We start from the raw sequence: 94,951 nt of genomic DNA, 5'->3' as shown, positions 1-94,951 counted from the left end.
GCAGCCCCGGGCCGGCGATGCCAAGCCGCCGGCCGAACCGTCCCGCCCCGCGCAGCCGGGCGGAGAGACGCAGCCGCCCGATTCCGGCGGCAGCGCGATGGACCGGCTGCTGGCCGCCAAGAAGCGCAGCGGCCGTTAAATCCGAAGCGGCCGACGGCCGGCCGCTTCGGATTCGCTGGAACGCTCGAGCCGCCGCTTGCCGGCCGGCCGATTGTCCGGCTTCGCTTTTCGAAGCTTACGGATGCTTCCGAAGCCGAATAGGGCTTGCTCGGGCTTCGGCCTTTGATTTGCGCTTAACCGGTTTCAGCCTTCGACTTCCGCTTGATCCGCGGAAGCCGAAGGCTGTTTGTTTTCCGGCCGCCGTTTTCGTTAAGGTCGTTACCGCTTCTCCCGCCAAGCCGTTTACACAAATCGTCGTTTCGTTTGACACATCCGGCTGGACGCGCGGCGCATTCCTGCTTATAAAGAAAAGAACGACCTTTATCGGAAAGCGGGTGGGAAGCGATGAATAACATCTTCGGACGCGATACCGCGCCCCAGCCGGATAACCGGCCGAAATCTTCGAGCCGCTTGCGGGAGATCTTCGCCGTGTCGCTCAAACTGGGCTTGACCTCGTTCGGCGGTCCCGTCGCGCATCTGGGCTATTTTCGCGAAGAATACGTAAGACGTCGCAAATGGATCGACGAGCGAGACTACGGCGAGCTGGTCGCGCTCTGCCAATTCCTGCCCGGACCGGCCAGCAGTCAAGTCGGCATGGGGATCGGCATGATGCGCGGGGGAGTCGCCGGCGCTCTGCTGGCTTGGGCCGGTTTTACGCTGCCTTCGGTCGCATTGATGATTTTGTTCGCTTTGCTGCTGCAAACCTTCGACGCTTCCGGAGCCGGATGGATTCACGGCTTGAAGATCGCGGCGGTGGCGGTCGTCGCTCAAGCCGTGCTCGGGATGGGCCGAAGTCTGGCGCCGGACCGGACTCGCGCGGCGATCGCGGTGCTGGCCGCCTGCGCGGTTCTGCTCGGGCAGACGGCATTCAGTCAGATCTCCGTCATTGCCGCTGCCGCCGTCGCGGGGATGATTTTGTACCGCAAAACGCAAGCGGATTCGGTACCCGGCCTGCGCGTGCCGATCGGCAAGAAGTTCGCGGCGTGCTGCCTGATCGCTTTTTTCGCTTTGCTTGCGCTGCTCCCGCTGCTGCGATCCGTCGTCGACAATGAAGCGTTGAATCTGTTCGACGGATTTTACCGGTCGGGCGCTCTCGTTTTCGGCGGCGGACATGTCGTCCTGCCTTTGCTCGAACGGGAGGTCGTGCCGACCGGGTTCGTGAACGCTTCGGACTTTCTGTCCGGTTATGCCGCCGCGCAAGCCGTTCCCGGTCCGCTGTTCACGTTCGCCGCTTATCTCGGCATGATCGGAGGAGGATGGAGCGGAGCGCTGATCTGCACGGTGGCCGTCTTCCTTCCGGCTTTTCTGTTGGTCGCGGGCGCTCTGCCTTTTTGGAGCCGCGTCAATCGCAGTCCCGGAATCCGCGCGGCGGTAAAGGGAGCGAACGCGGCGGTCGTGGGCATCCTGCTGGCGGCTCTGTACGATCCGGTCTGGATCTCGGCTGTGGGTTCGTCCGCGGATTTCGCGCTTGCGGCGCTGCTGTTCGTGCTGCTGAACTTCTGTAAGCTTCCGGCATGGGCGATCGCGGCGGCGGGAGCGGCGGTCGGCGAGCTGTTCGGGCTTCTGTTCTGAACAAAAAGAGCTTTCCGACAAACATCGGAAAGCTCTTTTACATCCGGATGATCCGTTATCGGCGAAGTTCGTAGAACTCGCAAGCCTCGCGGTCGTAATAGTCCAGATCGCTGACGCTGGATTGGATCGCGATCATGGACGAATCGAACCGGATGATCAGTCCGCCCGCGTTGATCATGTCGTCGTCTCGAAAAACGCGCACGGTTCGTTCTTGTTCCATCGCTTCTTGAAAATCGGCTTCGCTTTCGAGCCTTCGGTTGGTGGCCATGCCTTTCCTCCTTGTCGTGCCTGTCTGCGAACCTCGGCCGCTGCACATTCTTTCCTATTCTAGCATATAAGGCGAAAAGGCACGTCGGAATCCCGGTTCGCAAAGCGTAAAAAGATGAGCATCGGGCAGAACGAAAAGTGGTTTCCGATTTGTTTTCATGTCAAAAGGCAAAGAAATCCACATCGCGGCAAAATGCTTTTCGTCCTCGCGAAAGATCCGAACTATTGCCTTGACCGCTAAAGAGGCACATCGTTAAGTTTGCGTGCGCGTCCTACATAAAACGGTTTATATTTTTTCGTGAAAACCCTTTCGCTCGCTTGGGCAGCGCGTATAATAAAACGGGAAGCCGCAGGCCGCAAGCCGGAAAGCGGCAGCTCGACCCCGAACTCATAGAAGCGATCTTTAGGAGGATGAACGAATGAATCCCGTAATTTTGTGGCCGGAAGGCGCGCCGAACGCGCTCGGAACGACGGAAGAAGACGTGCCTGCTCTTTTCCCTTATCTGCTTGAAGGAGATAATCGCGCGGCGGTCATCGTGTGTCCGGGCGGAGGTTACGAGTTCCGTGCGGACCATGAAGGCAAACCGATCGCGCTCTGGTTGAACACGCTCGGCATCTCGGCTTTCGTGCTCCGCTACCGCGTAGCGCCTTACCGATACCCGAATGCTTTGTCCGACGCGAAGCGGGCGATCCGTACCGTGCGCCATCGCGCGGCGGAGTTCGGACTGGACCCGGCGCGAATCGGCATCTTGGGCTTTTCGGCCGGCGGTCATCTGGTCTCGACGGCAGGAACCTTGTACGATGCCGGCGACGCGGGATCGGCCGATCCGATCGAACGGCTGTCGAGCCGTCCGGATCTGCTGATGCTGTGTTATCCGGTGATCACGATGCAGGACCCGTACACGCATCAAGGCTCGCGCAACGCGCTGCTCGGACCGGACGTTTCTGCGGAAGAGATCGATTCGCTCAGCAGCGAGCTTAACGTCACCGAAGATACGCCGCCGACGTTCTTGTGGCATACTTCCGAAGACGCGGCCGTACCTGTCGAGAACAGCCTGCGATTCGCTTCCGCGCTGGGTCGAAACGGCGTGCCGTTCGATCTGCACGTCTACGCGCTCGGCGGTCACGGCATGGGCATGGCCGAAGAAGACGAACACGTACGCCATTGGACGGGACAGGGCGCGTCTTGGCTGAAGCTGAACGGGTTCGCCGAACGCGTCTGAACGAAGCGCGGTAAGCCGGCGGAACGCAAGCGCGATTCGGGTCGGTCCGAAAGGCTCGCAAGGTCCGTTCGTTCCGGACGGCAGCAGAAGCTTTTCGAAGCCTTTTCCTTAGGGAAAAGGCTTTTTCGGCGTTAAGGTTCCGTTTCGACCGACCAACCTGATTCATTGAAATTCCAAGCGGTGAATAAATCAGTGGAAAGGGGTGGAAACGTTTCCTATAGCGAAGATGAAACATTCAATTTGAACCTCTTCGATTTCGGGCCAAATGGCAAAAACACCGAATGCAACCGCTTACTTGTCGAGATTTTTACGCCTTGACAGGGTTCCGGTTCCTGAAAATGACAGCGGTTTAAAGAAAGCGGTTTTTTGATTTTAGAAATTCGCGCAAATCGTATTGACACTTCGAATATTCGGGTTTATGATGTGTATCGAAACGATTCGATGGTGTTAGAAAACGCTTCCTGATCAATAGGAAACGTTTCCCATGAATTTTCCAAGATTTGAGGCAGCAAGGCTGAATAGGCAAAAAAGCCGACCTGCGACCGAGGTGAAGCAGCAGACCAGATGAACATCAAAGATATTGCCAAAATTTCCGGCGTGGGCATATCTACGGTATCAAGGGTGCTCAACAACAGCGGAGTCGTCAGCGACGCTACGAGAGCCAGAGTGCTTTCCGTAGTGAAGCAGCACAATTATGTCCCGAACAGCAACGCGCGCAATCTGAAGAAAACGCAGTCCAACACGATCGCTTTAATGGTCAAAGGCATTTCGAATCCCTTTTTCGCGAACATGATCAAGGAAGTCGAACGCCAAGTCCATCTGAGAGGCTGTCCTCTCATGATTCAGCAGGTCGAGGACGGCGTCGACGAGATCGCGGCGGCCATGCAGTTGATCAAGGAAAAGAATCTGTACGGGGTCATCTTTATGGGCGGCACGTACGATCACTCCGAAGAAGAATTCCGGCAGCTCGGCGTACCGTTCGTGCTGACGACGATCACCACGATGAAAGAAGTCGATCCGTCGGCTTTCTCCAGCGTATCGATCGACGACGTCACAAGCGCCTACAAGGCGACCAGCTACCTGATTTCGTTAGGACATCGCAACATTTGTTTCTTGGCCCGTTTTCCTTTTATGGAGAATACGATCGGCAATCGTAGGCTTCTGGGGTACAAGAAAGCGCTTGAAGAGCACGGAATCGAATACGATCCGGCGTTCGTGGAAGACTGCGAATACGCGCCGAGCTTCGGCTTTGCGGCCGCCAAACGCCTGCTCAGCAAAAATCTGGGCGTGACGGCCATGTTCGCCGCTTCCGACGCGATCGCGATCGGCGCCGCCAAGGCGGTACTGTCTTCGGGATTGTCGATTCCGGGCGATGTCTCGATCGTCGGTTTCGACGGCATCGAGATGGCGGAGTATTACCACCCCTCGCTCGATACGATCAGCCAGCCGGGCGTCGAGATGGCCCACGTCAGCGTCGAGATTCTGTTCGACCTGATCGCGGGAGAAACGGCGAACCGACACGTGGTATTCGAATCCATGCTCGTCAAGCGAGGTTCCAGCCGGAAAGTCAACTGAAAAGAGGCGGGATGCGGAAGATCGATATTCGTATCCCGCGCGCGAAGAATACCCGAACGGGTCTTTGGCTCGGCTCCGTAAGTAAACGCTTGCTGAAACCGCTCGCGGCGCAAGGTTTTCGTTTGACGTAAATCGAAACGATTCACTATCTTGCCGGATACGCCGGCGAGGCGGCCTTCTTCCAGCAGCACCACAGAGACCCTAGAAGAGTGAGGAGATGTCATGTGAAACCCGCAGCTATATCCCCCGGCACGTCCAAAGGGGAACAATCGAAGTTCAAACGACTATTCGTAGAGATCTGGAAATACCGGATGACGTATACGCTGCTCATTCCCGGGCTAATCTGGTTATTCTTGTTCGCTTACATGCCGATGGGCGGCTTGTCGCTCGCCTTCAAGCATTACCGGGCGAACGACGGCATCTGGGGCAGCGAATGGATCGGATTGGAAAACTTCACCTACCTGTTCCGCGATCCGGCTTTCTTGGACGCGGTATGGCGGACGCTGTACGTCAATATCATCAAGTTGTTCATCAGCTTCCCGTTCCCGATCCTGCTCGCGCTGCTGCTGAACGAGCTGCGGATGAGACGCTACAAGAAACTGCTGCAAACCGCTTTTACGTTCCCGCAGTTCTTGTCTTGGATCATCGTCTCGGGGATTATCATCAACGTGCTGGCCTATGACGGTTTCGTCAACAGCCTTCTCTCGCTGCTCGGCCTGCCGACGGTCAACTTCCTCGGCTCCGAACGCAACTTCTATCCGATGATCATTCTGACCGATATCTGGAAGTCCGCCGGTTGGGGCGCGATCGTGTTCTTGGCGGCCATCTCGGGCATCGATCAGGAACAATACGAAGCGGCGCAGATCGACGGCGCGACGCGGATGCAGCAGATGTTCCGGGTTACGCTGCCGAACATCATGCCGACGGTCACCATCATGTTCATCTTGTCGGTCGGCGGATTGATGTCTTCCGGTTTCGACCAGATCTTCAACTTGGCGAACGCTGCCACGCAGAACGTGTCGCAGGTACTCGACGTCTACATCTATCGGATTACGTTCCAGTCTTCCAGCGACTTCGGCTTCTCGTCGGCAGTCAGCTTGTTCCGCTCCCTGGTTAACATGATCCTGCTGCTTCTTGCGGATCGGGCGGCCAAATGGATGGGCGGAGACGGATTATTCCGATAAGAAAGGGGAACAAAGCCTAATGAGTACTGTGGCGAGAAAAGCTAAAAAATCGAAAATCGGCGTCGGTCGGATGACTCTGATGGACTACGTGATCTTCGTGATTCTGACGTTGGGCGCGCTCGCGATCCTCGTTCCGTTCTGGAACGTCATCATGATCTCGTTCACGACGCAAAAAGAATACGCCGCCAACCCGCTGCTGATGTGGCCGAAAGATCCGACGCTGGCGTCCTACAAAGCGCTGTTCGCGGACGGAAGCATCGGAAGCGGCTACTGGAACACGATCAAGCTGATGGCTGCGGGCCTGCCGCTGAGTTTGTTCCTGACGGTCAGCATGGCGTACGGCCTTAGCCGTCCGAGTTTCCCCGGCAAAAAGCCGATCTTCTTCCTAGTGCTGTTCACGATGATCTTCAACGGCGGGATCGTGCCGCTGTACCTGGTCATGAAAGACCTGCACCTGACGGGTTCGCTCTGGGCCGTTATCTTGGCGGGAAGCTTCAGCGTATTCAACATGATCCTGATGATGAACTACTTCCAAGGCCTGCCGGAGTCGCTGATGGAGTCCGCTAGACTCGACGGCGCCGGCGAATGGAAAATCTTGTTCTCGATCGTGCTGCCGCTGGCGGCTCCGATCATGGCGACGATCGCGCTCTTCTACGGCGTAGCTTTCTGGAACAGTTGGTACGATGCCATGGTCTTCCTGCGCAAAGCCGATCAGCTTCCGCTGCAAAACGTGCTGCGGGCGATCATCGTCGAATCGCAAACCAATGCCTCCAACGCGACCAGCGTAGGTCAAGGCGTGGCGCAATCCTTCTCGACGGGCATGAAAATGGCGGCGGTATTCGTGACCATGGTTCCGATCATGTGTTTCTTCCCGCTGCTGCAAAAGCACTTCGCAAAAGGGGTATTGACAGGGGCTATCAAGACCTGATGATACAATAGAAGATTCAAAAAAAGATTCAAAGATTCGCAAGGGGCAAAAAAGGGCTTTCAAAATCTTATTGAACGATGGGGGTAAAACATGAAAGCGAACAAAATGTTTTCGGTCAAAGCTTTGATGCTGCTCGCGCTTTCCATGCTGATGGTGCTCGTAACGGCCTGCGGCAGCGGCGGATCCGGCGATTCCAAAACGGGTGCGGCTGACGCGAAAAACGAAGATGGAACGTACAAAGACAATCTGACCATCTCGTATGCCAGCACGACAGATGTATCGAAAGCGAAAATGGACGACAAGTTCCACAAATTCTTCACCGACAAGTTCAACATCAAATGGGATTACAACTATATCGACTGGGATTCTTGGCCGGAAAAAATGCGTCTGTGGATCAACTCCGGCGACCTTCCGGACTTCGCGAGCTGGAACTATGTAAACGGCGACGCGATCAACTACATCGACCAAGGCCTGTTCTACAAATTCCCGGACGACTGGAAAGAACGTTGGCCGGAAACCGCCAAAGCCTACGCATCGACGGGCCTCGGCGAACGTCTCGAAGAAAAAGTCGGCGGCACTTACGTTCTGCCTAAGCCGGTTTACTTCAAAAACCAACCGGCCGATCCGCTTCTGAACCAAATCGGCGTTATCGCGATCCGCAAAGACTGGGCTAAAGCGGTAGGTTTCGAACTGAAAGACGCTTACACCGTTTCCGAACTGATGAAATTCGCCGAGCTGGTCAAAGAAAAAGACCCGGGCAAAGTCGGCGCCAAGCTGATCCCGATGTCCTTCAACGCAGGCGACCTGCTGACAGGCTTCATGATGGCGAACAACGAACATTCCCGCGTCGAATCCGCTTTCTACAAAGGCGAAGACGGCAAGTACCACTGGGGTCCGGCCGACGAGTCCACGCTCACAGGTCTGAAACTGATGCAAAAAGCGTACAAAGACGGTCTGCTTGATCCGGAATTCTACACTTGGAAAAACAGCGAAGGCGGCGACGCGTTCAAAGTAACGGGTACTTCCGCAATCGCGGGTCTGGGCGGTCTGGCTTCGTACAGACAAGACATGGATACGGCGATGAAGAAAAACCTGAACCTGAACAGCTCCGACGTCGTGCACGAAGCGCTGATCGTCGGCGAAGACGGCAAATACCGCAACTTGGAACAAGTTAACTTCTGGTCGTCCCTGGTGTTCTCGCCGAACATCTCGCAAGAGAAATTCGAGCGCATCATGGACATGATCGAATACTCGGTAACGGACGACGCGCAGCGTCTGCTGAATCTGGGCTTCGAAGGCGAAGACTGGAAAGAAGAGAACGGCGAAATCAAAACGACGCTGCCGGAAGGCACGACGCTGGAAGACAAATACCCGGGCCGCTTCGAAGGTCTGTACGTTCTGGGCGACGACTTCAGCGTAATCAACCCGGCGATCAAAAAAGAATTCCGCGACCGTTCGGTTGACCTGTACAAAGAAAAAGCGAAACTGAGCACAGAAGGCGGCGCTATGGCTACTTACGATTGGGACTTCCAACTGTACAGCTCCAAAGCGAAAGACCAAGCCGGTTTCGACTATGCGACCGAATACGCGAACCTGATCGTGCAGCCTGGCGATCTCGAAGCGAACTGGAAGAAATGGGTAGCTAGCAAGCAAACCCTGGTTCAACCGGTTATCGACGAACTGAACAAAGAATTCGCGAAATAAGAAGTTTGCATAATCCAGCAGTACCCGGGCCCGGACGGCACCTCGCCTGTAGGCCCGGCCGCAACTCGAACCCGGTGCGCGCGGAACTTCCGCACGAACCGGGTTTTGTTTTTCTTAGACGCAAAGGATAAGCACATGATAGTTTTGGATCTTCTAGATGAGGAATTTGCATAAATAATTGCATCATCCACTCCACCAGCGACTTTGATCAAAGCTTTCAATCCCGGACGGTTCAACCGGGAATGAAAGGTATCCGGGAGCGATTTAAATCGACTGGAGGAAGCAATGGGAACTGTCGTTCAGCTAGCCAATCTGTTAATTTGATTCTTTCGGAAGGCCGGCTGCCGCCTTCATGCCTTATTTGTGCAAAACCCTGAAAAAAGGAGAAATCCATTAGGTAATTTCATTCTTTTTCGATAACTATTTTTATCCAATTTCTAAAGGCTTGGAGGACTCGGTATGGACAATCAGCAGTTTCTTGGCCTGATCGGCAAGATGACGCTCGAAGAGAAAATCGCTCAACTGGTCCAGCTCGCCGCTCCTTTCTATGAAGGCGTAAGCGACGAAGGGCAGATCACCGGACCGATGGAAGCGATGGGAATCACCGATTCGATGGTTACGAATAGCGGCTCCATTTTGGGTTATGCCGGCGCGGCCGGCGCGATTGCCGTGCAAGAAGCCCATTTGAAGAAAAATCCGCACGGCATTCCGCTGCTCTTTATGGCGGACATCGTGCACGGGTTCCGCACGATCTTCCCGGTTCCGCTCGCGATCGGCTGTTCTTGGGATCTCGAACTGGCCGAGAAAAGCTCGGAGATCGCGGCCCGCGAAGCGGCCGTGTCCGGCATTCACGTCACGTTCGCGCCCATGGTCGATCTGGTACGCGATCCGCGTTGGGGCCGCGTCATGGAATCGACGGGCGAAGACCCGTATCTCAACAGCTTGTTCGCCCGCGCTTTCGTGCGGGGAACGCAAGGCGATAACCTCAAAGAAGAAGTGGAACGCGTCGCGGCCTGCGTGAAGCACTTCGCCGCGTACGGAGCGGCGGAAGCCGGACGCGATTATAACACGGTCGATCTGTCCGAACGCCAGATGCGCGAATATTATCTGCCGGCTTACAAGGCTGCGCTGGACGAAGGCTGCGAGATGGTGATGACCTCGTTCAATACCGTCGACGGCATCCCGGCCAGCGCGAACGAGAAGCTTATGCGCGGTCTGCTGCGCGAAGAATGGGGCTTCGACGGCGTGCTGATCTCCGACTGGGGAGCGGTCAAAGAATTGATCCCGCACGGCGTGGCCGAAGACGAGCGCGAAGCGGCTTACCGGGCGATCCGGGCCGGCGTGGACATCGAGATGATGACCGCCTGCTACGTGCACGAACTGCCCGAATTGGTACGGAGCGGACGCGTCGACGAAGCGTTGGTGGACGAAGCCGTGCTTCGCATTCTCCAACTGAAAGACAAACTGGGCTTGTTCGAGAACCCTCACCGGGGCGCGAATCCCGAGCGCGAAGCGGAAGTGATCTTCAGCCGCGAACATCGCGACGCGGCGTACGAGCTGGCGGTCAAGTCGACCGTTCTGCTCAAGAACGAAGGCGTGCTGCCGCTTCGTCCGGAAGCGAAAGCGGCCTTGATCGGGCCGTTCGCGAGCAGCGGCGACATTCTCGGCCCGTGGTCGTGGGACGGGCGCAAAGAAGACGCGGTCAAACTCGACCGCGCGCTCGCCGAACGTCTCGGCGAAGGCCGCTTGACCGTAGCCGAAGGCTGCGGCGTCGAGAGCGGCACGGAAGAGCAGCTTCAAGAAGCGCTGGCCGCCGCAGGCGGGGCCGACGTGATCGTTCTGGCACTCGGCGAAGACTCCGACATGAGCGGCGAAGCCGGCAGCCGCAGCGATATTCGGCTGCCGCAGGTCCAACTGGATCTGATCGCCCGCATCGCCGAGCTGGGCAAGCCGGTCGCGGCCGTGCTGTTCAACGGCCGTCCGCTCGACTTGCACGGCGTCTACGACCGCGTCGACGCCGTCGTCGAAGCTTGGTTCCCGGGCAGCGAAGGCGGCGCGGCCATCGCCGATATCCTGATCGGCGCCGCCGATCCTTCGGCCCGCTTGACCATGTCGTTCCCGCATTCGGTCGGCCAAGTGCCGGTGTATTACAACCATTACAACACGGGCCGTCCGCAAGGGGCGCCCGACGCGCAAGTTCGATACGTTTCGCAGTATCTGGACGCGCCGAACGAGCCTCTGCTGCCTTTCGGTTTCGGTCTGTCGTATACGACGTTCGAATACGGCGCACCGGCTCTGTCGTCGGACGAGATGACGGCGGAATCGCCGATCACGATCACGGTCGACGTGACCAACACCGGAGCGCGCGCGGGCATCGAGACCGTACAGCTCTACGTTCGCGACGTCGCGGGCGAAGTCGTGCGTCCCGTGCGCGAACTCAAAGGATACGCCAAGCTGGAACTGGCTCCGGGCGAACGCGGCACGGCCGTCTTCACGCTGAGCGAAGAACAGCTGCGCTACCATCATTCGGATCTGAGCTTCAAGAGCGATCCGGGCCGCTTCGAGATCTTCGTCGGCCCGAACAGCCGGGATACGTCGAACGCTTCGTTCAAGTTGATCTGATCGTCCGGTCCGGCGGATCGCGATCCGCCGAACTTTCCGCATCTTCGAATCATCCGCCCGCGGCGGGAGGCGCAAGAATCCCGCCTGCGGATACAAACTGAGTGAAATAGGAGTGAACCCTTTCATGACGACCATCGCAAAGTCGAATTCGAAATTCAACGTTCAGGCCGGCAGCCTGAACTTTACCTTCTGGCCGAGCGGCGACCTGTATCAGGCGCTCGGCGGCAAAACCATGCTTAATCAACTGTTGTCCAGCCCGCTCGACGGTTCGCTGAACAATCTGTTCCTGCGGATTCACCGCGAATCCGGCATCTCGTTCTACCCGCTGCTCGGCATTCATTCCGGCAGCAAAGTCAGCCGCGGCGCCAAACGCATCGTTTGGGAAGGCAGCGTCGAAGGCGTCGAATATACGGTTACGTTTGCCGTGACCGATCGCGACGTCTGGTTCTGGGACGTGAAGACGCGCGGCGAAGGCGTGGATATCGACGTCGTATACGGACAAGACGTCGGCGACGCGGATCCGGGCGCGGTGCGCAGCAACGAAGCTTACCTGTCGCAGTATATCGACCACGCGGTATTCGAAGATCAGCACAAAGGCTATGTGGTCTGCTCCCGTCAGAACCAGCCGCAGGGCGGGGCTTTCCCGTACATGCAGCAGGGTTCGCTGACGCGCGCGGCCGGTTATTCGACCGACGGCTTCCAATTCTTCGGCCAATCGTACAAAGAAACGAACGTGCCGGAAGCGCTGACGCACGGACGTCTGGCAAGCGAAGTGTATCAGTACGAATTCGCGTATACGGCGCTGCAATCCGAACTGGTGCCGCTGAGCGGCGAAGAACGCTTCATCTTCTACGGTCTGTACCGCGCCGATCATGCGGCCGCGATCACCGAGCTCGAATTCGCGGACGACGTGCAGGCGGCTTGGGAGGCTTACGAAGCCGAAGAAACGGGCGAACTTCAGCAGCTTCCGGCCGTGTCCTTGAAGTCTTCCTTCGGCGAACCGCTGCAAACGCTCGACTTGAGCGAAGAAGAAGTAGCGGCGCTGTTCCCGAACCGTTATCAAGAAGAACGCGAGAACGGCAAACTGCTGGCCTTTTTCACGGATACTTACGAACATATCGTGCTGAAAGAAAAAGAACGTCTCGTCGAGCGTCCGCACGGCCATATCTTGATGAGCGGCGGCAACGTGCAGTTCGGCGTGCCGGTGATCGCGAGCACGGTGTACATGTACGGCATTTTCAACTCGCAGCTCGTGCTGGGCAATACCAACTTCAACAAAATGATGAGCAACGCGCGAAACGCGCTTAACGTGCCGAAAACGGCCGGACAGCGCATCTACGTCGAGATCGACGGACAATACCGTCTGCTGACGATGCCGTCGCTGTTCGAGATCGGCTTCAACTACGCGCGCTGGACCTATAAGACGGAAGCCGACACCTTCACGGTGACCAGCTTCACGACCGTCGACAGCCCGGAAGTGCGGATGACCGTCAAGGCGTCGAGCGGCAGCGCGTACCGTTACTTGGTAACGACGCAGATCACGATGAACGTCAACGAATACGAATTCCCTCTGCATATGACCGAAGACGCGGGCGTGCTGACGTTTACGGCCGATCCGGCTTCCCTCAGCGCGAACACGTATCCGAATCTGACGTATCGCATGAGCGTGGACGGAGCTTCCGTTCAAGTCGGCGACGAATCCGCGCTTGCGGACGGCGTGAACTCCGGCGACGCTTCGCTGGTGGCGCTGACGATCGAGCCGAGCGCTTCTTGGACGCTGACGATTCAAGGCCTGCTGGACGGCGTGGAAATTCCGGTTTCCGAACGCGATCTCGAAGACGAAGCCGCGAAATACCGCGATTTCTTCCGCGACGTGATGAACGGATTCCGCTTGTCCAAAGACGGCGACGCGACGAACGAAGACTTGTTCAAAGTCAACGCGCTCGCTTGGTGGTATACGCACAACATGCTCGTTCATTACTCGTCTCCGCACGGCCTCGAGCAGTACGGCGGCGCGGCTTGGGGAACGCGCGACGTCTGCCAAGGACCGGTCGAGTACTTCATGGCCACGCAGAAATACGAGCAGGTCAAAGACATCCTGAAGACCGTTTATTCGCACCAATACGAAGACGACGGCGCTTGGCCGCAGTGGTTCATGTTCGACAAATATTTCGCGATCCAACAGGAAGAAAGCCACGGCGACATCATCGTATGGCCGCTGAAAGTCTTGGCCGATTACCTGAAAACGACCCGCGATTTCGGCATTCTGGACGAGCAGGTTCCGTATACCGTCAAGCATCAGTTCGGATTCACGAAAGAATCGTACAGCGTGCTGGACCATGCGAAAAAAGAGATCGGTTATATCAAGCAGCATTTCCTGCACGATACCTTCTTGTCTTCGTACGGCGACGGCGACTGGGACGATACGCTCCAACCGGCCAACGCGCAGCTTAAGCAGTACATGGTCAGCAGTTGGACCGTCGCGCTGACGTATCAAGCGATGAACGTGCTGTCGGGCGCGATCCGGGAAAAAGACGCTTCGTTCGCGGACGAACTGGCGAATCTGGCTCAAGGCATCCGCGCCGACTTCAACCGGTACATGCTGAATACGGACGTCATTCCGGGCTTCCTGTACTTGGAAGAAGCGGACAAGCCGAAAGCGATGCTGCATCCGAGCGACACCGAGACGGGCATCAACTACCGCCTGCTGCCGATGACGCGCAGCATGATCGCGGAACTGCTGGAGCCGCAGCAAGCCAAAGCGCATTACGACCTGATCAAACGCGAATTCTTCTGCCCGGACGGCGTGCGCCTGATGAACCGTCCCGCGCAATACGCGGGCGGCGTCAGCACCCATTTCAAACGCGCGGAACAAGCGTCGAACTTCGGCCGCGAGATCGGTCTGCAATACGTGCACGCGCATATCCGTTACGTGGAAGCGATGGCGAAACTGGGTCTGGCCGACGAGACATGGAACGGTCTGGCGCTGATCAACCCGGTCGGCATCAAAGACGTCGTGCCGAATGCCGAGCTGCGTCAGAGCAACTCGTATTTCAGCAGCTCCGACGGCAAGTTCAACGACCGCTACGAAGCGCAGGAGCGTTTCGGCGACCTGAAGAGCGGCGACGTCGCGGTCAAAGGCGGATGGAGAATCTACTCCAGCGGCCCGGGGATCTACATGAACCAACTGATCGGCAACGTGCTGGGCATCCGTCAAGACGGCGGCGACCTGATCGTCGATCCGGTTCTGCCTGCGGCGCTTGACGGCATGAGCTTGGACTTCAGCTATGACGGCATTCCGGCCACGTTCGTGTACCGGATCGGAAGCGGCGTATCCGGCATCGTCAAACTGAACGGCCAAGAAATCGGCGAACGCGTCGATAGCAACCCTTACCGCAAAGGCGGCGTACGCATCGGACGTGCCGACTTCGAGGCTTCGGCTGCCAAAAATGGAAATACGATCGAAATTTTCGTATAAAATTCACCGAAACGCAAAAGGCGATCTTGACGGATCGCCTTTGTTGTCTGTTAGATAGTGTTAACGACTATAGACATCCAGACAGGGGAGCGAGTGGATTGGTAAGTATCAAGGATATCGCCAAGAAGGCGGGAGTATCGATTTCGACGGTATCATATGCCCTGAACGGCAGCAGCAAGGTGACGGACGAGACAAGCGCTCGTATTCTGGCAATCGCCGAAGAACTGCATTATGTACCGAACGCCGCGGCGCGTACGCTGAAGAAGCGAGAATCCCGCATCATCGGCGTATTCTTGACCGACTTCCGCGGGGACGTCTACGGCGATCTGCTGGACGGCGTCAAAGAAGTGCTGAATCGGGAAGGCTACGACATGATCGTGTGCAGCGGGATTCAATCCCATCGCATGCTGCCCGAGCGCATGATCGACGGCGCGATCATTCTGGATTCCGGATTCGGAAGCGAAGAAATTCTGCGTTACGCGGATCGCGGACACCGAATCGTCGTGCTCGACCGCGAGCTGAGCCATGACAACATCAATCAGGTGCTGCTCGACAATCGAGCCGGAGCGGCGGCGGCGATGAATTATTTGCTGGAACGCGGACATCGCAAACTGTACGTGGTCACGGGCCCCGAAGATTCTTACGACTCCAACCAGCGTCTGGCGGCGGTCAAACAGATCGCTTCGGAACGCGCGGACGTAACGTTGATCGAGATTCACAGCAATTTCGAGAAAAAAGGCGGCATGGCGGCGGCTCGCCGGATTATCGAAGAGTACGACGGACCGGCGGCGGTCTTCTGCCTCAACGACGAAATGGCCGTCGGCATCTGCAACGTATTGAACGAGACCGAATTGAACGTAGGCGAACATATTCATCTGATCGGATTCGATAATATCGAGCTGACCAAATACTTGCAGCCCAGACTCGTGACCGTCGACTACTCCCGACCCAAATGGGGAGCGGCCGCGGCCGAGCATCTGCTCAAGATTTTGGTCGGCGAGCCGGTCAAGCACGAGCGCATGCAGGTCAAGTTGATCGAAGGCGGCTCGGTCGGACAAGCGTAGCAGCCTGTTCTTGCGTTTCGACGATGCGCGGGCAAAGCGCGTTTCCTTAACGGGAAACGCGCTTTTTGTTATGCCGGGCGATCCGCGGACGAAGCTTCGCCTGTTGTCGGCGGCTTTTCTTGCGAAGCGGCTGCCGGTTTGAACGGCCTTCCGGGCTGCGCTTATAATAGGGAAAGCAAGGCTAATAAGTCATCGGATGCGGAAAGGCAGGAGAGAAGATGGAAGTTGCAGAGATTGTCACCAAGCAAGGCAAAGCCCGGGGGAGAGTCGAGGACGGCGTCGCTTCATGGAAAGGTCTTCCTTACGCCAAACCGCCGGTCGGCGAACTGCGTTTTCGGATGCCGCAGCCGCCGGAAGCTTGGGAAGGCGTGCGGGACGCTTCGTCTTTCGGAGCGATCTGTCCGCAGCCCAAACCGGACGAAGCGGGTCTGTTCGGATTCGCGAGTCCGGGGATGTCGGAAGATTGTCTGAACTTGAATGTCTGGGCGCCCGCCGAAGGCGGAAGCGGACTGCCGGTCATGGTGTGGATCCACGGCGGATCGTTCGTGACGGGAAGCGGAAGCCTGCCTCTCTACGACGGGACGCAGTTGGCGCACGAAGGGCGATGCGTGGTCGTGTCGCTCAATTATCGGCTCGGACCTCTCGGGTTCCTGCATCTTTCGCCGCTCGGCGAAGACTACGATTCCAACGTCGGGTTGTTCGATCAGATTCTCGCGCTGCGTTGGGTGCAGGAAAACGCCGAAGTTTTCGGCGGCGATCCGAAGAACGTCACGCTGTTCGGCGAGTCCGCCGGATCGATGAGCATCGCCGCCCTGCTGGCGATGCCGAAGGCTCGGGGGTTGTTCGCGCGGGCGATCATGCAGAGCGGCGGTTCTCAATGTTTGTCCGCCGCGCAGGCCGAACAGGTATCTGCGATCTATTTGCGTCAGCTCGGCGTGGACGGAGGCAACTTCGAACGCCTCAAAGCGCTGCCGGTCGACGAGTTGTTGACGGCGGCCGCCGGGTTGCAGGGCAGACCCGATATGCCCGCGCTCCCGTTCCAGCCGACGATCGAACCGGCGACGTTGCCGGTCGAGCCGCTGCAAGCCGTCGCCGAAGGGGCGGCTGCCGGCGTTCCGCTGATCGTCGGCACGAACCGCGACGAAGGCGGATTGTTTTTCCACGATCCGGCGCAGTTGATGGAGCGTTCCGCCTTCGTCGACGCGATTAATGCCATGACAGGACGTACGGATGCCGAAGCATGGAAGGACGACTATCCGCTTACGGTGGAAGGACAAGCCGCCATGATGACGGATCTCTATTTCTGGCGGGCCGCTCTCGAATTGGCGGAAGCCCAAGCCGCGCACGCCCCGGTATGGATGTACCGGTTCGACTGGACGCTGCCGGGACATCCGTTCTTCGGGCGCGCCGTGCACGCCGCCGAGATTCCGTTCGCGTTCGGCAACGCGCCGCTTCTGCAGGCGTTGGGCGTTCCGCCCGAACGTTCGGCCCGCAGGATCTCCGACGCCATGAGCCGGGCTTGGCTTGCGTTCGCGGCGACCGGCGACCCTTCCGCGGCGGCGACGAATTGGCCGAAATACGAGACCGGCGACCGGAGCACTTTGATCTTCGGCGAAGATCTCGTCGTCGAACGCGATCCCGAACGCGGCAAGCGGGAGCGGCTGTTCGGATTGGGCGTTTGAGCCGCATCGGCGTTTAACCACGGACGCCGGGGGTAAAGTTCCATGTAGGGCCGGACGGGCGAAGCCGCATCGACGTTTGCTCTTCGCAGCTCGGCGATGCTTCAAATTTCCGGCTTTATCTTGAATCCTATGGAAATGAATATTTCAAAATGATATACTGGACCACAGGAGTCTTCACAATCCGGTTCCGGCTCTGCCGGAAGCGACCGAGGAGGATATTAGAACATGGCTAACAATATCAAAATCGACGATCTGTCGATTGCTACAATCCGTACCCTTTCGATCGACGCGATCGAAAAAGCGAATTCCGGACACCCGGGCATGCCGATGGGTTCGGCGCCGATGGGCTACCAGCTCTTCGCCAAAACGATGAACCACAACCCGTCCAACCCGACTTGGGTCAACCGGGACCGTTTCGTGCTGTCCGCGGGACACGGTTCGATGCTGCTCTACAGCCTGCTGCACCTGTCGGGCTACGATCTGCCGATGGAAGAGATCAAACAGTTCCGTCAATGGGGCAGCAAAACGCCGGGCCACCCGGAATTCGGCCACACGGCGGGCGTGGACGCGACGACCGGTCCGCTGGGCCAAGGGATCGCGATGGCGGTCGGTATGGCCATCGCGGAATCGCACACGGCAGCCGTCTATAACAAAGGCGACTATAAACTGATCGACCACTACACATACGCGATCTGCGGCGACGGCGACCTCATGGAAGGCGTTTCGCACGAAGCGGCTTCGATGGCCGGCCATATGCAGCTCGGCAAACTGATCATGCTGTACGATTCCAACGACATCACGCTCGACGGCGAAGCTTCCCTGTCGTTCTCCGAAAGCGTGCAAAAACGCTTCGAAGGTTACGGCTGGCAGGTGCTGCGCGTCGAAGACGGCAACGATCTCGAAGCGATCTCCAAAGCGATCGAAGAAGCGAAGCTCGATACGGGACGTCCGACGCTGATCGAAGTCAAAACGATCATCGGTTACGGCAGCCCGAACAAACAAGGCAAAGGCGGACACGCCGGTCCTCACGGATCGCCGCTCGGTTCCGACGAAGTCAAGCTGACCAAAGAATTCTACAAATGGGTTCACGAAGAAAACTTCTTCGTGCCTGACGAAGTCCGCGAACATTTCGCCAAAGTCAAAGAAAAAGGCGAACTGGCGAACAAAGTCTGGGACGACCAATTCGAGAAATTCCAAGCCGAAAATCCGGAATTGGCCGCTCAGTTCCTGATGGCGTTCAACAGCGACCTGCCGGTGGCTTGGGACAAAGAACTGCCGAAGTACACGTCCGCGGACAAAGACATGTCCACTCGCGTCGCTTCCGGCAAAGCGCTGAACGGCGTCGTGCATAACGTGCCGCAGCTGTTCGGCGGATCGGCCGACCTCGAAAGCTCGACGATGACGCACCTGAACGATATCACGGTATTCACGCCGCAGGATCGCGCGGGACGCAACATCTACTACGGCGTGCGCGAATTCGGCATGGCCGGCGCGATGAACGGGATCGCGCTGCACGGCGGCATCAAGGTGTTCGGCGGCACGTTCTTCGTGTTCACCGATTACCTGCGTCCGGCCGTCCGTCTGGCCGCTCTGATGAAGCTGCCGGTGACTTACGTGCTGACGCACGACAGCATCGCGGTCGGCGAAGACGGCCCTACGCACGAGCCGATCGAACAATTGGCTTCGATCCGCATCATTCCGGGTCTGACGGTCATCCGTCCGGCGGACGCGAACGAAACTTCGGCGGCATGGGCTTATTCGCTGCAAAACAAAGCGAATCCGGTCGCTCTGGTTCTGACCCGTCAGAATCTGCCGATTCTCGAAGGAACGGTCGAAGGCGCTTGGGAAGGCGTAGCGCGCGGCGCTTACGTCGTATCCGACGCCAAAGACGGCAAACCTGCCGCTCAGATCATCGCGACCGGTTCCGAAGTACAGCTCGCGGTCAAAGCTCAAGCCAAGCTGGCCGAAGAAGGCGTGCAAGTTCGCGTTATCAGCATGCCGAGCTGGGATCTGTTCGAGAAACAGGACAAAGCTTACAAAGATTCCGTCCTGCTTCCGGACGTCAAAGCCCGCCTCGCGATCGAAATGGCGAGCCCGTTCGGTTGGGAACGTTACGTCGGCGATCAAGGCGACATCCTCGGCATCGACACGTTCGGCGCTTCGGCTCCGGGCGGCAAAGTGATCGAAGAGTACGGCTTCACGCCGGACAACGTGGTCGCTAAAGTCAAAGCGCTGCTGAGCTAATTCAAGCTGAATACAGCCCCTGCGGCTTCCGCGCAAACGAGAGCATCCGGCGATGAACTCCGGCCGGATGCCCGCAGGGGCGTTTTTCTATGGGAAGCACGGTTTCGACCGGAGAACAGCGGGGATTTTTCTGCCGCAAGTGTGACCGGTCGCGCTTGTCACTATGCCTGAAATCCAGTATGCTGGTTCTGGATGTTTGGCCGCGCCAGCGGCATCGCAAGCAGCAAATTCAGAGGAGGCTTTTCACCATGTCCAAAAACGTTCGTTTCGATTACAGCAAAGCGCTCGGATTCGTCGCGCAGCACGAAGTCGATTATTTCGCGGAGCCGATCAAGCTCGCTCACGAGCAGCTTCATAACAAGACCGGCGTAGGCAACGACTTCCTCGGCTGGATCGACCTGCCGAAAGCTTACGATAAAGAAGAATTCGCCCGCATCAAGAAAGCGGCCGAAAAAATCCAAAGCGATTCCGAAGTGCTGATCGTGATCGGCATCGGCGGATCGTATCTGGGCGCGCGCGCCGCGATCGAGATGCTGACGAACTCGTTCTATAACGTGCAGGACAAGTCGCAGCGCAAGACGCCGCAGGTCTTCTTCGCGGGCAACAGCATCAGCTCGACTTACGTCGCGCATCTGCTGCAGCTGATCGAAGGCAAAGACTTCTCCGTAAACGTCATCTCCAAATCCGGCACGACGACGGAACCGGCGATCGCCTTCCGTATTTTCCGCGCCGCTCTCGAGAAAAAATACGGCAAAGAAGAAGCTCGCAAACGCATCTACGCGACGACCGACCAAGCTCGGGGAGCGCTGAAAACGCTGGCGAACGAAGAAGGCTACGAGTCGTTCATCATTCCTGACGACGTAGGCGGCCGTTATTCGGTTCTGACGCCTGTCGGCCTGCTGCCGATCGCGGTTGCCGGCGTAGACATCGACGCCATGATGCAGGGCGCTGCCGACGCTTCGGACGAATTCTCCAACCCGAACGTGGCGGAGAACGAAGCGTATCAATATGCGGCCGTTCGCAACGCGCTGTACCGCAAAGGCAAAGGCACGGAGATTCTCGTGAACTACGAGCCGTCCCTGCACTTCGTATCCGAATGGTGGAAACAGCTCTTCGGCGAAAGCGAAGGCAAAGACTTCAAAGGCATCTATCCGTCTTCCGTCGATTTCTCGACCGATCTGCACTCGATGGGCCAATTCATTCAAGAAGGCAGCCGCAATATCTTCGAGACCGTCATCCAAGTCGAGAACGTGGGCGAGCAGATTACGATCGAAGAAGACGCGGACGATCTGGACGGTCTGAACTTCTTGGCCGGCAAAACGATGGACTTCGTCAACAAAAAGGCGTTCCAAGGCACGATGCTGGCGCATACGGACGGCCAAGTGCCGAACCTGATCGTCAATATCAAAGACTTCAGCCCGTACACGTTCGGCTACCTCGTGTACTTCTTCGAAAAAGCCGTCGGCATCAGCGGTTACCTGCTGGGCGTAAACCCGTTCGACCAACCGGGCGTGGAAGCGTACAAGAAAAACATGTTCGCGCTGCTCGGCAAGCCGGGCTTCGAGAAAGAAAAAGCCGAACTGGAGTCCCGTCTGTCCGAATAATGTTGCATAAAAATTCTGACATGAATCTTTACGGAAACGTGAATTCCTGTTTTAATAAGAGAATAACCACCGGTTAATTCGCTCTCGGGCGAAAGATCGGAACCAGACGGAGGAAAGCAGTTCGCCCATCCGGATCGCGGATTATCGCGTATTCGGACTAGGGGGGCTGCTTTCTACTATAAGGAAAGGTTCGAAGAAACATGATGCTGGAACGCTACAAAACGGTCAGACGCGAGGGGCAAAAAGAAATCGTCATTCGCAAGTCACGGTTTATCGGTCATATTCGTCCCGTCGAAACGGAAGAAGAAGCAAACGCTTTTATCGACGAAATCAAGAAAAAGCATCGCGACGCTACCCATAACTGCTCCGCTTACCTGCTCGGCGAGCGCGATGAAATTCAGAAACAGTCGGATGACGGAGAACCGAGCGGAACCGCAGGCAAACCGATCCTCGAAGTGCTCAAGAATCGGGAACTGAAAAACGTGGCGGTCGTGGTCACTCGTTATTTCGGCGGTATTATGCTCGGCGCGGGCGGCTTGATCCGGGCTTATGCGGACGGTGCCGTGGCGGCGATCGAAGGCGGCGACGAGATTGCCCGCGTGCTGCATACGCAGATCTTCGTCACGATCGATTACACGTGGCACGGCAAAATCGAGAATGAACTCCGCAATCGCGAAGTGCGAACGGGCGAGACGCAGTTCACCGACAAAGTGACGCTGCTATGCCTGCCGCTTTATTCCGAAGCCGAACGGTTCATGGCTTGGATCACCGATCTGACGCAAGGACAGGCCGAGGTGACGAAGGGAGAGCCGGTTTACTACATCGAAGGGGAATAACGACTATGGCGAGAAGAGCAGTAGAGCAGGAATTGTCGCGAGAGCGAATCTTGGAAGCAGCCAGGCACTTGTTCATTACCAAGGGATATCGGGCTATTTCCATGCGGAGTATCGGACAGCATCTCGGTTACAGTCACGGTTCTCTTTACTATCATTTCAAAGAGAAAGCGGAACTGTTTTATGCCATCGTCGTCGAAGATTTCGGCTACTTGTCCAGCTGCCTGAACAGCGTCGTCACCGGGCCGGAAACGGAAGGATTTACACGCACGGAAAGGCTGCTGCTGGAATTCATACGCTTCGGTCTGGATCATCCTCACCAATACGAGATCATGTTCATGACGCGCGACGAAGAACTGCTGGCTTACTGTCGAAGCGAGCAGGGACGATGTTTGGAATTGTTCGCTTCGATCGTCCGCGGGCACTTGGAAGAAGAAGGACTGTATACGGAAGAATCCCGCAAGAGCATTCCGCTGACCCTTTTTCTATCCGCGCACGGTTTCGTCTCGTATTATATTCAGGAGAAAGCGTCGTTCGAAGAGGTACGCCCTTCCGCAGAAGCGCATGTGAAGCTTTTGTGCGAGAACGTGCATCCTTCCGCTTCAAGACAGTGAATGATTAGCTTTGAAACGCTTCGATGCGTCGGCGTACGACCATTTGATCAAAACGAAAAAAAGCCGCTTGCCCGCATCCGGAAGATTCCGAATCTGCGGCAGGCGGCTTTTTGTGTATCGGACATTAAAGAGATTCTTCGTTTTTCAATTGTTCGACACGTTCAAGCGGAAGTTCGGTCGCATCCGTGACATCGGTCGGCAGCATGCCTTTGCGAAGCATGCGGCGGGCCGTAGTCTCGATTCCTTTTTGAACGCCTTGCTCAATGCCTCTTTCGATGCCCTGCTCGATTCCCTCGCGTACGCCCTGCTCCAATCCAGTTTTGAAGCCGTAAATCTCGGCGTTTTTGGCTGCTTCCATCAGAGACGCTTGATCGCGCAGGAATTTCTGTCTGGCCTCATAGGCCATGCGAAGTTTTTCGTCTTGACTAAGGAATTCCAGCGTATCCATCGCCTTTTTCAATTCCGTTTCGTTCATACTCAACACCTCCCAATGCTCGGGATCGATTCCTTTCAGAAATAACAACCAGTTCGACAGTCCGCCCTCTCTAATTCTTGCCGTACTTTCATTTAACTTGGGAAGCTCCAAAAAGTGAATCTCTAAGTCATCGCTCAGCGGAATTCCTGTACGGTTCTCGCGAAGATGAAATACGCTATGGTAGAGATCGTTAGCAAGAATAGAAAAGTTGAGAATATTGATCGTGACACAGCGTCTTAGCGAAGAGTACGACTGACCTTTAACCAACTGACTCCCGTACTGTTTGCTCCAATAATAAAGGGTTCTTTTTTCCATATCATAACGGTTAAACAACTGCATTTCCACATTGATCAGCTCGCCTTCGACCGTGCGCGCCAGAATATCCGGAATCGACTGCTTATCGCTCGGCGAATCTTGATCGGTATAAGGATTCAGCAACACGATCTCGCCAAGAGTCGGCCGGTTGGCTTCTGTAAAAGTACGATTAAGAAAAGCAAGCAAGACATCTCGATTTTCTTCGCTTCCGAAAATTCGCTTAAACAAAAAGTCGTTACGCGGGTCAAGCAGCTCCAACTCGATCAACTCCGTTTTCTTTTTATTTTAAAAGAAAACGGAGAAAAAGTACGAACAAAATGAGAACGAATATTGAAAATGCGTAAAATAATTACGTATACACGCAATTTAAGGATTCTCGTTAACCCTCCATTACCTTCACCTTAACTGTGCGCGAACGAGGCCCGTCGAATTCGCAGAAATAAACACCCTGCCAAGTTCCGAGCACCAATCTTCCGTTCTCGATGATGATCGTTTGCGAGGAGCCGCAGGTGATGGCTTTGAGGTGGGCGGCGGTGTTTCCTTCGGCATGGCGATATTTCGGATGCGTCCACGGATAGACTTCGTCGAGGATCATCAGGATATCGCGCTTCACGTCGGGATCGGCATTCTCGTTGATCGCGATCCCGGCGGTCGTATGCGGACAGTAGACGAACGCGAGGCCGTTCGTTACGCCGCTTCGGCGCACCCAATTTTCCACCTGCGGGGTGATGTCGACGATCTCGTCGCGGCGGGACGTAGAGAGTTCGAAAGTATGCAGCATCGCGATTCCTCCTTTTCTTTAGTATATACCCGGCAATCGATTTTGCGCCTCTTCGTCCGTTTATCCCGTTTCGGAAAAAAGCATATTGACGCTGATCGTTAACCCTGTTACATTATGCAGTAAGTTAAACCGAGTAGACTAATAGGAATAATTAAAAACTTTGCGATCCGAAGCTGCGCGAACCTGATTTCGCCGGTCCGAGGATCGCCCTGGGTTGGAGGAATATCCGGTGCAAACGTCTTGGCTGCGTCACAAAGGGTGGACCTACGGTTTCCGCACGACGGTCCTGCTGTATTTCGTCATTCTGATTGTGCTTCCGATTGCCGGCGTCTATGTCTACTCCTTCTCGGAAGGATGGGGGCCGTTCTGGGAGAACGTGTCCGATCCCATCGCTTGGAAAGCGGTTCTGCTGACGTTGGGGCTTGCCTTGATCGCGACGCTGATCAACGTGCTGCTCGGCACGATGATCGCATGGGTGCTGGTCCGCTACCGTTTCCCCGGCCGTACCGTGCTGAACAGCTTGGTCGACCTGCCGTTCGCTCTTCCGACGGCCGTAGGAGGCTTGATGATCCTGCTGCTGCTCGGCCCCAACAGTTGGGTAGGCGGCGTCGCGGAACGTCTGGGCTTCGACATCGTGTTCCATCAGCCGGCGATCGTAATCGCGATGGTATTCGTGACCTTCCCGTTCGTGATCCGCGCGATCCAGCCTCTGCTCGAAGAGATGGACGCGTCCGCCGAAGAAGCGTCGTATACGCTGGGCGCGTCGCGCGCGGCGACCTTCTTCCGGGTTATTCTGCCGCAGATTCTGCCCGGCATCGCAGGAGGCGCCATGCTGGCGTTCTCGCGGGCGCTGGCCGAATTCGGAGCCGTCGTGCTGGTCGCGGGCAATATTCCGGCCAAGACGCTGACCGCGTCCGTATTCATCTACGGCGAAGTGGAGAGCGACAACAATCTGGGCGCGGCCGCCGTATCGGTGCTGCTGCTGACTCTTTCGCTCGTTTTACTGTGGTTCATTAATCGGGTGCAGCGCAGAGGAGGTCGAGAATAGACATGAAAAAATTATGGATCGTTCTCACTTATCTGGTCTTCGCGCTGCTGCTGGTCGCTCCTCTGGCCAAAATGGTGCAAAGCGCGTTCGCCGACGGTTGGTCGGGATTCGCCGAAGCGGTCAGCCGTCCCGAAGCGCTCCACGCGCTGATGATGACGGGTCTGGTCGTGCTCTGCGTCACGGTGCTGAACGGCGTGTTCGGCATCATGACGGCGCTGTATCTGGTGCGGGGCAAATGGCTGGGCCGTCGTCTTCGTTCGGTCATGAACAGCATCGTGGACCTGCCGTACGCGGTGTCTCCGGTTATCGGAGGTCTGATGATCGTGCTGCTGGTCGGTCCGGATACGGCGATCGGGTCGTTTTTCGAGAAAATCGGCTTCAATATCGTTTACGCGTTCCCGGGCATGGTAATCGCGACGTTGTTCGTGACGTTCCCGCTGATGGTACGCGAGATCATGCCGGTGCTCGAAGAGATCGGCGACGATCAGGAGCAGGCTTCCGCGACGCTCGGCGCTTACGGCTGGACGACGTTCCGCCGGGTCACTTGGCCGTCGATCCGCTGGGGCGTGGCTTACGGAGCGGTGCTGACGGTAGCTCGTTCCATGGGCGAATTCGGCGCGGTACTGGTCGTCTCGGGCAACATCATCAACCGCACCCAGACGGCGACGACGCTCGTGTATCAAGACGTGGAGAATTTCGATATCTCGGCGGCCGGAGGCATCGCGCTGATTCTGGCGGCTTTCTCGGCGGGCCTGCTGCTGCTGATGGAATGGACGAAGAAAAGAAGGGAAGTGCATTAATATGCAGCATGTGGAAGTCCGCGGACTCGATAAACATTTCGGCAGTTTCCATGCGGTAAAAGACGTCTCGTTCGAAATTCGAAAAGGGCATCTGATCGGCCTGCTCGGTCCGAGCGGCGGCGGCAAAACGTCCATTCTGCGTATGCTCGCGGGATTGGAGAACCCGGATCAAGGCGAGATTTTGTTTCACGGCAAAAAAGTGAACGAGCTGCCTCCGCAGGAGCGGGGAATCGGATTCGTGTTCCAGAACTACGCGCTCTTCAAACATATGACGGTATTCGAAAATATCGCGTACGGTCTCAAAGTCAAAAAAGCGTCGAAAACGCAAATCCGCGACCGCGTCACGGAACTGGTCGAATTGACGGGACTCAAAGGGTTCGAGCAGCGTTATCCGCAGCAGCTCTCGGGCGGACAGCGGCAGCGCGTGGCGTTCGCTCGGGCGCTCGCGCCGGAGCCGCAGCTTCTGCTGCTCGACGAGCCGTTCGCGGCGATCGACGCCAAGATTCGTCAAGAGCTTCGTTCGTGGCTGCGCGAGCTGATCGAGCGGGTCGGCATCACGTCGATCTTCGTGACGCACGATCAGGACGAAGCGATCGAAGTCGCCGACGAGATCATGGTGATCAGCCAAGGAAAAGTCGAACAGAAAGGCACGCCGTGGGATATTTACAAAGAGCCGGCGACGCCGTTTGTCGCTTCGTTTATCGGCGAATCGACGCAGATCGAACATGCGGCGAAACTGCACGGATTCGACGAAGCCGCGAAAGTGCCAGGAACGCGGGCTTTGGTTCGGCCGGAATACGTCGAAGTCGGACGGCCCGGCGAGTTCACGTTGGTCTCCGCGACGGAAGAAGGAATCGTGCGGCATCTGCATTTCCGAGGCAATCAATGGTTGGTCGACGTTCAGGTCGGCGAACAGAACCTGATCACGTACCGTTCGCTGGAGAAAGACCCGCTTCAGATCGGCGATCCGGTCCGGGTGCTGGTCCATCGGGCTTACCTGTATAACGAACAGCGCAGTTGGATCGCCGAGAACCGGTTCAAAGCCGATCCGATGTCGATGATGATCTGACAAGCAGCGGCATAGCGAGAGAGCGAGAGGTGAAGCGAGAGATGAGAAGCAGAGATCGCCGTACGGAAGTCGAATCCGTCGAGCACGCCCGGCGGCCGGGCAAACCGAATAAAGGATTCGCGCTGATTGCCGCAATCGCGCTGCTCGGCACGCTGCTGTCCGGCTGCGGCACGCCGGAGAGTTCGGCGGACGACAGCGGCGGAACCGCGCCGAAAGGCGACGTCACGCTGGTGATCGGCGCGTACAGCGTCGTCAAGGATTCCGTGCAGGACATCATTCCGCTGTTCCAGAAAAAATGGAAAGAAGAGACCGGGCAGACGGTCACCTTCCAAGAATCGTACGAAGCCTCCGGTACGCAGGCGCGGGCGATCGTGGGCGGGTTCGAAGCCGACGTGGCGCTGCTGTCGCTCGAAGGCGATATCGACAAGCTCACCAAAGCGAAATTGGTCGACAAAGATTGGAAAGATAAACCGGACGGCGGCATGATCACCCGTTCGGTCGTAGCGATCGGCACGCGCGAAGGCAATCCGCTCGGAATCAAGAACTTTGCCGATCTGGCGAAACCGGGCGTCAAAGTGCTGTATCCGAATCCCAAGACGTCCGGCGGCGCCCAATGGGACATCAACGCGATCTACGGCGCGGGCCTCAAAGAATCGGAGCGCGAAACGGGCCAGAAAGATCCGGCGTTCGCCAAAGCGTTCTTGGAGTCCGTTCATGCCAATATCGAATCGTTGGACAAAAGCGGCCGAGCCTCGATGGCGGCGTTCGAATACGGGGTCGGCGACGCGCTGGTTACGTACGAGAACGAGCTGCTGACGCGGAACAAGCAGGGCGGCAAATACGAAGTGATCGTGCCGGACGACACGATCCTGATCGAGAATCCGGCCGCGGTCGTGGATGCGAACGTGGACAAGCACGGCACCCGCGAAGTCGCGGAAGCTTTCGTGGATTTCCTCTGGTCGCAGCAGGCGCAGAAAGTCTTTGCGGAGAACGGATTCCGGCCGGTGAACGATGCGGTGTATAAGGAGTTCGCGTCGGATTATCCGGTGCCGCCGGGACTGTTCGACATCAAGTATCTGGGCGGATGGAAAGAGGTTCGGGAGTCGCTGTATTCGAAACGCGGGGTGTGGTATCAGGTGTTGGCGGGGATATGAGGGAGGCGAGCGAGTGATTGAGCGTGTGTGCGTGCAGCGGGCGCTGCGCTGATTTCGATGGTCGCTCGGGCTCGTTTTCTTCCCCTCTATTGGAATAAGGGATTAGAGGAATGGGGAAGAAAGCCGAAAGTCGCTCCCATTCGAAATCAGCTCCGCTCCTTCGCTCGTCTGCGGGGGTTAAGGGAGGAAGGGCGTTAAAGAACCGCTCGCTGCGGCCGCTTCGCTTTTAAAGATGGACTCGCGTGCCGCATCGTCGGGGATTTGCAAACAAAAAAGCGTCCGCTCGGGATTCTCCGGGCTGACGCTTTTCTTGTATAGCGTTATTGGGCTTATCTCTTGCGGCGGAAGCCGCTCAGTTCGAAGGTCATATAGACGACGCCGCCGATTACCAAACCGGATATCAGAGCTGCGACTAGAGAAGAGGTAAGGACGGACAAGATCGTGGTGAACGAGCTTCCTTGAAGGATTTGAATAGCACCCAACAGGAACACGACAAGAAAAGGAACCCAAAAGAACAGGGATTTGAAAAATTTAGCCATGGAACCTCCTTTGAAAAGCGGAAAATAAAGAACTTGCTTTAAGCTCTCTGTTTATTATAGCGCACATCGGGCGTCGGTAGGGTTCGGGATTGTTTTTGTCTAGAGAAAGTCGGTTATAATCAAGAAAGTTAGAAGGTTTTTCGATGCCGGCGATAGGGCGGGAAGCAGGCCTATTCGACAAGACCTCGATAAGACGACGGAAGAGGGGAAAGGCATGAAGGAAGATCGGTTGGTGTTCTGGGGAACGGGAGACGCGATGGGAGTACCGCGCGTCTACTGCGAATGCCCGGTATGCGAGGAAGCGAGAACGGAAGGCGTCAACCGGAGGATGCGTTCGATGGTGGCGGTGGAAAACGGGGAAGAACGGTTTCTGATCGACTGCGGGCCGGACTGGAGGATGCAGATGGAGCAGAGAGGGATTCGCACGGTCGAGCGGATTCTTGTTACGCATCCGCATTTCGACCATATCGGCGGGCTGCCGGAATGGGCGGATCAATGCCGTTGGACGGGAATCCGGGGCGAATTGTATGCGCCGAGCGAGGTACTGGAAGCGATTCGGGAGCGGTATCCGTGGCTGGAGCGCAATCTGGAGCTGCGGGAAACGGAGCCGGGACTTGTGCTGGGAGGATGGAACATTGCCGGTTGGCGGGTCAATCACGGCAAAAACGGTTACTCCTATGCATATAGGCTCGAAAAGCAAAACTTTGCTTGGGTCTACTGCCCCGACTCGATCGGACTGTCGGCGGCGGAGATCGAGCCGATGCGCCGAGCGGATCTGCTCGTGCTTGGTACGAGCTTCGTATACGAAGAGGCGGAATATTCGACGAGATCCGTGTACGATATGCGCGAAGCAGCGGAACTGCTGGACGAGATCCGCCCGGTTCGAACGATCTATACGCATATGTCGCATGACGTCGATCTGAATCGCCTGCCGGAACTTCCGCGCGGCGTATCGGCGGCGAGAACAGGACTCGAAGTACGATTGCGGCAGGAGAACCCGGCAGACGAAGCTTCGATCTGAAACGAACTGATCCAAATCGAACATAGGGAGGAAACGAGCATGGAAGAAAATAAAGATCACAAGAACGTGGATCCTACCGCGAAGTATCGGGCGGTAGATCCGACCGACGACGACACGACCAATCTCAAAGACGACGGTTCGACCGATCCGCGATCGATCGAGGAAGAACATCTGAATCAACAAAAACGTCCGGACGCCCATGTCGGCGCTACGCCGGGGCAGATCGACGAACGGATGGCCGACGCGGCCGCGCAGATCCGAGAAGATCATGCCGACGAGCGAGAAGCCGAATTCCGCGAAGCGGATCGCCCGGCGCCGGACGGATACCGGGAGCCTTAATCGGCTGCATATGCACGAAGTCGGGAAGCGATTTTGCTTCCCGGCTTTTTTTCGCTGCATCGAAGGCCGGGCATACCGACGAACGACAAAAAACCCGGAAGCTTTCGCTCCCGGTTTTTTTGGCTTCATCGCGCATGATCGTCCGAACGTTTTATTTGTTCAGCACGAATTTGTCGATGACCACTTTGACGCCGTCTTCGTTGTTGCTCGCGGAGATAAAGTCGGCGATCGCTTTGAGCGGTTCGATCGCGTTGCCCATCGCTACGCCGAGACCGGCGGCTTCCAGCATCTCGTGATCGTTCCACGAATCGCCGATCGCGATCGACTCTTCGAGCGTGCAGCCGAAGTAGTCGGCGAGGAACGCCAGCGCGTGCCCTTTGGTGCCTTCTTTGTGCATGATCTCGAGGAAATGCGGTTTCGACTTGGTGATATGCACCTGATCGCCGAGCAGTTCGTGCAGTTTCGGCGCCAGTTCGTCGAGGAACGCCGGATCGTCGATGATCAGCATTTTCGGCGTCGGCTGCGAGAACAATTTTTCGAAATCCGGTTCGATGTAGAATCGCGTATTGTTGAGCTGCGCGTAAGCGATCAGCTTCTCGTTTTCTTCGCGCGCGTACAGCTTGTCGTCGATATACGTTTGCAGATGCAGGTTATGCTCTTTGCAGTATTCGCCCAGTTTGAGCGCGGCTTCGACCGGAACATGGCGTTCCAGCAGCACTTTGCCGTCGAGCAGGTTCTTCACCAACGCGCCTTGATACGTGATGATCGGCACGTTCAGGCCGGTCTGGGCGGCGAGCTGCTTGGCGGACGCGTAAGCGCGGCCCGTAGCGAGCGTCACGACGACGCCTGCGGCTACGGCTTCTTCCAATGCGGCCTGCGTAGCCGGAGTGACCTGTTTGTCGTCGTTGATCAGCGTGTCGTCGATATCGATAGCAATCAATTTGTAAGTCATGGTTTCTCTCCCGTCCGAATCTGTTTCTATTTCTGTTTGTTTGCGCGCGCTCGGATCAGTCTTCCAAGAACACGAGCCCGATAAAGTCTTCCGTCTCGATGTTGCCGAAATAATGCTTGAGGTTCACGCCTTCGAGCGCCGCGCGGATCTCGGATTCTTCGTAACGTTTGCCGCGCAGCAGATCCGCGACTTCGGACGCGTCGCCCACGCCGAAGAAATCGCCGAAGATCGTGATGTTTTCGATCCGGCCGTCTTTGACGTCCATGCGCAGATCGATGATGCCGACCGGGAACTTCTTGGCATGTTTGACGTTGTATTCCGGCGATTGGCCGTAATTCCAATCCCAGTTGCGGTAGCGTTCTTCCGAGATCTCCCGGATCTTTTGCCAATCTTCTTCGGTCAGGACGTACTGAGGCACTTCGCTCGGTTCGGTCTTGAAAATATGGCGCAGGATGTTGTCCTGGAATTCCTGCATCGTCAGCTTCTCGTTCATGAACTCCGAGATATTGGCGACGCGGCTGCGGACGGACTTGGTGCTTTTCGATTTGAATTTCTCCGGATTGGCTTTCAGCGCCGAATGCACGTTGTCGAGTTCGGAATCGAACATAAGCGTGCCGTGGCTGAACATGCGTCCGCGCGTGGAGAATTGGGCGTTGCCCGAAATCTTTTTCTCCCCGACTTGAAGGTCGTTGCGACCCGACAGTTCGGCTTCCACGCCCAGTTCGCGCAGCGCTTCGGTCATCGGTTCGGTGAACTTGCGGAAATTGTGGAACGATTGGCCGTCGTCCTGCGTCAGGAAGCTGAAGTTCAGGTTGCCCAAATCGTGATACACCGCGCCGCCGCCGGACAACCGACGCACGACATGAATGCCGTGTTCTTTGACATATTCCGCGTTGATCTCTTCGACGGTATTCTGGTGTTTGCCGATGATGATCGACGGTTCGTTGATATAGAAGAGCAGATAGCTTTCGCCGTCCATCGGCAGATGCCGCAGAACGAATTCTTCGATCGCCAGGTTGATCCGCGGATCGTTAATGCCCTGATTGTCGATAAAAAGCATGGTATGGCCTCCCGTTTTGACAGAGTGATAAACGTGTGGTCTATTTGTCGTTTTGCCTCTATCATTGTAAACCATACAAATTGTTTAAGACTAGTAGCTTGTCTTAAATAGATTGCAGGTTTACGTTCGGACGGGCGAAACCATTCATTAATCCGAGACAAGCGACGAGTACCCTTTCGATTCGCGCGGATAAGGTACCCGTATTTCGTAAAGAGATGGCTTTCAAGGCGGCGGTAACGGTCGCTCGGTTGGGAAAATATGCCGTTTGAGCGCGCGGGGCAAGGGTAATACATAACTATCCCGACCCTATACCCATACGCGAACCGCCGCGGAAGCGGCCGACGCACAGGAGGTTGAATCCGATGGATGACAAAGCCAAATCCCTGCTGGATCATAAGAAAGAGCATGACCACAGCGGAGAACTGAAAAATTTTGTCGAGAATCAGGTCGAAGGAACAGAGTCCGCGGTGCCCGGCCGAGTCGAGGCCACCAAAGACCAACGCATGGATCAACAGAACCGGCTCAAAGACCAACACAACATGAGAAGATAACAGCGGCGAACGCGCACCGGGAGGTTAAACGAAATGGACGATAAAGCCAAAGAGTTGCTCGAACAAAAGAAAGCGAACGAACACGGCGGCCAGTTGAAAGATTTCGTGGAAAACCAAGTGGAAGGCTCGGGCAGAAACGCCCCTTCGAATATCGAAGCGACCAAATCCCAACCGCTCGACCAGCAGCATCATATGAAGGATCAGGAGAATCGCACGACCAATCATACGGGAGCGCGAGGTACGGACGGCAGAGGCTTATAAACACCGAAGCTGCCTGCAAGCCCGACTTTTCGACGGAACCGCCCGATTTCTTTTCTTGAAGAAAAGAACGGGCGGTTTTTGCATGCGTGCTTGTCACGATCGGCCGCATCCCCTATAATCGGAAACGATAACCGCACAAGTACAGCTGCCGAGGTGCCTGCGCGCGGCAAACGGAGAAAGGCCAAACGTCTTTTTTTGTTCGCCGCGCGCCGGTTAAAAGGGAAGCCGGTGCAAATCCGGCACGGTCCCGCCACTGTAACGCGAGGAAGAGTCCATCCGGCCATTGCCCAGAGCGAGAAGGCGGACTCCCGACGATCCATGATCGTTCCCGCGAGTCAGGAAACCTGCCCGGCAGACTCGATGCTGGTCCCGTTCTTCGAGGAAAGAGCGTTCCGTGCACGTACGCCGATCGTTTCGGTCCGCCTTTCTTTTTTGAGAAAAAGGCAGGGCCTTTATTGGCGTACGTCCCGAACAAGCCTTTTCCGCGAGCGATGCCCGGATCGGGCTTTTTCTTTTGTCGTTTTGCCTCGTTGGGAAGGCAGGAAAGAGAAGGTGTAAGGAACGGTAACAAACCGAGGGGGATAACAAGATGACGGCAGGATGGAACGAACAAGGGCGAAAAAACGGCAACGGCAGCAGGGAAAAAGAGACGACCGAAAAGCAGGCACGCTTCGATATCCGATGGAGAACGGGCTTCAGAAAAACGCTGTTGACCGGCTCGGCGGCTCTGTTGTTGGCAGTGAGTCTCGCGGCCTGCGGGCAAACCGAAACGGCGACGGCGCCGCAGCCGACCGCGACCGAGACGAAGCCGGCCGAGCAGAAGCCCGCGGAAACGGCCGACACGGCTCAGGCGGCGGACGAAGCGGCGAAAACCGAGTATCCGCTCACGCTGAAAGACGCGACCGGCAAAGAGATCACGTTCGAAGCCGCGCCGAAAAAAATCGTATCGCTCGCGCCGTCGGAAACGGAAGCGCTGTTCGCGTTGGGACTGGACGAGCAGATCGTCGGCGTCTCGGACAACGACGATTACCCGGAAGCGGCCAAATCCAAGCCCAAGATGGGCGGCTTCGAGCTGAATACCGAAGCGATCGTGGCGGCGCAGCCGGATATCGTGTTCGTCGCCGATTTGACCGACGACGCGACCGTGGAGTCGCTGCGCGGATTAGGGCTGAACGTATTCAAGTTCAATCCGGATACGCTGGAAGACGTAATGAAGGATATCGAGGTATACGGAGAGATCGCCGACCGTCAAGCCGAAGCCGAAGAAGTGACCGGTAAAATGCGCGCGGAGATCGAGAAGGTGCGTACGGCGGCGGCTTCGATTCCGGATGCGGACAAGAAAACGGTCTATCTGGAATTTTCGCCGGGCTGGACGGTAGGCAAAGGCGAATTCATGGACGAGCTGATCGGCACGTCGGGCGCGATCAACGCCGCGGCGAATACGAACGGTTGGAGCGAAGTGAACGCCGAGGAGATCATTCATACGAATCCCGACGTGATCTTGTACAGCCAAATGTCCGTCGATCCGCAGACGATCAAAGACCGCAGCGGCTGGAACGGCATCTCGGCCGTGAAAAACGATCAATTGTTCGCGATCGACGATAATCTGGTCAGCCGGCCGGGACCTCGGTTGTCCGAAGGCTTGATCGAAGTCTTTAACGCGATCTATCCGGGCAAACTGAAATGATCCGGCGGCTCGGCGGATACGGGGCGGTCGCGGTCGTTCTGCTGCTGCTCAGTCTGGTGCTGACGCTGCGCATCGGATCGGTTCATCTGCCGGCCGGACGGATCGCATCGATCCTGCTTCACGAAATTCCGGGCATCGGCAGCCGCTTCCCGCAGATTTGGGACGATTCGGCGGCACAGATCGTGCTTAAGGTCCGGCTGCCGAGAATCGCGCTGGCGGCGCTGGTCGGAGCGGCGCTGGCGCTCGCGGGAGCGGCTTTTCAAGGGGTGCTGCGCAATCCGTTGGCGGATCCGTTCACGCTCGGAGTCTCTTCGGGTTCGTCGCTCGGAGCAGCGGCCATTATCTTCTTGGGGCTTCGCACGGCTTGGGCGGGGCAGTGGACGCTCCCGCTGACGGCTTTCGCGACCGGTGCGGCGACGCTGTTCGGGGTGCTCGCGTTGGCTCGCGACCGAGGCAAGCTGCCGATTCACGGGCTGCTGCTCGCGGGCGTCGTGATGCAGTCTTTTCTCGGAGCGGCCGTGACGTTTCTGTCGACGCTGTCGAATCGGCCCGTTAACGAAATCTTGTATTGGACGATGGGAAGCTTGAATCTGCGCGGATGGGATTATTCGGCCGTGCTGCTGCCTTACGTGCTGCTGGGCGGCGCTTTTCTATGGGCGAACGCCGGGGCGATGAACCTGTTCGCGCTCGGAGAACGCCGTGCCGGTCAATTGGGACTGCATACGGAACGGACCAAAAGCGCCGTCCTGATCGTCGCGACGTTGATGACGGCCGCCGCCGTATCGGTATCGGGCGTGATCGGCTTCGTGGGATTGGTGGTTCCGCATATGATCCGTCTGATCGCGGGACCGGATTATCGGCTGCTCGTGCCGTTGTCCGCGCTCGGCGGCGCGCTGTTCTTGATGTGGGCGGATACGCTCGCCCGCTCGGCGTTGGGTGGCGCGGAGCTGCCGCTTGGCGTCGTGACCGCGTTCGCGGGCGCGCCGTTTTTCGCTTTCTTGCTTCAGCGAAGCAAGCGCGGGAAGGAGGAGAAGGCATGAATATCCGGCTGAACTTGTCGGGGCTGAGACGGCGGCGCGGCGATACGCCGCAAGCGGCCGAAGAACTGCGCGCGGCGGAGATCGCGCGCCAAATACGGGAACTGCGCGAGAGCGAAGCGGATCTGGAAGCCGAATCGCTGCGCGAAGCGGAGAAGCGCGCCGCGGCCGCTTCGTTCGCATTCGAAGAGCCGCGGAGCGAAAACGGCTCGAGCGGCGCGGAGCGTTCGGGCGTGCGGCTCGAATCCGAAGCGCCGGCGATCGAGCTGCGCGGGGCGGCCTGCGCGTACGGCTCTCTTCAAGCCGTCCGTCCGCTGGATTGGACCGTCCGCCGCGGCGAATTCTGGGCCGTGCTCGGGCCCAACGGCAGCGGCAAGACCAGCCTGCTGGGGCTGGTCTCCGGCGCGGAGCGCCCTTCGGCCGGCGAAGTCCGGATCGCCGGCCGGCCCGCGGCGGAATACGGACGCCGCGAACGGGCTCGGCGGCTGGCCGTGCTGCCGCAGGAAGGTCTGCCGCCGCTGAGCATCACGGTACGGGACGCGCTGGAGATGGGGCGCTTCCCGTACCGCGACCGTTTCGGCCGCGACCGCGATCCTTCGGCGCGGGAGCTGCTCGCCCGCATCGCCGAGCGGTTGGAGCTGACGGCGCTGCTGCCGCGCCGTCTGGACGAACTGAGCGGCGGACAGCGGCAGCGCGCCGCGCTCGGCCAAGTGATGGCGCAGCAGCCCGAGATCCTGCTGCTGGACGAGCCTACGGCTTATCTGGACGTGTATTATCAGCTCGACGTCATGGAGCTGGTGCGGGAATGGCGCGAAGAAGCCGGACTGACGGTCGTGGCGGTGCTCCACGACCTGAATCTCGCCGCGCAGTACGCGGAGCGGCTGCTTCTGCTGCGCGGCGGCGAACGCGCCGCGGAAGGCACGCCGGAGGAAGTGCTGACGCCGGAGTTGGTCGGCGACCTGTACGGCGTCGCGCCGCCGCTGATCGTGCGGCGCGAAGAGATCGGCGCGCCGCAGCTGCTCTTCCGCGCCGATTCGCAGATGCGGAAAGTTCGGCCTGTTCGGGCCGAACGAAGAACGTAGTCGGCGTACGGCAGGCATTTGACTGCTGCCTGATTTCCGCCGCGCAAAGACGCGCAAACGCAAAAAAAGACCCGGAGAATCGTCTCCGGGTCTTTTGGCTTTTGGTGCATACGTTTGATCCGATACGTTCGAAGCGCCGCCGCTGGCCCGAGCTTCGCTCGAAAGCGGCTCTTTTCGTTCGCAACGCATCGATCTGTTCGCGATCAGATCTTGAAGCGTCTGACCGTTTCTTCCAGCTCGTCGGCCTGACGGCTCAATTCGCCGACGGTACGCGCATAAGCTTCCATCTCTTGGACTTGACGGGTGCTGCCTTCGGATACGTCTTGAGCGCGCGCTTGCACGCGTTCGGTAATCCGGGCCGTTTCTTCCACCGAAGCGCTGACCTGTTGGCTGCCTGCCGAGACTTGTTCGGTCGAAGCGGACACTTCTTGCACCGAATGGTTGAACTGCTGCATCAGGCTTTTCAGTTCTTCGAAAGCGCCGCCCGCGTTGCGGACCGCTTCGGCACCCGACATGATCTCGTGGTGCACCGTGCCGATCGCGTCGACCGAACGCCGGGAATCTTCGCGCAGGGACGACAGCGATTGTTCGATCTGCCCCGTGGCTTCGCGCGATTGATCGGACAGCTTGCGAACTTCGTCGGCGACGACGGCGAAGCCTTTGCCGTGCTCGCCGGCTCTTGCCGCTTCGATCGAAGCGTTGAGCGAGAGCATCTGGATTTGCTTGGAGATGCTCGTAATCGCGCCGAGCACTTCGGTGATCTCGTCGGAACGCGTGCCCATCGTTTCGATATAAGAGCGGGCCTGCACCGTCATTTCCTGAACGCGGTTCATCTGCTGAACCGCTTGTTGAGCCAGCGTATTGCCCGATACGGCTTCTTCGGAAGCGCGAGCGATCTGGTCGTTAACGTTCGAAGCGGATTCCGCGATATGCTGGATGCCGCCGCTGATCTCTTCCATGGCTTTGGCGTTCTCCGCCGCGCTGGTCGCGACCGTCTCGCTGCTCTGCGCGATCTCGGTCGCCGAAGCCGCCGATTGTCCGCCGATCTCGTAGAGCAGCCCGATGCCGCGCGAGAGTTCGATCGAATCGCTCTTGACCCGGTCGGTCGCTTCCAGCACTTGACCGATCATGCTGCGCAGATTGGCGGTCATCTGACGGAAAGCTTCGGCCAACTGCGCGATTTCGTCTTTTCCTTTGACCTCGATGTTCGCTTGCAGATCGCCTTCCGCCACCAGACGGGCGTGTTTGACAAGGCGTCCGAGCGGCTTGGTCATCTGGCGGCTGACGCCCGCCGCGACCAGAGCGCCGAGTACGATCACGATCAGGGTGATGGCGATGCCGGCCCAGAGAATCGCCTGCGTGACTTGCTCGACGAAATCGGCGTCCAGCGTTCCGGCGACAAGCAGGCTGCCGCCGGAGATCGCCAAGTAGCCGTCGATATCCGCGCCGTCGGAGCTTGCGTTAAGCGGAGTCACGACCGTTTCTTGGGTGTTTTTCAAGGCCTGCTGCATAAACGAACTCGCCGCCATTTTTTCTCCGGTTTTCAGATGCGAATCTTTGCTGGCCAGAACGACGGTCGCTTCGTTGCCCTGCACGTCGAGGATATATACGTTCTCGAGTCGGAATTCGCTTGCGGCTTGATTCAGGTAAGTCTGCAGTTTCATCGAAGCGGCAGCGTTGGCTTTGGCTGCCATGCTCGCTTGAGTCGGATCGACGCCGCCTTGAATTTCCGAAATGCTCAGATCCAGCGTTTTGCTGAATTCGGGAATGATTCGACTGTGAAGCGTATTGTTAAATATAACGAGAAAACTTCCGCAGAGCAGCAAGCTCGCGACAAGAATGATGGCACCCGACAATACGATGATCTTGCGGCTGATAGAACGGTTTAGCATAAATAGGCTCTCCCTTCGTGATAAGCAAAAGCAATCCTGAACGCGGCACCTGCATGGGATGACCGAACAAGACTCCTGATCAAGAGCATGACGCGATCTTGCATCCGTACAAGCCGCTCGATGCCGAATCTTCTGCAACCGAAGTCCCGACTCGCGGCCGATCACGCGGACAAAGATCTGAACATTCTCTGTAATATAGGTCGATCGATCCCGCATATGCAGGTAAAAGGTAGGGCCGGAGCGCGAAAAAATAGGTAAAACGTTCGGAAGTTGTGCTTGGCTATTCCATATCATACATGAGAACAAATAAATTTGACCAGTTTCATGTAAGCTCTTTTTGCGATTTGCGAATATTTTTGAACAGCGGATGAAAAAATGCCGATGTCGCAAATTAAATCTACCAAAATGATCGGAATAGTGATACTATGGTTGGCAGATTCCAAGGACTTACATGTCCGGTCAGCTTGATCGCTGACGCAACTTTAAAAAGAGAGAGGGATTGGAACATGGAGACCTTTTTTGTCATCTTGAACATCTTGGTTCTGGCGGGACTCTCCGTACTGCTCTACGTGATGCAGAAGCGTCATGTCTCGTTCAGCAAACGGGTATTCACCGCGCTGGGACTGGGGATCGTGCTCGGAGGCGCGCTGCAATGGATTTATTCGGCGGATTCGGAGATCGTATCGCGCTCGATGGACTGGTACAGCCTGCTCGGAAGCGGCTACGTCCACTTGCTTCAGATGATCGTGATTCCGCTGGTGATGGTCTCCATCATCACGGCGATCATGAACATCAAAGGCGGCAAAAAGCTCGGCAAAATCAGCGTATCCGTGCTGTTGACGCTTGTCTTGACGACGGCGATCGCCGCCGCGGTGGGCATCGCTTCGGCGACCGCGTTCGGTCTGGACGCGAGCGAACTGCTGAACGGACAAGCGGAACAAGAACGCGGAGCGGCGCTCGAAACGAGACTCGCGGATGTCGAAGATCTGACGCTGCCTCAGCAGATTTTGTCGTTCATTCCGACCAATCCGTTCGAAGACATGACCGGCGCGCGTCCTTCCTCGACGCTTGCGGTCGTTATTTTCTCCGCTTTCATCGGGATCGCGGTGCTTGGGCTGGACCGCAAGAACGCGCAGCAGGCCGAGACGTTCCGCGGCATGGTTAACGCGGTACACGGCGTCGTGATGCGGATCGTGACTTTGATTCTGCGACTGACGCCTTACGGGATTCTGGCGTTGATCGCCAAGATGATGGCGACGACCGATCCCGCCGGCATCATTCGTCTGGGCGAATTCGTAATCGCTTCTTACGTCGCGCTGATCGTCATGTTCGTGATTCATCTGGTGATCCTGCTGGCGTTCGGCATGAACCCGGTCACCTATGCCAAAAAAGTCGTATCGCCGCTGGTCTTCGCTTTCACTTCGCGTTCCAGCGCGGCGACCATCCCGCTGAATATCGAAACGCAGACCAAAAAGCTCGGCGTATCCGAAGGCGTAGCCAATCTGTCCGCCAGCTTCGGAGCGACGATCGGCCAGAACGGCTGCGCGGGCATCTACCCGGCGATGCTCGCCGTCATGATCGCCCCGGCTGCCGGCACGCCCGTCGATCTGTCGTTCATCCTGACCTTGATCGGCGTCGTCGCGATCAGTTCCTTCGGCGTAGCCGGAGTCGGAGGCGGCGCGACGTTCGCGGCTCTGATCGTCTTGTCGACCATGAACCTTCCGGTCGCTTTGGCCGGCCTGCTGATCGCCGTCGAGCCTCTGATCGATATGGGCCGTACCGCCCTGAACGTCAACGATTCGATGGTCGCCGGCGTCGTGACCGGCAAAGTCACCGGCGAGATCGACAAGAACGTTTACGATTCTCCCGACACGCCGGAACTCGAAACGGCGAGAGCCTGATTTTTCTTTCTCTGCCCGCATAAGATGAAAAGGACGGCCTCCCGGCCGTCCTTTTTCTTTTCCCAAAAAAAAGATGGCGCAAAATCGCCAACCGTGTTAGAGTAATACGTTGTCCAAACACGCGGTTCGTAACCATCCCGCGATACCAAAACTAGGGCCTTTCAACACTAAAGGTAAGGTTACGTTCCCCTAAAACGCACTTAAAGCGCGTGATTTTTAGGAAAACGCAAACCTGCGATTGAGAGTTGAAAGGGCAAGGAGGATTCAGCTTGTTCAATTTCACTTGGGGCGTCTTTTTCGTCCTGGTCAATTTCGCGTTTTTCCTGCTGTGCTTCAAATTTTTCGGCAAAAAAGGCTTGTACGCTTGGGTCGGCGTGGCGACCGTCGTCGCCAATATCCAAGTCGCCAAGACCATCGATATGCTCGGCATCACCATGACGCTGGGCAACGCCATGTACGTCAGCGTCTATATGACTACCGACCTGCTGAACGAACGCTACGGCGTCAAAGCCGCGCGCCGCGCCGTCTGGTTCGGTTTTTTCATGCTGATCATGACTACCGTCATCATGCAGATGGTGCTGCATTTCCGACCGTCGGACGTCGATTTCGCGCAAGCGCCGATGGAAGCCTTGTTCGGCCTGCTGCCGAGACTCGCGCTCGGAAGTTTGACCGCTTATCTGGTCAGCCAGCTGCTCGACGTGTATTTGTACGCCGGAATCCGCCGTCGTTTCTCCAGCGCCAATCAACTGTGGATTCGCAACAACGGTAGCGGCATCGTCAGCTCGTTTATCGATACGCTGATCTTCTGCTCGATCGCGTTTACCGGTCCCGAATACAGTTTCTCGACGTGGATTCAACTGCTGCTGTCGACTTATGTCTTTAAGTTTATTTTGACCGCGGCCGGCACGCCGGTGCTGTATTGGGCGCGCGGCATGAAAGTACCCGTCGACGAAGGCGATTCCGGCCTGCCGAATATCGCCGCCAAATAAAAGCCGAAACGGATTCGATAATCCCGCGCGGCCTGCCGACGGAATATGGTAAGATGGATACGCATGCGCATCGCCGCGGCGATGTGCCGATATTCGATTCTACTTAACCGATCCGAGGAGGCAGTCGACCCATGATGATCCATATGGTTACGTTCACCCTGCACGCCGGCAAAGATAACGAGAAAGCCGAAGCTTTTTTGAAAGAAAGCCGCCAATTGTTGATCGAGATTCCGGGCGTGAACAACTTTAAGGTACTTCGCCAAGTCAGCGCCAAAAACGACCACGATTACGGATTTTCGATGGAGTTTGCCGACCGCGCGGCTTTCGAAGCGTACAACGTGCACCCGATCCATGCCCGCTATGTGGCCGAAGTTTGGGAGTCTCAGGTAAGCAGCTTCCAAGAGACCGACCTGATCGAATACGAATAAGTTTCGCTCCGAAACGAAAAGCCAGCTTCCGACAACTCGGAAACTGGCTTTTTTGATTTGAACGGTTTAAAAGGCGGCAGCTCCGACGAACGCGAACGAGTCGCCCGATCGCTTTAGCCGCCGATCACCGTCAGCTCTTTCGGGAACGTGGTCAGTACGTCGACGCCGTCGGCAGTAACGATGACGTCGTCTTCGATACGGACGCCGCATTCGCCGGCGACGTAGACGCCCGGCTCGACGGTGAAGCAGAGACCTTCCGTCACGAGTTCTTCGTTGGCGCCGTGCACGGACGGATATTCATGCACGTCCATGCCCAGTCCGTGACCGAGGCGATGCATGAAGTACGGTCCGTAACCGGCTTCCGTGATGACTTCGCGGGCGGCGGCATCGACGGAAGCCAGCGTCACGCCCGGACGGATCTGCGCGATCGCGGCCAAGTTGGCGGCAAGCACCGTTTCGTAGATCTTGACCGACTCGTCGTTCGGACGTTCGGCCACCGCGAAGGTACGCGTAATATCGGAAGCGTAGCCGTCGAGATAGACGCCCATATCGAACATCAGCATATCGCCGGCTTGAATCTTCCGATTGCCGGGATTGCCGTGCGGCAGCGCCGTCTTGTCGCCGGTCAGTACCATCGTGTCGAACGACGGGCCTTCCGCGCCGAGCTTTTTCATCTGGTACTCCAGTTCGGCCACGATCTCGATCTCGGCGACGCCGACGCGAACCTGTTTGAGTCCTTCGGTCAGCACCGCTTCGATCAGATGAACCGCACGGCGAAGCTTTTCGACTTCTTCCGGCGTTTTGGCCGCGCGCAGGGCGTTCAGCACGCTGCCTACGTCGCGGTAGTCGGACGCGCGGAGCGCGGCGTTCAAGCGTTCGAAACGGGCGACCGACAGATGTTCTTTTTCGATGCCGAAGCGTTTCGCTCCGCTGCCGATCCAGCCTTCAAGCAGCGCGTATGCGTCATCCGTATCGCCGTGCGTGCGGATCAGCGGCACGGACGAAGAAGCTTTGGCCGCTTCGAGATCGAGCGCGGGGACGACAAGAAACGGCTCGTCGTGTTTCGGGATCGCAAGTCCCAGAAAACGTTCGTGGGGATCGGAGAAAAAACCGGTCAGATAGCCGACGTGTTTCGGTTCGGTGATCAGCAGCCCGTCCAGCTCCTGTTCCTCCATATGCGTTCTGATCTTGTTCCAACGTTGATCGTTCATTTTTTCACTCCGTTCGTTATCTGGTGACGATGCGGCTGATCGCGCCGCGCACATCGCCTTCGTACAGCCCGCCGTGGTAGCAGAACACCCGGTCGATATCCAATTCGAGCAGCTGCTCCAGCGACCGAAGCGCCTTGTCCATATCCGGGGTAAAAGCTTCCGCCGGTCCGGCCAACTCGCCTTCGACCACGACCATCGCGTCGCCCGCGATCAGCAGCTTCTCGCTCGGTACATAGAGGCTGATATGCCCCGGCGTATGGCCAGGCGTGTGCAGCACGACCGTCCCGCCTTGAAGAGGCAGATTCTCGCCGTGCTCCAGCACGCGGGTCACCCGGCCGGGAACGAGCGCGTCAAGCATGCGCTGCACCGCTTCGCGCTGCGGCGCGGGCATGGATTCGAGCCGTTTCGGCGTCACTTTGATATGCGGCAGCGCGCCTTCCAGATAAGGCTGTTCGTCCCGATGCGCCCAGATTTCGGCCTCCGGCAGATGCTCCAGCAGGTCGGGCAGCGTGCCGATATGGTCGAGATCCTGATGGGTGAACAGCAATCTTTTGACCTGAGAGACGTGGAATCCCGCCGCTTCGATCCGCTGCACAATCTGTTCGTACATGCCCGGCAGTCCCGCGTCGACCAACGTCAATCCGTCTTCGTCCGACAGCAGCACGGCATGAAACGCGTCGGCGTTTCCGCCGTGATCGGCGCCGAGCGCCAAGTCCGTTATTCCTGATGTAAGTTTCATAAGTTCCGCTCCCGTCGATTAATTGGTTTGGCTGCCTTTCCCGGCAGGCTTACGCTGTCTATTATAGTCCAACGGCGCGTCCGTATCCAAAAAATCGAAATCGTTTTGCAAACGCGGGGTTGACAGGTTTCCGAAAAAAAAGCTATGATGAATTTACTATTTGACAAAGGAGGATGGCAGCAATGATCGTCGTTAACCGTTTGAAGGCTCATTTGACAACCGAAACTACGCCTTTCGTTCTGCCTGTCCTCAACGGGTACGGTGCAGTCTGAAGATCTTCGGCAATGTCGTCTTTTCTCCGCGCGATTCTAACTTGCGCGGCGAAAAGCGCTTTGTCCCCGTTTGTCCTTCGATACGTTGCTTGTACGGCGTACCGAAGAGTCTCGCAGGGGATTCCGAATATTCAGGCTGAACCGGCATAGCCGCGGACGAGAGGTCCGCGGCTTTTTGTTATGCTTTTTTTCTTGACCCTAGTTGACCGCATTCAATCCAAGGTTTGAGTCCCTCGGAAACACGCACGGTTCAAGCGGGTTTTTGAGGGGCGAAACCTCACCTTAGTTGCGGTCAGCGTACCAACTTTGTTCAAATAGAGAGGAATGGAATATTTACGGATGTCTAATTATAATTATCGTGAAGTGGTACTTCCTTCGGGCAGCGTGCATGTGTATGCCGACGAGGAATTGTTTAACGGTCTGGATGCTCGCGTCTTCGAAATGGCCGGACGCAATCTGCAAATTCCCGGCATCCGCTACATGGGGTACACGCCGGACGTGCATGTAGGCGTCGGAACGTGTATCGGCACGACGGCGGTCTGGAACATGGACCAGGGAATGGTCTCTCCGTCGATCGTCGGAACGGACATCGGCTGCGGGATGCGGGTTCATCTGACGAATCTGCACCGCCGGGATGTGCAGGATCTGCGTTTGCGCCGGAAGCTGGTCAACCGGATCGAAAAATATCTGCCGATGGAAGCTCATAAAAAAGGCGCGTTCTCCGATCTGCGAATGGACCATATCGTGCAAAAAGGGCTCAAAGGCCTGCCGGGCAAATATTTGCCGGACGGCGTCTCCGCCAAACGTTCGCCTTCGCTGACCCATGTGGAGCAGGCGAGATTCGCCTTCGATCCGGAAGAATTGAACGCGGTCACCGACGCGTCTTGGATCAAAGGACTTCGCCAGCTCGGTACGTTAGGAGGCGGCAACCATTTCGCGGAGATTCAATATCTCGAGATCGCGGAAGAAAATCGGCATATCGCCGAGAAATGGGGCATGTACGACGGGCAGGTCGTCGTGATGATCCATTCCGGTTCGCGGGCTTGGGGAGCGATGGTCAGTCAGCAGTATACGCCTATGGCGGCTCGCGCCATGAAACGGCTCGGTCTCGGCACCGACGATCCCAAGCTGATCTTCGCGCCGCTGGATTCGCCGGAAGGCCGCCGATATGCGGACATGATGGCTTCGGCGCTGAATTACGCGGTCGTGAACCGGCATCTGATCGCTTACGCGGTCCGGGAAGCGTTTCTCGACGTGTTCGGGCCGAAATTCGAGATGAACATTTTATACGATCTGATGCACAATTACGCTTGGGAAGAGCATCACGGGGGAGAAGACTGGTTCGTGCACCGCAAAGGCGCGACGCGCGCTCTTCCGGCCGGCCATCCGGACAACCCCGATGTCTATATGCAAACGGGCCATCCGGCGCTGATCCCCGGCTCGATGGGAACTTCGTCGTACATCATGGCCGGACTGCCGAGCGGGGCGGACAATTACCATTCGATCTGCCACGGCGCCGGACGCGCGCGTTCGCGAAGCGCGACCAAACGTCAGGTGACGGTGGATCAGTTCGCCGCCGCGCTGAAAGTCGGAACGGAAGAAGAAGTGATCGTTAATCATAACTCGCTGGGCGTCATTCTCGACGAATCGCCGCAGGCGTACAAAGACGTCGATCGAATCATCGGCAGCGTAACGGGAGCGGGACTTGCTTCCGTCGTAGCCAAATGCAAGCCGCTTGCGGCAGTGAAAGGAGCGAGATCTTAATATGGAGAGAAAATTGCAGCCCGAAAACGGCTTGAGCATCGCGGGTCTCGATATGCCGGCCGGCGAAGAACGTACCGTCGTCGCTTACGAACCGGGCAATCCGAATATGGCGGAGTACGAATCGTACGCCCGCGTGACGCGCGGGATCGAAGCGATGTTGGAAGAGCGCTACGGCGTGACCTATACGCTGTATGCCAGCGACGACGGAACGAGCGATTATTGGGATCTGCTCGAAGAAGACGTCAAGAAAGGCGCGCCCGAAGTGGAATGCGCCGGCCGCGTGTACGAAGGCATCGAAGGACGCACGTTCACGTACGACGAAGACAGCAGCACGGCCGAATATACGATTCATCCCGCTATTCGCAACAACGTATTCGTGTATCCGGCGCAGGGAGTAGCGCTCGCGCGTATCCCCATGTTCCGCCAGCACGGCATTTACAGCGAAGATTTCGTGTTCGCGACCGGCGACGAAGCGATCAGCGCGTTCCTGAGCGGCGTTCGCGTCCGTCAGCGCAATCGCGACAAGAGCCGCATCACGGTATTTACGGACACGAACAACGGGATTCATCGGGAGAGCGAACCGATTACCCGGGCGGTCTCGCGGGACGACGTTATTCTGCCCGAACCGTTGAAAAAAGAAATTTACCGTTCGCTCGATCAGTTCTTCGCGTCCGACCGGACGTTCTATCGGAAGCATAATCTGCCGTTCAAACGGGGCATCCTGCTCTACGGACGTCCCGGCAACGGCAAAACGACGCTGGTCAAGTCGATCGCGGGCAGCATTCCGGGACCGGCCGCTTATTGGCAGATCACGGAATACACGTCGAGCGGCTCCGTGCAGGAAGTGTTCGAGACGGCGGCTCGCCTCGCTCCGATGGTGCTGGTCATCGAAGATATCGATTCCATGCCGCAGAGCGTGCGTTCGTTCTTCCTGAACATTCTGGATGGGGCGACGTCGAAAGAAGGCATTTTCCTGATCGGCACGACCAACTATCCGGAGAAGATCGATCCGGGCCTCATGAACCGCGCGGGCCGTTTCGATCGTTCGTACGAGATCGCTTTGCCGGACGAAGAGATGCGCCGTACGTTCTTGGAACGCCGCGGCCTGCTGGAATTCGTGAATCAAGAAGGTCTGGAGCGCGCTGTGTCGTTGACCAAAGGCTTCAGCATGGCGCAGCTCGGCGAGCTGTACGTCTCGGCGGCGCTGGAATGGCACGAGCGCGGCGAAGCCGACCTTGCGGCGATCGTTCGTTCGTTGAACGGAGAGCTTAACAAAGGGAAGACCGGGAAATGGATGGATGGGAAGAACGGCGGGATCGGGTTTCAATTATAATGGTAGGGAAAAGGCGTTCCGAAGGTTTTCGGGACGCTTTTTTTGTTGAGAAAACTTGGGGGTGGTGGGAGGGCGGGGCGGCTCCGGGGAAAAGTTCGTTAGCGTATGCTTCCGATGTAACTTTCTTCGAAAGTTTTTAGATCGCGTGTTGTAATTGAGAAATCGGATTATATTTTTATAAGGTGATTTCTCAATGACAAAGGCGAACACTGGCTTATGCTTCCGAAGTGACTTTCTCCGAAAGTCTTTAGCTCCTCCACTGAAACTCCCCCTGCGCCGCAGGTCATCCGTGCGGGGAGTTTTCTCAACAAAAGCGCGTCCCGAAAAAAGGGGACGCTTTGGGGGAAGAGGGGAGAAAATCAAAAGCGAAATCGAAAAGCGAAGTAATCGATCAGAATGATAAAGTATATCAAAAAACGGCCGAGGACCTGATAGGTCCCGGCCGTTTTTTATTAGCTTCGAAAGGGTTAAGCTTCCGAAAGCGTAAGTTCGAAGTCGTTTATCGCTAATAAATGAAAGGTTAAAAGGCTTCGGCGATAAACGGGTCAGATAATCCGTCTGCGGAGCCAGCCGGAGATCAGGTCGATGATCGTGACCAAGATCACGACGCCGAGCAGGATAATGCCGACGCGGCTCCAGTTGCGGCTGCTCAGGGCGAAGAGCAGCGGGACGCCGATGCCGCCTGCGCCGACCAAGCCCAATACGGTGGCGGAGCGGATATTGATCTCGAAGCGGTAGAGCGCATACGAGATAAATTGCGGGATGACCTGCGGCAGAACCGCGAAACGCAGCACTTGAAGTTTGCTTGCGCCGCTGGAGATCAAGGCTTCGCGAGGGCCGTTATCGACGGCTTCGATCGTTTCGGAATAGAGCTTGGCGAGCATGCCGATCGAATGGACGCCGAGCGCGAGCACGCCGGCGAACGCGCCGGGACCCACGGCGACGATGAACAAGATCGCCATGATGATCTCCGGGAAGACCCGGATAACGGTCAGCACGAATTTGCCGCTGCCCGAGACCGCTTGAAAGCGGCTCATATTGGACGAAGCCCAGAACGCGAACGGTATGCACAAGAACGCCGAGATGAACGTGCCCAGAATCGAGATGATCAGCGTCTCGAGCAGTCCGCGCAGCAGATCTTCGCCTTCCGGCAGATAGACGTAATCCCAGTCGGGGTGGGTGAAGCCTTCCCAGATCGAAGCCATGACTTGCGCGCCGTATTCTTGAATCCCTTCGAATTTCATCGCGGACAGCGACCAGCCGAAGAGCACGATCAGCAGAATGCCGACGATCCAGTTGCGGATCAGCGGCAGACGGGAGCTGGAAGGAACGGATTGATTCATAGCAATTTCCTCCGTAAGTAAGTGCTGGCGTAATCGATGACCAAGACGATCACGAGCGTCAGCAGAATGATGGTCGAAGCCCGGTCGTAACGCAGGGAATTAAGCTGCTGATCCAGATGCAGGCCGATGCCGCCCGCGCCGACGAAGCCGAGTACCGCCGCTGCGCGCACGTTGACTTCGAAGGTGTACAGCACGTACGAGAAGAAATAAGGCAGCGCCTGCGGAATGACGCCGAACACGATCAATTGGATCTTGTTCGCGCCCGAAGCGGTCATCGCTTCGAGCGGACCCGGATCGATCGCTTCGATCGCTTCGTACGTCAGCTTGGCGACCAGACCGAACGAGAAGAACACGAGCGCCAGCATGCCGGCGAACGCGCCGATGCCGAATACGGCCACGAACACGGCGGCGAACAACAGGTCCGGAATCGTACGAACCAAGTTCAATACGATCCGTGCCGGGATCGTGACGATCTTCTTCGGCATGACGTTGACTGCGCACAGCAGCGCCACCGGTACGGCAAGCACCGAGCCGATGACCGTGCCGGCGATCGCGATCTGCACGGTCTCGATCATGGCCGGCAAGATCCGGCCTGTGTAACTCCAATCCGGACGGATCAGATCGTTCATGATCCGTCCGACATTATCCATCGAGTTTTTGCTGAACAATTGTACGAAGTCGGCGTCTACGCGGATGCCGCAGACCACGATGACTACGATGAAGGCCAACCACGTGAACAACGCTTTGAAACGCTGCGGGCCTTTCGAGTCTATCGTCGGAGCCGGTTTCTTGGACGGCGGAGGAGGCGGCGCTCCCACTTCCGCCGTTTCCGGCGTAGGAGCAGGCGTCATACCGTCACGCCTCCTTTCGCGGCCTCGGCCGCCAGCAGCTCGTCTTCGTTGATCGGACGGCCGTAGATCTCGGCGAACTTGGCGTCGGTCGCTTCGGAGACCGGACCGTCGAATACGACTTCGCCTGCGCGAAGGCCGATGATGCGCGTCGCGTATTCGCGGGCCAGATCGATAAAGTGCAGGTTGACGATCGTCGTGATCTTCAATTCGCGGTTAATGCGCTGAAGATCGTCCATGACCTGACGCGTCGTCAGCGGGTCGAGCGAAGCGACCGGTTCGTCGGCCAGAATGACCTTGGGTTTCTGCGCCAGCGCGCGGGCGATCGAGACGCGCTGCTGCTGGCCGCCGGACAATTGATCGGCGCGGCTGTAAGCTTTCTCGCGGATATTGACGCGGCTCAGCGCATCCAGCGCGATATCATGGTCTTCTTTCGGGAAATAGCCGAACATGGTGCTGAACGTGGAATGGTAGCCGACTCGGCCGGACAGCACGTTGCGCAGCACGGTAGCCCGTTTGACAAGGTTGAAGCTCTGAAAGATCATGCCGATATCGCGGCGGATGCGCCGAAGCTGCTTGCCGCTCGCTTTGGTGATGGATTTGCCGTCCACGACGATCTCGCCCGAGCTGATGTCGTGCAGCCGATTGACGGAACGGAGAAGCGTCGATTTGCCTGCGCCCGACAGTCCGACGATCACGACGAATTCGCCTTCGCCGATCGTCAGATTGATATTGTTCAGGCCGATCGTGCCGTTCGGATATTGTTTCACTACATTTTTGAATTCGATCATCGCTGCCTGCTTTCTCCGGCAAGGCTGCCTTGAAGGCAGGGCCGGTTAGGTTGGATAGAGAGTCCCGCTCGAAACGCCGCACAGCGCCGCTTGGCGGCTGTTGAAGACCGCAAGCGGCGCTGCAAGGAATCATCGGGTTTCGCGAAAAGAATGAAATGAAGCGGATTATTGGATCTTTTGACCGACCGCTTCGGCCGATTCGCGAACGATTTGGAAGTTCGCGTCGTCGCCTTTGGCGTAACCGACATGCGTGTACACGTCGTTGATGACTTTTTGGCCTTCCGGATCGTTACCCAGCGCGATGAACGCGTCGGCGATCTTGTCTTTCCATTCCTGCGTCATGTCGCTGCGCACGCTGACCGTGTCGTTCGGGATTTTGTCTGTCGCGAAAAGGATTTCCGTTTTGTCGAAGACGTCCGGAATATCTTTTTTGACCGTGTTGCGGGCGTCTTGGAACACCGCGACCGCGTCGACTTGTCCGTTCAGCAGAGCCAATACCGCTTGGTCGTGGCCTTTGAGCGTAATGCCTTCGACGTCCGTATCCGGCTTCATGCCGGCTTTGATCATGGCAGCGGCCGGGAATACGTAACCCGCGGACGACGTTACGTCCTGCCAGCCCATTTTTTTGCCTTTGAGGTCTTCGAGCTTTTTGATGCCGGAATCTTTTTTCACGAGAATCAACGAGCGGTAGAAGTCGACTTTCTCTTCGGTCGGTTGACCGGTCGCTTCGTCGACGCCGTAACGCTGCGCTTGCAGCAGCAGGTCGGCCGATTTTCTGACGTCGTGCGCCAATACGTATGCGTTCGGAGGCAGGAAGCCGACGTCGACTTGCTTCGCCGTCATCGCTTCGATGATGGTGTTATAGTTAGGAGATACGCTGACATGTACCGGAATGCCCAGTTTGTCGCCGAGAAGCTTTTCGAGCGGCTTCGCTTTGGCTTCGAGCGTGTCTGCGTTCTGCGAAGGAACGAATTGCACGTTCAGTTCTTTAGGCGCGTAACCCGCCGCCGCCGTTTCGCCTTCCGTCGAACCGGACGCGTTGCCGGATGCGTTGTTGGAGCTGCTGCCGCAAGCTGCCAGGCCCGCCGTAAGAGCCAGAGACATGCAGACCGTAAGTACTTTCTTGAACAAAATCTTTTCCCCCTCAGGTTTGGTTGTTATGTGCGTGAACTTCGTTTTCGAAGCCGACAACCAGAAGTGTACCAGCATTTTCCTGAGCCTGAGTAAAGTCAAGACACGAGTTTTGTTAAAAAAATGTAAAAAACTGACGCGTCTCTTGCGCAAAATACTCGGCGGTGTCATTCTAATCAAGCCGGGAAAATGGGAAAACTTCAAGCAGCAGCATTCTGAAAACCGAACATTAACACCTAACATGTTAGGTAATGTACCTAATTCATCATTACCTACCATTGGTGAATTCCGTTGCACAACAGATAATACCACAAAAAACGAAAATTGCACGATTTTTATCTGAAAAAGTTAACAAAAATTATTTTAAAAAATGTATAGTTGAAAAAAGGTACCATCCAACTCACATGACGGAGGAGAGTAAACTGAGGATTAAAGCGAATGTACGCGTGTTGGAGACAACCGATCTGCATATGCATATGACAAGTTATGATTATTACGGCGACCGGGCGACGGAAGCTTACGGGTTCGTCCGTACGGCCGCGTTAATTCGGCAGGCCAGAGCGGAGAGCCGAAACGTGCTGCTCTTCGACAACGGCGATCTGCTGCAGGGCAATCCGATGGGCGATTACGCGGCCGGTCAAGCCGTCGGCGAAGGCGAGCGGATTCATCCGGCTTACGAAGCGATGAACTTGCTCGGTTACGATGCGGCTACGCTGGGCAACCACGAATTCAATTACGGATTGGAATATCTGGATCGCGCGTTGGCCGGAGCGGCGTTCCCTTATACCAACGCCAATCTGTACCGCATCGGGCAGGACGGCACGGGTCGAGCGTCTTATCTGCCGCCGTACTTGCTGTTGGAACGGGAGATCGAAGACGAAGAGGGCGGGATTCATCCGTTCAAGATCGGCGTGCTCGGCGTCGTGACGCCGCAGATCATGAGTTGGGACAAAGCCAATCTGGAAGGCAAACTGATTGCGGAAGATATGGCCGAATCCGTCCGAACGTTCGTGCCGAAACTGAAAGAAGCCGGCGCCGATCTGGTGATCCTGCTGGCGCATTGCGGTTACGAAGATCTGCCGGAAGCGCCGATGACGGAAAACGCGGTGCTGCATCTCAGCCGGATTCCGGGCATCGACGCGATCTTGTTCGGTCATGCGCATAAGGTGTTTCCGAGCGCGGCTTTCGAAGGAAAAACGGGCGTCGATCTCGGAAACGGAACGATCAACGGGATTCCGGCCGTCGAAGCGGGTTATGCGGGCGATCATCTGGGAGTCATCGATCTGGAGCTGGAGTTGACGGAAGCGGGATGGAGCGTGACGGACAGCCGCTGCGAAGCGCGTCCCGTGTACGATTCGGCCAAAGGAATGCCGCTCGCGAGAAGCGACGAAGCCGCCGAACGCGTATTGCGCGAAGCCCATGAAGGCACGTTGGCCTATATCCGCACGCCGGTCGGAGAAACGACCGAACCGCTCGACAGTTTCTTCGCGCTGGCTCTGGACAGCGCTTCGGTACAGATCGTCAACGACGCGCAGCGGCGGTACGTGCGCCGGGAACTTGCGGACACGCCGTATGCCGAGCTGCCCGTATTGGCCGCCGGAGCGCCGTTCAAGACGGGAGGACGATACGGCCCTTCGTATTACACGAATATTCCGGCAGGGCCGCTGGCCGTCAAACATATCGCCGATCTGTACAATTATCCGAACACGTTATGCGCGCTGCTGCTGAGCGGAGCGGAATTGAAAGAGTGGCTGGAATGGTCGGCCGGATTGTTCCGGACGATCGATCCGGCGGGAGGGGACGGCCAGCGCTTGATCGACCCGGACTTCCCGTCGTTCAACTTCGATATTATCGACGGCGTGACTTATACGATCGATATCGGCAGACCTGCCCGATATTCGGCTTCGTGCGAACTGCTTCGGCCGGACAGCGAACGGATCGGCGATCTTCGATATGAAGGTCGTCCGGTGCAGGCGGACGAGAAGTTCGTGGTCGCCACCAATAATTATCGGGCGTTCTCCACGCCGGTCGCCAATCCCGACGGGCGGCGCGTCGTGCTCGATTCCCCGGACGAGAATCGGCAGATTCTGACCGATTATATCCGCGAATCCGGCGTTTTGTCGCCGAAAGCCGATAAAAATTGGACGATTGTCGGCATACCCGCCGGGCTTAAAATCGAGCTGCTTTCTTCGCCGGAAGCACGCGCGAGCGAAGGGCCCGAAGGCTTGTCGTTCGTCGGCATGACCGATGACGGGTTCGCTCGTTTCGAATGGGACATGTCCGTTCAGGAAAGACTTTAGAAAGTCGGTAAAGTAAGTTTTGCATCAAAAAAAGACCTCGTTTTTCGCTTCGGAGCGAAGAATGAGGTCTTTTTGACGAGCATTTCGGCGTATTCGATCGAGAGAGGCTTGGCAGCAGGGATCGGATGCGTCTAACGCCGACTTACTGCTGACCGTCGGCCATGCTGTAGACGTCGGACGTCAAGTTGATCCGGTCTTTCAGTCCGCTGGTCGCATAAATCTTGTTGTCGTCCATGACGAAGAAGGCTTCGACGCCTTTCTGCTTCTCGATATACGCCATGCCGTCTTTCAAGCCCATGACGAAAGCGGCGGTGGAGAGCGCGTCGGCGTCGGTGGCGTTGTCGCTCACGATCGTGATGCTCATTAGGCCGTTCTGCGTCGGATAACCGGTGCGCGGATCGAGAATATGGTGGTAGCGGACGCCGCCCTGCATGAAGTAACGTTCGTATACGCCCGAAGAATCGATCGTTTCGTTATTGATCTTGAGCGTGCCGAGCTGGCTGCCGCGGTTCTTGTCCGGGTCCTGCAGCCCTACGTTCCAGTCCGCGCCGCCCGGCTTGCCGCCGACGGCGATGATGCTGCTGCCGCCGAGATTGATCAGCGCGCTGGTCAAGTCGTGTTTTTGCAGATACAGAGACACTTGGTCGGCGGCGTAACCTTTACCGATCGAACCCAGATCGAGTACCATGCCGGGTTCTTCGAGTTTGATCGTCATTGCGCTTTCGTCCATCTCGACTTTGCGATAATCGGTCAGTTTACGCGCTTTTTCAAGCTCGTCTTTGTTCGGGACTTTCGCGTCTTCGTGACCGATGTCCCACAGATTGATCAGCGGGCCGATCGTCGGATCGAGCAGGCCGTTCGTGGCCTCGGAATACTCCAACGCTTTTTTGACGACGTCGAACGTGCCTTGCGAGACTTTGACCGCTTCCCGGCCGGAAGCCGCATTAACTTTGTACAGGTCGCTGTCCGGATTCGTGCGGCTCAATTCCAGATCGATTTTGCCGAGCAGGTCGCGAATCTCGTCGATATTTTGTTCGGTCGCTTTTTCGTCGTAAATCTTGATGGTCGCGACCGTATCGTAGACATAAAAAGTTGCCGACACCGGATCGGCCTTCTGCGTCTGAGCCGTCGCTTGATTGTCGCCGTCGGTCTTTCCGCAGCCGCTCAGCACGCCCGCGATCAATACGGCAGCGGCTGCCGCCTTTATCGCTTTGCTTGCATAATTTTGCATCATTCCATTCACCGTCCCGTTAGAGTGGAGCGTTCGACGTTTGTTTTTCGAAAAAAGTACGTGAAACTCCTCACAACCATCATAACTCACCGGGCGGCGAACAAACGCGAAAAATTAGTCAAATTTTTGATTATTTTTGTTGCGGATATTTTCGGTCCGCCGGATAGACGAGGCCGAACTGCCGCCGGGCTTCTTCCATGATCTCGGCCGCGGTCAGCGAACAAGCTTTGGAATTGACGGAAGATTCTTTGGCGCCCGAAGCGATCACGTCCACGAACTCCTGCAGCTCGTAGCTCATGACGGGCTTGCCGGCCGGTTCGCTCAGATCTTCGATGCTGCCGTCGCGATAACGGATCTGTACGCTGCGCGGTTCGCTGATCTTGTCGATCAAGATGCTTCCCAGCTCGCCTTGAATCTCGGACGGCACATAGGAATCGGTAATTTTCGAAAAACTGGCAACCGCTTCCATGTCCGGATAGCGGGCAATCACCGTGCCTTCGCCGTCCACGCCGGATTCCAGCATGAAGGCCGAAGCTTTGATCTCTTCCGGCTTGCCGAAAAGAAGCGCCATCGGATAGATGCAGTACAAACCCAGATCCATGAGCGCTCCGTTCGAGAATTCCGGTCGGAACGCGTTCAGCACCATGCCTTCTTTGTAAGCGTCGTAACGCGAAGAATATTGGCCGTAATTGGCGAAATAACGCCGGATCGGTCCGATCTTGTGCAGGTTTTCGCGCATCAGCAGAAAAGCCGGCAGCAAAGTCGTTTTGACCGCTTCCATCAATACGGCGCCGCTTTCCTCGGCCGCAGCGAACATCTCGCGGACTTCGCTCGCGTTGGAAGCCATCGGTTTTTCGCACAGGACGTGTTTGCCGCTGCGCAGGAACAGCACGGCTTGCTCCGCATGCAGCGAATTGGGGCTGGCGATGTACACGGCGTCGATCCGGTCCGAAGCGGCCATTTCATCGAGGTCCGTGAATGTAAGCCCGATCCCGTAACGGTCGGCGAATGCCTCCGCGCGTTCTTGCGTGCGCGAATAGACGGCCGCCAGTTCCAGCCCGTCCGTTTGCCGCGCCGCGTCGATAAAACGTTCCGTAATAAAATTCGTGCCGATCATGCCGAATCGAATCATGAATAAATCCACTCCCGGTTCATTTGATTGAAGAAAGCGATAACGTTCCCGTTCATCATAACACGAGTCGTCAACTTAGGATTCGGAATTTTTGGCGCGATACGAACGGATTAAGGCTTGCCGATTCGAAACGGCCGGGTTCCGCGCGCTTCGTCTTCAAGGCGTCGATCTGCCGCGTCCGATCCCGTTAAAATGCCTGCGAAGTCCTTCGCCCAACAAGCTGAACGCCAGCACGGCGTAGACGATCGCGAAAACGGGGATCAGGATCGAACCGAAATGCCCGGTGTTCATGTCGGGAATATGATCGGAGATCATGGAGCCCCAATCGTTAGCCGTATTGACGAATTCGAAATCGTTGTTCATGCCCGCTTCCGCCGAGCCCGGATTCAGATAGACGGTCAATACGCCGAGCTGCCCGATCAGAATCAGGACTTTGCCGAGATCCAAGCAGAAGTTGACGATCATCTCCGGCAGAAGCGCCGGTATGTAATACGCTTTCCACAAGCGGAGAGGCCGAAGTCCGAGAGCTTGTCCCGCTTCCATGTAGGATTCCCGCGAGATCGACGAAGATTGCTGCTGCACGATATAGCCGACTCGTCCGACTTCGACCAGCGCCATGATCGCGATCATCCAATACAAGCGTCCGGAAGAGAAAAGGAAAAAAGGAACGGCCGCCAGCAGCACGGTCATGAGCAGCGTCGGAACGGAAGAGAACACCCCGTTCAACCAGCCGAGCAAGGCATAAGCGAAACCTTTGCCGCGCCGGGCCAGCAGGCCGAGCGGAATGCCGACCGCATAACGAAGCAGCGATACGGCCGCCACGATCAGCAGCGTAGCCCGGACTCCGACGACGATCCGGCTGAGGTTATCGACGCCGAATTTGCTGGAGCCCAGCGGATTTTTCCAAGAGAAATCGTAAGGCGCGCGGATCAGATGCCCGTTCTCCATCCGAAAACGTTCCGCTGTGAGCTGGCGATCGATAAAAGGCAAATAAGGGCCGAATACGGCGATCGCAAGCAGAAGAACGAGCATGCAGCCGCCGATTCCGAGCATGACGTTTTTTTTCATAAGAGGCGTTTCCTTTCCGGTCTATTTGGCGATCAGGCGTCGGCGCGCCCAGTATCCGATCCCATGGAAAATCTGGGCCAGCAGCATGAAGCAAAGCGCGGTGCCGATGATGACGCCGGGTTCCACGTTGCCGGTCGAAGCCGTCACCTTATCGTAGTCGATCGCCTGAAACATGCGGTACGCGGCACCCGGCGTATTGCGAAGCGCTTCGATTAGCAGCAGGCTCGACAAGATGTAGACGCCGATCGGCATGAAATGGGCCAATATGCGTCCCCAGGCGTTGGCCATGACATGGCGCATGAACACGAGACGTTCGGGCAGGCCTTTGGCGCGCGCCGTCTGCACGTAAGCTTTGCCTTCTTCGGAAGCGATGGCGGCGGAAGTGATCCGCGCGATATAGAACACGGGATAGATCGCCGCGATCGCGGTCGGAATGACGAACGCTTCCCAGCCTTCGCTAGCGAAAAATCGAATGTCCCAATGAGGATGATGGATGATCGTTCGGCGAATGATCAACAGAACGAAAAAGTCGGGCAGCGCTTGAACCAGCCACGTGATGCCGCTGCCGAGCGCGGCGAGACGCGTCCGGGATAGTGCGTAATCCAGCATGCCTTTGGGAATGCCCAGCAGGAAACCGGCAAACAGCGCGCCGAATACGACGGGCAGGCTCAGCAGCAGCGCTTTCCAGACGACGGGAGCGACAGGTTCTCCGTATCGGGTAGCGCCGAGCGAACCGCGAAGCAAGTCGGACGCGAAACCCCGGATATTTTCGCCGTAAGCTTGCCAATCCAGACTTCCCTTGGGAATCGTCCAATACGTTTCGGTCGTCGTCGCGTCGAAGCTGCGAGGGATCAGAGCGATCAGCGAAACGATCGTCAGAGCGGACAAAGCGACAAACAGAGAGCGCAGCAGCGTCTTGAGCAGAGAAAAGCCCCCTTTGCAATAATCAGATTATGGAAAAATTGAACAGCGGATTATTCGCTAGTGTAGACGAAGCGAAGACGGTTTACAAGACAAAAAAATCCATCGCGTAAGTAAAGGTGACATTTAAAACTTTATCGCGTCGCCGCGCGTCTTTATAAGTTTGAGGGTAATGAAAAAGGCGGACGCTTAAGCGTTTTTAGGCAGAAAAAGGAGGAGAACGACCATGAATATACAGACGCCTTGGGATTCCACCATTCGCGAGTTCGTCGAGAAGGCGGGCAGCGTCAAAGCGACGCCTGGAGGAGGCAGCACGTCGGCGCTCGCCGCCGCGCTAGGCTCGGCGATGACTTCGATGGCCGCAAGCTTGTCGCATCGCGAACGGACGCCCGATCAACGCGAGCGCATCGACGCCGCCGAGAAAGAGATGGCGCAGATCGCCGAGCGGTGCGAACGTCTCATGTCGGAAGACATGCGCGGATTCGCCGATTATCTGGCGGCCAGCGAAGCGGCCGATTCGCCGGACGACGAGCGGCTGGCCGAAGCGGTGCGCAGGACGCTCGAAGTTCCGCTCGCGCTGATGGAGGTCTGCGTGCGCGGTCTTCGCGGCGCGCAAGGCATCGCCGAAGCGACAAGGGAACATGTCTTGTCGGATCTGGGCATCGGAATCGTCATGTTCGAAGCGGCGGCCCGTTCCGCTTATCTGACGGTGCGCATCAATCTGCCGGCCTGTCTCGACAGCCGGGAACGCGAGATGTTCGGCGATCGTGCCGACAGACTACTGCTTCAGGCGGAGCAGTTGAAGAATCGGACCTTGAACGAAGTGGCGCAGGCGATCGAACGCGCCGCGGAAACGCGGGCGTGACGTTCGAAGATCGAAGCGAAGAGGCGAACGACGGTTCATCCGCACGCGGCATCGGCGGAGCTCCGATACGGACGATTTCGACTTCTGCGGATCGGCTTCCGCCGGGATGGTACGCCGAAGCGCGAATTATGTCATAATGGATAAGAAACCGTACACGGTCTAAAGACCGCGGCGGCGAATTGCCGAAAATGGGAGATGGGCGCGTTGGACAGCGATCGGATCGAAGAAGTAGTGCTGAGCGGGCAGGATCGTCCGCTGTGGATCAAACGGCGGGAAGAATTGGCCGCATGGGCGGAGCGCGACAAAACGGCCCGCTCGCCTAAACGCACGCTTGCGTACGAAGGCGAAGAAGTGGATGCCGAACTGTACGCTTGCCTTCGCGTTCTGAACGGGATCGGCGTGCGTACGGAATTTTCCTGCGCGGGCGTCAGCGTGCTGGACGAACCGGAAGACCATTCGTTGTACGCGTACGTCACTTTGCATGAAGGACCGAGAACGCGTCCGTTCGTGGATTACGCGCTCGGCCGAATGGGACGCCGGTTATTGGCCGTATGGGAACCGCAGCGGGAACGCTACGACCTGTCGTCTTTTTATATCGGGCATAATCGTTCGTTCTGCTTGCTGCTGGAAGACTGCGCGCGGAAGTTCGCGGCCGGGCTGACCGGAGCGAAGCGATAGACATAGAAGCATAGAAAGAGGCATAGAAGCCGCGCGCATCCGAACGGAACGGGCGGCCGAGAAAGGATGAACGTATTCATGTTGACTGTCGAGAAAAGAAGCCGCCAAGTGGTCGGCAAGGTGGCCGCGCAGGCGGCCGCGCGCGAATTGCTGCCCAGCGGACTCTGGTTCCACGACGATATTCGGAACAATTTCTATTACGCGTCGTATCTGCATGCGGCGGCGTCGGACCCGGAGATCAAGGTCCGGTTCGACCGCGAGCAGGCCAAGCGCACGGCGGAAGCCGTATTCGGCCGCGTGCTGGAACTTCAGGACCGCCGCGAAGGCAGCGGGACTTACGGCCATTGGCCGCTGAATCTGGGCGACGACCCGAGCGCGGCGGAGCCGCATCCGCTGCCGGTCGAATTGATGGGCAGCCTGATGCTGTATTTCTTCGAGCGCTGCGGCGGCTCGCTGCCGCAGGAACTGCGCGCCGGATTCGAGACGGCGCTGCAAGCGGTCTACGACGGTCGGTTCTACGACCGGCCGCTGCGGGAATACGGGCATCACGAGGCCAAGTATACCGCGGCCAAGCTGCTGTTCGGGTCGTTCTACGGCGACGACGAGCTGTTGGAAGACGGGCGGCGCTCGCTGAAGGCGCTGCTGGAACGCGTCCGATCCCGAGGGATGCACGAATACGGCTCGCAGCCGTGGTTCTGGCATTGGGTTCAGGCGTTCGCCTGCGCCCGGCTGCTGCTGGACGACGAAGACATTACGGCGGACCTGAACGCCATGCTGGATTTCCTCTGGACCGAACGTTCTCTGCACCATATCGGCGGAGCGTGGGCCGGACCGCATGCGCGCGGACTTGCCGCGGACGCGCCCAAAGACGGCAACGTGGCGTTCGATTATTTGCAGTACGGCGATTTCAAGCTGCCGCCGCAGCTCGTTCGCGCCGAATATGCGGGATTCTTGTATTATGAAGCGCCCGAGCATGCCCGCCGAGCGGCCATGGATCGTCTGGTGCCCGTCGAGGTCAAAAAGAAGATCCTCAAGCCGCGGGAAGACGGCTCGGACCGCGAACTGCACAGCTATACGTATCTGACCGACGCTTACGCGGCGGGCGGCATGTGGGAACGTTCGGAAGAGTTCGATAACGAGCAGCATCGTTGGGACATCACGCTGCCGCTGTCGTACGAACTGGGCGGCAGCGTCAATCAAGCGTATTTTATCCATCCGGGACAAGGATACGGCGAAGGCGATCTGCGCCACGAGAGTCCGTACGCGAAGATTCTGCCGGACCGAAGCGCGGTGCTGGCTCTGTATCCGGTGCCCGAAGGCGAAGATCCGACGATCGTAGGCGTGCTGCCGAAAGGCGAATGGATCAAAGAAGAGCGGGCGCTGTTCGGCCGAGCGGCAGGCGTGTATCTGGCCGTGTATCTGCGCGGCGATTACGAAGCGGAGGAAGCGGACGATCGGGTCAACGTGCGCGGCACGGGCGCTGCCAACGCCGTCGTGATCGAAGCGGCGAGCGAGGAAGAAGCGGAGAGTCTGGACGTCGAAGACCTGGAAGGATTCGCCGAGCTGATGCAGGGCCGCGCTCCGGTCTTTGCGCCGGACGGGCGCGGCGTCAGCTATCGCAGCCTGCACAGCCGCCGTCTGGAGCTGTCGTCGGACGAAAACGGCGAAACGTCGGCGAAGATCGACGGGCGGGAAGCGGAGTTCGGGGATTACGCCAAATAAAGCAAGAATAACGACAAAAAGTCACGCCCCTTTTTGCAAAGGGCGTGACTTTTCGGCGTGCGATCGTTCGATCCGGCGAAAAAGTACATCCGGTGAACGGGACTTCGCGGGTTAGGCTTGTTCGCGTTCTTGGAACGGAGCAAGGAAGACTTTCGGCGCGTCCGTTTCGAACTTCATCGTCTGACCGCTTGTCGGGTGGACGAAACTCAGCTCGTGCACATGCAGGCCGAGACGGCCCAAGCTGCGCAGCGTCGAACCGTACTTTTTGTCGCCGACGACCGGATGTCCGATATCTTCGAACTGCGCGCGGATCTGATTCTTGCGGTTGGTTTCCAGCGTCACCCGAAGCAGCGACATCTGGCTGTTCGCTTGCAGCAGCTCGTAATGCAGCACCGCGTTCAGTCCGTCGCCCGGCTTGCGGCTGGCGTACATCTTGAGCGTCTTGGTCTCGCGCAGCCAAGACGTGATCGTATCCGATTCTTTGCGAATCTTGCCTTCGACCAGCACGGTATACGCCTGCTTGGCGGTTCCGTCGTTCCACTGTTCGTGCAGCGCGTCTTTGGCGGCTTCATTGCGGGCGAGCAGCATCACGCCGGAAGCGTCTTTCTCCAGCAATTGCAGCGCGAACAGACGGCCGTGTTGGTCGGTCTGACGGATATGGCCCATCAACTGGCGATAGACCGTATTCTCTTCTTCGCGCGAAGAAGACATGGACAGCAGTCCGGCTTCTTTGCGCACGACGATGACGTCGGCGTCTTCGTGCAGGATATGCAGGCCTCTCAAGTTCACTTTCGGTTTGGCGCGCTCTTTGCCGACGACGACGGTCTGGCCCGGCTTCAGCTCGTGGTTGTGACGCGTGACCGGAACGCCGTCGACGCGAACCTGACCGTGCGAGAGGATCGATTTGACCGAGTTGCGGCCCGTGCCGCTCAGCGCGTTCAGCAGGAAAGCCAGCAGTTCCGCGTCTTCTTTAACGGTAAAGCTGCGCTCCTGCGCTTCGGCTTTGGCGCGGCGCGCTTCTTCGCGGGCCGCATACGAATTGTCTTTTTGAGAGTCGGGACGACGCTTTTTGCCGCCCGGACGTTTATTGGTATAAGCCATGATCGGATAAGCTCCATTCTGGGAAAAATCTTCGGCGAACGCGGCTTGATAAAGGCAGAACAGACCTGTTCCGAAGCCGATTGCGCCGTGTCCACTATACCAGAGCCGCCGTCAAAACGCTAGGGCTTAAGCGAACGTCCGGGTCTATGGCGCGGCCGTCAGACCGGCATGAGGCGCGTCGAGATCGCGATGCGGTTCCAACCGTTGATCGCGACCAGCGCCATGATCAGCGCGGCCGTTCCTTCGCGGCCGAAGCGGCGGATCGCTTCGTCGTAGACGCCGTCCGGCACGCCGTGGCCGTCCAGACGGGTTACGGCTTCGGTCAGCGCCAACGCGGCGCGTTCTTCGTCGCTGTAGAACGGCGCTTCCCGCCAAGCGGGCAGCACGTGGATCCGCGCTTCGGTCTCGCCGAGCTTGCGCGCGTCCCGCGTATGCATATTGAGGCAGAACGCGCAGCCGTTGAGCTGCGAAGCGCGGATCTTGACCAGTTCCAGAATCGTCTGGTCGAGGCCCGCTTTGGCGATCGCCGATTCGAGTTCCAGCATTTTGCCGTAGATGTCGGGTAAGACCTGCTGCATGTTCATACGTTGTTCCATAAAAGCGATTTCTCCTTTGCAAAGCAGAATGGCGGAGGAAGGAGGCGGGATTCCGCAGCTTCTTCCTTTCCTAACCAGAAGACCGAACGGCCGCGAAGAATGTGACAGATGCCGGAAAAAGAATGTTTGTTCGCATTCGCTTGTTGCCCGATTCGCCGATGGTCGTTAAAATGGAAAGAGAATGCGTCTCAGCCGAAGATTTCCGCAAGGTGAAAGACGGAGGAACTTCCTGCCGGACGCCCAGAACGACACGCCAATAGACGGGGATGCCGAGGTAGGCATGCCCTTTAAGGAGTTTTGCATAATGGAAACCACAACGATGCTGATGGAGCAAGCCGGCGAGCTGCTTCAGAAGTATTACGGCTATCCCGATTTTCGGGAGGGTCAGAAAAAGATCGTCGAAAGCCTGCTGACGCGCAGCGATACGCTGGGCATCCTGCCGACGGGCGGCGGCAAATCGATCTGTTATCAGATCCCCGCGCTGATGATGGACGGGCTGACGCTGGTCGTCTCGCCGCTGATCTCGCTGATGAAAGACCAAGTGGACGCGTTGGTAACGAACGGGATCGCGGCGGCCTACATCAACAGCACGCTCAGCGGCCGCGAAGTCAACGAACGCATACGCGCGGCGCAGCGCGGCGAATTGAAGCTGCTGTACGTCGCGCCGGAACGCCTCGAACTGGATTGGTTCCGGGACGAGATGGCGAATCTGCGGATCGACTGCGTAGCGGTCGACGAAGCGCACTGCGTATCCCAATGGGGACACGATTTCCGAACGAGTTATCTCGCCGTCGCGCCGTTCGTCCATTCGCTTCCGCAGCGTCCGACCGTGGCCGCTTTTACCGCGACGGCGACGCCGCAGGTCATGGACGATATCGTGCGCCTGTTGGAACTGGAAGAAGCCAACACGTTCGTGACGGGACTGGGACGGCCCAATCTGGCTTTCTCCGTGCTGCGCGGCGAGAACAAGAAAGAATACATTTTCGATTACGCCAAATCCCATGCGAGCGAATGCGGAATCGTCTACGCCGCCACGCGCAAAGAAGTCGACGATCTGTATTCCCGTTTGTCGATGCAAGGTCTGGCGGCCGGCCGCTACCATGCGGGGATGAGCGACGAAGAACGCGAAAGCGCGCAGGAAGCGTTTCTATACGACGACGTGCGCGTGATGGTCGCGACCAACGCGTTCGGCATGGGGATCGACAAATCTAACGTCCGTTACGTCATCCACTACAATATGCCGAAAAATATGGAAGCGTACGTGCAGGAAGCGGGCCGCGCGGGCCGGGACGGCGAGCCGAGCGAATGCATCCTGCTGTACAGCGCGCAGGACATCGTGGTGCAGAAATTCCTGATCGAGCAGAACGGGCAGGAAGAAGACCGCCGCCATAACGAATACCGCAAACTTCAGCAGATGGTCGATTACTGCTACACCACCCGCTGCCTGCGCAGCGCCCAACTCGACTATTTCGGCGAAGAGCATAGCGACGAGCCGTGCGGGAATTGCAGTTCCTGCCGCGACGATCGCGAGATTATCGATATCACGGTGGACGCGCAGAAGATTTTCTCCTGCATCTACCGGATGAGAGAACGCTTCGGCGCTTCGATGGTGGCCGGCGTCTTGAAAGGATCGCGGAACAAGAAAGTGCTGCAGTACAAGTTCGATCAGCTGTCGACGTACGGCATGCTGAACGGCAAAACGGAAAAAGAGATCGTCGAGATGATCAACGTGCTCGCTTCGGAAGGGTATCTGGAGCTGACCGAAGGGCAGTATCCGGTCGTGAAACTGCGTCCGCTCGCTACCGAAGTGCTTAAAGGCGGACGCCAGGTATTCCAGCGCGCGGCGCGCAAAGCGTCGTTCGCGGCGTCTACCGGTTCCCGCAGCAGCCGCCCGCGCGCGGACGAGAAGCTGTCGGCGGTCGAAGTGACCATCTTCGAGCAGCTCCGGCTGATCCGGCGCGAGCTGGCGGAAAAAGAACATGTGCCGTCGTATATCATCTTCAACGACGCCACGCTGAGCGAGATGAGCATCCACAAACCGAGAACCGAATTCGAAATGCTGCGGATCAAAGGCGTGGGCGAAGTCAAATACCGCAAATACGGACGTCCGTTCTTGGAGTTCTTCCAAAATCGCGAAAGCGACGCCGGAGGCGGCGGAGCGGAGCCGGACGAAGGATTCTACGGCATGGAGGCGCCGCCGGAAGAAGATTCGAATCTGTTCGCGTATTACGAGGATTACGATCAGTAAATCCGGCGGCATATCCGAGCCGACAGATTCGACCGGCCGCGGACCGTGTGCTTTTACGCGGCCGAGCCATCGAGCCGTCGCGTCGAAACATAGAGAAGGCCGACTTCCTCGCAGAGGGAAGTCGGCCTTTTTGATAAGGAAAAAATCGGCGGAAGCGGCCGATCGCAACGCTAACGGAACGAGGCGACGCTTAGAACGCGTTTTCGGGCTTGTTGAGATTCTAACGGAACGAGATAACGCTTAGACGACAAAAAAAGCGATTTTGGCCAAAAAGTCCGCTTTTTTATGCGGCTAACGAATCTGTGTTCCGTTAGCGGCGCAAACCGAGGCGAAAGCAGGCTGTAACGGATCTGCGTTCCGTTAAAACCACGAATGAAGCTGCGACTTCCGTTCAAGCGAGGCAAGGCGAAGCAGAGCTGCTCTTTTCCTACCATTTACGGCTGTCGAGAATTTCTCTGCCGGGATGCGTCGGCGGAAGCTTCCGCGGCGAAATGCCGGTCCAGCCAGCGGATCCAATCGGCCGCCACTTCGTCGCGGTTCAGTTCGAACGCCAATTCGTGGCGCGCGCCGCCGTAGAGGCGGCATTCCAGATCTTCGAGGCCGGCGGCTTCGTAGACGGAGCGAAGCCGCCGAAGCCCTTGCGCGCCGCCGACCGGATCGTATTCGCCGGAGCAGAGCAGTACCGGCCGCGAGCGGTCCAGCCGCTTCGGAATTTCCGGGTGCTGAATCTCCAGCAGCAGCCGGAAAAAATCGCGGAAGAATCCGCAGCTGAACAGCGTGCCGCCGTAGAGGCGGACAAAGTCGTCGACCGCTTCTTCGTCGCGCGAGAGCCAGTCGAAGAACGTGCGGCGGGGCCGGAAGCCGCGGCCGAACGGACCGAAGACGAGCGCGTTCAGCGTCGGCGAAGCGAACGCGGGCGAGAGCAGCCGCGCTTCGGCGGCGGCGAACAAGCCGCCGAGCTTGAGCGGCAGCGAAGCGCGGGCGCCGCTGCTGCCCGTCAAGATGAAGCCGGCATAAGCGGCCGGCTTGTCGGCCATCAGCTTCTGGGCGAGAAACGAGCCCATGCTGTGGCCGAGCAGGATGACCGGCGCGCCCGGATGGCGCCGGTCGATCTCCGCCGCGACGGCCAAGAGGTCGCGGCACATGCCGTGGAGCGCGTCGGGGCCGGCATAGCCCTGACGCAGCGGACCGGCCGGCGTGCGGCCGGTCGTGCGGCCGTGGCCGCGATGGTCGCCGGCGTACACGGCGTATCCCGCCGCGTTCAGCGCGGCGGCCAGCCCGGCGTAGCGGGCGCCGCTCTCGCCCATGCCGTGCGCGATCTGCACGATCGCCGCAGGCCGTTCGAGCGGCCAGGCATGGACGCAGAGCGAGATGCCCGGATCTGCGCCGGGCATCGTGAACGAGCGGTCCGGTTCGGACCGGACGGCGGAGTTTCCCGGCGGACGTTTGCCTCGAGAAGCCGTTTTTCGGTTAGGCGCGTCCGGACAGGAGCGGTCGCGAACGGACGCTCCGGCCGGTCGCGGGCCGAAGCGCTTCGGATTCGGGTGCGGCGCCGGATGCGCCGAAGTTTGACGGAAACGCGCGAACATTGCGCCATCCCTCCCAATTCGAGATTCGGGATCGGGCGTGAAGCCTGTCCCGTTCATAGTCGGAGACGGATCGGGAAGATCGGCAAGATCGACTTCCGATCGTCGTCGGCGAAGAAAGCTTTTAAAGAATTTCCGTAAAGGCTCGCGAACGGCTTGGCGCATACGCGGACAGCGCAGCGCAAAGTTTCTCTTTAGCAGGTCTATACCCGTTTTGGCTTGGTTTTATCCGCATGATTCGCAAGTTTGCGAGGCGGGAAAGCGAACCTGCGCTTCCGGCCGGAGCGTTTCCGCTTGGCGTGCCGAACTGCTTTTTCATTTTGCGGTCGCTCATTGTTGCTGGCCGAAACGGACAAAAAGGCGCAGAATGCGCAAAAACGCCGGAAAGCGAGAGAAGCCCGCTTTCCGGCTGATCCGTTGACCGATACAGATTTTGGGTTACGCGCGACCGGAACGCAAACTTCGGATTTCATTCGTTCAAGGCGCCGCATATAGCCGTTCGTTCTTTTCGACCGGCAAGTTCGCATGCGATTCCCGAACCGCCGACTAAACTTTTTCGACCGCGATCAAATAAGGCGCTTCCGGCCGCTGCGGCTGGCGGTACAGAATCACCCGCGCCTCCGCGCCCGGAAGCCCGGCCGCCCAGCGTTCGACGGCCTGCGCCTCGGCGCCGCCCCCGTCATGGCCGGGATACAGCACCGCGGTCAAGATGCCTTTGGGCCGCAGCAGCGCCGTCGCGGCTTCGAGAGCGGGCAGCGTCGACGCCGGCGTCGTCATCACGCTGAGATCCTCGGCTCCCGGGAGATAGCCGAGGTTGAACATCGCGGCTCCCGCGCGGCCGCGATGCTCCGCGGGCAGCGCCTCCGCCATTTCGGCATGGCTGCGCAGCAGCAGCTCCGCCGAAGCCAGCTTTGCGCCCGTCCCGCGCTCGCGTTCGAGCCGCGCGAGCGCTTGGTCCAGCGCGGCCTGCTGGACGTCGAAGCCGTAGACCCGGCCTCGAGGTCCGACCGTGCGGGCGAGGAACAGCGTATCCGCGCCCGTTCCGACCGTGGCGTCGATCGCGATCTCGCCCGGCTGAAGCCTTTTTTGAATCAACTGTTGGGCGAAATTCAATACCGATACGAATCCCATCGCTTAAGCCCTCCAGTATTTGCCCTGCCAAGTTCCGCGGTTCTGCAATTCGGCGTCGATCCCGTTGAGCACTTCCCATTTCTTGAGGCTCCACATCGGGCCGACCAGCAGGTCGCGAGGCGCATCGCCGGTCAGGCGGTGAACGATCATGTCGGGCGGAAGAATCTCCAACGTGTCGACGATCAATTTAATGTATTCGTCGCGTTCCAGAAAACGGAGCAGACCCGCTTCGTACTGTTTGACCATCGGCGTTTTGCGCAGCAGGTGCAGCAGATGGATCTTGATTCCCTGCACGCCCATGTTCGCTACGGCGCGCCCCGTGTCCAGCATCATCTCGTGCGTTTCCTGCGGCAGTCCGTAGATGATATGCGTGCAGACGCGAATATTGCGGGCGCGAAGCTTGGCGACCGCTTCTTCGTAGCAGGCGGTATCGTGCGCGCGGTTGATCAGCGTCGACGTCGATTCGTGGATCGTTTGCAGGCCCATCTCTACCCATAGATAGGTCCGTTCGTTCAGCTCGGCCAGATAATCGACCACGTCGTCCGGCAGGCAGTCCGGACGCGTCGCGATCGCGAGGCCCACCACGCCCGGCTGTTTGAGAATCTCTTCATAATATTCGCGCAGCGTCTCGAGCGGCGCGTACGTATTCGTATACGCCTGGAAGTAGCCCATGTATTTGGCGCTCGGCCATTTCAGATGCTGGCGGTCGCGGATGCTGTTGAACTGGGTCACCAAGTCGTCGCGCCGGCTGCCCGCGAAGTCGCCGGAGCCCCGCGCGCTGCAAAACGTGCAGCCGCCTTTGGCGACCGAACCGTCGCGGTTCGGACAAGAGAAGCCGGCATCCAGCATAACTTTGAAGACTTTATCGCCGAATTGGTCGTGCATTTCCGTATTCCAAGTATGAAAACGTTTATCTCCCCAGAGAAGGGGCGTTTGGGATTCCGTTGTCGAAACAAGAGAAGTATTCATAAATAGGGGTCGAACTCCTTTCGGTATGGACAGACGTTCGCATAGGAGAAACAGTGAATCAGTCAATCTTTAATTATAGCCAAATCGTTCGGACGTGCAAAGGAGATTCCTGCGCATCGCGTTTTGAAACGCTAAAATAATGCTTAAAAAAATAAATTTTGCACTTGATATATATTACATGGATGTGTTATATTTATCTCAAGATCGGAAGTCGGGAAAACGCTGGTGCATCAACGATGGTAGCGCTATCTTCGATTCTCGGCATCGTCCGATTATTCTATAGAAATGAAGAGGTGATTGACAATGACGACTCAATTCGCACCCCATCACTCCGACGAGAAAATCTCTGTCGAACTGACTCGCGAAGAAGCGTTGGCGCTGACCGGCGTACGGTTCCACAACGGCCATAATATCGAGATCGACGCCCGTAAGAAAATTCGCAACGCGTTTGAAAAGACATTCGATATTGCCGCGGATCGCCCCGAATAAACGAACGCAGGGCGCTGGTACTTTGTCGACGCTATTTGAAAAGGTACTGCATGCGCGCCTTCGGTTAACCGGAACCCCGTCCCGGCATAGATAACGGCACCTGCGGCTCTCGAGGCCGTCAGCCCGTTCGCGAAGCCCTTCCGTATTCGGAAGGGCTTCTTTTTCGCGAGCCGATCGGCTCTTAATCCCGTCTTTACTTTTCGCGGGAACTTCGGCAAAATAGAGCGGAGGCTTGACCGGAAAGACCAAGAACGAACGAAGCCCAGATTTTTATAGCGGAGGAATGACATGCGTTTACGCGGAAGAAAAGGAATCCGGGAAAACCTGGAGGCGCAGCCGGAACTGGTTGTCCTCGAACCGGAACAGTATAAGGGACGTTGGGCCGAGCTGTTCGGCAACGACCGTCCGATCTATGTGGAACTCGGCATGGGCAAAGGGCGCTTCATCAGCGGCACGAGCGTGCGCAATCCCGAAGCGAACTTTATCGGGATCGATATGTACGACGAGCTGGTCCGCCGGGCGAGCGAGAAAGCGAGAGACGCTTGGTCCGAGCAGGGATTCGACACGCCGCCGAGCTTGAAGCTGGCGCGCGCCAACGTCGAGAAGCTGGAAGACATTTTCGCGCCGGGCGAACTGGAGCGCATCTATTTGAACTTCAGCGATCCGTGGCCGAAAAAGAAACATGCCCGCCGCCGTCTGACGCACCCGCGTTTCTTGGAGATGTACAAGCGCGTCCTGAACGCGAACGGCGAAATTCATTTCAAGACCGATTCGGAGACGCTGTTCGAATTCTCCCTGAACTCTTTCGCGGATTCGGGCCTTCAGATGACCAACATCAGTCTGAACCTGCACCGCGACGGGATCAACGAAGAACACGTCATGACCGAATACGAGCATAAATTCATGGGCAAAGGCATGAATATCCACCGCTGCGAAGTCGTGATCGGCGAGAAAGCGTTCGAGCGGTACAACGAGACCCGCATGGACCCGTACCGGATTTCTTCGGACGAACGGGCCTCGGCTTCGGAGAACGGCGATGACGAGAGCGAATCCGAATAAGCGCGGCGTCCGTTATCGGGCCGGCGACATTTTCGTCATTCCGATGAAAGACGGCCGATCGGCGATTTGTCAGGTCGTCTGCGCGCTGCGCGGACGGTTCAAACAAGCCTTCTCGTTCGGCGTGCTGGCCGTACGGAGCGAAGAAGCGCCTTCGGCGGCAGGCGACGAATCGCGGTACCTTCCGATCGACCGCAGCGGCCGCATCGCGCGCGTGATCTTCGCGAGCGCCGAGAATCTCGCGGACGGTACTTGGAACATCGTCGATTACCGCGATCTGACGCCGGAGCAGGAAGAGCTGCAATATTTCGCGGCTTCGACGCATTTGTACCGAGGCGACGAATACGTACGGCTGCTGAGTCCGGACGAAATCAAGCGGTACCCCGTGCTTCAAGTCGCCGGCGACGAGCGCGTACAACAGCTATTGGCCGACATCGACCGTAAAGCGACATAGCCGAGCATAGAAAAAGTGCCTTTCCGAGTCCGCTCAGAAAGGCACTTTGTTCGTTTCCAGAATTTCGATGATTCGTCTCGCGCTATGCATCGGCCGAAGCTTCTCGATGTTCATGCGGCTTTCCGCGCGGCGGCGCACCAATTCCGCATGCTCTTGTTCGTCGGTCAACCGCGTCATCCATTTGCCCACGACTTCCAGCGAAGAAAGACGTTCTCCCCAACCTTTGCTGGTGAAGTACTCGCAGTTCTCTTCTTCCTGACCCGGAAGCGGATTATGGAACAGCATGGGGATCGCTTTGGCGAGTCCTTCCGTGCAGGTCATCCCGCCCGGCTTCGTGATCAGCAGATCGGAGACTTCCATCAGCTTGTCGATGTCTTTGGTGTATCCGATCACATGCACGTTCTCGTGTTGGAAACGAGGATCTTTCTTCAGCTTGCGCATCGCTTTCTCGTTGCTTCCGACGCAGAAGACGAACTGAACGTCTTGGCGCCAGCGCGTCAGATAAGGATTCAGCACGTCCCCGTTCATGAGTCCCCATCCGCCGCTCATGACGAGCACCGTCGGCATGTCTTTGAGTCCCAGTTCTTGCAGCAGTCCCGCCCGGACCGGATGATCCCAGAAGCTCGGATGCACCGGAATGCCGGTCACGTCGATTCGAAAAGGGGAAACCCCTCGCTGCATGACTTTATTTTTGACTTCTTCGGTCGAAACCAGGTAATGATCGACGCCGGCGCTGATCCATGTGCCGTGCGCATCGTAATCGGTGATGACCGTGCAGAGCGGCACGCGCAGTCCCAGGCGTTTGAGTCTGGAGATAACGGCGCTCGGAATCGGATGCGTGCAGACGACCAGATCCGGCTTGAGCTGTTCGATCACTTCGCGGGCATGCGCGTAAAACAGACGGTGAAGGGCCAGCGTCGTCAGGCGATTCAGCGACTTTTTGTACTGCTGTTTATACATCATGCTGACGAAACGGGGCTGCGTGACCACCGTTCTCTTGTACGCGTTGATGAACAGCGGAGCGACTTTGGGGTTCAGAAAGCTCCCGAGTTCCAGAACCCGGGTCTGAACTTCGGAAGAAAGCTTGCGCAGGCTTCCGGACAGGGCGTAAGCGGCCCGGGTATGTCCGGCTCCGAAGCCTTCCGACAGGATCAGCACTCTGTATTTGGACACGGTTTTCGTCACCTTTTTCGGGAAAGCCCGCTTTTTTCGCAAACCGCGAAAGAAGCGGGCCGATTTTCGGTTCGCCTGAACGATTCCCGGTCGGTTCGGACCGTCGGCAATCAGGCAGTGTACCCTTTCTACGATAGCCGCTTTAAGGCCATAATGCAACCGTCAGCCAAGCGGTCAACGAGCCGATGACGCCGCCGGCGAGCACGTCCGAAGGATAGTGCAGGCCGAGGTACATGCGAGAAATTCCTACAATTAACGCGATCGGAAGCAGCACGGCGGTGCTCCACGGGATCAGGATCATCAGCGGCACGGTGACCGAGAAGATCGCCGTCGTGTGTCCCGAAGGGAACGAATGGTCGACGAGCGGGTTGCGGAAGGTATTCGTTTCCGGCAGCGCCAGATGCGGGCGCACGCGCGGATACAGCTTTTTGGCGATCGCGACCGGCACGTGGCTTACAGCGAGCGCGACGAGCGAATGCAGGGCGGCCGAATTCCAGGGACTGGGGGCGAGCCAAGACGCCAGAACGGTCGCCGTGATGGTGAACGTGGCCCCGCCCAGATGCGTCAAGTAATAAAGCAGGATGCTGAGAACGCGGTTATGCAGGCGTCCGTTGATCCATTTGAAGATGCGCTGGTCCAATTGACTCAGCTTGATGAGCAGGCTACGCATAACATACCTCCGGATAAAGAGCCCGGGCGATTGGAGCAGGCGACGGGGCTGTCTTTTTTTGCTGCCGGGTTCGGCGGCTTCAGGGCGCTTTCTTCCAGAATCGAGCGTCCGTGTTGCTTTCGAGTCTGACGGCAGGTCCACCTCTGCTTGTGATTTTGACTCTATCAACCCCGAATTATACAATGATTCAAGGCAATTATAATAGGGTTAAAAAAAATTAACCGAAATTGCCCAACTTTTATCAGCGTCTTCGCGTTTAATTGAGGACGGGAAGAACGGGAGGTGGGCAGAGGTTCCGTGCGGACGAACACGCTTATAGGAACCCAAAGCGCGCAAACAGGCGTTAGAAGCATGTAAACGCGGATGCGGAAGCGAATCGGCAGGCTGTAGCGGGAAATTCGGGGGCAAGCCCTTCTTTTTTTGCCCAGCAGCGCGAATTGTCGGTTTTGACAAATCACCGCAAAATCGCCAGAATCGAAAAGAACCAATTTAACCGAGTTCGAAACCACTAAAAAGAATCAAGTAAAAGGGTCATGGGTCGATTCAGAAAAAGAGGTTTACGGAAAGAACGGCAAAAGCTGCCGAAAAGAAAAGGCACAGAAAAGAAATAGAAAACACGCTTTCTGTGTACATAGGGGTAAAAAAGGGGGTCAAACCAACCATGCTGCAAGGATTATTCATGACGCTCCAAGTTCTGCTGGCCGTAATCGGAGTGTATCAGTTCGGGTTTGCACTGTTCGGACTGTACAAGAAGAAGAAAGAAAAGTCTTTCGAGCCGCAAAAGTCGTTCGCCATTCTGGTTGCCGCGCATAACGAGGAGCAGGTCATCGGAGCGCTGATGGAGAACCTGAAACATCTGCGTTATCCGAGAGAACTGTACGACGTATTCGTAATCTGCGACAACTGCACGGACAAGACGGCCGACATCGTGCGCGAGCACGGCTGGAACGCCTGCGTGCGGGTCAACCCGAATCTGCGGGGCAAAGGCTACGCCATCGAATGGATGCTGGAAGAACTGTGGAAGCTCGACCGCGAGTATGACGGCATCGTCATGCTGGACGCCGACAACCTGGCGCATCCGGATTTCTTGATCGGAATGAACAACGACCTCTGCCAAGGAGCCAAAGTCATTCAAGGTTACATCGATACGAAGAACCCGGACGATTCGTGGATCACGGCCGCTTACGGGATCTCTTATTGGTACATCAACCGGTTGTGGCAGCTCTCGCGCCATAACTTGAAGATGGCGAATTTCCTCGGAGGCACCGGCATGTGTTTCGATAACAAGCTGCTTCAGGAAATGGGCTGGGGCGCGACGAGCCTCGTGGAAGACTTGGAGTTCACGATGCGCTGCGTCAAACGCGGCGTCTATCCGAAGTTCAACTACCACGCCAAGATTTACGACGAGAAGCCGCTGACGTTCAAAGCTTCCGCGGTTCAGCGCCTGCGCTGGATGCAAGGCCACTTTACCGTAGCCCGGAAATATTTCTTCCCGCTGCTGTGGCAAAGCATCCGCGATCGCAGCTTGGTGAAGTTCGATATGGCGCTCTACGCGGTCAACGTATACATCGTGCTGCTCACGTTGATGCTCACCGTCGTGCTCTACGGCGACATCGTGCTGTTCGACGGTCCGCATCTGCTGACGATGTACGACTATATGCCGCTGTGGGTAGCCGCGGTCGCGATTATCGCTCAGGTTGCCGTATTCTTTATCGCGATGTTCTTGGAGAAAGTAAAATCGTGGAAAGTGTACGCCTACATCCTGCTGTTCCCGATCTACCTGCTGTCGTGGTTCCCGATTACGTTCTACGCGTTCTTCACGCAGAACAACAAACAGTGGAGCCATACCAAACACACGCGCGTCGTTCGCATCGACGAGATGCACAGCGAACGCGGCCAAGCTTAAAAGAGAATCGGGCCTGATAAAGTTTTTATAAAAAAGACTTTACAGGCCCTTTCTTCTCTGGTATAGTTAGAAAAGTGCTGTTAAACAAATTAGGATTCAAAAGCAGAAGCTCCGCTTCTCACCTGTCCGGCTTGAGTCGGCTGGTTCCCGATCCGATCATTTATGAAGAATGTTTTCTCATGAAGATTGAAGATCAACAGGGATGCGGACTGTCTGTCCGTATCCCTTTTTATTATGGGCGATGCCCGCGTAACAAAATCGATTCGGAGGTGGACGGTTATTAGTAAGGACCATATGATCAATGAGGAAATCCGGGCGCGCGAAGTACGCCTGGTAGGCGCGGAAGGCGAGCAGATCGGCATCAAGCCGCTGCGCGAAGCCCTTCAGATGGCGGCAGATCTCAATTTGGATTTGGTGAACATGGCGCCTCAAGCGAAACCGCCAGTTTGCCGGATCATGGACTATGGCAAGTTCCGCTACGAGCAGCAGAAGAAAGAGAAAGAAGCACGCAAAAATCAGAAGATCGTCGAACTCAAAGAAGTTCGCTTCAGCGCGAATATCGAAGAGCACGATTACATGACGAAACTGCGTAATGTCGTGAAATTCCTCGAAGCCGGCGACAAAGTGAAATGTTCCGTACGTTTCCGCGGCCGCGAGATCACGCACGCTTCGCTTGGCCAGAAAGTGCTCGAACGGGTACGGGACGAAGTTTCGGAGATTTCCGCAGTCGACCGTCAACCGAAACTCGAAGGCCGCAGCATGATTATGATTTTGGCTCCGAAAAACCAATAGGGGGAAGACTACAATGCCTAAAATGAAAACACACAGCAGTTTGAAAGGCCGTTTCAAGATCACAGGTACAGGTAAAGTGACGCGTTACAGCTCGCACAAAAACCACCTGCTCTCGCACAAATCGAAACGCGCCAAGCGTAACCTGAAAGCCGATCATCTGATGGCTCCGGGCGACGTTAGACGTCTGGCTCAAGGTCTTAAGCAACTGAAATAGTTTAAACATAATCGACTGGGAGGTCTTTAGATATGGCAAGAGTTAAGGGCGGTTTCGTGACGCGTCGTCGTCATAAGAAAGTACTGAAGCTGGCAAAAGGTTATTTCGGTTCGAAACACCGCATTTTCAAAACGGCGAAAGAGCAAGTCAACAAATCGTTGATCTATGCTTACCGTGACCGTCGTCAAACGAAACGCAACTTCCGCAAACTGTGGATCGTGCGGATCAACGCGGCAGCTCGTCAAAACGGTCTGTCTTACAGCAAAATGATGCACGGCCTGAAACTGGCGGGCATCGACGTGAACCGCAAAATGCTGGCTGAACTGGCCGTGAACGACCTGACGGCGTTCAACTCGCTGGCTTCCGCGGCAAAAGAAAAAATCAACGCTTAATTACAGCGTTAAATAAAGCTCTCTGCCCGTACTTCTCGGAGCAGGGGCTTTTTTTATGGATTTATTCGTAAAGAACGAGGAAATTCGACGGCAAACGCATTTGCACTATTTAGCACTTTAAAGCGGTTGGATGACATTCCCTTAAACGAAAAAAGCGATTGTTCGTTATTAAGTCACAATGCGTGTTAAGTGTGGCGGAAGTAAGCGATTCCAGTTCAATAAAAACGAATTTTTGTTTGGGAAAATGATTTTTAATAGTAGATTTTGCGTCAGACTAAATGTATAATCTGTAAAGCGAAAGCAAACCTGTTTATGAGAGAAGCTTACGGTTCAGACAACCCAGATCAAACGGCAAGCGCTCGACTTATGCAGGCAAAGATCCTAAGGGGGAACTATCCAAAATGAAAAAAGCTGTAAAACTCTCGCTTTTCATGCTGCTGGCCTTCTCGCTCGTACTGGCTGCTTGCGGAAACAATAGCAGCAAACCGGCTGCTTCCGGCGGAAGCGAAGGCGAAGCAAGCGGAACGGCAAGCAGCGTCAAGATCGGTATGGTTACCGATACCGGCGGCGTAAACGACAAGTCGTTCAACCAAACTTCCTGGGAAGCCCTGCAGGCGCTCCAAAAAGACAAAGGCATCAAAGTCGAATACCTGCAAAGTAAGAGTGAAGCAGACTATCAACCGAACCTGAACCAATTCGTAAAAGACGGATACAACCTGACTTGGGGTATCGGATTCGCGCTGCAAAGCGCCCTGACCGACATCGCTAAGCAAAACCCGGATTCCAACTTCGCGATCATCGACGCAGCCGTCGACGCTCCGAACGTAGAATCGGTTCTGTTCTCCGAAAACGAAGGTTCCTTCCTGGTCGGCGTAATCGCCGGCAAAATGACGAAATCGAACAAAATCGGCTTCGTAGGCGGCATGGATTCCCCGACGATCAAGAAATTCGAAGTCGGCTTCAAAGCCGGCATCCAAGCGGTTAACCCGGACGCGCAATTCACGGCCGTATACGCAAGCGGATTCGACAAACCGGACGAAGGCAAAGCGGCAGCGGCTACTTTGTACAACGACGGCGCGGACATCATCTTCCAAGCTGCCGGCGGCACGGGAACAGGCGTCTTCAACGAAGCGCTCGACCGTAAAAGCCAAGGCCAAAGCGTATGGGTAATCGGCGTCGACAAAGACCAATCGCTGGAATTCGGCGACGACGTTACGTTGACTTCGATGATGAAACGCGTAGACGTTGCGATCAAAACGGTGTCGCAGCAAGTCATCGACGGCACGTTCAAAGGCGGCACGACAACGACTCTGGGCCTCAAAGACGACGGCGTAGGCGTAGCCGACACTTCGAGCAAAAACGTACCGCAAGACGTTCTGGATCTGGTTCAGTCTTACAAAGAAAAAATTGTGAGCGGCGAAGTCAAGGTTCCTGCTGAATAATCGCTCCGCAATGATATAATACTAGTGACAAGGCCGGTTCCTTGAACCCGGCCTTGTCGTTACGTTTACGGTTAATCGAAGACCCCGCATCGATCAGGCGAAACGACCCGTTTCCCGTTTCGCGTAATCGAAGCACTACTACGAAAGATAAGGGTGATTCCATGGCTGCTGCAACTCCCGTAGTCGAGTTAAAGCAAATAACGAAGCGTTTTCCCGGAATCGTCGCCAACGATTCGATCAGCATCAAGCTGCAAAAAGGCGAAATCCACGCTCTGCTCGGCGAGAACGGCGCGGGCAAATCGACGCTGATGAACATTCTCTTCGGCCTGTACCAACCGGACGAAGGGCACATCGAGATTAACGGAACTCCGACTCCGATCGACAGCCCGAACAAGGCGATCGAGCTGGGCATCGGGATGGTTCACCAGCATTTCAAGTTGGTGCAGCCGTTTACCGTAACGGAAAACATTATCTTGGGTATGGAGCCTGCCAAAGGCGGCATCCAAATCGATTACAAGACAGCTACGGAAAAAGTGAAGAAGTTGTCCGACCAATACGGCTTCCATATCGATCCGAACGCCAAAATCGAAGACATTTCCGTCGGCATGCAGCAGCGTGTCGAAATTCTCAAAACGCTTTATCGCGGTGCGAACATCCTGATCTTCGACGAACCGACCGCCGTACTTACTCCGCAGGAAATATCCGAATTGATCGAAATCATGCGAAGGCTCGTCGCCGAAGGCAAGTCGATCATTCTGATTACCCATAAACTGAAAGAAATCATGTCCGTTTCCGACACGGTTACGATCATTCGCCGCGGTAAAGTCATCGATACGGTCACGACAAGCGAGACGACGCCGTTCGAACTGGCCGAAAAGATGGTGGGGCGGAACGTTTCCTTCAAGGTCGATAAAAAACCGGCGACGCCGGGCGAAAAAGTCGTCGAGGTTAACGGCGTTACCGTCAAGACGAAAGAAGGCGTGACGCTGCTGGACGGCATGACGTTCGATGTCCGCCGAGGAGAGATCGTCGGCGTTGCCGGCGTAGACGGAAACGGCCAGACGCAAATTATCGAAGCTTTGTCCGGCCTGCGCAAGATCGACAGCGGTTCGATCAAGCTGAACGGCAAAGAGATCGGGAGCCGCACGCCGCGCGAGATCTCCGAATCGGGTCTCGGTCATATTCCGGAAGACCGGCATAAGCACGGCTTGGTGCTGGACTTCAGCGTCAGCGAAAATATGGTGCTCGAGAGCTATTACAAGCAGCCGTACACGAAACGCGGCTTCCTTAATTTCCGCGCGATCAACGATCTGGCGAAACGTCTCGTCGAAAGCTTCGACGTGCGTACGCCGAGTATTCAGACCAAAGCACGTTCTCTTTCCGGCGGCAACCAGCAGAAAGCGATCATTGCCCGGGAAATCAATAAAAATCCGGACTTCTTGATCGCGGCCCAACCGACGCGCGGCCTGGATGTCGGCGCGATCGAATTCGTGCAGACGCAGTTGATCAAACAGCGCGACCAAGGCAAAGCCGTTCTGCTGGTATCGTTCGAGCTGGACGAGATCTTGAACGTGTCGGACCGGATCATCGTCGTGTACGAAGGCAAGGTTATCGGCGAAGTGCGTCCGGAAGAGACCAACGATCAAGAACTGGGCTTGATGATGGCAGGCAGCCGGCAGGGAGGAACTAAGGAATGAATAAATTTCTGAAATGGTTCGCGAGCGATTCGTTTATCGTCTCGCTGGCCGCCATCGTCATGGGTCTGCTGCTCGGCGCGATCGTCATGCTTATCGGCGGGTATAACCCGATCGACGCTTACGGCGCGCTGCTCAGACGCGTATTCGGCGACTGGTACGGATTCGGCGAAGCGCTGCGCGAGATGACGCCGCTCGTTCTGACCGGCCTTGCGGTCGCGTTCGCTTTCCGCGCGGGCATGTTCAACATCGGCGCGGAAGGTCAGGTGATCATGGGCATGACCGGCGCTTCGCTTATCGGCATCAAGCTGACGGGACTTCCTTGGATCATTCATGCTCCGCTCGCGATTATCGTGGGCGCGCTGTTCGGCGGCCTATGGGCCGCGCTGGCCGGCTATATCAAGGCCAAGCGGGGCGTCAACGAAGTTATTACCACGATCATGTTGAACTGGACCGCATTGTTCCTGTGCAACTATATCGTGCGTACCTTCACGCTTATGCCGGGCAACCAGCGTTCGGTCGATATTCAACCGAGCGCTTCGATCTCGATCGGTTGGTTGTCCGAGATGATGGGCAACGCGCGCGTGCATTGGGGCATTCCGCTCGCGATCTGCGCGGCGATCTTCTTCTATTATTTCCTGTGGAAAACGAAGCAGGGCTTCGAACTGCGCGCCGTCGGCAGCAACCCCGAAGCCGCTCGTTACGCGGGCATCAACGTTAACAAAAACATCGTGAAAGCGATGTTCATCAGCGGCGTGTTCGCCGGTCTGGCCGGCGCGTTCGAGACGCTGGGCGTCTTCCATTATCAGAGCGTATACGCTTCGTCCCCGGGCTACGGGTTCAACGGGATCGCCGTCGCTCTGCTCGGGATGAACCATCCGTTCGGCGTATTGGCCGGCGCGGGATTGTTCGGCGCGTTGACTTACGGTTCGGCAGGCATGAGTTTCGACGCTGGCGTTCCGCCGGAGATCATTCAGATCGTCATCGGGTCGATCATTTTCTTCATCGCGGCACAGGGCATCGTTCGTTTCATCCTCAAACCTGTGTATAAGCGCAAGAAAGAGAAGGTGTTGTAAATGGATCTGCTTACACTCGGCAACCTGATCAATACGACGCTCGTATTCTCGACGGCTCTGATCTTCGCGGCGCTCGGCGGCTTGTTCTCCGAACGTTCGGGTATCGTAAACATCGGGATCGAAGGTCTGATGGTATTCGGCGCTTTCGCCGCCGCGGTCGGTACGCATTATGCGGAGAAAGCCGGCATGGAAGGCGGCGCTCCGTGGGTCGGCCTGCTGACGGCGATCGTGGTCGGCGTGATCGGCTCGTTGATTCATGCGGTCGCGACGATCACGTTCAAAGCCGATCAGACGATCAGCGGCGTGGTCATCAACTTCTTGGCGACCGGCATCACGTTGTATCTCGTCAAGCTGATGTTCGACGGAGCGGGCGAAACGCCGCTGCTGCTGCATCGTTTGGTCAAGTTCAACTTTGCCGACTTCGCTTCGATTCCGGTTATCGGACCGATTATCGGAACCGGCATCTTGAATTCGTATCCGACGACGTTCATCGCGCTTATTCTGGTATTCGTGATCTATTACGTGCTGTACAAAACGACGTTCGGTCTGCGCCTGCGTTCCGTAGGCGAACATCCGAGCGCCGCGGACACGATGGGCATCAACGTCAACCGCATGCGTTATATCGGCGTTATGCTGAGCGGCGCGCTGGCCGGTCTCGGCGGCGCGACGATCACGTTGACGACGACGGGTCTGTTCTCGCATACGACGATCTCCGGCCAAGGTTTTATCGCGATCGCCGCGCTGATCTTCGGCAAATGGAACCCGCTCGGCATCATGGGCGCGGCGCTGTTCTTCGGCTTCTCGCAGGCGATCCGCAACTACGTACAGCTGTTTGACTGGTCCGCCGACATTCCTCAGGATTTCATCCTGATGCTGCCTTACGTGCTGACCGTCATCGTGCTCGTCGTAGCGATCGGCAAATCGAGAGCCCCCGCGGCTCTCGGGGAACCGTACGATCCCGGCAAGCGCTGAGGAGACCCGGAAAGCTCGTTTTACGTGTCTTCTCAGGCCACTACAGCCTTAAAAACCAAAACGCCTCTTTTACCGTGTATTCACGGCAAAAGAGGCGTTTTTTCGTCTTTCTCAGGCGGACACTTTGTATGCCCGGAATGTATGCGGCGCTAAAGGTTTTAATTTTTTGTTGAAAATAGGTGTTGACTTCCCTAAAACTTAAGTCATATAATAACCCTAACATTTACGGCATGCACGAAAACGCGACACGGTCTTTCGAAGATCGACGGAGTTTTCGGACATGTTCCGGAGCGCATAATTGATCGGCTATGAAGAGGACGAAGTTTTAAGGGCCCTTTTGCCAGAGAGCGGGGAAGCGTCAAGCTGGAATCCACCGCCAAAATCCCTTATATACGAGCTCACCTCGGAGCTGTTTCCCTGAAAAGCGAATGGAACTTCATCCATTTCGGGTATTAGGGGAAATCGTGGGGTTCGCGTTACGAACCGCGAGTTTGAAATCGAAGTTTTCGATTTCGGACCGCTTGAGGCCGCACACTGCGAAGTGTAGGCAAAACTGGGTGGTACCACGTAAGGAATAACAACCTTTCGTCCCTCGAAGCAGAACTTCTGCTTTGCGGGGCGAAAGGTTTTTTGGTTTTCGAGACGAGGAAGCCGTGACCGCGCCGTGCATGCGTCAAAGCGGGAGAGTCCCGTTCGGATGGCTCTGTGCAAACTGTTGATGTGAGATTGATGTAATCTTTGGAAGGGGGAAAAACGATGAGCGCGCAAATGCCAGAAGCGAAATCGACGGAAGAATTGAGAGAAGAATGGGTGGATAAACAGGAAGTCCTGACAGGTTCGGACATCCTGCTCCGCAGCTTGGTGCTCGAAGGCGTCAAATGCGTATTCGGTTACCCGGGCGGAGCGGTGCTGTATATCTACGATGCCATGTACGGCTTCAAAGATTTCCACCACGTATTGACCCGGCACGAACAAGGCGCGATTCACGCGGCCGACGGTTATGCCCGGGCATCCGGCGAAGTAGGCGTATGTATCGCCACTTCGGGACCGGGGGCGACCAACCTGGTAACGGGAATCGCCACGGCATACATGGATTCGACGCCGCTCGTCGTCATTACCGGCAACGTCGCTTCGACGCTGATCGGAACGGACGCTTTCCAAGAGGCCGACATCACGGGCATCACGATGCCGATCACGAAGCACAGTTATCTGGTGCGGAGCGTCGACGAACTTCCGCGGATCATTCACGAAGCGTTCCATATCGCGAATACGGGTCGCAAAGGTCCGGTATTGATCGATATTCCCAAAGACGTATCGGCCGCGATGACGCTGTTCCAGCCGCATACCCAGCCGGTCGCTCTGAGAGGGTACAACCCGCGGACCATGCCGAACAAACTGCAAGTGGAACGTTTGGCGGACGCGATCTCCAAAGCCGAAAAACCTCTGGTGCTGGCGGGCGGCGGCGTCGTTTACTCCGGCGGACACGAAGCGCTGCTGGAACTGATCGAGAAGACGGGGATTCCGATCACGACGACTCTCCTCGGACTCGGCGGTTTCCCGAGCGGGAACGAACATTGGCTCGGCATGCCGGGGATGCACGGAACCTTCGCTTCGAACATGGCGATTCAGGAATGCGATCTCTTGATCAGCATCGGGGCGCGGTTCGACGACCGAGTGACGGGCAAGCTGAACGGGTTTGCGCCGAACGCCAAGATCGCGCATATCGATATCGATCCGGCCGAGATCGGCAAGAACGTGAAGACGGATATTCCGATCGTCGGCGACGTGAAGACGGTACTGGAACTTTTGAACAAATCGGTGAAACGGGCCGAGTTGGCGGACGAGTGGAGAACGCGGCTTCAACAATGGAAAGCGGAGAAGCCGTTCCGTTATAAAGACGATTACCAAGAAACCGAGATCGGACTCAAACCCCAATGGGTCGTGGAACTGCTGAACGAAACGACCAAAGGCGAAGCGATCGTGACGACCGACGTCGGTCAGCATCAGATGTGGGCCGCGCAGTATTACAAGTTCAACCAACCGCGTTCTTGGATCACTTCCGGCGGTCTCGGCACGATGGGCTTCGGTCTTCCGTCGGCGATCGGCGCGCAGATGGCGCAGCCGGATCGTCTGGTCATCTCGATCAACGGCGACGGCGGCATGCAGATGTGTTCGCAAGAACTCGCGATCTGCGCCATCAACAACATTCCGGTCAAGATCGTCATCTTGAACAATCAGGTGCTCGGCATGGTACGCCAGTGGCAGGAACTGATCTACGAGAACCGCTACAGCCATATCGATCTGGCGGGCAGCCCGGACTTCGTGAAGTTGGCGGAAGCTTACGGCGTGAAAGGACTGCGGGCTTCGACGAAAGAAGAAGCGCGCGCCGTCTGGCAGGAAGCGTTGGATACGCCGGGACCGGTCGTCATCGACTTCGTGGTCGAAAAAGGCGAGAACGTGTATCCGATGGTACAGCAGGGCATGACGCTGGATCAAATGCTGATGGGGGACGAATAAGATGAGTACTACGATGCAGACCAAACATACCATTTCGATTCTGGTCAATGACCAACCGGGCGTTCTTCAGCGGGTCTCGGGATTGTTCGGCCGCCGCGGCTTCAACATCGAGAGCATCACGGTGGGCCAGTCCGAAGAGGCGGGATTGTCGCGGATGGTCATCGTATCCACCGGCGACGATAAGACGATCGAGCAGATCGAGAAGCAGCTCTACAAGATCATCGACGTGATCAAGGTCGTCGACTTGAGCGCCAATCCGATGGTCGGCCGGGAACTGGCTTTGATCAAAGTCAAGTCCGAACCGAACGCCCGTCCCGAAATCATGGGGCTGGTCGAGACGTTCCGGGCGGCGGTCGTCGATATCGGCACGCACAGCCTGATGGTCCAAGTGGTCGGCGATACCGAGAAGATCGACGCGATGATCGAGCTGCTCGCGCCTTACGGCATTCGGGAGTTGTCGCGTACCGGCGTAACCGCCATGATTCGAGGCAACGCTTAACAGAAACAGGTTTCGAGCAGGAAAACGGGCTTTGTCGGCGAATCGAATGTATAGAGACGATCCGTCACGGAAAACGCGCGCATGTCGGATAAGCCGGGATTACCCGGAAGCGACCGCAGTCCTTCCGGGTTCCGCACACATAACCCCGAACAAGCGGGGAGCTGAACGGAGTCTTCGAATGACGATCCGGAGAAAGCTCCGCTGAGCTACCCGCTTGTTTGGGCAGGGTTTAGGTTTTATACACAAAGGAGGAAATAAGAATGGCAGTTACCACGTACTATGAAAAAGATGCAGACCTGAGCGTACTTCAAGGAAAAACGATCGCGATTATCGGCTACGGAAGCCAAGGACACGCCCATGCGCAGAACCTGCGCGACAGCGGTCTGCAAGTGATCGTGGGCCTTCGCGAAGGCAAATCGGCAAACAAAGCCAAAGAAGACGGATTCGAGGTTCTGTCGGTTGCCGAAGCGACCAAACGTGCGGACGTCGTTCAGATCCTGATGCCGGACGAAACGCAAGCCTCCGTGTATAAAAACGAAATCGAACCGAACCTGAAAGACGACGCGACGCTGCTGTTCGCGCACGGCTTCAACGTTCACTTCGGTCAAATCGTGGCAAAATCGGGCAACGACGTCCTGCTGGTCGCTCCGAAATCGCCGGGTCACATGGTTCGCAGAACGTACGAAGAAGGTTTCGGCGTACCGGGACTGATCGCGATCCATCAAGACGCGACGGGCAAAGCCAAAGAAATCGGCTTGGCTTACGCGAAAGGCATCGGCTGTACGCGTGCCGGAGTCATCGAGACTTCGTTCCGCGAAGAAACCGAAACCGACCTGTTCGGCGAACAAGCGGTACTGTGCGGCGGCGTGAGCGCGCTCGTCAAAGCCGGTTTCGAAACGCTGACGGAAGCCGGCTACGCGCCGGAAATGGCATACTTCGAATGCTTGCACGAGCTGAAGCTGATCGTCGACCTGATGTACGAAGGCGGTCTGGCAACGATGCGCGATTCCATCAGCAACACGGCGGAATACGGCGACTACGTAACTGGCCCTCGCATCGTGACCGAAGACACGAAGAAAGCGATGAAAGAAGTCTTGTCCGATATCCAACAAGGCAAATTCGCTCGCGACTTCATTCTGGAGAACCAATCCGGCCGCGCGTTCTTGACGGCGACTCGCCGCAACGAATCCGAGCATCCGCTCGAAGTCGTAGGCAGCCAACTGCGCGACATGATGCACTGGATCAAGAAATAAGTTCCCTGAATTCAGGGCAGGGCTATCCCGGGCCGCGAAAATGCGGCTTCGGGACAGCCCTTTTCCACATTTATTCGAGATTCCTACAGGATGAAGGAGGCTAAACCGTGCGGAAAATTTATATCTTCGATACGACGCTGCGCGACGGCGAACAGTCGCCGGGCGTCAACCTGAACACGCGGGAGAAAGTCGAGATCGCGCATCAGCTCGAGAAGCTGGGCGTAGACCGGATGGAAGCCGGCTTCCCGGCCGCGTCGCCGGGCGACTTGGCCGCGGTCAACGCGGTCGCCCGCGCGGTCAAGAACGCGAGCGTCGTCGGACTGTCGCGCTCGCGCGAAGCCGATATCGACGCGGTGCGCGAGGCGCTGAAGGGAGCGGCCGACCCGCGTCTGCACGTGTTCTTGGCGACGTCGCCGATCCACCGGAAGTACAAACTCAAGATGGAGAAGCATCAAGTGCTCGAAGCGGCGCAGTCCGCGATCCGTTACGCGAAGAAATATTTCTCGCAGATCGAATTCTCGCTCGAAGACGCGGGACGCACCGAAGCGGATTTCCGCGCCGAAGTGGTCGCGATGGCCGTGCGCGAAGGCGCCTGCGTCGTCAATATCCCGGACACGGTCGGTTATTTGAACCCGTCCGAATACGGCGCGATCTTCAAGCATCTCAAAGAAACCGTGCCGGATATCGAGAAAGTGCAGCTCAGCGCGCACTGCCATGACGACCTCGGCATGGCGACGGCCAACACGCTGGCCGCGATCTTGAACGGGGCCGACCAGATCGAAGGCACGATCAACGGCATCGGCGAACGCGCCGGCAATACCGCGATCGAGGAGATCGCGCTCGCGCTCGAGACCCGCGCCGATTTCTTCGGCGCGAAGACCGGACTGACGCTGAGCGAGATCGCCAGAACGAGCCGGCTGGTCAGCAAGCTTACCGGCATGCCCGTGCCGGGCAACAAAGCGATCGTCGGCGCGAACGCGTTCGCGCACGAGTCGGGCATCCACCAAGACGGGATGCTCAAAGAGAAAACGACGTACGAGATCATGTCGCCGGAGACCGTCGGCTTCAAAGAAAGCAAGCTCGTGCTTGGCAAACACTCCGGCCGCCACGCGTTCCGCGAGCAATTGCTCGAACTTGGCTATACGCTGGAAGACGAGCAGTTGAACGAAGCGTTCGCCAAGTTCAAAGACCTGGCGGACAAGAAAAAAGAAATCACCGACGACGATCTGCTGGCTTTGATCGAAGAACGTCTGCCGGACGCGCCGGAACAATACGGCCTCGAATCGCTCAGCTTCTCGTTCGCGACCGAAGCGGCTCCGAGCGCGAAGGTTACGGTATCCGTCGCCGGCGAAGGCAGCCGCACGGCCGAAGCCGGCGGCAACGGTACGGTCGATTCGATCTATAACGCGATCGACCAAGCTTCGGGCGAAGACGTGACGCTGGTCGACTACGCCATTCAAGCCGTCACGCTCGGCAAAGACGCGCTCGGCGAAGTGCATGTCACGCTGCGCCAAGGCGAGACGGAAGTCCGCGGCCGCGGCGTCAGCACGGACGTGCTTGAAGCGAGCGCCCGCGCTTATATCGACGCGCTGAACCGCCTTGCGGAGAACCGCCGCATGCCGAGCGGCCGCAAAGGCGCGGAGAAAGTCTGGTAATTCCCAAGCCGAACGGCTCGTAAAAGAAAAAGCGGTACCGCAGTCCGATATCGATCGGATCGCGGTACCGCTTTTTGACGAATCGGAATGCTGCCGGGTTCCCGCCCATTAGACGGAAACGTCCGCTTTTACCACGCGTACGCGTTCGGAGCCGCTCCGCCCGGTCCCGGGAAGATCTCGTCCAGACGCTTCAGCTCGGCTTCGCCCAGTTTCACGTCGACGATCCGCAGCGCGCTCTCGAGCTGATCGAGCGTCCGCGGCCCGATGATCGGAGCCGTGACGGCCGGATTGGCCAGCACCCACGCGAGGGCGACCGTATCCTGCGCTTCGCCGAGTTCGGCGCTGAACGCTTCGAACTGTTCGAGCTGCGCTTGGTGCTTCTCGACGCGTTCCGCGTTGCCGCCGCTGCGCGAACCTTCGATTTTCTTCAACGCGTTGCGTCCGAGCAGGCCGCCTTCGAGCGGACTCCAAGGAATGACGCCGAGTCCCAGCGCTTCGGAAGCCGGCAGCACTTCGAGCTCCGGTTGGCGGGTAAGCAGGCTGTATTTATGCTGTTCGGAGACGAGGCCGAGGAAGCCGCGTTTCTCCGCTTCTTTTTGCGCGACGGCGATATCCCAACCGGCGAAGTTGCTGGAGCCGACATAGCCGATCTTGCCTTGATAAACGGCGACTTCGAACGCGCCCCACAGCTCGTGCCAACTTACGCTGCGGTCGATGTGGTGCATCTGGTACAGCTCGACGTGGTCGGTCTGAAGCCGCTGAAGCGAAGCTTCCAGATGGCGGCGAATCTTATAAGCGGACAAGCCGCGTTCGCCGTTCGGTCCGTCGACGTCGTTGCCCATGCCGCCGTAGACTTTGGTCGCCAGCACCACTTTTTCCCGACGTCCGCCGCCCTGCTTGAACCAGCGTCCGATGATTTCTTCGGTACGTCCCGCGTTGCCTTTGCCGCCGTAAACGTTTGCAGTGTCGAAGAAATTGATGCCGGCGTCGAGCGCCGTATCCATGATGCGGAACGATTCCTGCTCGTCGGTCCGATCGCCGAAGTTCATCGTGCCCAGACAGATCCGGCTGACTTTAAGTCCCGATTTTCCCAAATACGCGTATTCCATTTCTTCGTTCATCTCCCTGCCGAATTTTTGCGAATCGCGTGCGTGTCTATTGTAGCAACCGTTTTCGGAGGAATCAAATAGACGGAATCCTAAGCGATTCGGCACTTATAGGCATAACCTATCGGAGTGATAGTTTCTATATCTTGGTCAATCCCTGACGGTGTATGTTACTGTTCTAAAAGGTGCAAGACGATGAACGAATTCACAAAACGAGGGAGTGCGAAACATGGCGGAAACGAAAAAGATCGCGGTAATCGCGGGAGACGGAATCGGACCGGAAGTCGTAGCGGAAGCGGAAAAGGTCTTGCAAAAAGTAGGCGAGGTCTTCGGCTATTCGTTCGAAACGGAGCATGCGCTGTTCGGCGGCATCGCGATCGACGAGAAAGGAACGCCGCTTCCTCAAGAAACGCTCGACGTCTGCAAACGCGCTGATGCCGTGCTGCTCGGGGCGGTCGGCGGTCCGAAATGGGATAACAATCCCAAAGAGCTGCGTCCGGAAACCGGCTTGCTGGGCATCCGCAAAGAACTCGGCTTGTTCTCGAACCTTCGTCCGGCCGTCGTGTTCGACTGCCTCAAAGACGCTTCGACGCTGAAACCGGAAGTGCTGGAAGGCACGGATCTGATGGTCGTTCGCGAGCTGACGGGCGGCATCTACTTCGGCGAGAAGTTCCGCCGCGAGACGGAGCACGGCCAAGAAGCGGTCGATACCTGCGCGTACAACGTGACCGAAGTCGAGCGCATCGCGCGCCAAGCTTTCGATATCGCCATGAAGCGCCGCAAGAAACTGGCTTCCGTCGATAAAGCGAACGTGCTCGAAACGTCCCGCCTGTGGCGCGAAACGGTAATCCGCGTCGCCGAAGAATATCCGGAAGTCGAACTGGAGCACGTATTGGTCGACAACTGCGCGATGCAGCTGCTGCGCCGCCCGTCGAGCTTCGACGTCATCGTGACGGAGAACATGTTCGGCGACATCCTGAGCGACGAAGCGGCCATGCTCACCGGCTCGATCGGCATGCTGGCATCGGCTTCGCTCGGCGAAGGCAGCTACGGCCTGTACGAGCCGGTGCACGGTTCCGCGCCGGACATCGCCGGACAAGGTCTGGCGAACCCGATCGCGACCATTCTCTCCACGGCGCTGATGCTGCGTTTGACGTTCGGTTACGGCGAAGCCGCCGACGCGATCGAGCGTGCGGTCGCCGAAGTGCTGGACGCCGGCCATCGAACGAGCGATATCGCCGCCGGACGCGGAGACTCGCTGTCCACGACGCAAATGGGCGAACTGATTCTCAACGCGATTCGTAAATAATAATAATTATAAACAAATAAGCGTTATAATCTTGACTTCGAAAAATCCCGGTGATAACATAGTCTCATGAGTTTCAGAATATTCAGAAAACGCTCTTCACCGGGCGTCATTTTGAGGAGGATTTACGCAAATGGCAGAACGTTTGGTAGGCAAACCGGCTCCGGCCTTTACAATGGAAACCGTCTCCGGAGACGGACAAGACTTCGGTAAAGTATCCCTGGAAGATTACCGCGGCAAATGGCTCGTGTTCTTCTTCTACCCGCTCGACTTCACGTTCGTGTGCCCGACCGAAATCACGGCACTGAGCGACGCGTACGGAGATTTCCAGACGCTCGACACCGAAGTTCTCGGCGTCAGCATCGACTCCGTCCACAGCCACAAAGCTTGGATCAACGCTTCGAGCGAAATCGGCGGCCTGGGCAAGATCAACTTCCCGCTGGCATCCGACATCACCAAGAAAGTCGCTAGCGATTACGGCGTACTGATCGAAGAAGAAGGCGTCGCGCTGCGCGGCCTGTTCATCATCGATCCGGAAGGCGAACTGAAATACCAAGTCGTCAACCACAACGACGTAGGCCGCAGCGTAGAAGAAACGCTTCGCGTTCTTCAAGCTCTGCAATCCGGCGGTCTGTGCCCGATGAACTGGAAACCGGGCGACCAAAACCTGTAAGAACCGTACGCCGAGCGGCCCTGCCGCTTGAACGTTTTACGGCGCAAGCCTTCTTTCCCGACCTTGTCGGAAAGAAGGCTTTTTTGCACCTTTACCCTATGGCACGCGTCGAAATTCCATGCTAAGATGAAAGCCAAAGCGAAGCGTTCATTGCCGCTTAAAGTGGTTAAATAGAATCAAAGTAAGCCGACAAGGAGGGTGAACGGCCATGAGTTTCTGCTGCGGAGCGAGCATGATCGGAACCAAAGGAACATTGACCCATTATCGAACCCAAGTTCATAACGTTCCCTTGCTGTATTGTCCGGTATGCCAGCGTATCGAAGTTCATTATAAAGTCGAAAGCGAATACGAGATCTTGGCCGAATACGCGCACGGCGACGGCGAATCGGAGATCGATTTCCAAGATTACGTGCTTGAAGACGACGCAGAGATTTTCTCCAACTGCGTCAGCGTCGACAGCGATAACAAGATGGAGGCGGTACGCAACCAGATCGATCTGTCGCTCGACCTGCTCGCCGTCGCCAAACAGATGGAAGATAAACGTTGGCAGATCGAATTGAAACGCCGCCTTGCGGTCATGAGTCAGAAGCTGGAGAAGCTTCAGAGCGGGAACGGCCGCGGCGCTTGACGAATCCCTGCCGAATAGAACGGAAAAACCGGAAGCGATCGCAGACGATCGCTTCCGGTTTTTCGTTTTTTGGTCGAATCGTTTCGTTTGCTGAAACGGAACATCGTTCGCAGCGTTTGGAAAACGCTATCGCGTTTGTTAGAATAGAAGCGTAGGAAGAAACAGGAAAGCAAACGAATCAAAATACATATCCCGGACGGCGATTTGCCTTTATGCAGGACGCGGAATAGGGAAGACGGAGGAAGGTTCATGAAAAACGTACAAGAACTCGCATCCAGACTCAAGCAAAATATCGGAAAAATCATCGTCGGCAAAGACGAAGAGGTCGATCTGCTGCTGACCGCGCTGCTCGCTTCGGGCCATGTACTGCTCGAAGACGTGCCGGGCACGGGCAAAACGATGCTGGCCAAAAGTCTTGCCGCTTCGCTCAGCCTGAGCTTTCAACGTATCCAATTCACGCCCGATCTGCTGCCCTCGGACTTGACGGGCATCCATTTCTATAATCAAAAAGACGGCGAGTTCCATTTCCGTCCGGGTCCGCTGTTCGCGAGCATCGTGCTGGCCGACGAGATCAACCGGGCGACGCCGCGCACCCAATCCAGCCTGCTGGAATGCATGGAAGAGCGCCAGATCAGCGTCGACGGCGAAACGATGAAGCTGGAGCAGCCGTTCATGGTGCTGGCTACGCAGAACCCGGTCGACAATCAAGGCACGTTCCCGCTGCCGGAAGCGCAGATGGACCGGTTCATGATCCGCATGAAATTGGGGTATCCGTCGGCCGCGGAAGGACGCGAGATTCTGCGGCGTACCGTGCAGGTCGGCGGACTGAGCGCGGGATCGGCCGACATGACGGCGACGGCGCAGGAAGTGCTGGAAGCGCAGACGACGTGCCGCCAAGTGAAGATCGCCGACGATCTGCTCGATTACATCGTGGCGCTGGCGGACGCTTCGCGAAGCCATCCGGAGCTTGCGCTGGGCATCAGCCCGCGCGGAACGCAGTCGCTGCTGCGCGCCTGCCAAGCCTACGCGGCGCTCAAAGGACGCGATTACATCCTGCCCGACGACGTGAAAAAGCTGCTCGCTCCGGTCTGCGCCCACCGCCTCGTGCTGAACAACCGCTACGATCAGCAGGGCAATCCGGCCGAGCGCATTCTGAACGAATTGACCGATCGCGTCCCCGTACCGAGCGAAGAGGGACTGGAAAGCGAAGTGAGATAAATGGCGCTGCTCGGACTATTGCTGCTCGCGGCGCTGATCGTTCTTCTGCAAGGCTGGCTGCTGGGCAAACCGGCGCTGGCCCGTCTGGGATACGAACGCAGCTTCAGCCGCTACGTCTGCCGGGAAGGCGAGCAGATCGAGATGGTCGAGACGTTGTCCAATCGCAAGCCGCTGCCCGTTCCGTGGCTCCGGCTCGAAGCGATGCTGCCTTCGGCTTTGTCGTTCGCCCGCAGTTCCGATACCAATGTCAGCGAAGGCAATATCTATCAGAATCATACCAGCTTGTTCACCCTGCCGGCCCGGACGAAGATCACCCGAACGCACCAGATCCGCTGCAGCGCGCGCGGGATCTATCCGATCGAGTCGGCCACGATGACGGGCGGCGACCTGCTCGGATTGTATGCGCCTTCAAAAAAGGTCGAGCTCAATATGCGCATGGTCATCCATCCCCGATTGATCGCGGACGACGAACTGCCGATTTCTTGGAAAACGTGGCAGGGCGAACTGTCGGTGCGGCGTTGGATCGTGGACGATCCGTTTCTGATCACCGGCGTGCGGCAATACGCCGCGGGCGATCCCATGAACCGGATCCATTGGAAAGCCAGCGCGCGAACCGGCCAGCTTCAAGTGCACAAGAACGGCTATTCCGCGGACCCGCGCGTGATGATCCTGCTGAACGTCGAAGATTCGGAGACGATGTGGAGCGTCGTGACCCGGACTTCGCTGATCGAACGCCAACTGTCGCTCGCCGCGACCTGCGCGGCTTCGCTGATCGGCCAAGGCATGGCCGCGGGCTTCGCGCATAACGGCAATTCCCAACTCGGCGAAGAAGGATGCCGGCTGGAGACGGATTACGGGCCGGTGCATCTGAACCGGATGATGGAAGCGATGGCGGCGTTCGAATTGAAATCGCGCCTGCCGTTCCACGAGCTGCTGCAGCTTGAAGCGCAGCGCGAATTCCGGGAGCCGATCGACTATCTGCTGGTCACGGCGCATCGCTCGTCCAAGCTGGAAGAAGCGATCGCCGCGCTGGAACAGCTCGGCCACCGGGTCGGCGTGACGGGCTTCGCCGCCGATGCGCCGGCCGGAGAACGACCGGCCGTGCGGTCGGCCGAGCGCCGCGAAGCGGCGCGGAGAGAGGAGGCCGTTCTATGACGAAGACCAAGAACGGGGAAGTGACGGAGCGGAGCCCGCTGCTGCGGGGATTCGGCCGACCTGCGGCTTACTCGCTGCTCGAGATCGCCGCCGCGTATGCGCCGGTCGCCGTACTGGCGCATTATGCCGTGCGTCAGCCGGACCTGCTGCTGATTCTGCCGATGCTGCTGCTGCATGCCGGCGGCAGCCTGATCGGACTGCGGCAGGCCGAAGGGCGGGCGGCCGGGTGGATGGCCGCGCTGCCGTTCGTTATCGCGCTGCTGCTTGCGCTGGCGATTCCGGGCGGTCTGCTCGCCCGGGGAGTCGCGGCCGCGCTGCTGCTGCTGTCGGCGCTGCGCGGCCTGCTCGTCGGCCGGAGGCAGTTATGGGACAATATGTGGGTGCGGATTCCGATGACCGGGATCGCGGCGATGTTCGTTCTCTATATCGTTGCGGGACGCGTCCCGGAACTCGCCGGATACCGGCCTCAGCTGTATCTGCTGTCGGTAGTGCTGCTCGCCCTGACGCTGCTGCTGGTCAACGGCGATCGGGTACGTAACGAAGCGGGCGCGGAAACGTCCGCGCTGTCGAACATTCTGACGGCGAATCGCAGATTGACTTGGATCGTGGCGGCTTTTATCGTGCTTGCCGGCATGATCGGAGGACCGACGGGCATCTTGAACGCGATCCGTCGCTGGTGGTTATCCCTTTTTGCGGGCGGAACTCCGCAAGGCGCGCCGGTGCCGGAATCTCCGGGCATGCCGTCCGCCGATTATTCCGAACTGCTGGAGATGGGCGAGAAGCAGGAAACGCCGTTATGGCTCAAGATCATCGGCTACGCGTTCCAAACGGTCTTCTGGGCGTTGGTCGCGGCGTTGGCGCTATGGTTATTGTACCGGTTGTTCGGCCGTTGGCTGCCCAACGGCATCCGCAATCTGGTTCGCAAGATCGCCGCGCGTCTGGGACTGATGCGGGAAATGCGCGCCGTGCAAAGCGGCGCGAGCTATACGGACCGGGCGGAGAAGCTGTCCGCCGAAGAGACAGGCAAGCGGAAGCGCCGTTTCCGCTTCGGCTCGGGACGCCGCGAAGCCGAATATGCCGGCGACGATCCGCGCCTGCGTTATCGCAGCGTCGTCCTGCAAGCGCTGCGCAAAGGCCTGCCGTTCGTCTCCAGCCGAACGCCGGCGGAGACGGGCAAAGAACTGGCGCAGAGCCGTTATACGGAGTTGTCGCCTTCCGAGTTGGACCAATTGGTCGAGCGGTACAATCAAGCCCGCTACGGCGAAAAAGAATAACGCGCTTTGCTTCGGTAAGGCCTGCCCGCTTATAATGGAGAGAACAGGAAATATTGGCGCAGGCCGCCTATGCAGAAAGAAGGGAAGCGTTTGGCATTGTTGGGATTGTTGTTGGCCGGAGCGATCCTGATCGCGGCCCAAGCGCTGCTGATCGGGCGCGGCTCGCTGCGCGGGATCGTCTACAGCCGAAGATTCGACCGCGAACGCTGCTTCGCGGGCGATC

Annotated in this window: 82 protein-coding genes and 1 riboswitch (1 of these 83 only partly in view); of the genes, 57 read left to right on the top strand and 25 right to left on the bottom strand. The window is 57.3% G+C overall.

Translation table 11 applies throughout. The features are described 5' to 3' along the window. Nucleotides 1–504: 504 nt before the first annotated feature. Nucleotides 505–1,731, top strand: coding sequence for a chromate efflux transporter (gene chrA / locus CDO73_RS20160; protein ID WP_088490320.1), 1,227 nt, complete (start codon nucleotides 505–507; stop codon nucleotides 1,729–1,731). A 55-nt stretch (nucleotides 1,732–1,786) separates the two neighbouring features. Here chrA and CDO73_RS20155 read toward each other — a convergent pair whose 3' ends face one another. Continuing rightward, nucleotides 1,787–1,999, bottom strand: coding sequence for a hypothetical protein (locus CDO73_RS20155; protein WP_088490319.1), 213 nt, complete (start codon nucleotides 1,997–1,999; stop codon nucleotides 1,787–1,789). Nucleotides 2,000–2,417: 418 nt separating this feature from the next. On the opposite strand from CDO73_RS20155, the gene CDO73_RS20150 reads away from it, so the two are divergent. The 13 genes from CDO73_RS20150 (at nucleotide 2,418) to CDO73_RS20090 (ending at nucleotide 22,753) form a co-directional block, all read left to right on the top strand. Beyond that, nucleotides 2,418–3,221 carry an alpha/beta hydrolase gene (locus CDO73_RS20150; RefSeq protein ID WP_088490318.1) on the top strand — a complete coding sequence of 268 codons (804 nt, stop codon included), beginning with the start codon at nucleotides 2,418–2,420 and terminating at the stop codon, nucleotides 3,219–3,221. A gap of 564 nt (nucleotides 3,222–3,785) precedes the next feature. Then, nucleotides 3,786–4,796: a LacI family DNA-binding transcriptional regulator gene (locus CDO73_RS20145; RefSeq protein ID WP_088490317.1), complete on the top strand. Its 1,011-nt coding sequence runs from the start codon at nucleotides 3,786–3,788 to the stop codon at nucleotides 4,794–4,796. A gap of 224 nt (nucleotides 4,797–5,020) precedes the next feature. Beyond that, nucleotides 5,021–5,980, top strand: a complete 960-nt coding sequence (locus CDO73_RS20140) for an ABC transporter permease (RefSeq protein ID WP_088490316.1) — start codon at nucleotides 5,021–5,023, stop codon at nucleotides 5,978–5,980. Nucleotides 5,981–5,999: 19 nt separating this feature from the next. Beyond that, nucleotides 6,000–6,908 carry a carbohydrate ABC transporter permease gene (locus CDO73_RS20135; protein ID WP_088490315.1) on the top strand — a complete coding sequence of 303 codons (909 nt, stop codon included), beginning with the start codon at nucleotides 6,000–6,002 and terminating at the stop codon, nucleotides 6,906–6,908. Nucleotides 6,909–6,998: 90 nt separating this feature from the next. Then, nucleotides 6,999–8,612: a type 2 periplasmic-binding domain-containing protein gene (locus tag CDO73_RS20130; protein ID WP_088490314.1), complete on the top strand. Its 1,614-nt coding sequence runs from the start codon at nucleotides 6,999–7,001 to the stop codon at nucleotides 8,610–8,612. A 459-nt stretch (nucleotides 8,613–9,071) separates the two neighbouring features. Next, a complete protein-coding gene (gene bglX / locus CDO73_RS20125; RefSeq protein ID WP_088490313.1) occupies nucleotides 9,072–11,234 on the top strand; it encodes a beta-glucosidase BglX in 2,163 nt (720 codons plus the stop codon). A 124-nt stretch (nucleotides 11,235–11,358) separates the two neighbouring features. Next, complete coding sequence (locus CDO73_RS20120) at nucleotides 11,359–14,712, top strand: GH36-type glycosyl hydrolase domain-containing protein (RefSeq protein WP_088490312.1); 3,354 nt, start codon at nucleotides 11,359–11,361, stop codon at nucleotides 14,710–14,712. 98 nt (nucleotides 14,713–14,810) lie between these two features. After that, entirely contained in the window at nucleotides 14,811–15,776 is a 966-nt protein-coding gene (locus CDO73_RS20115) for a LacI family DNA-binding transcriptional regulator (RefSeq protein ID WP_088490311.1), read from the top strand. Nucleotides 15,777–15,994: 218 nt separating this feature from the next. Continuing rightward, nucleotides 15,995–17,458: a carboxylesterase/lipase family protein gene (locus tag CDO73_RS20110; protein ID WP_088490310.1), complete on the top strand. Its 1,464-nt coding sequence runs from the start codon at nucleotides 15,995–15,997 to the stop codon at nucleotides 17,456–17,458. Nucleotides 17,459–17,683: 225 nt separating this feature from the next. Then, the gene (gene tkt / locus CDO73_RS20105) at nucleotides 17,684–19,702 is read left to right on the top strand and encodes a transketolase (protein ID WP_088490309.1); all 2,019 of its coding nucleotides are present in this window, start codon (nucleotides 17,684–17,686) and stop codon (nucleotides 19,700–19,702) included. Nucleotides 19,703–19,950: 248 nt separating this feature from the next. Further along, nucleotides 19,951–21,306 (top strand): glucose-6-phosphate isomerase, encoded by a 1,356-nt coding sequence (locus tag CDO73_RS20100; protein WP_088490308.1) that lies wholly within the window; start codon nucleotides 19,951–19,953, stop codon nucleotides 21,304–21,306. Nucleotides 21,307–21,509: 203 nt separating this feature from the next. Beyond that, on the top strand, nucleotides 21,510–22,142 hold the full coding sequence (locus CDO73_RS20095; protein ID WP_088490330.1) for a YigZ family protein: 633 nt from the start codon (nucleotides 21,510–21,512) through the stop codon (nucleotides 22,140–22,142). Nucleotides 22,143–22,147: 5 nt separating this feature from the next. Next, the gene (locus CDO73_RS20090) at nucleotides 22,148–22,753 is read left to right on the top strand and encodes a TetR/AcrR family transcriptional regulator (RefSeq protein WP_088490307.1); all 606 of its coding nucleotides are present in this window, start codon (nucleotides 22,148–22,150) and stop codon (nucleotides 22,751–22,753) included. Between the two features lie 124 nt (nucleotides 22,754–22,877). Here the strand turns inward: CDO73_RS20090 and CDO73_RS20085 are convergent, their stop codons facing one another. Then, complete coding sequence (locus CDO73_RS20085; protein WP_088490306.1) at nucleotides 22,878–23,801, bottom strand: Rpn family recombination-promoting nuclease/putative transposase; 924 nt, start codon at nucleotides 23,799–23,801, stop codon at nucleotides 22,878–22,880. A gap of 121 nt (nucleotides 23,802–23,922) precedes the next feature. Next, complete coding sequence (locus CDO73_RS20080; protein ID WP_088490305.1) at nucleotides 23,923–24,324, bottom strand: secondary thiamine-phosphate synthase enzyme YjbQ; 402 nt, start codon at nucleotides 24,322–24,324, stop codon at nucleotides 23,923–23,925. Between the two features lie 229 nt (nucleotides 24,325–24,553). On the opposite strand from CDO73_RS20080, the gene cysT reads away from it, so the two are divergent. The 4 genes from cysT to CDO73_RS20060 are packed head-to-tail and all read left to right on the top strand — an operon-like array spanning nucleotide 24,554 to nucleotide 28,395. Next, nucleotides 24,554–25,372, top strand: coding sequence for a sulfate ABC transporter permease subunit CysT (gene cysT, locus CDO73_RS20075; RefSeq protein ID WP_088490329.1), 819 nt, complete (start codon nucleotides 24,554–24,556; stop codon nucleotides 25,370–25,372). A gap of 2 nt (nucleotides 25,373–25,374) precedes the next feature. Then, the gene (locus CDO73_RS20070) at nucleotides 25,375–26,172 is read left to right on the top strand and encodes a sulfate ABC transporter permease subunit (RefSeq protein ID WP_088490304.1); all 798 of its coding nucleotides are present in this window, start codon (nucleotides 25,375–25,377) and stop codon (nucleotides 26,170–26,172) included. Nucleotide 26,173: 1 nt separating this feature from the next. After that, entirely contained in the window at nucleotides 26,174–27,241 is a 1,068-nt protein-coding gene (locus CDO73_RS20065) for a sulfate/molybdate ABC transporter ATP-binding protein (RefSeq protein ID WP_088490303.1), read from the top strand. Between the two features lie 41 nt (nucleotides 27,242–27,282). Continuing rightward, on the top strand, nucleotides 27,283–28,395 hold the full coding sequence (locus tag CDO73_RS20060) for a sulfate ABC transporter substrate-binding protein (protein ID WP_088490302.1): 1,113 nt from the start codon (nucleotides 27,283–27,285) through the stop codon (nucleotides 28,393–28,395). Between the two features lie 329 nt (nucleotides 28,396–28,724). Here CDO73_RS20060 and CDO73_RS20055 read toward each other — a convergent pair whose 3' ends face one another. Then, a complete protein-coding gene (locus CDO73_RS20055) occupies nucleotides 28,725–28,934 on the bottom strand; it encodes a hypothetical protein (RefSeq protein WP_088490301.1) in 210 nt (69 codons plus the stop codon). A gap of 214 nt (nucleotides 28,935–29,148) precedes the next feature. Between CDO73_RS20055 and CDO73_RS20050 the strand changes: the two genes are divergently transcribed. Both CDO73_RS20050 and CDO73_RS20045 read left to right on the top strand, forming a co-directional pair. Next, nucleotides 29,149–29,955: an MBL fold metallo-hydrolase gene (locus CDO73_RS20050; protein ID WP_088490300.1), complete on the top strand. Its 807-nt coding sequence runs from the start codon at nucleotides 29,149–29,151 to the stop codon at nucleotides 29,953–29,955. Nucleotides 29,956–29,994: 39 nt separating this feature from the next. After that, nucleotides 29,995–30,294: a hypothetical protein gene (locus CDO73_RS20045; protein WP_088490299.1), complete on the top strand. Its 300-nt coding sequence runs from the start codon at nucleotides 29,995–29,997 to the stop codon at nucleotides 30,292–30,294. A gap of 151 nt (nucleotides 30,295–30,445) precedes the next feature. On the opposite strand, the gene CDO73_RS20040 is transcribed toward CDO73_RS20045, so the two are convergent. Both CDO73_RS20040 and lplA read right to left on the bottom strand, forming a co-directional pair. Next, a complete protein-coding gene (locus CDO73_RS20040) occupies nucleotides 30,446–31,246 on the bottom strand; it encodes a Cof-type HAD-IIB family hydrolase (RefSeq protein ID WP_088490298.1) in 801 nt (266 codons plus the stop codon). Nucleotides 31,247–31,301: 55 nt separating this feature from the next. Beyond that, nucleotides 31,302–32,306 (bottom strand): lipoate--protein ligase, encoded by a 1,005-nt coding sequence (gene lplA / locus CDO73_RS20035; RefSeq protein ID WP_088490297.1) that lies wholly within the window; start codon nucleotides 32,304–32,306, stop codon nucleotides 31,302–31,304. A gap of 362 nt (nucleotides 32,307–32,668) precedes the next feature. On the opposite strand from lplA, the gene CDO73_RS20030 reads away from it, so the two are divergent. The 5 genes from CDO73_RS20030 to CDO73_RS20010 all read left to right on the top strand — a co-directional run bounded on the left by CDO73_RS20030 (nucleotide 32,669) and on the right by CDO73_RS20010 (nucleotide 36,924). After that, nucleotides 32,669–32,857 (top strand): hypothetical protein, encoded by a 189-nt coding sequence (locus CDO73_RS20030; protein ID WP_088490296.1) that lies wholly within the window; start codon nucleotides 32,669–32,671, stop codon nucleotides 32,855–32,857. Between the two features lie 33 nt (nucleotides 32,858–32,890). Next, a complete protein-coding gene (locus CDO73_RS20025; protein WP_088490295.1) occupies nucleotides 32,891–33,118 on the top strand; it encodes a hypothetical protein in 228 nt (75 codons plus the stop codon). A gap of 187 nt (nucleotides 33,119–33,305) precedes the next feature. After that, nucleotides 33,306–33,484, top strand: a riboswitch (cobalamin riboswitch). Between the two features lie 223 nt (nucleotides 33,485–33,707). Beyond that, nucleotides 33,708–34,805, top strand: coding sequence for an ABC transporter substrate-binding protein (locus CDO73_RS20020; protein WP_088490294.1), 1,098 nt, complete (start codon nucleotides 33,708–33,710; stop codon nucleotides 34,803–34,805). Then, nucleotides 34,802–35,845 carry a FecCD family ABC transporter permease gene (locus CDO73_RS20015; RefSeq protein ID WP_088490293.1) on the top strand — a complete coding sequence of 348 codons (1,044 nt, stop codon included), beginning with the start codon at nucleotides 34,802–34,804 and terminating at the stop codon, nucleotides 35,843–35,845. The genes CDO73_RS20020 and CDO73_RS20015 overlap by 4 nt, the downstream gene beginning before the upstream one ends. Continuing rightward, entirely contained in the window at nucleotides 35,842–36,924 is a 1,083-nt protein-coding gene (locus tag CDO73_RS20010) for an ABC transporter ATP-binding protein (protein WP_088490292.1), read from the top strand. The genes CDO73_RS20015 and CDO73_RS20010 overlap by 4 nt, the downstream gene beginning before the upstream one ends. A gap of 203 nt (nucleotides 36,925–37,127) precedes the next feature. On the opposite strand, the gene CDO73_RS20005 is transcribed toward CDO73_RS20010, so the two are convergent. Further along, nucleotides 37,128–38,816 carry a methyl-accepting chemotaxis protein gene (locus CDO73_RS20005; RefSeq protein ID WP_179218768.1) on the bottom strand — a complete coding sequence of 563 codons (1,689 nt, stop codon included), beginning with the start codon at nucleotides 38,814–38,816 and terminating at the stop codon, nucleotides 37,128–37,130. A 506-nt stretch (nucleotides 38,817–39,322) separates the two neighbouring features. Between CDO73_RS20005 and CDO73_RS20000 the strand changes: the two genes are divergently transcribed. From CDO73_RS20000 to CDO73_RS19990, 3 genes are all read left to right on the top strand, one after another. After that, nucleotides 39,323–40,717: an L-cystine transporter gene (locus CDO73_RS20000; protein WP_088490290.1), complete on the top strand. Its 1,395-nt coding sequence runs from the start codon at nucleotides 39,323–39,325 to the stop codon at nucleotides 40,715–40,717. Between the two features lie 269 nt (nucleotides 40,718–40,986). Continuing rightward, complete coding sequence (locus tag CDO73_RS19995) at nucleotides 40,987–41,706, top strand: queuosine precursor transporter (protein ID WP_088490289.1); 720 nt, start codon at nucleotides 40,987–40,989, stop codon at nucleotides 41,704–41,706. Nucleotides 41,707–41,837: 131 nt separating this feature from the next. Continuing rightward, nucleotides 41,838–42,134, top strand: a complete 297-nt coding sequence (locus CDO73_RS19990; RefSeq protein WP_256972782.1) for a Dabb family protein — start codon at nucleotides 41,838–41,840, stop codon at nucleotides 42,132–42,134. 113 nt (nucleotides 42,135–42,247) lie between these two features. Here the strand turns inward: CDO73_RS19990 and CDO73_RS19985 are convergent, their stop codons facing one another. Then, nucleotides 42,248–43,345, bottom strand: a complete 1,098-nt coding sequence (locus CDO73_RS19985; protein WP_088490288.1) for a M24 family metallopeptidase — start codon at nucleotides 43,343–43,345, stop codon at nucleotides 42,248–42,250. 16 nt (nucleotides 43,346–43,361) lie between these two features. Further along, nucleotides 43,362–44,084: an MBL fold metallo-hydrolase gene (locus CDO73_RS19980; protein ID WP_088490287.1), complete on the bottom strand. Its 723-nt coding sequence runs from the start codon at nucleotides 44,082–44,084 to the stop codon at nucleotides 43,362–43,364. Nucleotides 44,085–44,695: 611 nt separating this feature from the next. On the opposite strand from CDO73_RS19980, the gene CDO73_RS19975 reads away from it, so the two are divergent. Together CDO73_RS19975 and CDO73_RS19970 are read left to right on the top strand one after the other, a co-directional pair. Beyond that, nucleotides 44,696–46,120, top strand: a complete 1,425-nt coding sequence (locus tag CDO73_RS19975; RefSeq protein ID WP_256972781.1) for an RtcB family protein — start codon at nucleotides 44,696–44,698, stop codon at nucleotides 46,118–46,120. A gap of 106 nt (nucleotides 46,121–46,226) precedes the next feature. After that, nucleotides 46,227–47,453: an AAA family ATPase gene (locus CDO73_RS19970; protein ID WP_256972784.1), complete on the top strand. Its 1,227-nt coding sequence runs from the start codon at nucleotides 46,227–46,229 to the stop codon at nucleotides 47,451–47,453. 545 nt (nucleotides 47,454–47,998) lie between these two features. Here the strand turns inward: CDO73_RS19970 and phnE (CDO73_RS19965) are convergent. The 4 genes from phnE (CDO73_RS19965) to CDO73_RS19950 form a co-directional block, all read right to left on the bottom strand. Continuing rightward, a complete protein-coding gene (gene phnE, locus CDO73_RS19965) occupies nucleotides 47,999–48,796 on the bottom strand; it encodes a phosphonate ABC transporter, permease protein PhnE (protein WP_088490284.1) in 798 nt (265 codons plus the stop codon). Further along, complete coding sequence (gene phnE, locus CDO73_RS19960; protein ID WP_088490283.1) at nucleotides 48,793–49,647, bottom strand: phosphonate ABC transporter, permease protein PhnE; 855 nt, start codon at nucleotides 49,645–49,647, stop codon at nucleotides 48,793–48,795. The genes phnE (CDO73_RS19965) and phnE (CDO73_RS19960) overlap by 4 nt, the downstream gene beginning before the upstream one ends. After that, on the bottom strand, nucleotides 49,644–50,435 hold the full coding sequence (gene phnC, locus CDO73_RS19955) for a phosphonate ABC transporter ATP-binding protein (protein ID WP_088490282.1): 792 nt from the start codon (nucleotides 50,433–50,435) through the stop codon (nucleotides 49,644–49,646). The genes phnE (CDO73_RS19960) and phnC overlap by 4 nt, the downstream gene beginning before the upstream one ends. 165 nt (nucleotides 50,436–50,600) lie before the next feature. Further along, nucleotides 50,601–51,566 carry a phosphate/phosphite/phosphonate ABC transporter substrate-binding protein gene (locus tag CDO73_RS19950; RefSeq protein WP_088490281.1) on the bottom strand — a complete coding sequence of 322 codons (966 nt, stop codon included), beginning with the start codon at nucleotides 51,564–51,566 and terminating at the stop codon, nucleotides 50,601–50,603. Nucleotides 51,567–51,970: 404 nt separating this feature from the next. Here CDO73_RS19950 and CDO73_RS19945 point away from each other — a divergent pair, with 404 nt between their 5' ends. Beyond that, the gene (locus tag CDO73_RS19945; RefSeq protein WP_088490280.1) at nucleotides 51,971–53,866 is read left to right on the top strand and encodes a bifunctional 2',3'-cyclic-nucleotide 2'-phosphodiesterase/3'-nucleotidase; all 1,896 of its coding nucleotides are present in this window, start codon (nucleotides 51,971–51,973) and stop codon (nucleotides 53,864–53,866) included. Between the two features lie 142 nt (nucleotides 53,867–54,008). Here CDO73_RS19945 and CDO73_RS19940 read toward each other — a convergent pair whose 3' ends face one another. The 4 genes from CDO73_RS19940 to CDO73_RS19925 form a co-directional block, all read right to left on the bottom strand. Further along, nucleotides 54,009–55,100, bottom strand: coding sequence for an FAD:protein FMN transferase (locus CDO73_RS19940; protein ID WP_088490279.1), 1,092 nt, complete (start codon nucleotides 55,098–55,100; stop codon nucleotides 54,009–54,011). Nucleotides 55,101–55,227: 127 nt separating this feature from the next. Continuing rightward, entirely contained in the window at nucleotides 55,228–56,229 is a 1,002-nt protein-coding gene (locus CDO73_RS19935; RefSeq protein ID WP_088490278.1) for a Gfo/Idh/MocA family protein, read from the bottom strand. 156 nt (nucleotides 56,230–56,385) lie between these two features. Beyond that, nucleotides 56,386–57,297 carry an ABC transporter permease gene (locus tag CDO73_RS19930; RefSeq protein WP_088490277.1) on the bottom strand — a complete coding sequence of 304 codons (912 nt, stop codon included), beginning with the start codon at nucleotides 57,295–57,297 and terminating at the stop codon, nucleotides 56,386–56,388. 21 nt (nucleotides 57,298–57,318) lie between these two features. Further along, complete coding sequence (locus tag CDO73_RS19925) at nucleotides 57,319–58,185, bottom strand: ABC transporter permease subunit (protein WP_088490276.1); 867 nt, start codon at nucleotides 58,183–58,185, stop codon at nucleotides 57,319–57,321. A gap of 259 nt (nucleotides 58,186–58,444) precedes the next feature. Here CDO73_RS19925 and CDO73_RS19920 point away from each other — a divergent pair, with 259 nt between their 5' ends. From CDO73_RS19920 to CDO73_RS19910, 3 genes are all read left to right on the top strand, one after another. Beyond that, nucleotides 58,445–59,083: a cyclodeaminase/cyclohydrolase family protein gene (locus CDO73_RS19920; RefSeq protein ID WP_088490275.1), complete on the top strand. Its 639-nt coding sequence runs from the start codon at nucleotides 58,445–58,447 to the stop codon at nucleotides 59,081–59,083. 204 nt (nucleotides 59,084–59,287) lie between these two features. Then, nucleotides 59,288–59,761 carry a hypothetical protein gene (locus tag CDO73_RS19915; RefSeq protein ID WP_256972780.1) on the top strand — a complete coding sequence of 158 codons (474 nt, stop codon included), beginning with the start codon at nucleotides 59,288–59,290 and terminating at the stop codon, nucleotides 59,759–59,761. 78 nt (nucleotides 59,762–59,839) lie between these two features. Continuing rightward, the gene (locus tag CDO73_RS19910; RefSeq protein ID WP_088490273.1) at nucleotides 59,840–61,483 is read left to right on the top strand and encodes a hypothetical protein; all 1,644 of its coding nucleotides are present in this window, start codon (nucleotides 59,840–59,842) and stop codon (nucleotides 61,481–61,483) included. A gap of 111 nt (nucleotides 61,484–61,594) precedes the next feature. On the opposite strand, the gene CDO73_RS19905 is transcribed toward CDO73_RS19910, so the two are convergent. Continuing rightward, complete coding sequence (locus CDO73_RS19905) at nucleotides 61,595–62,584, bottom strand: RluA family pseudouridine synthase (RefSeq protein ID WP_088490272.1); 990 nt, start codon at nucleotides 62,582–62,584, stop codon at nucleotides 61,595–61,597. A gap of 158 nt (nucleotides 62,585–62,742) precedes the next feature. Then, nucleotides 62,743–63,180, bottom strand: a complete 438-nt coding sequence (locus CDO73_RS19900; protein ID WP_088490271.1) for a carboxymuconolactone decarboxylase family protein — start codon at nucleotides 63,178–63,180, stop codon at nucleotides 62,743–62,745. Between the two features lie 304 nt (nucleotides 63,181–63,484). On the opposite strand from CDO73_RS19900, the gene recQ reads away from it, so the two are divergent. Further along, the gene (recQ, locus tag CDO73_RS19895) at nucleotides 63,485–65,428 is read left to right on the top strand and encodes a DNA helicase RecQ (RefSeq protein ID WP_088490270.1); all 1,944 of its coding nucleotides are present in this window, start codon (nucleotides 63,485–63,487) and stop codon (nucleotides 65,426–65,428) included. Between the two features lie 434 nt (nucleotides 65,429–65,862). On the opposite strand, the gene CDO73_RS19890 is transcribed toward recQ, so the two are convergent. The 3 genes from CDO73_RS19890 to mnmL all read right to left on the bottom strand — a co-directional run bounded on the left by CDO73_RS19890 (nucleotide 65,863) and on the right by mnmL (nucleotide 69,114). Further along, nucleotides 65,863–67,017, bottom strand: a complete 1,155-nt coding sequence (locus CDO73_RS19890; protein WP_179218767.1) for an alpha/beta fold hydrolase — start codon at nucleotides 67,015–67,017, stop codon at nucleotides 65,863–65,865. A gap of 543 nt (nucleotides 67,018–67,560) precedes the next feature. Beyond that, a complete protein-coding gene (gene mnmM, locus CDO73_RS19885; RefSeq protein WP_088490268.1) occupies nucleotides 67,561–68,145 on the bottom strand; it encodes a tRNA 5-(aminomethyl)-2-thiouridylate-methyltransferase MnmM in 585 nt (194 codons plus the stop codon). A 3-nt stretch (nucleotides 68,146–68,148) separates the two neighbouring features. Continuing rightward, complete coding sequence (gene mnmL, locus CDO73_RS19880) at nucleotides 68,149–69,114, bottom strand: tRNA modification radical SAM protein MnmL/YtqA (protein WP_088490267.1); 966 nt, start codon at nucleotides 69,112–69,114, stop codon at nucleotides 68,149–68,151. A gap of 303 nt (nucleotides 69,115–69,417) precedes the next feature. Here mnmL and CDO73_RS19875 point away from each other — a divergent pair, with 303 nt between their 5' ends. The 3 genes from CDO73_RS19875 (at nucleotide 69,418) to CDO73_RS19865 (ending at nucleotide 71,113) form a co-directional block, all read left to right on the top strand. After that, complete coding sequence (locus tag CDO73_RS19875; protein WP_088490266.1) at nucleotides 69,418–69,603, top strand: hypothetical protein; 186 nt, start codon at nucleotides 69,418–69,420, stop codon at nucleotides 69,601–69,603. Between the two features lie 288 nt (nucleotides 69,604–69,891). Then, nucleotides 69,892–70,662, top strand: coding sequence for a tRNA (guanosine(46)-N7)-methyltransferase TrmB (gene trmB, locus CDO73_RS19870; RefSeq protein WP_088490265.1), 771 nt, complete (start codon nucleotides 69,892–69,894; stop codon nucleotides 70,660–70,662). Then, entirely contained in the window at nucleotides 70,640–71,113 is a 474-nt protein-coding gene (locus CDO73_RS19865) for an immunity 26/phosphotriesterase HocA family protein (protein ID WP_088490264.1), read from the top strand. The genes trmB and CDO73_RS19865 overlap by 23 nt, the downstream gene beginning before the upstream one ends. A gap of 33 nt (nucleotides 71,114–71,146) precedes the next feature. On the opposite strand, the gene CDO73_RS19860 is transcribed toward CDO73_RS19865, so the two are convergent. Together CDO73_RS19860 and CDO73_RS19855 are read right to left on the bottom strand one after the other, a co-directional pair. Further along, the gene (locus CDO73_RS19860; RefSeq protein ID WP_088490263.1) at nucleotides 71,147–72,286 is read right to left on the bottom strand and encodes an MGDG synthase family glycosyltransferase; all 1,140 of its coding nucleotides are present in this window, start codon (nucleotides 72,284–72,286) and stop codon (nucleotides 71,147–71,149) included. A gap of 142 nt (nucleotides 72,287–72,428) precedes the next feature. After that, nucleotides 72,429–72,956, bottom strand: coding sequence for a phosphatase PAP2 family protein (locus tag CDO73_RS19855; protein WP_088490262.1), 528 nt, complete (start codon nucleotides 72,954–72,956; stop codon nucleotides 72,429–72,431). Nucleotides 72,957–73,617: 661 nt separating this feature from the next. On the opposite strand from CDO73_RS19855, the gene CDO73_RS19850 reads away from it, so the two are divergent. The 12 genes from CDO73_RS19850 (at nucleotide 73,618) to CDO73_RS19795 (ending at nucleotide 87,368) form a co-directional block, all read left to right on the top strand. Continuing rightward, nucleotides 73,618–74,862, top strand: coding sequence for a glycosyltransferase family 2 protein (locus CDO73_RS19850; RefSeq protein ID WP_088490261.1), 1,245 nt, complete (start codon nucleotides 73,618–73,620; stop codon nucleotides 74,860–74,862). Nucleotides 74,863–75,156: 294 nt separating this feature from the next. After that, nucleotides 75,157–75,654: a translation initiation factor IF-3 gene (gene infC, locus CDO73_RS19845; RefSeq protein ID WP_143535965.1), complete on the top strand. Its 498-nt coding sequence runs from the start codon at nucleotides 75,157–75,159 to the stop codon at nucleotides 75,652–75,654. A 13-nt stretch (nucleotides 75,655–75,667) separates the two neighbouring features. Further along, nucleotides 75,668–75,868, top strand: coding sequence for a 50S ribosomal protein L35 (gene rpmI, locus CDO73_RS19840; protein WP_087799971.1), 201 nt, complete (start codon nucleotides 75,668–75,670; stop codon nucleotides 75,866–75,868). 32 nt (nucleotides 75,869–75,900) lie between these two features. Beyond that, on the top strand, nucleotides 75,901–76,260 hold the full coding sequence (rplT, locus tag CDO73_RS19835) for a 50S ribosomal protein L20 (RefSeq protein WP_088490259.1): 360 nt from the start codon (nucleotides 75,901–75,903) through the stop codon (nucleotides 76,258–76,260). Nucleotides 76,261–76,661: 401 nt separating this feature from the next. Then, complete coding sequence (locus tag CDO73_RS19830) at nucleotides 76,662–77,702, top strand: BMP family lipoprotein (protein ID WP_088490258.1); 1,041 nt, start codon at nucleotides 76,662–76,664, stop codon at nucleotides 77,700–77,702. Nucleotides 77,703–77,863: 161 nt separating this feature from the next. Beyond that, nucleotides 77,864–79,399, top strand: a complete 1,536-nt coding sequence (locus CDO73_RS19825) for an ABC transporter ATP-binding protein (RefSeq protein WP_088490257.1) — start codon at nucleotides 77,864–77,866, stop codon at nucleotides 79,397–79,399. Then, the gene (locus CDO73_RS19820; protein ID WP_088490256.1) at nucleotides 79,396–80,472 is read left to right on the top strand and encodes an ABC transporter permease; all 1,077 of its coding nucleotides are present in this window, start codon (nucleotides 79,396–79,398) and stop codon (nucleotides 80,470–80,472) included. Before CDO73_RS19825 ends, CDO73_RS19820 begins: the two co-directional genes overlap by 4 nt. Beyond that, nucleotides 80,473–81,444, top strand: a complete 972-nt coding sequence (locus tag CDO73_RS19815) for an ABC transporter permease (RefSeq protein WP_088490255.1) — start codon at nucleotides 80,473–80,475, stop codon at nucleotides 81,442–81,444. A 756-nt stretch (nucleotides 81,445–82,200) separates the two neighbouring features. Continuing rightward, nucleotides 82,201–83,961, top strand: coding sequence for a biosynthetic-type acetolactate synthase large subunit (ilvB, locus tag CDO73_RS19810; protein ID WP_088490254.1), 1,761 nt, complete (start codon nucleotides 82,201–82,203; stop codon nucleotides 83,959–83,961). Between the two features lie 13 nt (nucleotides 83,962–83,974). Next, nucleotides 83,975–84,460, top strand: a complete 486-nt coding sequence (ilvN, locus tag CDO73_RS19805; RefSeq protein WP_088490327.1) for an acetolactate synthase small subunit — start codon at nucleotides 83,975–83,977, stop codon at nucleotides 84,458–84,460. A gap of 260 nt (nucleotides 84,461–84,720) precedes the next feature. Then, nucleotides 84,721–85,713: a ketol-acid reductoisomerase gene (gene ilvC / locus CDO73_RS19800; protein ID WP_088490253.1), complete on the top strand. Its 993-nt coding sequence runs from the start codon at nucleotides 84,721–84,723 to the stop codon at nucleotides 85,711–85,713. A gap of 107 nt (nucleotides 85,714–85,820) precedes the next feature. Then, on the top strand, nucleotides 85,821–87,368 hold the full coding sequence (locus CDO73_RS19795; protein WP_088490252.1) for a 2-isopropylmalate synthase: 1,548 nt from the start codon (nucleotides 85,821–85,823) through the stop codon (nucleotides 87,366–87,368). 128 nt (nucleotides 87,369–87,496) lie between these two features. Here CDO73_RS19795 and CDO73_RS19790 read toward each other — a convergent pair whose 3' ends face one another. Next, nucleotides 87,497–88,477: an aldo/keto reductase gene (locus tag CDO73_RS19790; protein ID WP_088490326.1), complete on the bottom strand. Its 981-nt coding sequence runs from the start codon at nucleotides 88,475–88,477 to the stop codon at nucleotides 87,497–87,499. Between the two features lie 226 nt (nucleotides 88,478–88,703). Between CDO73_RS19790 and leuB the strand changes: the two genes are divergently transcribed. From leuB to CDO73_RS19750, 7 genes are all read left to right on the top strand, one after another. Then, nucleotides 88,704–89,783 (top strand): 3-isopropylmalate dehydrogenase, encoded by a 1,080-nt coding sequence (gene leuB / locus CDO73_RS19785; RefSeq protein ID WP_088490251.1) that lies wholly within the window; start codon nucleotides 88,704–88,706, stop codon nucleotides 89,781–89,783. Between the two features lie 130 nt (nucleotides 89,784–89,913). Next, entirely contained in the window at nucleotides 89,914–90,453 is a 540-nt protein-coding gene (locus CDO73_RS19780; protein WP_088490250.1) for a peroxiredoxin, read from the top strand. Between the two features lie 208 nt (nucleotides 90,454–90,661). After that, nucleotides 90,662–91,081, top strand: coding sequence for a hypothetical protein (locus CDO73_RS19775; protein WP_088490249.1), 420 nt, complete (start codon nucleotides 90,662–90,664; stop codon nucleotides 91,079–91,081). Between the two features lie 249 nt (nucleotides 91,082–91,330). Beyond that, complete coding sequence (locus CDO73_RS19765) at nucleotides 91,331–92,299, top strand: AAA family ATPase (protein ID WP_088490247.1); 969 nt, start codon at nucleotides 91,331–91,333, stop codon at nucleotides 92,297–92,299. Then, nucleotides 92,300–93,454: a DUF58 domain-containing protein gene (locus CDO73_RS19760; protein ID WP_088490246.1), complete on the top strand. Its 1,155-nt coding sequence runs from the start codon at nucleotides 92,300–92,302 to the stop codon at nucleotides 93,452–93,454. After that, entirely contained in the window at nucleotides 93,451–94,728 is a 1,278-nt protein-coding gene (locus CDO73_RS19755; RefSeq protein ID WP_088490245.1) for a DUF4129 domain-containing protein, read from the top strand. Before CDO73_RS19760 ends, CDO73_RS19755 begins: the two co-directional genes overlap by 4 nt. Nucleotides 94,729–94,818: 90 nt before the next feature. Next, a protein-coding gene (locus CDO73_RS19750; protein ID WP_179218766.1) for a DUF58 domain-containing protein crosses the window boundary here: on the top strand, nucleotides 94,819–94,951 show its beginning. It continues 1,001 nt past the right edge of the window; 133 of the gene's 1,134 nt are visible here — the first part of the coding sequence; the start codon lies at nucleotides 94,819–94,821; its stop codon lies off the right edge, out of view.

This window comes from Saccharibacillus sp. O23 (assembly GCF_002205895.1).
Classification (GTDB): domain Bacteria; phylum Bacillota; class Bacilli; order Paenibacillales; family Paenibacillaceae; genus Saccharibacillus.
The sequence above is the reverse complement of the archived record's forward strand: the minus strand, read 5'-3'. Positions and strand labels throughout refer to the sequence as shown.

Coding starts and splice junctions, on each gene's coding strand:
- CDO73_RS20050 (WP_088490300.1), top strand. CDS start 29,149: ATGAAGGAAGATCGGTTGGTGTTCTGGGGAACGGGAGACGCGATGGGA.
- CDO73_RS19905 (WP_088490272.1), bottom strand. CDS start 62,584: ATGGCTTATACCAATAAACGTCCGGGCGGCAAAAAGCGTCGTCCCGAC.
- CDO73_RS19935 (WP_088490278.1), bottom strand. CDS start 56,229: ATGATTCGATTCGGCATGATCGGCACGAATTTTATTACGGAACGTTTT.
- CDO73_RS19990 (WP_256972782.1), top strand. CDS start 41,838: ATGATGATCCATATGGTTACGTTCACCCTGCACGCCGGCAAAGATAAC.
- CDO73_RS19920 (WP_088490275.1), top strand. CDS start 58,445: ATGAATATACAGACGCCTTGGGATTCCACCATTCGCGAGTTCGTCGAG.
- CDO73_RS20095 (WP_088490330.1), top strand. CDS start 21,510: ATGCTGGAACGCTACAAAACGGTCAGACGCGAGGGGCAAAAAGAAATC.
- CDO73_RS19765 (WP_088490247.1), top strand. CDS start 91,331: ATGAAAAACGTACAAGAACTCGCATCCAGACTCAAGCAAAATATCGGA.
- CDO73_RS19930 (WP_088490277.1), bottom strand. CDS start 57,297: ATGAAAAAAAACGTCATGCTCGGAATCGGCGGCTGCATGCTCGTTCTT.
- CDO73_RS19865 (WP_088490264.1), top strand. CDS start 70,640: ATGACGAGAGCGAATCCGAATAAGCGCGGCGTCCGTTATCGGGCCGGC.
- CDO73_RS19790 (WP_088490326.1), bottom strand. CDS start 88,477: ATGGAATACGCGTATTTGGGAAAATCGGGACTTAAAGTCAGCCGGATC.
- phnE (WP_088490283.1), bottom strand. CDS start 49,647: ATGACGCCTGCTCCTACGCCGGAAACGGCGGAAGTGGGAGCGCCGCCT.
- phnC (WP_088490282.1), bottom strand. CDS start 50,435: ATGATCGAATTCAAAAATGTAGTGAAACAATATCCGAACGGCACGATC.
- infC (WP_143535965.1), top strand. CDS start 75,157: ATGATCAATGAGGAAATCCGGGCGCGCGAAGTACGCCTGGTAGGCGCG.
- CDO73_RS20005 (WP_179218768.1), bottom strand. CDS start 38,816: ATGCTAAACCGTTCTATCAGCCGCAAGATCATCGTATTGTCGGGTGCC.
- CDO73_RS20055 (WP_088490301.1), bottom strand. CDS start 28,934: ATGGCTAAATTTTTCAAATCCCTGTTCTTTTGGGTTCCTTTTCTTGTC.
- CDO73_RS20110 (WP_088490310.1), top strand. CDS start 15,995: ATGGAAGTTGCAGAGATTGTCACCAAGCAAGGCAAAGCCCGGGGGAGA.
- CDO73_RS20060 (WP_088490302.1), top strand. CDS start 27,283: ATGAGAAGCAGAGATCGCCGTACGGAAGTCGAATCCGTCGAGCACGCC.
- ilvC (WP_088490253.1), top strand. CDS start 84,721: ATGGCAGTTACCACGTACTATGAAAAAGATGCAGACCTGAGCGTACTT.
- CDO73_RS20100 (WP_088490308.1), top strand. CDS start 19,951: ATGTCCAAAAACGTTCGTTTCGATTACAGCAAAGCGCTCGGATTCGTC.
- CDO73_RS20145 (WP_088490317.1), top strand. CDS start 3,786: ATGAACATCAAAGATATTGCCAAAATTTCCGGCGTGGGCATATCTACG.
- trmB (WP_088490265.1), top strand. CDS start 69,892: ATGCGTTTACGCGGAAGAAAAGGAATCCGGGAAAACCTGGAGGCGCAG.
- mnmL (WP_088490267.1), bottom strand. CDS start 69,114: ATGAATACTTCTCTTGTTTCGACAACGGAATCCCAAACGCCCCTTCTC.
- CDO73_RS20080 (WP_088490305.1), bottom strand. CDS start 24,324: ATGCTGCATACTTTCGAACTCTCTACGTCCCGCCGCGACGAGATCGTC.
- CDO73_RS20025 (WP_088490295.1), top strand. CDS start 32,891: ATGGACGATAAAGCCAAAGAGTTGCTCGAACAAAAGAAAGCGAACGAA.
- CDO73_RS19900 (WP_088490271.1), bottom strand. CDS start 63,180: ATGGAACAACGTATGAACATGCAGCAGGTCTTACCCGACATCTACGGC.
- chrA (WP_088490320.1), top strand. CDS start 505: ATGAATAACATCTTCGGACGCGATACCGCGCCCCAGCCGGATAACCGG.
- CDO73_RS19910 (WP_088490273.1), top strand. CDS start 59,840: ATGTTGACTGTCGAGAAAAGAAGCCGCCAAGTGGTCGGCAAGGTGGCC.
- CDO73_RS20045 (WP_088490299.1), top strand. CDS start 29,995: ATGGAAGAAAATAAAGATCACAAGAACGTGGATCCTACCGCGAAGTAT.
- CDO73_RS19980 (WP_088490287.1), bottom strand. CDS start 44,084: ATGAAACTTACATCAGGAATAACGGACTTGGCGCTCGGCGCCGATCAC.
- CDO73_RS20135 (WP_088490315.1), top strand. CDS start 6,000: ATGAGTACTGTGGCGAGAAAAGCTAAAAAATCGAAAATCGGCGTCGGT.
- CDO73_RS20000 (WP_088490290.1), top strand. CDS start 39,323: ATGGAGACCTTTTTTGTCATCTTGAACATCTTGGTTCTGGCGGGACTC.
- ilvB (WP_088490254.1), top strand. CDS start 82,201: ATGAGCGCGCAAATGCCAGAAGCGAAATCGACGGAAGAATTGAGAGAA.
- CDO73_RS20150 (WP_088490318.1), top strand. CDS start 2,418: ATGAATCCCGTAATTTTGTGGCCGGAAGGCGCGCCGAACGCGCTCGGA.
- CDO73_RS20030 (WP_088490296.1), top strand. CDS start 32,669: ATGGATGACAAAGCCAAATCCCTGCTGGATCATAAGAAAGAGCATGAC.
- CDO73_RS19760 (WP_088490246.1), top strand. CDS start 92,300: ATGGCGCTGCTCGGACTATTGCTGCTCGCGGCGCTGATCGTTCTTCTG.
- CDO73_RS19890 (WP_179218767.1), bottom strand. CDS start 67,017: ATGTTCGCGCGTTTCCGTCAAACTTCGGCGCATCCGGCGCCGCACCCG.
- phnE (WP_088490284.1), bottom strand. CDS start 48,796: ATGAATCAATCCGTTCCTTCCAGCTCCCGTCTGCCGCTGATCCGCAAC.
- ilvN (WP_088490327.1), top strand. CDS start 83,975: ATGCAGACCAAACATACCATTTCGATTCTGGTCAATGACCAACCGGGC.
- CDO73_RS20040 (WP_088490298.1), bottom strand. CDS start 31,246: ATGACTTACAAATTGATTGCTATCGATATCGACGACACGCTGATCAAC.
- mnmM (WP_088490268.1), bottom strand. CDS start 68,145: ATGGGATTCGTATCGGTATTGAATTTCGCCCAACAGTTGATTCAAAAA.
- lplA (WP_088490297.1), bottom strand. CDS start 32,306: ATGCTTTTTATCGACAATCAGGGCATTAACGATCCGCGGATCAACCTG.
- CDO73_RS20065 (WP_088490303.1), top strand. CDS start 26,174: ATGCAGCATGTGGAAGTCCGCGGACTCGATAAACATTTCGGCAGTTTC.
- CDO73_RS19755 (WP_088490245.1), top strand. CDS start 93,451: ATGACGAAGACCAAGAACGGGGAAGTGACGGAGCGGAGCCCGCTGCTG.
- CDO73_RS19820 (WP_088490256.1), top strand. CDS start 79,396: ATGAATAAATTTCTGAAATGGTTCGCGAGCGATTCGTTTATCGTCTCG.
- CDO73_RS19825 (WP_088490257.1), top strand. CDS start 77,864: ATGGCTGCTGCAACTCCCGTAGTCGAGTTAAAGCAAATAACGAAGCGT.
- CDO73_RS20070 (WP_088490304.1), top strand. CDS start 25,375: ATGAAAAAATTATGGATCGTTCTCACTTATCTGGTCTTCGCGCTGCTG.
- CDO73_RS20020 (WP_088490294.1), top strand. CDS start 33,708: ATGACGGCAGGATGGAACGAACAAGGGCGAAAAAACGGCAACGGCAGC.
- CDO73_RS19780 (WP_088490250.1), top strand. CDS start 89,914: ATGGCAGAACGTTTGGTAGGCAAACCGGCTCCGGCCTTTACAATGGAA.
- CDO73_RS19855 (WP_088490262.1), bottom strand. CDS start 72,956: ATGCGTAGCCTGCTCATCAAGCTGAGTCAATTGGACCAGCGCATCTTC.
- CDO73_RS19830 (WP_088490258.1), top strand. CDS start 76,662: ATGAAAAAAGCTGTAAAACTCTCGCTTTTCATGCTGCTGGCCTTCTCG.
- recQ (WP_088490270.1), top strand. CDS start 63,485: ATGGAAACCACAACGATGCTGATGGAGCAAGCCGGCGAGCTGCTTCAG.
- CDO73_RS19975 (WP_256972781.1), top strand. CDS start 44,696: ATGTCTAATTATAATTATCGTGAAGTGGTACTTCCTTCGGGCAGCGTG.
- CDO73_RS20015 (WP_088490293.1), top strand. CDS start 34,802: ATGATCCGGCGGCTCGGCGGATACGGGGCGGTCGCGGTCGTTCTGCTG.
- CDO73_RS19850 (WP_088490261.1), top strand. CDS start 73,618: ATGCTGCAAGGATTATTCATGACGCTCCAAGTTCTGCTGGCCGTAATC.
- CDO73_RS19875 (WP_088490266.1), top strand. CDS start 69,418: ATGACGACTCAATTCGCACCCCATCACTCCGACGAGAAAATCTCTGTC.
- CDO73_RS19970 (WP_256972784.1), top strand. CDS start 46,227: ATGGCGGAGTACGAATCGTACGCCCGCGTGACGCGCGGGATCGAAGCG.
- rpmI (WP_087799971.1), top strand. CDS start 75,668: ATGCCTAAAATGAAAACACACAGCAGTTTGAAAGGCCGTTTCAAGATC.
- CDO73_RS19815 (WP_088490255.1), top strand. CDS start 80,473: ATGGATCTGCTTACACTCGGCAACCTGATCAATACGACGCTCGTATTC.
- leuB (WP_088490251.1), top strand. CDS start 88,704: ATGGCGGAAACGAAAAAGATCGCGGTAATCGCGGGAGACGGAATCGGA.
- CDO73_RS19775 (WP_088490249.1), top strand. CDS start 90,662: ATGAGTTTCTGCTGCGGAGCGAGCATGATCGGAACCAAAGGAACATTG.
- tkt (WP_088490309.1), top strand. CDS start 17,684: ATGGCTAACAATATCAAAATCGACGATCTGTCGATTGCTACAATCCGT.
- CDO73_RS20010 (WP_088490292.1), top strand. CDS start 35,842: ATGAATATCCGGCTGAACTTGTCGGGGCTGAGACGGCGGCGCGGCGAT.
- CDO73_RS19985 (WP_088490288.1), bottom strand. CDS start 43,345: ATGAACGATCAACGTTGGAACAAGATCAGAACGCATATGGAGGAACAG.
- CDO73_RS20155 (WP_088490319.1), bottom strand. CDS start 1,999: ATGGCCACCAACCGAAGGCTCGAAAGCGAAGCCGATTTTCAAGAAGCG.
- CDO73_RS20130 (WP_088490314.1), top strand. CDS start 6,999: ATGAAAGCGAACAAAATGTTTTCGGTCAAAGCTTTGATGCTGCTCGCG.
- bglX (WP_088490313.1), top strand. CDS start 9,072: ATGGACAATCAGCAGTTTCTTGGCCTGATCGGCAAGATGACGCTCGAA.
- CDO73_RS20120 (WP_088490312.1), top strand. CDS start 11,359: ATGACGACCATCGCAAAGTCGAATTCGAAATTCAACGTTCAGGCCGGC.
- rplT (WP_088490259.1), top strand. CDS start 75,901: ATGGCAAGAGTTAAGGGCGGTTTCGTGACGCGTCGTCGTCATAAGAAA.
- CDO73_RS19945 (WP_088490280.1), top strand. CDS start 51,971: ATGACGGAGGAGAGTAAACTGAGGATTAAAGCGAATGTACGCGTGTTG.
- CDO73_RS19940 (WP_088490279.1), bottom strand. CDS start 55,100: ATGATGCAAAATTATGCAAGCAAAGCGATAAAGGCGGCAGCCGCTGCC.
- CDO73_RS20090 (WP_088490307.1), top strand. CDS start 22,148: ATGGCGAGAAGAGCAGTAGAGCAGGAATTGTCGCGAGAGCGAATCTTG.